Origin of the sequence: Streptomyces marispadix (genome assembly GCF_022524345.1) — a bacterium.
GTDB classification, from domain to species: Bacteria; Actinomycetota; Actinomycetes; order Streptomycetales; family Streptomycetaceae; genus Streptomyces; species Streptomyces marispadix.
In genome coordinates, this window is the sequence record NZ_JAKWJU010000002.1 from 3,390,185 (window position 1) to 3,505,527 (window position 115,343).

91 protein-coding genes, 1 tRNA gene, 5 pseudogenes and 1 CRISPR repeat array (2 of these 98 running past the window's edge) are annotated in these 115,343 nt (G+C 70.0%); of the genes and pseudogenes, 42 read left to right on the forward strand and 55 right to left on the reverse strand.

What is annotated here, in order from left to right:
• On the forward strand, positions 1 to 1,735 hold the end of the coding sequence (locus MMA15_RS14100; protein ID WP_241059960.1) for an RHS repeat-associated core domain-containing protein. The gene continues 2,957 nt to the left of window position 1, outside the view; 1,735 of the gene's 4,692 nt are visible here — the last part of the coding sequence; its start codon lies off the left edge, out of view; it ends in the stop codon at positions 1,733 to 1,735.
• The gene (locus MMA15_RS14105) at positions 1,732 to 2,220 is read left to right on the forward strand and encodes a hypothetical protein (RefSeq protein ID WP_241059962.1); all 489 of its coding nucleotides are present in this window, start codon (positions 1,732 to 1,734) and stop codon (positions 2,218 to 2,220) included. The genes MMA15_RS14100 and MMA15_RS14105 overlap by 4 nt, the downstream gene beginning before the upstream one ends.
• Positions 2,221 to 2,276: 56 nt before the next feature.
• On the opposite strand, the gene MMA15_RS14110 is transcribed toward MMA15_RS14105, so the two are convergent.
• Both MMA15_RS14110 and MMA15_RS14115 read right to left on the reverse strand, forming a co-directional pair.
• The gene (locus tag MMA15_RS14110; RefSeq protein WP_241059964.1) at positions 2,277 to 3,767 is read right to left on the reverse strand and encodes a hypothetical protein; all 1,491 of its coding nucleotides are present in this window, start codon (positions 3,765 to 3,767) and stop codon (positions 2,277 to 2,279) included.
• Complete coding sequence (locus MMA15_RS14115) at positions 3,742 to 4,647, reverse strand: aminoglycoside phosphotransferase family protein (RefSeq protein ID WP_241059966.1); 906 nt, start codon at positions 4,645 to 4,647, stop codon at positions 3,742 to 3,744. Before MMA15_RS14115 ends, MMA15_RS14110 begins: the two co-directional genes overlap by 26 nt.
• Positions 4,648 to 4,893: 246 nt before the next feature.
• On the opposite strand from MMA15_RS14115, the gene MMA15_RS14120 reads away from it, so the two are divergent.
• A complete protein-coding gene (locus MMA15_RS14120; RefSeq protein ID WP_241059968.1) occupies positions 4,894 to 5,547 on the forward strand; it encodes an SDR family NAD(P)-dependent oxidoreductase in 654 nt (217 codons plus the stop codon).
• Positions 5,548 to 6,363: 816 nt separating this feature from the next.
• On the forward strand, positions 6,364 to 6,762 hold the full coding sequence (locus MMA15_RS14125) for a hypothetical protein (RefSeq protein WP_241059970.1): 399 nt from the start codon (positions 6,364 to 6,366) through the stop codon (positions 6,760 to 6,762).
• A 174-nt stretch (positions 6,763 to 6,936) separates the two neighbouring features.
• On the opposite strand, the gene MMA15_RS14130 is transcribed toward MMA15_RS14125, so the two are convergent.
• Entirely contained in the window at positions 6,937 to 7,305 is a 369-nt protein-coding gene (locus MMA15_RS14130) for a DUF1304 domain-containing protein (protein ID WP_241059972.1), read from the reverse strand.
• 114 nt (positions 7,306 to 7,419) lie between these two features.
• On the opposite strand from MMA15_RS14130, the gene MMA15_RS14135 reads away from it, so the two are divergent.
• Complete coding sequence (locus MMA15_RS14135; RefSeq protein ID WP_241059974.1) at positions 7,420 to 7,878, forward strand: winged helix-turn-helix transcriptional regulator; 459 nt, start codon at positions 7,420 to 7,422, stop codon at positions 7,876 to 7,878.
• A gap of 58 nt (positions 7,879 to 7,936) precedes the next feature.
• Here the strand turns inward: MMA15_RS14135 and MMA15_RS14140 are convergent, their stop codons facing one another.
• The 3 genes from MMA15_RS14140 to MMA15_RS14150 form a co-directional block, all read right to left on the reverse strand.
• Positions 7,937 to 9,097 carry a restriction endonuclease gene (locus tag MMA15_RS14140; RefSeq protein WP_241059976.1) on the reverse strand — a complete coding sequence of 387 codons (1,161 nt, stop codon included), beginning with the start codon at positions 9,095 to 9,097 and terminating at the stop codon, positions 7,937 to 7,939.
• Between the two features lie 191 nt (positions 9,098 to 9,288).
• The gene (locus MMA15_RS14145; protein WP_241063185.1) at positions 9,289 to 9,726 is read right to left on the reverse strand and encodes a GNAT family N-acetyltransferase; all 438 of its coding nucleotides are present in this window, start codon (positions 9,724 to 9,726) and stop codon (positions 9,289 to 9,291) included.
• A 396-nt stretch (positions 9,727 to 10,122) separates the two neighbouring features.
• Complete coding sequence (locus MMA15_RS14150) at positions 10,123 to 10,572, reverse strand: MarR family winged helix-turn-helix transcriptional regulator (protein ID WP_241059978.1); 450 nt, start codon at positions 10,570 to 10,572, stop codon at positions 10,123 to 10,125.
• Positions 10,573 to 10,828: 256 nt separating this feature from the next.
• Here MMA15_RS14150 and MMA15_RS14155 point away from each other — a divergent pair, with 256 nt between their 5' ends.
• Positions 10,829 to 12,184, forward strand: coding sequence for an MFS transporter (locus MMA15_RS14155; protein WP_241059980.1), 1,356 nt, complete (start codon positions 10,829 to 10,831; stop codon positions 12,182 to 12,184).
• Here MMA15_RS14155 and MMA15_RS14160 read toward each other — a convergent pair.
• Positions 12,163 to 12,828, reverse strand: coding sequence for a DUF2269 domain-containing protein (locus MMA15_RS14160; RefSeq protein WP_308290541.1), 666 nt, complete (start codon positions 12,826 to 12,828; stop codon positions 12,163 to 12,165). The genes MMA15_RS14155 and MMA15_RS14160 overlap by 22 nt on opposite strands.
• A gap of 212 nt (positions 12,829 to 13,040) precedes the next feature.
• On the opposite strand from MMA15_RS14160, the pseudogene MMA15_RS14165 reads away from it, so the two are divergent.
• The 4 genes and pseudogenes from MMA15_RS14165 to MMA15_RS28225 form a co-directional block, all read left to right on the forward strand.
• Positions 13,041 to 13,400, forward strand: a pseudogene (locus MMA15_RS14165) (HAD family hydrolase); the annotation flags it as partial.
• A 240-nt stretch (positions 13,401 to 13,640) separates the two neighbouring features.
• Positions 13,641 to 13,943 (forward strand): annotated as a pseudogene (locus MMA15_RS14170) (HAD hydrolase family protein); the annotation flags it as partial.
• Positions 13,944 to 14,148: 205 nt separating this feature from the next.
• Positions 14,149 to 16,464: a globin domain-containing protein gene (locus MMA15_RS28475; protein ID WP_372498238.1), complete on the forward strand. Its 2,316-nt coding sequence runs from the start codon at positions 14,149 to 14,151 to the stop codon at positions 16,462 to 16,464.
• A gap of 496 nt (positions 16,465 to 16,960) precedes the next feature.
• Positions 16,961 to 18,484 carry a pyridoxamine 5'-phosphate oxidase family protein gene (locus tag MMA15_RS28225; protein ID WP_308290542.1) on the forward strand — a complete coding sequence of 508 codons (1,524 nt, stop codon included), beginning with the start codon at positions 16,961 to 16,963 and terminating at the stop codon, positions 18,482 to 18,484.
• A 242-nt stretch (positions 18,485 to 18,726) separates the two neighbouring features.
• Here the strand turns inward: MMA15_RS28225 and MMA15_RS14185 are convergent, their stop codons facing one another.
• On the reverse strand, positions 18,727 to 19,239 hold the full coding sequence (locus MMA15_RS14185) for an NUDIX domain-containing protein (RefSeq protein ID WP_241063186.1): 513 nt from the start codon (positions 19,237 to 19,239) through the stop codon (positions 18,727 to 18,729).
• 290 nt (positions 19,240 to 19,529) lie between these two features.
• A complete protein-coding gene (locus MMA15_RS14190) occupies positions 19,530 to 23,063 on the reverse strand; it encodes an NB-ARC domain-containing protein (protein ID WP_241059982.1) in 3,534 nt (1,177 codons plus the stop codon).
• Positions 23,064 to 23,793: 730 nt separating this feature from the next.
• Here MMA15_RS14190 and MMA15_RS14195 point away from each other — a divergent pair.
• Positions 23,794 to 24,033 carry a chaplin gene (locus MMA15_RS14195; protein WP_241059984.1) on the forward strand — a complete coding sequence of 80 codons (240 nt, stop codon included), beginning with the start codon at positions 23,794 to 23,796 and terminating at the stop codon, positions 24,031 to 24,033.
• A 305-nt stretch (positions 24,034 to 24,338) separates the two neighbouring features.
• Complete coding sequence (locus MMA15_RS14200) at positions 24,339 to 24,881, forward strand: DUF1707 SHOCT-like domain-containing protein (RefSeq protein ID WP_241059985.1); 543 nt, start codon at positions 24,339 to 24,341, stop codon at positions 24,879 to 24,881.
• Between the two features lie 257 nt (positions 24,882 to 25,138).
• On the opposite strand, the gene thiC is transcribed toward MMA15_RS14200, so the two are convergent.
• Positions 25,139 to 26,938: a phosphomethylpyrimidine synthase ThiC gene (gene thiC / locus MMA15_RS14205; protein ID WP_277400260.1), complete on the reverse strand. Its 1,800-nt coding sequence runs from the start codon at positions 26,936 to 26,938 to the stop codon at positions 25,139 to 25,141.
• Positions 26,939 to 27,476: 538 nt separating this feature from the next.
• Between thiC and MMA15_RS14210 the strand changes: the two genes are divergently transcribed.
• Positions 27,477 to 28,844, forward strand: a complete 1,368-nt coding sequence (locus MMA15_RS14210) for a YibE/F family protein (protein ID WP_372498239.1) — start codon at positions 27,477 to 27,479, stop codon at positions 28,842 to 28,844.
• On the opposite strand, the gene MMA15_RS14215 is transcribed toward MMA15_RS14210, so the two are convergent.
• Positions 28,804 to 29,028, reverse strand: a complete 225-nt coding sequence (locus MMA15_RS14215; RefSeq protein ID WP_241059987.1) for a DUF5326 family protein — start codon at positions 29,026 to 29,028, stop codon at positions 28,804 to 28,806. The two genes, MMA15_RS14210 and MMA15_RS14215, sit on opposite strands and share 41 nt — an antisense overlap.
• A 271-nt stretch (positions 29,029 to 29,299) precedes the next feature.
• A complete protein-coding gene (locus MMA15_RS14220) occupies positions 29,300 to 29,617 on the reverse strand; it encodes a cupin domain-containing protein (RefSeq protein ID WP_241063188.1) in 318 nt (105 codons plus the stop codon).
• A 265-nt stretch (positions 29,618 to 29,882) separates the two neighbouring features.
• Between MMA15_RS14220 and MMA15_RS14225 the strand changes: the two genes are divergently transcribed.
• From MMA15_RS14225 to MMA15_RS14240, 4 genes are all read left to right on the forward strand, one after another.
• Positions 29,883 to 30,260, forward strand: a complete 378-nt coding sequence (locus tag MMA15_RS14225) for a phage holin family protein (protein ID WP_241059988.1) — start codon at positions 29,883 to 29,885, stop codon at positions 30,258 to 30,260.
• Positions 30,261 to 30,339: 79 nt separating this feature from the next.
• Complete coding sequence (locus MMA15_RS14230) at positions 30,340 to 30,954, forward strand: low molecular weight protein-tyrosine-phosphatase (RefSeq protein ID WP_241059990.1); 615 nt, start codon at positions 30,340 to 30,342, stop codon at positions 30,952 to 30,954.
• Positions 30,954 to 31,850, forward strand: coding sequence for a fructosamine kinase family protein (locus MMA15_RS14235; RefSeq protein ID WP_241059992.1), 897 nt, complete (start codon positions 30,954 to 30,956; stop codon positions 31,848 to 31,850). The genes MMA15_RS14230 and MMA15_RS14235 overlap by 1 nt, the downstream gene beginning before the upstream one ends.
• Positions 31,851 to 31,973: 123 nt before the next feature.
• Positions 31,974 to 33,167: a cystathionine gamma-lyase gene (locus MMA15_RS14240; protein ID WP_241059994.1), complete on the forward strand. Its 1,194-nt coding sequence runs from the start codon at positions 31,974 to 31,976 to the stop codon at positions 33,165 to 33,167.
• A 112-nt stretch (positions 33,168 to 33,279) separates the two neighbouring features.
• Here the strand turns inward: MMA15_RS14240 and MMA15_RS14245 are convergent, their stop codons facing one another.
• The 3 genes and pseudogenes from MMA15_RS14245 to MMA15_RS14255 all read right to left on the reverse strand — a co-directional run.
• A complete protein-coding gene (locus MMA15_RS14245) occupies positions 33,280 to 34,464 on the reverse strand; it encodes a hypothetical protein (RefSeq protein WP_241059996.1) in 1,185 nt (394 codons plus the stop codon).
• Between the two features lie 320 nt (positions 34,465 to 34,784).
• Positions 34,785 to 35,996 carry a metallophosphoesterase gene (locus MMA15_RS14250; protein ID WP_241059998.1) on the reverse strand — a complete coding sequence of 404 codons (1,212 nt, stop codon included), beginning with the start codon at positions 35,994 to 35,996 and terminating at the stop codon, positions 34,785 to 34,787.
• A 580-nt stretch (positions 35,997 to 36,576) separates the two neighbouring features.
• A pseudogene (locus MMA15_RS14255) lies at positions 36,577 to 37,689 on the reverse strand (LacI family DNA-binding transcriptional regulator); the annotation flags it as partial.
• A gap of 361 nt (positions 37,690 to 38,050) precedes the next feature.
• Between MMA15_RS14255 and hisC the strand changes: the two are divergent.
• From hisC to cydD, 4 genes are all read left to right on the forward strand, one after another.
• Positions 38,051 to 39,130 carry a histidinol-phosphate transaminase gene (hisC, locus tag MMA15_RS14260; RefSeq protein ID WP_241060001.1) on the forward strand — a complete coding sequence of 360 codons (1,080 nt, stop codon included), beginning with the start codon at positions 38,051 to 38,053 and terminating at the stop codon, positions 39,128 to 39,130.
• Between the two features lie 398 nt (positions 39,131 to 39,528).
• On the forward strand, positions 39,529 to 41,058 hold the full coding sequence (locus tag MMA15_RS14265; protein WP_241063189.1) for a cytochrome ubiquinol oxidase subunit I: 1,530 nt from the start codon (positions 39,529 to 39,531) through the stop codon (positions 41,056 to 41,058).
• A 10-nt stretch (positions 41,059 to 41,068) separates the two neighbouring features.
• On the forward strand, positions 41,069 to 42,070 hold the full coding sequence (gene cydB, locus MMA15_RS14270; protein ID WP_241060003.1) for a cytochrome d ubiquinol oxidase subunit II: 1,002 nt from the start codon (positions 41,069 to 41,071) through the stop codon (positions 42,068 to 42,070).
• A 13-nt stretch (positions 42,071 to 42,083) separates the two neighbouring features.
• Positions 42,084 to 45,770, forward strand: a complete 3,687-nt coding sequence (gene cydD, locus MMA15_RS14275; protein ID WP_372498240.1) for a thiol reductant ABC exporter subunit CydD — start codon at positions 42,084 to 42,086, stop codon at positions 45,768 to 45,770.
• Here the strand turns inward: cydD and MMA15_RS14280 are convergent.
• Both MMA15_RS14280 and MMA15_RS14285 read right to left on the reverse strand, forming a co-directional pair.
• Positions 45,754 to 46,641: pseudogene (locus MMA15_RS14280) on the reverse strand (HAD family hydrolase); the annotation flags it as partial. The gene cydD and the pseudogene MMA15_RS14280 sit on opposite strands and share 17 nt — an antisense overlap.
• 159 nt (positions 46,642 to 46,800) lie before the next feature.
• Positions 46,801 to 47,718, reverse strand: a complete 918-nt coding sequence (locus tag MMA15_RS14285; protein WP_241060005.1) for an LLM class flavin-dependent oxidoreductase — start codon at positions 47,716 to 47,718, stop codon at positions 46,801 to 46,803.
• A 277-nt stretch (positions 47,719 to 47,995) separates the two neighbouring features.
• On the opposite strand from MMA15_RS14285, the gene htpX reads away from it, so the two are divergent.
• Both htpX and pspAB read left to right on the forward strand, forming a co-directional pair.
• Positions 47,996 to 48,910, forward strand: coding sequence for a zinc metalloprotease HtpX (htpX, locus tag MMA15_RS14290; protein ID WP_241060007.1), 915 nt, complete (start codon positions 47,996 to 47,998; stop codon positions 48,908 to 48,910).
• A 170-nt stretch (positions 48,911 to 49,080) separates the two neighbouring features.
• Positions 49,081 to 49,734 carry a PspA-associated protein PspAB gene (gene pspAB / locus MMA15_RS14295; protein ID WP_241063191.1) on the forward strand — a complete coding sequence of 218 codons (654 nt, stop codon included), beginning with the start codon at positions 49,081 to 49,083 and terminating at the stop codon, positions 49,732 to 49,734.
• A gap of 67 nt (positions 49,735 to 49,801) precedes the next feature.
• On the opposite strand, the gene MMA15_RS14300 is transcribed toward pspAB, so the two are convergent.
• The 7 genes and pseudogenes from MMA15_RS14300 to MMA15_RS28480 all read right to left on the reverse strand — a co-directional run bounded on the left by MMA15_RS14300 (position 49,802) and on the right by MMA15_RS28480 (position 60,551).
• The gene (locus MMA15_RS14300; RefSeq protein ID WP_241060009.1) at positions 49,802 to 51,295 is read right to left on the reverse strand and encodes a cryptochrome/photolyase family protein; all 1,494 of its coding nucleotides are present in this window, start codon (positions 51,293 to 51,295) and stop codon (positions 49,802 to 49,804) included.
• 109 nt (positions 51,296 to 51,404) lie between these two features.
• Positions 51,405 to 53,018 carry an FAD-dependent oxidoreductase gene (locus MMA15_RS14305; protein ID WP_241060010.1) on the reverse strand — a complete coding sequence of 538 codons (1,614 nt, stop codon included), beginning with the start codon at positions 53,016 to 53,018 and terminating at the stop codon, positions 51,405 to 51,407.
• A gap of 128 nt (positions 53,019 to 53,146) precedes the next feature.
• On the reverse strand, positions 53,147 to 54,499 hold the full coding sequence (locus MMA15_RS14310; RefSeq protein ID WP_241060012.1) for a lycopene cyclase family protein: 1,353 nt from the start codon (positions 54,497 to 54,499) through the stop codon (positions 53,147 to 53,149).
• Between the two features lie 93 nt (positions 54,500 to 54,592).
• Complete coding sequence (locus MMA15_RS14315; protein WP_372498344.1) at positions 54,593 to 55,609, reverse strand: Rieske (2Fe-2S) protein; 1,017 nt, start codon at positions 55,607 to 55,609, stop codon at positions 54,593 to 54,595.
• Between the two features lie 32 nt (positions 55,610 to 55,641).
• On the reverse strand, positions 55,642 to 56,622 hold the full coding sequence (locus tag MMA15_RS14320; protein ID WP_241060013.1) for a phytoene/squalene synthase family protein: 981 nt from the start codon (positions 56,620 to 56,622) through the stop codon (positions 55,642 to 55,644).
• Positions 56,619 to 58,352 carry a phytoene desaturase family protein gene (gene crtI / locus MMA15_RS14325; RefSeq protein ID WP_241060015.1) on the reverse strand — a complete coding sequence of 578 codons (1,734 nt, stop codon included), beginning with the start codon at positions 58,350 to 58,352 and terminating at the stop codon, positions 56,619 to 56,621. The genes MMA15_RS14320 and crtI overlap by 4 nt, the downstream gene beginning before the upstream one ends.
• A 254-nt stretch (positions 58,353 to 58,606) precedes the next feature.
• Positions 58,607 to 60,551 (reverse strand): annotated as a pseudogene (locus MMA15_RS28480) (SDR family oxidoreductase).
• A 423-nt stretch (positions 60,552 to 60,974) separates the two neighbouring features.
• Between MMA15_RS28480 and MMA15_RS14340 the strand changes: the two are divergent.
• From MMA15_RS14340 to MMA15_RS14370, 7 genes are all read left to right on the forward strand, one after another.
• Positions 60,975 to 62,036, forward strand: coding sequence for an ABC transporter ATP-binding protein (locus tag MMA15_RS14340; protein ID WP_241063194.1), 1,062 nt, complete (start codon positions 60,975 to 60,977; stop codon positions 62,034 to 62,036).
• Positions 62,026 to 62,967, forward strand: coding sequence for an ABC transporter permease subunit (locus MMA15_RS14345; RefSeq protein ID WP_241060020.1), 942 nt, complete (start codon positions 62,026 to 62,028; stop codon positions 62,965 to 62,967). Before MMA15_RS14340 ends, MMA15_RS14345 begins: the two co-directional genes overlap by 11 nt.
• A gap of 76 nt (positions 62,968 to 63,043) precedes the next feature.
• Positions 63,044 to 63,961, forward strand: coding sequence for an ABC transporter ATP-binding protein (locus MMA15_RS14350; protein WP_241060021.1), 918 nt, complete (start codon positions 63,044 to 63,046; stop codon positions 63,959 to 63,961).
• Positions 63,962 to 63,975: 14 nt separating this feature from the next.
• Positions 63,976 to 64,698 carry an ABC transporter permease subunit gene (locus MMA15_RS14355; RefSeq protein ID WP_241060023.1) on the forward strand — a complete coding sequence of 241 codons (723 nt, stop codon included), beginning with the start codon at positions 63,976 to 63,978 and terminating at the stop codon, positions 64,696 to 64,698.
• A gap of 200 nt (positions 64,699 to 64,898) precedes the next feature.
• A complete protein-coding gene (gene pheA, locus MMA15_RS14360; RefSeq protein ID WP_241060025.1) occupies positions 64,899 to 65,828 on the forward strand; it encodes a prephenate dehydratase in 930 nt (309 codons plus the stop codon).
• Between the two features lie 706 nt (positions 65,829 to 66,534).
• Entirely contained in the window at positions 66,535 to 67,815 is a 1,281-nt protein-coding gene (gene serS / locus MMA15_RS14365; protein WP_241060027.1) for a serine--tRNA ligase, read from the forward strand.
• Positions 67,812 to 68,651, forward strand: coding sequence for an HAD family hydrolase (locus MMA15_RS14370; protein WP_241060029.1), 840 nt, complete (start codon positions 67,812 to 67,814; stop codon positions 68,649 to 68,651). Before serS ends, MMA15_RS14370 begins: the two co-directional genes overlap by 4 nt.
• 42 nt (positions 68,652 to 68,693) lie before the next feature.
• Here the strand turns inward: MMA15_RS14370 and MMA15_RS14375 are convergent, their stop codons facing one another.
• The gene (locus tag MMA15_RS14375; RefSeq protein WP_241063195.1) at positions 68,694 to 69,917 is read right to left on the reverse strand and encodes a helix-turn-helix transcriptional regulator; all 1,224 of its coding nucleotides are present in this window, start codon (positions 69,915 to 69,917) and stop codon (positions 68,694 to 68,696) included.
• A gap of 134 nt (positions 69,918 to 70,051) precedes the next feature.
• On the opposite strand from MMA15_RS14375, the gene MMA15_RS14380 reads away from it, so the two are divergent.
• Positions 70,052 to 70,750 (forward strand): TIGR03086 family metal-binding protein, encoded by a 699-nt coding sequence (locus tag MMA15_RS14380; RefSeq protein ID WP_241060031.1) that lies wholly within the window; start codon positions 70,052 to 70,054, stop codon positions 70,748 to 70,750.
• 73 nt (positions 70,751 to 70,823) lie between these two features.
• Complete coding sequence (locus tag MMA15_RS14385) at positions 70,824 to 72,326, forward strand: FAD-binding oxidoreductase (protein ID WP_241060032.1); 1,503 nt, start codon at positions 70,824 to 70,826, stop codon at positions 72,324 to 72,326.
• A 145-nt stretch (positions 72,327 to 72,471) separates the two neighbouring features.
• Here MMA15_RS14385 and efeB read toward each other — a convergent pair whose 3' ends face one another.
• The 6 genes from efeB to MMA15_RS14415 form a co-directional block, all read right to left on the reverse strand.
• A complete protein-coding gene (gene efeB / locus MMA15_RS14390; RefSeq protein WP_241060034.1) occupies positions 72,472 to 73,722 on the reverse strand; it encodes an iron uptake transporter deferrochelatase/peroxidase subunit in 1,251 nt (416 codons plus the stop codon).
• A 244-nt stretch (positions 73,723 to 73,966) separates the two neighbouring features.
• Positions 73,967 to 76,237, reverse strand: coding sequence for a copper resistance CopC/CopD family protein (locus MMA15_RS14395; RefSeq protein WP_241060036.1), 2,271 nt, complete (start codon positions 76,235 to 76,237; stop codon positions 73,967 to 73,969).
• Positions 76,238 to 76,248: 11 nt separating this feature from the next.
• The gene (locus MMA15_RS14400) at positions 76,249 to 76,746 is read right to left on the reverse strand and encodes a copper chaperone PCu(A)C (RefSeq protein ID WP_241060038.1); all 498 of its coding nucleotides are present in this window, start codon (positions 76,744 to 76,746) and stop codon (positions 76,249 to 76,251) included.
• Positions 76,743 to 77,408, reverse strand: coding sequence for an SCO family protein (locus MMA15_RS14405; protein WP_241060040.1), 666 nt, complete (start codon positions 77,406 to 77,408; stop codon positions 76,743 to 76,745). The genes MMA15_RS14400 and MMA15_RS14405 overlap by 4 nt, the downstream gene beginning before the upstream one ends.
• Positions 77,409 to 77,635: 227 nt before the next feature.
• On the reverse strand, positions 77,636 to 78,355 hold the full coding sequence (locus MMA15_RS14410) for a YcnI family copper-binding membrane protein (RefSeq protein ID WP_241060042.1): 720 nt from the start codon (positions 78,353 to 78,355) through the stop codon (positions 77,636 to 77,638).
• Positions 78,356 to 78,684: 329 nt separating this feature from the next.
• Entirely contained in the window at positions 78,685 to 79,605 is a 921-nt protein-coding gene (locus MMA15_RS14415) for a hypothetical protein (RefSeq protein WP_241060043.1), read from the reverse strand.
• 245 nt (positions 79,606 to 79,850) lie between these two features.
• Here MMA15_RS14415 and MMA15_RS14420 point away from each other — a divergent pair, with 245 nt between their 5' ends.
• Positions 79,851 to 80,336 (forward strand): ATP-binding protein, encoded by a 486-nt coding sequence (locus tag MMA15_RS14420; protein WP_241060045.1) that lies wholly within the window; start codon positions 79,851 to 79,853, stop codon positions 80,334 to 80,336.
• Between the two features lie 77 nt (positions 80,337 to 80,413).
• On the opposite strand, the gene MMA15_RS14425 is transcribed toward MMA15_RS14420, so the two are convergent.
• The 3 genes from MMA15_RS14425 to MMA15_RS14435 all read right to left on the reverse strand — a co-directional run bounded on the left by MMA15_RS14425 (position 80,414) and on the right by MMA15_RS14435 (position 85,017).
• The gene (locus MMA15_RS14425; protein WP_241063196.1) at positions 80,414 to 81,418 is read right to left on the reverse strand and encodes a PP2C family protein-serine/threonine phosphatase; all 1,005 of its coding nucleotides are present in this window, start codon (positions 81,416 to 81,418) and stop codon (positions 80,414 to 80,416) included.
• A gap of 308 nt (positions 81,419 to 81,726) precedes the next feature.
• On the reverse strand, positions 81,727 to 83,169 hold the full coding sequence (locus tag MMA15_RS14430) for an aminopeptidase P family protein (RefSeq protein WP_241060047.1): 1,443 nt from the start codon (positions 83,167 to 83,169) through the stop codon (positions 81,727 to 81,729).
• Positions 83,170 to 83,385: 216 nt separating this feature from the next.
• Entirely contained in the window at positions 83,386 to 85,017 is a 1,632-nt protein-coding gene (locus tag MMA15_RS14435; protein WP_241060049.1) for a PP2C family protein-serine/threonine phosphatase, read from the reverse strand.
• A 615-nt stretch (positions 85,018 to 85,632) separates the two neighbouring features.
• On the opposite strand from MMA15_RS14435, the gene MMA15_RS14440 reads away from it, so the two are divergent.
• On the forward strand, positions 85,633 to 86,421 hold the full coding sequence (locus MMA15_RS14440; protein ID WP_241060050.1) for a bifunctional DNA primase/polymerase: 789 nt from the start codon (positions 85,633 to 85,635) through the stop codon (positions 86,419 to 86,421).
• A gap of 756 nt (positions 86,422 to 87,177) precedes the next feature.
• On the opposite strand, the gene MMA15_RS14445 is transcribed toward MMA15_RS14440, so the two are convergent.
• From MMA15_RS14445 to MMA15_RS14455, 3 genes are all read right to left on the reverse strand, one after another.
• Complete coding sequence (locus MMA15_RS14445) at positions 87,178 to 88,149, reverse strand: DUF5926 family protein (protein ID WP_241060051.1); 972 nt, start codon at positions 88,147 to 88,149, stop codon at positions 87,178 to 87,180.
• A gap of 648 nt (positions 88,150 to 88,797) precedes the next feature.
• Positions 88,798 to 89,358, reverse strand: a complete 561-nt coding sequence (locus MMA15_RS14450) for an ATP-binding protein (RefSeq protein WP_277400274.1) — start codon at positions 89,356 to 89,358, stop codon at positions 88,798 to 88,800.
• A 241-nt stretch (positions 89,359 to 89,599) separates the two neighbouring features.
• Positions 89,600 to 90,418, reverse strand: a complete 819-nt coding sequence (locus MMA15_RS14455) for a glycerophosphodiester phosphodiesterase family protein (protein WP_241060055.1) — start codon at positions 90,416 to 90,418, stop codon at positions 89,600 to 89,602.
• A gap of 185 nt (positions 90,419 to 90,603) precedes the next feature.
• Here MMA15_RS14455 and MMA15_RS14460 point away from each other — a divergent pair, with 185 nt between their 5' ends.
• Together MMA15_RS14460 and MMA15_RS14465 are read left to right on the forward strand one after the other, a co-directional pair.
• Entirely contained in the window at positions 90,604 to 92,226 is a 1,623-nt protein-coding gene (locus MMA15_RS14460) for a S1C family serine protease (protein ID WP_241060057.1), read from the forward strand.
• A 60-nt stretch (positions 92,227 to 92,286) separates the two neighbouring features.
• Positions 92,287 to 92,377 (forward strand) — tRNA-Ser (locus MMA15_RS14465).
• 294 nt (positions 92,378 to 92,671) lie between these two features.
• Positions 92,672 to 93,250: a CRISPR direct-repeat array (repeat unit 29 nt; unit sequence GTGCTCCCCGCAGGCGCGGGGATGGTCCC).
• 123 nt (positions 93,251 to 93,373) lie between these two features.
• Here MMA15_RS14465 and MMA15_RS14470 read toward each other — a convergent pair.
• From MMA15_RS14470 to MMA15_RS14525, 11 genes are all read right to left on the reverse strand, one after another.
• On the reverse strand, positions 93,374 to 94,762 hold the full coding sequence (locus tag MMA15_RS14470; protein ID WP_241060059.1) for a tyrosine-type recombinase/integrase: 1,389 nt from the start codon (positions 94,760 to 94,762) through the stop codon (positions 93,374 to 93,376).
• Between the two features lie 61 nt (positions 94,763 to 94,823).
• On the reverse strand, positions 94,824 to 95,012 hold the full coding sequence (locus MMA15_RS14475; protein WP_241060061.1) for a helix-turn-helix transcriptional regulator: 189 nt from the start codon (positions 95,010 to 95,012) through the stop codon (positions 94,824 to 94,826).
• Between the two features lie 347 nt (positions 95,013 to 95,359).
• On the reverse strand, positions 95,360 to 97,336 hold the full coding sequence (locus tag MMA15_RS14480) for a DUF3987 domain-containing protein (protein WP_308290543.1): 1,977 nt from the start codon (positions 97,334 to 97,336) through the stop codon (positions 95,360 to 95,362).
• Between the two features lie 182 nt (positions 97,337 to 97,518).
• The gene (locus tag MMA15_RS14490; protein WP_241060062.1) at positions 97,519 to 97,857 is read right to left on the reverse strand and encodes a hypothetical protein; all 339 of its coding nucleotides are present in this window, start codon (positions 97,855 to 97,857) and stop codon (positions 97,519 to 97,521) included.
• Entirely contained in the window at positions 97,858 to 98,517 is a 660-nt protein-coding gene (locus tag MMA15_RS14495) for a hypothetical protein (RefSeq protein ID WP_241060064.1), read from the reverse strand.
• Positions 98,518 to 98,592: 75 nt separating this feature from the next.
• Entirely contained in the window at positions 98,593 to 98,844 is a 252-nt protein-coding gene (locus tag MMA15_RS14500) for a hypothetical protein (protein WP_241060065.1), read from the reverse strand.
• A 20-nt stretch (positions 98,845 to 98,864) separates the two neighbouring features.
• Positions 98,865 to 99,047 (reverse strand): hypothetical protein, encoded by a 183-nt coding sequence (locus MMA15_RS14505; RefSeq protein WP_241060067.1) that lies wholly within the window; start codon positions 99,045 to 99,047, stop codon positions 98,865 to 98,867.
• 31 nt (positions 99,048 to 99,078) lie between these two features.
• Positions 99,079 to 99,336: a hypothetical protein gene (locus MMA15_RS14510; RefSeq protein ID WP_241060068.1), complete on the reverse strand. Its 258-nt coding sequence runs from the start codon at positions 99,334 to 99,336 to the stop codon at positions 99,079 to 99,081.
• 142 nt (positions 99,337 to 99,478) lie between these two features.
• Positions 99,479 to 101,659, reverse strand: a complete 2,181-nt coding sequence (locus MMA15_RS14515; protein ID WP_241060070.1) for a cell division protein FtsK — start codon at positions 101,657 to 101,659, stop codon at positions 99,479 to 99,481.
• 145 nt (positions 101,660 to 101,804) lie between these two features.
• The gene (locus tag MMA15_RS14520) at positions 101,805 to 102,788 is read right to left on the reverse strand and encodes a DUF2637 domain-containing protein (protein ID WP_241060072.1); all 984 of its coding nucleotides are present in this window, start codon (positions 102,786 to 102,788) and stop codon (positions 101,805 to 101,807) included.
• Entirely contained in the window at positions 102,785 to 103,093 is a 309-nt protein-coding gene (locus tag MMA15_RS14525; protein ID WP_241060074.1) for a hypothetical protein, read from the reverse strand. Before MMA15_RS14525 ends, MMA15_RS14520 begins: the two co-directional genes overlap by 4 nt.
• A 474-nt stretch (positions 103,094 to 103,567) precedes the next feature.
• Between MMA15_RS14525 and MMA15_RS14530 the strand changes: the two genes are divergently transcribed.
• Positions 103,568 to 104,356 (forward strand): GntR family transcriptional regulator, encoded by a 789-nt coding sequence (locus MMA15_RS14530; RefSeq protein WP_241060076.1) that lies wholly within the window; start codon positions 103,568 to 103,570, stop codon positions 104,354 to 104,356.
• Between the two features lie 5 nt (positions 104,357 to 104,361).
• The gene (locus MMA15_RS14535) at positions 104,362 to 105,126 is read left to right on the forward strand and encodes a glycosyltransferase family 2 protein (protein WP_241060078.1); all 765 of its coding nucleotides are present in this window, start codon (positions 104,362 to 104,364) and stop codon (positions 105,124 to 105,126) included.
• A gap of 68 nt (positions 105,127 to 105,194) precedes the next feature.
• On the opposite strand, the gene MMA15_RS14540 is transcribed toward MMA15_RS14535, so the two are convergent.
• From MMA15_RS14540 to MMA15_RS28230, 4 genes are all read right to left on the reverse strand, one after another.
• Positions 105,195 to 105,548 (reverse strand): hypothetical protein, encoded by a 354-nt coding sequence (locus tag MMA15_RS14540; RefSeq protein WP_241060080.1) that lies wholly within the window; start codon positions 105,546 to 105,548, stop codon positions 105,195 to 105,197.
• Between the two features lie 44 nt (positions 105,549 to 105,592).
• Positions 105,593 to 106,099 (reverse strand): hypothetical protein, encoded by a 507-nt coding sequence (locus MMA15_RS14545; protein ID WP_241060082.1) that lies wholly within the window; start codon positions 106,097 to 106,099, stop codon positions 105,593 to 105,595.
• Positions 106,100 to 106,140: 41 nt separating this feature from the next.
• Positions 106,141 to 106,551: a hypothetical protein gene (locus MMA15_RS14550; protein ID WP_241060084.1), complete on the reverse strand. Its 411-nt coding sequence runs from the start codon at positions 106,549 to 106,551 to the stop codon at positions 106,141 to 106,143.
• A gap of 124 nt (positions 106,552 to 106,675) precedes the next feature.
• Positions 106,676 to 110,542 (reverse strand): DEAD/DEAH box helicase, encoded by a 3,867-nt coding sequence (locus tag MMA15_RS28230; protein WP_241060086.1) that lies wholly within the window; start codon positions 110,540 to 110,542, stop codon positions 106,676 to 106,678.
• A 297-nt stretch (positions 110,543 to 110,839) separates the two neighbouring features.
• Here MMA15_RS28230 and MMA15_RS14560 point away from each other — a divergent pair, with 297 nt between their 5' ends.
• A complete protein-coding gene (locus MMA15_RS14560; RefSeq protein WP_241060087.1) occupies positions 110,840 to 111,418 on the forward strand; it encodes a DM13 domain-containing protein in 579 nt (192 codons plus the stop codon).
• Between the two features lie 16 nt (positions 111,419 to 111,434).
• Here the strand turns inward: MMA15_RS14560 and MMA15_RS14565 are convergent, their stop codons facing one another.
• Both MMA15_RS14565 and MMA15_RS14570 read right to left on the reverse strand, forming a co-directional pair.
• A complete protein-coding gene (locus MMA15_RS14565) occupies positions 111,435 to 111,767 on the reverse strand; it encodes a hypothetical protein (protein WP_241060089.1) in 333 nt (110 codons plus the stop codon).
• A 164-nt stretch (positions 111,768 to 111,931) separates the two neighbouring features.
• The gene (locus tag MMA15_RS14570) at positions 111,932 to 112,693 is read right to left on the reverse strand and encodes a GntR family transcriptional regulator (protein WP_241060091.1); all 762 of its coding nucleotides are present in this window, start codon (positions 112,691 to 112,693) and stop codon (positions 111,932 to 111,934) included.
• 537 nt (positions 112,694 to 113,230) lie between these two features.
• On the opposite strand from MMA15_RS14570, the gene MMA15_RS28235 reads away from it, so the two are divergent.
• From MMA15_RS28235 to MMA15_RS14585, 3 genes are read left to right on the forward strand one after another with little or no spacing between them, the layout of a single operon-like run.
• A complete protein-coding gene (locus MMA15_RS28235; protein WP_308290544.1) occupies positions 113,231 to 113,620 on the forward strand; it encodes a hypothetical protein in 390 nt (129 codons plus the stop codon).
• Entirely contained in the window at positions 113,617 to 114,360 is a 744-nt protein-coding gene (locus tag MMA15_RS14580; protein WP_241060093.1) for a GntR family transcriptional regulator, read from the forward strand. Before MMA15_RS28235 ends, MMA15_RS14580 begins: the two co-directional genes overlap by 4 nt.
• Positions 114,361 to 114,407: 47 nt before the next feature.
• The gene (locus tag MMA15_RS14585; protein WP_241060095.1) at positions 114,408 to 114,563 is read left to right on the forward strand and encodes a hypothetical protein; all 156 of its coding nucleotides are present in this window, start codon (positions 114,408 to 114,410) and stop codon (positions 114,561 to 114,563) included.
• A gap of 53 nt (positions 114,564 to 114,616) precedes the next feature.
• Here the strand turns inward: MMA15_RS14585 and MMA15_RS14590 are convergent, their stop codons facing one another.
• Positions 114,617 to 115,343, reverse strand: partial view of an FkbM family methyltransferase gene (locus tag MMA15_RS14590; protein ID WP_241063199.1) — the 3' portion only. It continues 194 nt past the right edge of the window; only the last 727 of its 921 coding nucleotides appear in the window; its start codon lies off the right edge, out of view; it ends in the stop codon at positions 114,617 to 114,619.

Genomic DNA, 115,343 nt, shown 5'->3' on the forward strand with positions numbered 1-115,343 from the left:
TTACGTGTATGACGCCGCAGGCACACTCGCACGCGCGACATCACCCACGTCCACGCTGGTTTTTGAGCGCGATCAAATGGGACGCATTCTGTCCGAGACAGTGGACGGCCGAACTACAGGCTTCACGTACGACGTACTCGGGCGTCGCACCTCTCGCACCACTCCCACGGGCGCCTGCACTGAACTTGCGTATGACGAGTCCGGTAATCGCTCGGCACTGAGCGCCGATGGCCATCGTCTCGACTTCACACACGACTCCCTCGGCCATGAACTCACCCGCGCGCTGACCTCTGGGACCACGCCTGTTGCGCTGACCACGGCATGGGACATGGCCGGCCGACCGGTCGCGCATGACTTAGCTGTCCCTGGTCGCACCCTCCGGGCACGCACTTACGCCTTCCGCGCCGATAACCACCTCACGTCCATCACCGACGACGTGACCGGAGCGCGGCAACACGTGGAACTAGACACCGCCGGAAGGCCACTCAGGGTCACCGCCGATGGGTGGACCGAATCCTATGCGTACGACCAGATAGGCAACCAAACCGAGGCGACGTGGCCCGAGGAGGCCGGCCGTCCAGAGGCCCGGGGTGAACGCCGGTACACAGGTACCAGGATCCTGGCCGCCGGCCACCTTCGCTACGAACACGACCCTGCTGGCCGCATGACCCTGCGACAGAAGCGCCGCATATCCCATAAGCCGGACACTTGGCGTTACGAGTGGGATGCAGAGGACCGCCTCACTTCGTGCACTACACCCGACGGCACACAATGGCGCTACACCTACGACCCATTGGGCCGCCGAACGGCGAAGTTTCGGATGGAAGCCGACGGCGAAACGGTTATCGAAGCCGTCTACTTCACATGGGATGGCACCCGACTCGCCGAACAGACCGACAACACGACTGGCGTCACCCTAACCTGGGATCACGATGGGCATAAGCCGATCACACAGCTCGAACGAAAGCCAAGCTCCAAGAATAACGTCCACCAGAGCGATTATGATTCCCGCTTCTTCGCCATCGTCACCGACCTCATCGGAACACCCACCGAACTCGTCGATGAAAACGGCCACATCGCCTGGTATAACCGCACCACTGTGTGGGGCAACACCACGCGCAATCGTGACGCGATCGCACACACCCCACTTCGCTTTCCTGGCCAGTACGAGGACCCCGAAACCGCCCTCCACTATAATTACTTCCGGCACTACGATCCCGAGACCGGCCGCTACACGTCTCCTGACCCCCTTGGTCTTGCCCCTGCCCCCAACCCCATCGCGTATGTTGATAACCCACTGCAAATATCCGACCCTCGCGGACTGGCTCCCGAGGGATGCACGGACCGTGGCGGTTGGTATGGGCCGGTGAGGAAGGCCAATACTGGGGGCGAGGTTAACCACATACCTGCTAAATCTGCCTACAAGCATCTTGACCCCAAGCTGTCCCCTCACATGGGACCAGCCATCTATATGGATAAGCAAGATCATAGAGATGTGATGAGTACTGGGAGTTCCAAGGAGGCAAAGGACTGGCAAGCACAGCAGCGCGCACTCATCGACGAAGGAAAATTCGATGAGGCGATGAAAATGGATATCGATGATATCCGCGATCTGTACGGTTCGAAATACGATGAGAACATCCGGGACATGGTCGAAGGTATGAAGTCCAATAAGGGGCTGCAGGACTTCTTGACTGCCCACGGGTGGAAGATAAATTACGATCTACTGAAGTGAGCAAGACGATGGATTTCATCCTTGATCCGCCGCGCGGCGTTTCCCCAGTCGAAATTGGTATGCCTTACCAGGAGGCCTTGCAGGCAGTTTCCCAGTGGGGAGTTCCAGAGATTCGCGAGCCGCGGCCTCCTCGACGACCCACCGGGCGATTCCTCCTTGGGCGAGGGACGATGGATATCGTGGTGCATCTCGAAAGGGGAGAGCGCGTAGATGCAGTCGAACTGTGGCGGTTCGAAGGAGATGACCCCGATCTGCGCGTACTCCTCAACGGGGTCGATGTTTTCCGCACACCAGCTGCCGAGATCATGCAGGACCTAAGGTCGCGGGGGCACCAGGTCGATGATTCCGATCCGGAGAATCCAATGGTCCGTGGCGTAACACTCGGGTTTACCCGAGATACTGCACAGGAAGTCCCACGGACTGAGGCGGGCCTCCCCCTCTTCTTCACGTCAGTGTTGGTGGCTGCGGAAGACTACTACGAATAGCCTCGGTTATTGCATGGGAGTTAAAGTCCAGTCGACCGATGTGTCTGATCCTAGGATCAACGTGGCGTGGAGCGGGAAGACTCGTTGCGGTCATCCGAGAGTCGGGTACTAGGAACTCCCGACCTTGGGGACGCGACGGGCGGCACGGGTAGATCGAGGATTACAGCGCCGACTTCGCGAGCCAACACATGGTGGGTGCCGTCCCAAGTGCGTTTGCTACTGCGGTCCCGGCGTTCTTCCCAACGTTCTTGGATGCGCATTCCGGCGAAAATGACTATGGCGCACAGGAATATTGCCACTATGAGTGTGTATATCGGGGTGTAGTTCTCATCAAACATGGAGCGATGTGCGTCGACTTGCCGGGCATTGATGCCGAAGAATCCGAAGAGCAGACCCAGGGTTCCGCTAATGGTGGTGACGAATGTGACCGCGACGACTGTTCGGACTCGCCGACGGTCTGCAGCGCGTTGTTCCATGCTCTGCACTGATGTCAGTTCCGCGCTGATGGCGTTGCTTAGACGGGTGAGCATCTGCCCGATCGTGGCAGCTCGTCCGATGAGTCCCATAGCTGCGAACAGTTCCTGGTGGAAGCTTTCGACGCGCAAGGCTGGTACGAGCATGCCGATATCTCCACCCACCTCCACGCTGTAGCTGAGTTCGAGTTCCAGTTGACTCAGTCCATCTGAGATATCCTCCAGGGCTGTACGCCGGTGGTGGGCGCCGCCTTGCCCAGTTGTGCGATTCCGAAATCGGTGAACGTAGGCGTAGGCGACTTCCCGGATCTGCCGGAGGCGGGCTGCGGAACCGACCACCTGAATCGCAGAGATCAACAGGCAGTTCTCGACGTAGTCCTGGTGTCCGCCCAGGACGCTCACGTAAGGGCCGAGTGCGGCTACGGTGGTGGGCCGGCGGTTGAGTTCCTGGGGGTAGCAGATAGAACTGTGCTCGGCTCGGTAGGGTAAGTCGCTGCGATAGATGATGCGCTGGATGGTGTCGTCGTCAGGAATCTCGTTGGGTGTGTTGACGCTATGGAAGACGAGTTGATGGCGTTCCGGAAGGAACCCCGGGACTTCTCCGCGACTGTTGAGCTTGCAACCGATCCGGTTCGCTGCCAACTGTTCGAGTGGCAGACCGTCGCATTCAATACTGGCGTAGTAGAGGTCTTCGAGTAGCGGGATCGTTCCCATCAGTGTGCCGGGCACGTCTAGGGTCAACGCAACGACCACCTGACCGGAAGGCAGGACGAAGTACCACATGTGCGCGGCGACCGGTTCGCCAGCGCTCCAGCGGTGGCAGGTCACGCTGGAGCAGTTGAGGGCCTCGTGCCGGATGACGCGAGGTAATTGTTCGTCAGACCTGTTGTAGTACTTGGCCAGGCGGCCCAGGCGAAAGAAGTCGCCCGGGCGTTTGGTAACGGACTGGACCTGGCTCGGGTCGTAGGTCCAAGGCGTGGAGTAGACGGTCGTCAGGCGGATGTGCTCTCGGGATGCGAAAGGTTCGAAGGGGATTGCTCCCTGCCCGTCAGAGAGCGTGCCATTGCCGCTCACGGTCTTCCTCCCGTAACGATTGCATACGCAGTGCGAACTCTTCTGCAGCTTTTCCAGATTGTGCGTTCTGCATTAGCCAAGTGGTCATGCCCAGCTCCCGGACACTACGAAGGGTCTCGTACCCATGCCAGTCGGTGACATCGCAACCGTATGTCCGGCAGAAGGCTTCGTAGTCAGGGCGCGATAGCCCGAACCTGTCCATTGCAGTAGCGGTGGGGATGAGGTCCCAGGCGCGGGGACCAACGGCGACGGCTTCGTAGTCGATCAGGAGTACTTGTCCATCGCGTACCAGCAAGTTACCCCGATGGGCGTCTCCGTGGATCACGCCCCGCTGCTTGTCCATGACGATGGTGGTGAAGGCCGACCGAGCGCGGTTACATGCTTCGGTAAGGAATTCGACATCCCTGGGATCGATCCGCTCAGCGTGTGCGAGACGGCTCTGCATGATGGGGAATGGATTGAGGACAGCGACGTCGAAACCGGGGGCTGGCAATGCGTGGAAGGCGCGCAGCAAGCTGGCGAGATCCGTCAGGTGGGGTTGCACTGAGGATGGTGGCACGTACTCCCAGAAGGTGATTAGCCTGCCGTCCGCGCTCATCGGCTGCGGAAGGTCCTCACGGAGCCGTGCAGCGGGGAACTTCTGCGAAGTGAGCCAGCGTGAGACCGCCAGTTCCTTATCCACTCTCTCGTGGTTGTCAGCGGCGTCCGAGCGAGCAATACGGATCACGACGCCTTCGGGGGGCAGCGCATAGATGGCGTTCTCGCCCAGCCTCAGCAATTTCGCCTGCCGAGAGTCGAGCCCTACCTGTCCGCAGACAGTCGTCATGGCTCGAGCTGCACTTGCTGGCGTCAACCCCTCGCGACCCACGGCAGCATCCATTCAGGTTAGCGTTGCGGGTCCGCATCGGTACTGTCAAGTGCATTGGCTGGCAAGGGAGTTGGCATGCAGGATCCCTCCAGTAGCGTCGGCGCCTCGGGACGCTCCCGCCGCGTTTGACCTCTCCGTAGAGTTGCCAGACTTTCCGTAGAGCAGTCGGCGAGTGGGACGGCTGTTGCGAGCGATGGCCTGGCACCTGGCAGAAGAAGACAAGATCTCTGGCAGTTCTGACCGCCACTAAGGAGCCCCATGCCAACCCTCGCCATCGTCGGTGCCGGCCCGCAGTTGGGGGCGGCAATCGCACGAGTCTTCGGCTCCCACGGCTACCGGATCGCATTGATCTCCCGCAACCAGGAGCGGTTGGACAACCTTGCGGGGGTCCTAAGCGAAGACAGTCTGGACGTTGGTTGCTTCGCTGCTGACGTCCGGGACAACCGGGCCTTGTCCGGCGCGTTGCTTGAAGCGGAGAGGCACTTCGGCAGCATCGACGTGCTCGAGTACAGTCCGCTGCCCGCATCCGACTACTTGCAGCCGATCCTTGAGACGACGCTTGAGCAGGCACAAGCCGCGTTCGAGTTCAGTGTCCTTGGCCCCATGACAGCCGTAGAGACCGTGCTGCCTGGCATGCGCGAGCGTGGAACTGGGTCTCTGCTATTCACCAGCGGTGGTTCATCACTGGTGCCAAACGGAGCTGTCGCAGGTACTAGCATCGCGATGGCCGGGGAGGCCGCATATCTAGCCATGCTTCATGAAGCACTCGCCCCGGAGATTCAGGTATCGCACCTCGTGGTTCCGGTCAAGATCGGTCCTGGGGAAGCCCTGGGTGATCCAACCGCACTAGCCGAACGGCTATGGCAGTTGCACGTGACTCGAGACCGATTCCGAGTCGTGGTGGGTAAGTAGTTCGCCACCTCATCACTGACGCAGTGGGGCCCGTGGCGCTGCGGGTCGAACTCCTGATCTCTTCTCAACCTGAACAGGGGCTGCTGATTGGAAGCATTTCTACGGTCTTCGTGACTCGTCCGCCCGTCTGTCCCGGGACGGCACTCTGCCCAATTTGCCCGCGGGCATGGATCGGCGTGATCGAGATTCTGACAGTGGGGTGCCGGTCGCCAGCCGTGCTCTTATCACCGCGATGTCGTTCTGTTGCGGCACCCACCGGACGCCGAGCACAGCCGACAACATGACGTTGGTTGCCACCTACGCAGTACGCCGAGGAAATGACACGTCCGTGAGATTGATCTTGCCCGACACGTCGTGAGACAGGTCAAGAACCTGCAGGTCATCCAAGATCAACATGTCACGCGAGCTGAGACCCTACACGGGGAGACCCGCGCCGCAGAGCGTGAGGTCGGCGGGTTCACCGGATCTCTATGCTGACTTGCATGGAGCGGGAGTTGGAGATTCCGTTGGCCGGTGGCCGGATCACCCAGGGCGTTGTCCGGGTCGGGGACACGGTGCGGCGTCCGGTCGGGGCGCATTCGCCGTTCGTTCATCGGCTGTTGCGGCATCTGGAGAAGGCCGGCTCCGACGTGGCGCCCAGGCTGCTCGGGATCGATGCCAAGGGCCGGGAGATCCTCAGCTTCCAGCATGGTGAGGCGTTGACGGACTTCCGGTCCCGTGACTGGTCGGCGGCTCAAGTGGCCGCTGCGGCACGGCTGTTGCGTCGGCTGCACGACGCGACTGCCGGGACGCCGATCGCGGGTGGTGTGAGACGGTGTGCCACACAACGACTTCTCCCCGCTCAACGTCGCCTTCGTCGACGGACTTCCGGTCTCCGCCTTCGACTTCGACCAGGCCGCTCCCGGACCCCGCAGGCGCGACCTCGCCTATGCGTCCTGGCTGTGGCTGCTCGGTGCCGACATCGCCGCGCCGCTCGGCCGGCAGTTGGCGCTGTTGCGTACCTTTCTCGACGCGTACGGGTTGGGGGAGGAGCAGCGGCGGGGGTTCGGTGGCCGCATCGTGGCACGCGTCGAGGACGAGCGTGACTTTCATGCACGTGCCGGACGCGTGGCGGGTCCCGGGTCCTGGCTGGACTGCGAGATCGCGTGGCTCGGCAAGTACGCCGACGACATCGACCGGGGCGTTGTCGAGGGCGTCGCGGGACGGCCGTCGTAGGCGCTGCGGTCGGCGGGGTGTCCGGCACCGGCCACCGAACTGATCGCGCAGACAATCGAGCAGACCGCCATGCGGTGGTCTCGAACCGGTTGCAGGCGCGGTTGCGGGTGGACCGGCTCGAAGGCGGTTCTCAAATCGCGTCGGTGGAACTGCACTTGAGCGAGGACGGCCGGGTCAGCCGGTCAGCGTGAGGGCCAGGGCTGCGACGGCCGGGAGGGCCTGGACGTAGAGGATGCGGCGGCTCACCGTGAGCGCGCCGTAGAGGCCCGCGACGATCACGCAGCTCAGGAAGAAGATCTGCGCCTGGTGGCCGGTGGGCTGCGCTGCGAGCAGGCTCCAGACGAGGCCGGCGGCGAGGAAGCCGTTGTAGAGGCCCTGGTTGGCTGCGAGCGGTGCCGAGGCTTCGGCGAACTCGGGCGTCGTACCGAAGACGGCCCGGCCGCGCGGTGTGCGCCACAGGAACATCTCGAGTATCAGGAAGCCCACGTGGAGGAGTGCGACGAGTGCGGTGATCACGAGGGCGGCGGTGTGTGCGGCGTTCACGAAGTCCCCTGGGAGAGCGGTCAGTTGGTGGGTTGGATTTTCCGACCCACCTGGTCGTGAGGACCGTAACACGAGGGTTTGGTTTTCAAACCACGGGGCTGGTTGGATCGGGTCATGGCTAGGAGGAAGGTCGACCCACGGGAGTGCTCGCTGGCCTCGGCGCTGAACGTCGTGGGTGAGAAGTGGTCGCTGCTGGCCGTGCGCGAGGTGTTCTACGGCGTGCACCGCTTCGACGGCATCGTCCGGAACACCGGGGCGCCCCGCGACGTACTCGCCGCGCGGCTGCGCACCCTCGTCGACGGCGGGGTGCTGCGGCGGGTCCGCTACTCGGAGCGCCCGCCGCGCGACGAGTACCACCTGACGCAGGCCGGCCGGGAACTCGCCCCCGCGCTGCTGGGCCTCATGCGCTGGGGCATGCGCTGGGTGCCCGGCGCCCCCGAGGGGCCGACGGTCTTCACGCACGAATGCGGCGGCCCGCTGGACGCCGGGATCGTCTGCGCCGCCTGCGGAGAGGAGGCCGGGGCCGCCGACCTCTCGGTCCCGGACAACGGCCCTACGGCGAACGGCACTTGAGCGCCGCCGGGTCCGATGCTGCGCCGGGTCTGATGCGGCGGGGCGGCCCCGGCCGGGGTCATCCCAGCGCGCGCAGCTTCGAGCCGTGATTCCACGCCTCCAGCAGACCGCGGTGCACGGCCGTCACCTCGTGCCGGGCGGCCATCAGCAGCGCGTCCCTGGTGAAGGGCGCCGTCGCCACGAGCAGTGCCACGTCCGCCTTGTATTCCAGCCGGGCCATGCCGATGAATCCCTGTACGTCGGCGCTGGTGATGCTGGAGGACGGCGTACGTGCCTTGCACTGCACGATGAGGCGGCGGCCGTCGGCGGTGTAGCCGATGATGTCGGCGCCCGCGTCGCCGTGCCCGCCGGTGACGGTGACCTGATCGCAGCCGTCGCGGCGGCACAGCCAGGCGACGTGGCGCTCGAACTCCCGCCCGTTCATGGCGTCCAGGGCTCCCATCGAACCCGACGCCTCCTGTTCCCGCAGAACACGCCGTAGCTGGATCATCTCCGTCTCGTGCTCGGAGAGGCGGCGGCGCAGCTCGCGCTGGGAGTCGATCGCCCCGTTGAGCAGCGGAACGACGGTGCGGCCGACGACATCGCGGACGGTCTCCTCCGCGACCTGCCGTACATGCGGATCGTCCGCGGGGCGTGACCCATCGGGCCGCCGCCGCTCTTGCTCCTTCCGCTCCTCCCGCTCCTGGGCGACTCTTCGCGCGATGCGCTCGTCGAGCCATGAGAGGAGGCCGTGAAGGAAGAACTCGTCCTTATGGGCCGCCGGTTCACGGGGATGCGGCGGGGGTGGTGCGGGTGCGCCGTGGGTGGCTCGGTCGCGGTGTTCGGCGTCGAGCAGATACGTACGGACCCGGCGGGCGACGTCGCTGTCGCGCAGCAGCATCGCGACGTTGAGCACGGTGCGGCGGGTGAAGAGAGCGAGGTTGGAACGGGGCTGTGGATAACTTTCGGGAAAGGGAGACAGGATGTCTCTCTTGAACAACTCCAGCTCAGAGCCCCGGAGCGTTCGCATGCCGTTCTCGGTCAGCTCCTCGCGGTGCCGCTGCATGAGCCTGTTGACGGTGCGCTCGGCGACCTCGAAGTAGTCCGCGACCATCCGCGTGGTCACATGCAGGCCGTCGGACAGCAGCGTGAGCGCCTTCACCTTCTCCAGTGCTTCGGTCCGTTCGGCGACGGCCGCGCGCAACGTCTGCGATTCGAGCAGTGCGCCTTCGTGCACCATGCGATGCCCCTCCCCATCGGGCGTACCCGGACACAGGTGGGCATCCCTGCCGATCCCACCCCTGGCATGGCCAACGAGGCGCTGAATGGGAAGACACGCTCGAAATACGGGCGTTTTTGCGATTCGGGTCGAACGGGCCGCAGGGCACGGCGGGTTGCCCGCCTGGTCGCCCGACGGTCGCGGGCAGGTGCTCAGAGCTGCATCTTGAAGCCCAGGTGGGACGCCTCGAATCCGAGGCGTTCGTAGAAGCGGTGGGCCTCGATGCGCGTGGCGTCGGAGGTGAGTTGTACGAGTGCGCAGCCCTGGCTGCGGGCCTCCTCGATTGCCCAAAGGATCAGCTTGGTGCCGAGGCCGCCGCCTCGGGCCTCGGAGTGGACCCTTACGGCTTCGATCAGGGCGCGGGTCGAACCGCGTCTGGACAGGCCGGGGATGAGGGTGAGCTGGAGGGTGCCGACGGGCAGGCCGTCGCGTTCGGCGACGACGAGGATCTGGTTGGGGTCGGCGTCGATGCGCTCGAACGCCTCGCGGTAGACGGCCTGTTCGTCGGGGCTCTCGCGCTGGGCGCCGAGCGGGTCGTCGGCGAGCATGGAGACGAGTGCCGGTACGTCGTCGGCGGTCGCGCGCCGCATGGTGGTCGATGCCGCTGCGTCCGGCGTCTCCGTCTCCGTCTTCGGTGCCGCCGGGGAGGCCGGTGCTGGGGGCGGCGGCTGTGACGGTGTCGGCGGCGGGTGCGGTGTCCCGGTGCTCATGATCGCAGCTTACGCCCCGGTATTGGCCAGAGGTTGGGCTCGGTTGGAATGTGCGTGAGCGCACGGGTGTGCGGGGAGTGGGGCGTTGATGCCGGTTGTCGGGCGGCGGTCGGTGTCACCTCGCGGAGGACGGGGCGCGGGCGATTCCGTTTCGCCGTCCGCCCGGTTTGATGTGCTGTGTCGTACGGCGAAAATGTGCGCCCCGTACCCCGGACCGGTCCGGCCGCGCTGCCCGGTCGTCGTCACCGGCGCAGTACCGTGATCACGCTCCCGGTGTCACGCCGTCGGCTCCAGTGCGCGTACGGCCCGGACGAGAGGCGCCAGTTCGGTGCGTTCCGCTGCCTCGTCGAGGGCTTCGCGGAGGGCGGCGTCGTTGGTGGGGCGGGCGGCTTCGAGGAGTGCGTGGCCTGCCTCGGTGACGTCGGTGTAGATGCCCCGGCGGTCGTCGGGGCAGAGGTAGCGGGTGAGGAGGCCGCGTTCTTCGAGGCGGTTGACGAGCCTGGTGGTGGCGCTCTGGCTGAGGACGACGGCGTCGGCGAGCTGGTTCATGCGGAAGTGGCCGCCCTCGCCCGGGTGTTGCCCGCTGAGGACGTCGAGTACGGAGAACTCCCGGACGCTCAGGCCGTGTTCGGCCTGTAGCGCGCGCTCGATGCGGGCCTCGATGCGGCCGTGCAGGGCGGACAGTGCGCACCAGCCCTGGGCGAGGCCGGGGTCCGGTCGTGTCATTGCTCGCTGCTTCCTCTCGTGTACGCGTCTTGTACGGGCGTCGTACCGGTTTGTACGGGCCTGTACGAGCGTCGGGTGTGGGCGCGTGGCGGCTGGCTCGCGCCCTGCTGTCGTTCGCACCGCCGGATCGGGGGTCCCCGGCCGGGTTCCAGGCTAGTCCACCAGCGCAATAGCCCGCGTTTGCAAGTAAAGCGCGTCTGCAATTATTGTCTGCGCCTGTTGATGACGTACGCATGTAAGTAGGGAAAGGCTCACCATGCCGCTCGCACTGCTGGCGCTGGCTGTCGGCGCCTTCGGGATCGGGACCACGGAGTTCGTGATCATGGGGCTGTTGCCCGAGGTCGCGGGCGACTTCGCAGTCTCCGTGCCCACCGCCGGCTATCTCACCACCGGCTACGCCCTCGGAGTCGTGGCCGGAGCGCCGCTGCTCGCCGTTCTCGGTACGCGCGTTCCGCGCAAGCGGATGCTGATGCTGCTGATGGGCCTGTTCATCGTGGGCAATCTGGTCTCCGCCACGGCGCCCGTGTTCGGCGTGATGCTGGCCGGACGCGTCATCGCCTCGCTCACTCACGGGGCGTTCTTCGGCATCGGATCGATCGTCGCCGCGGGGCTGGTGGCGCCGCAGCGAAAGGCAGCCGCGATCTCGATGATGTTCACGGGGCTGACGGTCGCGAACGTCGTCGGCGTACCGGCGGGCACCATGCTCGGCCAGGAACTGGGCTGGCGGGCGACGTTCGGGGCGGTGACGGCGCTCGGAGTGCTCGGGCTCGTGGGCATCGCGGCCCTCGTACCGGCCGAGCGGGCCGGAGGCCCGGACGCGCCGGGTCCCGGCCAGGAGGATGCAGCGGAGGGGGCGGCGAGGAGCGGAGCCCGTGGCTCCCGCGTCCGTGACGAGGTGGCGGCGTTCCGCGACGTGCAGGTGCTGCTCGCCATGGCGATGACGGTCCTCGGGTTCGGCGGCGTCTTCGCTGCCATCACCTATGTCGCCCCGATGATGACCGGTGCGGCCGGCTATGCGCCCTCGTCCGTGACCTGGCTGCTCGTGCTCTTCGGCCTCGGCATGGTCGCGGGGAACCTCGTCGGCGGGCGCCTCGCGGACCGCGCGCTGATGCCGCTGCTGTTCACGGCGCTCGCCGCGCTCGCGCTGGTGCTGGCGCTGTTCGTGTTCACGGCTTACGACAAGGTGGCCGCGGCGGTGACCCTGCCGCTGGTCGGGGCCTTCGGCTTCGCCACGGTGCCCCCGCTCCAGAAGCGCGTGCTCGACAAGACCGCCGACGCCCCGACCCTCGCCTCCGCCGTCAATATCGGCGCGTTCAACCTCGGCAACGCGCTCGCCGCCTGGCTCGGCGGCCTCGTACTGGACGCGAACGCCGGGCCCACTTCGCCGAACTGGGTGGGCGCTCTGCTCGCGGCGACGGCGCTGGCGCTGGCGGTGGTGTCGGCGCTGCTCGAACGGCGCGAGAAGACGGCGGCATCGCCGAACTCCCGTCCTCCGGGCTCCCGTTCCCCCGGCTCCGCCCCTTCCCATGTCGTCACGGCGAGCGGCGGGAGCCCGTCAACCGGCGTGCGAGCGGCTGCCGTTCGGGCCGGTCAGCCGGTCGCGGGGGAATGAGACCGCGGCTGTCCTTCGGCCGGACCCTCCCCGTCCGTGCTGTCGGCGACCGGCCGTACCGACGCCGCCGCGGCCTCTCCCATACGGGGGCCTCCGGCACGCGGCCTCCCCGAAGCCGCTTTGCCCGCAGCCGCCCTTCCCGTACGGGTGTCCCGCAGGCGGCGCCCGCGCCGCGTCAATCCCCACGGCTTGAGCACGGAGACCGCCGTAAGAAACGCGTAGAGGGAAAGGGATACGGCGGGCGGGAAGAGGAGGTCGGTGGACGGGACGGGATCGCCCGCCGCCACCAGCGTCGCCGCCTCGTCGGCGTCGGGCTTGAACGCGAAGACGGTCAGCCCGGTCGCGGCCAGCGTCAGCCAGAACTTCACCCAGACCCAGCGGTGCCGGGCCAGACCCCACTGCGTTCCCAGGGAGAGCACGAGTCCCGTGGTGAGGGAGAGCAGCGCGACGGGCAGCAGCAGCCAGTCGGCGAAGAGCGCCATCGCGGTGTACGCGGTGAGGGCGAGGTCGTCCGGTTCGAGGGCACCGGCGATCGCGAGCGTCAGCAGGCACAGCGAGATGCCGAGCCAGCCGACCGAGACGGTGACATGGGCTACGAGGAAGGCCCTTCTGGTGGGGCGCGGCAGGCGCGGTAGCTGAGACATGTTCCACACGGTGCCGGGGCAGGGCCGCTCATCGCGTCTTACGCGGGGAGTAGTTCGCGCTACTCGGCTACGAGTACAAGGCGGGCCAGGACGGAGCGGTGATCGCGTCCGGGAGCACCGTTCCAAGGCGGAGCGGTGATCGCGTCCGAGAGCAGCGCTCACCCCCGAAGGAGCCCTCCGGGCCGCACATTCCGCGCACTACGATCGAACCCATGGCCTCCTCGCTCACCGGCCCGTCCGGCCGCCGTCCGGCCAGGCTTCATCTCTTCGATCTCGACGGGACGTTGATTCACGGCTCTTCCGCAGCGGTGGAGATCTCGCATCAGCTCGGTCTGGACGAGGAGATCCGCGAACTCGAACTGGCCTTTTCGGCAGGGGGAATGACACCGCCGGATTTCGCGGCACGTGCGTGCGCGCTGTGGTCGGAGCTGACGGAGGAGCACATCACCGCCGCTTTCATGGGAGCCCCTTGGCTCGGGGGAATCCGTGAGGTGTGGGAGGAGATAAGGGAGCGGGGCGAGCGGTCCGCCGTCATTTCGCTCTCCCCGGATTTCTTCGTCAGCAGACTGCTTCTACAGGCGCCGCCTCCACGTCCCTCGCTCTGTCCGGACGCTTCACCCTCTTCGCGCTCCGGCACAGGTGAGGCGGCCGAGATCGGCGGCAAGAGGCCCCGCGCGGGCGGCAGTTCGAAATCGCGGCCGGGCACGGACGCGAACGCCGGCACGGACGTCGGCACGGACGTCGGCACGGACGGAAGTACGGGCGTAGGCACAGGCGCGGGTAAAGGTGCAGCCGAGGGCGGTCCAGGGCGAGGAGCCGATGCGACGTACGGCTCACGCTGGCCGTCGGTTCCTTTCCGTGAACTGCCCGATCCGGCGGGAATTCTCTCGGCCGAGGCGAAGGTGCGGATAGCGGACGAACTCTGCGTCAGATTCGGTGTTTCGAGAAGCGATTGCGTCGCTTACGGCGACTCGATGTCGGACGCGGCGCTCTTCGCCGCCGTGCCCGTTTCGGTGGCGGTGAACGCGGACGGTCACGTACGCGACCTCGCGTCCGCCGAGTACGAAGGGGAAGATCTTCGCGAGGCTTACGGACTTGTCCGCAAGAGTCCGTAAATTCCTGTCAGTGGTGCACGTCACGTATTTCGCCCCCTGCACGTACGGGACTTGTGTGGCGAAGTGATAACGGTATGGTCGAGTCCGCATCGAGCGCGGTACGGCAGACAATCCGCAGCCGGTGCCGGGGGGCCGCACCATCAGAACGACGTTCCGAATGCGTGACTGCGCGCAATGTTCGTAGGAGTTCGAGGCGAGGCAGACCATGACGACCACTTCGGCCGGTAACGGTCCGTCCGCGGGGGACGGCAGAGATGAGAACGACGGCGGATGGGGGTGGTTCACCCGCGCGCAGCTTACCACGGAGGCGGAGGCGGCCCGCGAGAGCGAATCGGGCGAGCCGACGCGACAGGCGGAGCGCACGGGAAGGACCGTGACGGCGGCGCAGGCCCAGTACGCGCAGCAGCCCCAGCACCCCCAGAACGACCGGCACCCCCAGGACCCCGGGCAGAACCAGCGGACACCGCACGCCCGCCAGGCCCCGCAGACCGGACAACCCGGCCAGGCAAGGCAGTCGGAGCCGACGGCACCGACGTCGGCACCGACCGCGGGACCTGAGAACCCTGCCGGATGGAGAGCCACGGCCGATGCCGTCGGCGACACCCACGTAAGGCCGTTGGGCCCCGTCGTCACCGGCGCGGGCGGCGGCCGTGCGGGCTGGGCGGAGACGCCCGAGGAGGCGGCGATACCGGTGCCCGCACCGCCGGGCTCCGACGCGGACGCTCCAGCGGGCCCGGTCGGCCGGGACGCCCCGGACGGTACGGACGCGGGCGACCCCGATGTGAACGCCCCGCACCCCGGCGCCCCGTACTCCGGCAGTCCGTACGCGGACGGCCCGAAGCCCAACAGCCCTTACCCCGGCGGCCCTTACGCCCCCGGTGCCGGGCCCTCCGGTTCCAGCCCCGCCGGTTCCAGTCCCCCTGGTTCCAGTCCTCCCGGTCCGTACGGCGGTGATCCCGCGCCGGAGGGCGGGCAGCAGGGCGGGCAGCGTGGAAGGCCGACTCCGGGCGCCTGGCCGGGCGGCGGCCCCGAGACGCCTCGTGAACATCCCGCACCGTCGTCTCCGTACGGCCGTACCGAGCCCGGGAGCCGGACGGCGGCCGGGCGGCACGCACCGGGCGAGCCTCAGGCAGGCCATCGGCCCCCGCCGCAGGCGCCACCCATGCCGCAGACGCCTCCCCCGGTCGCGCCCCAGCCGCAGCAACAGCCGCCGCAGCCACCGGGCGGTGCCCAGCCCCCGGCCAGCCCTCAGCCACAGGCCAGTCCTCAGCCACAGGCCGGCCCTCAGCCGCAGGCCGGTCCCCAGCCTCCGAGTGGACCTCTCTACGACGAGGCACTCGCGGGGGTCGCCGCGCCGGTCTCCGAAGTCGAGTCGCGCGACGCGACGTTGATCCGCCGCACGCTGGACGAGGTCGAGCCGAAGGCGGACGCGGCCACCGCGTACTTCTACGCGCTGCTCTTCGTACAGCAGCCCCAGTTGCGCGACCTCTTCCCGGCCTCGATGGACGCCCAACGCGACCGGCTCTTCAGGGCGTTGCTCACCGCGGTCCGGCTCTCCGACGAAGTGGAGGCGCTCTCCGAGTACTTGGCGGGGCTGGGCCGCGGCCACCGCAAGTACGGCACGCTTCCCGAGCACTATCCCGCCGTCGGCGAGTGCCTGCTGGGCGCGCTCGCCCAGTACGCGCCGCAGAGCTGGGACCAGGAGACCGAGGACGCGTGGGTGCGTGCGTACACGTCGATCTCGCAGGCGATGATCGACGCGGCGGCAGAGGATGCGCAGCGGGCTCCGGCCTGGTGGAACGCCGAGGTCGTCTCGCACGAGTTGCGCACGTCGGAGATAGCGGTGATAACCCTGCGGCCCGACCAGCCGTACCCCTTCCTCGCGGGCCAGTACACGAGCGTCGAGACGCCGTGGTGGCCCCGGGTGTGGCGGCACTACTCCTTCGCCTCCTCCCCGCGCTCCGACGGTCTGATCACCTTCCATGTGAAGGCGGTTCCCACCGGGTGGGTCTCCAGCGCGCTGGTGCACCGGGCCCGGCCCGGCGACGTGCTGCGGCTGGGACCGCCGTCCGGCAGCATGACCGTCGACCACGCGACCGACAGCGGACTGCTCTGCGTCGGCGGCGGCACGGGGATAGCCCCGATACGCGCGCTCGTGGAGGATGTCGCGGAGCACGGCCGTGGCCGGCCCGTCGAGGTCTTCTACGGAGCGCGCAGCGACCACGATCTCTACGACCTGGACTCGATGATGCGGCTGGAGCAGAGGCACCGCTGGCTGTCCGTGCGTCCCGTGGTCGCGACACCGCCGGGCTCGGCGTTCGCGAACGCCCTTCCCGGCCAACTCCCCGACGCCGTACGGCAGTACGGCCCATGGTCCGAGTACGACGGCTATCTCTCGGGGCCGCCCGGCATGATCCGCAGCGGTGTGGACGCGCTGGTGGCCTCGGGTGTTCCGGCCGAGCGAATACGTCACGACTCGCTGACGGAACTGATCGCCGGCGGTGCGCGGGCCTCCGATTGACCTGCCGCCGGGGCCTCCGGCGGACGCTCTCGGCAGCGTGACGGGAACGTCAGGCCCGTCGCAACGTGACGAGGGCGGCAGACGCGAACACAACAGAACCGGGAGCCGGGCCCTGCGGAGTCCGGGACCCGAGAGCGGCGAGCGAACCAGCAACGACGAAGCACGCGACGACGGCGTCATCGACGGAGCGTCGACAGCAGATCGAGGAACGACGAGCAAGAGCACGTGAAGCAACAACAGCACGTGAACAGCAAGAGCGCGTGAAGCAGCACAAGTTCATGAACCGGCGCCGGTGCCCGAACCGTTACGAGTACGCGGACCAGCGCGGGTACGCGAAAGAGCACGAAATCGTGATCCGGCACGCGAGCGTCAGCACGAGCGCGAACGACAGCGGCGCGGGCGGAAGCCGGACGGGGACGACGGCGCGGAACGTGCGGCGGCGTCCGGTAAGAGCGCGAAGTACGTGGACGAAGAGGAAAGCGAAGGGGTCAGCGGCGTGGCTGAGGCGGAGGAGCCTCGTGCGTGGGTCGGGCAGGGCTCACGGACGGAGCACGAGCACGGGCGCGAGCCCGAACACGACAGGGCGGCACCCGAAGGGGCGCGGCGCCGGGCGGGCAGCGAAGGGGAGCGGCGGCTTCAGCGCAGGCTCGGTACGTCCGAGCGTGCGGAGCGCTTCTACGACGAGCAGGTGCTCGACCATCTCAACGACCGGATGCGGGAGTTCGTGCAGCGCCAGGAGATGTTCTTCCTCGCGACGGCGGACGCGTCCGGCGAGTGCGACAGCAGCTTCCGCGCAGGGCCCGCGGGTTTCCTGAGGGTGCTGGGCGAACGCAGCCTGGCCTACCCGGAGTACCGCGGCAACGGCGTGCACGCGAGCCTCGGCAACATCGAGGAGAACCCGCATCTGGGCATCATGCTGATCGACTTCACCCGGGCCCGCATCGGGCTGCACATCAACGGGCGCGCGGCGGTACTCGAGGACGAGGAGTTCCGCGCGCTGTACCCGGATCTGCCGGCGGACCCCGTTCCGGGGCGAAGGCCCCAGGTGTGGGTGCATGTGGAGGTCGAAGAGGCCTACATCCACTGTGCGAAGCACATTCCGCAGTTGCAGAAGGCGCCGAAGCGTACGGCTCGCGACTGGGGCACGGACGACTACAAGCGCAAGGGCGGCGACTTCTTCGGCACGGGGCGCGACGCACGCGAGCGTGCCGCCGCGGGCGAGGCGGGCGGTGCGCGTGAGCACACCGGGCTCTCCGAGCCGGAGCCTGCCGGGCATGCCGGGCCCGTCGAGTCCGTCGGGCCCAACGAGCCTGTAGCGACCGCGCCTTCGGAGGCGACTCCCTCGGAGGCGACGGCCTCGGAGTCCGCTCTGGAAGCGGCGGAGAGTACGGCGGCCGGGGTGCGGGGGCCGGAGGAGGCACGCTCGCCGGGCTCGCTGGAGTCGTCGTTGTTCACCCCGTCCTCTTCCTCGTCGTCCGACTCGCCTTCGTACACGTCCTCTTCCTCGTACTCGTATTCGTCGTCCTCGGCATCGGCCCCGGCACCGTCCTCGGTATCGGGGGCGTCCGCCTCCACCACGTACGACGAACTACGCGGCTACGTAAGCGAGAAGGCGCACTCGGAGACCTCCGGGGCGGGCGGGCTGACCGGGACGCCCACCGTGCCGGAACAGCGGGTGCCGGAGCAGCGGCGCTCCCCGGACTGGCAGTGGCCCGAGGCGCCGCCGCCTCCGCTCTTCCCCAGCTCGTCACGCGACTCGCAGGAGAGGAAGCGGCGCACGGAGCGTGCCGCGGACACCGGCCAGGGGGAGCGGCCGGGGCAGAACGGCCCGGCGGGACCGACCGCGATGGACGGCGCCTCAGGTGCGCTCGCGGCTCGGGCGGCGCAGTCGGCCGGCGGCTTCCACATGAACGGTTCCGATCCGGACGCATGGCGTCAGGAGGCCGAGCGTGCGCTGGCCGAGGCGCAGCGGCGGGGGGCTATGAGCGAAACCGGTACGTTCCAGGGCTGGTTCGGCTGAGACGACGGTCAGGCAGGGCGACCAGGCCGGTACAGCCAGGTCAGTACAGAGGACCAGCACAGACGGGCCAGTACAGGCGGGCCGGTGCAGACGCGCCGGGCCGGTCCAGGGACGAGCAGAGACGAGTCGGCGACGAGCCGACGGTAGAGCGGCGCCCCGCGTTCTTCGCACGCCGGGGCGCACGTCCCGTCCCGGGGCGTCCGCGTTCTGCCGCGTCATGCTGCCCCGCCGACGCGGCCCGCTCACCCCAAGTCGTGGGCGAGCAGCGCCAGTACGCCCTCGATGTTCTTGTCGAGGTACGACCGCAAGGCGGGCGGTACGACCTCGACGGAGGCGATGCCCTCGCGTGTGAAGGGCACCCGTACGAACTCGTACTCCCCGCAGGGCTCTTCGACTTCCGGGCCGTGTCTGCGGGTCAGGTCCATCGAGGCGAGGCGGCAGACGAAGAAGTGCTGCACCTTGACGCCGGATTCGCCCTGTTCGGTGGTGTGCGGGACGGTGTCGACGAAGGCGGGGACCACGTCCGTCACCTTCGCGCCCAGCTCCTCGTCGACCTCGCGGTGAAGCGCGTCGACGACGGTGGCGTCCACTCCCGGTTCCACGCCGCCGCCCGGGGTGATCCAGTACGGCTCTCTGCCCGGCTTGGTGCGTTTGATCAGCACCAGTTCGGGAGTGCCGCCGGCGGTGCCGCTGCTGTCCGTGTCGAGGAGCAGGGCGCGGGCGGTGCGCTTCACCACGGGGCGTTCAAGGGGCATGCGTGAGGTCTGGCCCGTCGTGCGGTGGGTCAAACACGCTCCTCGGCAGATGTACGGACATCCGGACGTGAAACCGCCCAGTCACCCTGGAAACCATGGAACCCGCACATGCAATGGTGAATATCTCCACAGAGGTATATCGATAATGCCGTCTCCGTCACTGGACATTGACGCAGAGTCAACTAACCTGGTTTGAGCGGTTCTTGACGCATTGGGCCGCGACCGGGCGGTTCGAGGCATGAGGGGGAGCCTCGAACCGCTCTCGTGTGCGGGGAAGTCGACTGCGACGACTACGAGGCGCCCCCGCCCGCACCCGAGCCGTCCCCACCCGTCACATCGTCCTGACGCACCTCGAACATGTAGAAGCCGCGCTTCCCTCCGGCCGCGAACGCGCTCTGCCCCGGCACCCACGCACAGCACCTGAAGTCGTCGTCCGCCCGCGTCATCGCCACGCAGTCGCCCCTCGCCGTGTCCCACAGCCGTACGGTGTGATCGGTGCTGGTGGACACCAGCCGCGACCCGGACGGTGCGGCCGCCAGACCCGTGACGCGGTCGGTGTGCCCGGTGAGGGTGCGGATGCGTTCGCCGGTGCCCGTGTCCCACAGCCGTACGGCGTGGTCCTCGCCGACCGTGGCGATCCATCCGCCGTCGGGTGCGACGGCCAGCCCCGTGACACGGTCCGCGGAGCGGATGAAGACACGCGACTGCCCGGTGGCGCTGTTCCAGAGCCTGACGGTCCGGTCGTAGCTGCCCGTCGCGATCCATTCGCCGTCCGGTGAGATCGCCAGGCCGGTGATGTGGTCGGTGTGCCCGGCCAGTGTCCGCAGATGACGTCCGGTCTCCGGATCCCACAGCTTTACGGTGCGGTTGGCGCCCGCGACAGCGAGCCACTCGCCGCCGGGCGCCACGGCCATGCCCGTGATGCGTTCGGTGTGGCCGGTGAGGGCGCGGATGTGGTCGCCGCTCGCGGTGTCCCACAGGCGTACGGCCAGTTCGATGTCGGCGGTCGCCAGCCAGTCCCCGCAGGGCGACACGGCGAGCGCGGTGATGCGGTCGCCGCTTCCCGGAAGGGCGCGCAGATGCCGCCCGTCGACGGTGTCCCACAGCCGTACGGCATTGTCCTCGTCGGATGTGGCGAGCCATTCGCCGCCGGGGGAGACGGCCAGGCCCGACACTCGGCGATTGTGCATGGTGAGCGTCTGGCGCCGATGACCGGCGCCGGCGTTCCACACGCGGACCGTGCGGTCGGCGCCCGTCGTGGCGAGCCAGCTCCCGTCGGGGGAGACGGCGACGCCGGTGACGGTGTCGGTGTGCCCGGTGAGGGTGCGGGTCTCCTGGCCGGTGCGCAGGTCCCAGATGCGCGCGGTGTGGTCCTGGCCGGTGCTGGCGAGCCAGCTTCCGCCGGGCGCGGCGGCCAGGCCGGTGACGGCGGCGGTGTGGCCGGTCAGCGTCCGCTCGTAACGACCGGTGCCGGCGTCCCAGATCTGCACGATGCGGTCCTCCCCCGCGCTGACCAGGCGGTTGCCGTCCGGGGAGGCGGCCAGCGCGGTGACCGTGGCGTTGTGGCCGGTCAGGGTGCGCCGGCAGCGTCCGGAGTCGGCGTCCCACATGCGTACGGTGCGGTCCGCGCTCGCGGAGGCGATCCAGTCGCCGCCGGGTGAGACCACGACGGAGGTGACGGTGTCCGAATGTCCGCCCAGCGTACGGAAGTTGCGCCCGGTGCGTACGTTCCACAGCTTGACCGTGTGGTCTTCGCCTGCCGTTGCGAACCATGTGCCGCCCGGCGCGACGGCGACCGACGTCACGGTGTCGGTGTGCCCGGTGAGGGTGCCGGTCTCCTCGCCGGTGCGGGCGTCCCACAGCCTTACGGTGTCGTCCCAGCTCGTGCTGGCGATCCACTCGCCGTCGGGCGAGACCGCGACGGACGTGACGATGTTCGTGTGCCCGGTGAGGGTGCGCAACTCCTCGCCGGTGCGGGCGTCCCACATGCGTACGGTCCCGTCCCAGCCGGCGCTGACGAGCCATGTGCCGTCGGGGGCCACGACCACCGAGGCGACGCGTCCGGTGTGCCCGGTCAGGGTGCGCTTGAGGCTGTCGCCGAGGAGGTCGGGAAGGGGCCAGCGGCCCATCAGGTGCGGCTCCCGCAGTTCCGAACGGCGCCTGGTCACCTGCCCCTGCCAGCACGGCTCGTGGAGGATGCGGCTGTGCAGCACGGAGGCGAGGGAGTGCCGCGGCCGCGTGGGCGCCAGCAGATGGGCGGCCCTCGCCAGGGCACCGGCCCTCGCCGAAGCGCGTTCGGTGGGGATCAGGCTGAGGTCGGCGTAGGGGGCGCTCGGACCGTTCTGCGCCAGCCGCGACTCGACCCAGCGCAGGTCGCCCGCCGTCGCCTCGGCCTGCTCGGGGCGGCCCGACTCCAGGAGATGAGCGATCAAGTGGCGGCTGATGTAGGGGTCGTCGGCCAGCCACCAGGCGGTGCCGGGGCCGGGCTCCTCCGCGGTGAGCGGTTCCGCGGCGGGCAGACCCGCGGCGACGGCGTCGAGCAGTGAGGTGTTGAGCCGGGCCAGGTTCTCCGCGCCCCACTCGCCGCGCAGATAGTCGCGTACGACGTCGTGGAGGGTGAGGGTGCCCGCGGACGGACGCAGCACGACGAGTGAGAGATCGGCCATGTCGTGGCAGAGGCGGCGGCCGTCGAGGGGCGCCAGACCGGCCGTCTCCTGCCACAGGCGGGTCACGAGGGCCACGGGGACGTGCTCGTCCTCGGCGAAGACGCCGAGTTCACGGAAGCGGGCGGCTCCGTCGCCGGGCAGCAGCCGGACGCTGGCCTCGATGGTGGACCGTACGGCCCGCGGGTGGGGCTCGCCGCCTTCGCCGGGCGCACTGCCGTCACGGGGCGGCGGGTCGACGGCGGCGGGGCCCTCGGCGTGGAGCCTCCCGAGGACCTCGGCGGCCGAAGTGGCCGGTGTGGCGCCCATTTCGAGGTCGGCGGCGAGAATCCGGTTGGTCAGACGCAGCAGCAGAGGCCAGTCGCCGCACGCGCGGAGCAGCCGGTCCGCCACGTCGGAGGGCAGCGAGGGAAGGTCCCACATCAGCACCCTTCGCGCCTGACGCGGTGTCATGCGGTCGACTCTTACGCGTATCGCGTCCTCGGGCAGCGACGAGGGGACCCGGGTGGTCACCAGGCGTGCGCAGTGCCTGCCGCCGTGGAGGAAGGGCCGAAGCTGCGCCGGGTCCCATACGTCGTCGATCACCAGCAGCGTCGGAGGGCGGCGGCTGAGCAGGCGGCCCAGGTGGCGGCCCGCGAGCTGCGGGTCCTCGAACGTGGTGGTGTCGCCGGTCACCAGGCATGCGACCTCGTTGACCTTGGCGGCGACGGCGGCGCTGCCGCGTATGTCACGGCCCATCGTGAACGGATAGATGCCGCCCCTGAAGTGCTTGCGCACCGCCGGGCTGGCGCACACGACTTCGGCGAGCGTCGTCTTGCCGAAGCCTCCGGGGCCGTGGAGTCCGACGTCGGTGCCGTTGGCGGCGGACCCGCCGGAGGGGCGGCGCAGCAGCGCCCTTACGACCTCGTCGGCTTCGGCCGGCCGCTCGACGACCCATGCCCCGCCTGTGTCCAGGGGCGGCGGATCGAGCGAAGGGGGCCTGGTCGCCCAGGTGCTGCCCCAGGTCAGGGCGAGGGCGGCGAGCACCGCACCCGCGCCTGTGCCGGTGCCGACGCGGGTCTCCTGGTTCCAGGGCAGCATTTCGTCGCTCAGCCATACGGAGAGCGCGAACGTCGTCAGTGACAGCACCGTCAGCGCCAGCCACCGCTGCCAGCGACCCATCTCCCCAACCCCCATAAGCCGTAAGGGCGGTCATGGTGCCACCGCACGGCGCGCACCATCCGATATCCGGTCAACATCAACTCCCGGGCGCGGCCGCGGTCCCGTCTGACCGGTCGTTCGGCTACCGAGACGTACGAATGTGCAGGAGATGTGCGCACTGTCCGGTTCTGCCGCCTCGGTGACCGCAGGGCGGTGCGGGGTGGCCCTGTCTTTCCCTGCCGCCTCTTGTCCGCGAATGAGAGCGGAGTGTCTGATTCCGGTCGTGCACGCCCTGTCGGGCTCCGGGTGGAGCGGTGAGGGCGGCGCGATGTGGACATGACCGGCCGTCATGACCGTCGGCGGTCTACGGCAATGGAACGGCTCCGGCCGAGGGGGCTTGAAAACAGCGCTTACATCACGGTCGTCAACGCGCTCGTCAACACCCTTGTCAATGTGGGCGTCACCGCGGTGTGAAGCGCCGTCACCTGCCGGGGCGGCGGACCGAAGGTGGCCGACCCCCGGGCGCCGACGCCGGCAACAGTGGAAACCCCCGTCACCACGGCATCAACAGCCCTTTAAACGCGCTCAGTTGCGTTTTTGTCCATTCTGTCCCCCGGCGCACTCCAGGCTCGTATGACTCAGATGTACCCGAAGGCATGGTTTCCCCAACTCCGTGTGGAAGTCACCCACTTCGCCCATGGAGGCTAGGAGAAGCCATAAGGCGAACATCCTCTATACGAAGGAGCACATCATGCGAGTACGTAACGTTCTGGTCGCCACCGCATTTGCCGCTGCCGCCGTCGTCGGAGGGGCCGGTGCCGCTGCCGCGGACAGCCCCATTGCCACGGGCTCCGCCAACCAGCCCTCGGGCGTCCTCTCCGGCAACGTTGTCCAGGTCCCGATCAACGCGCCCATCAACGCGTGCGGCAACACCGCCGACGTCATCGGCGTTCAGAACCCGGCCGTCGGCAACGCCTGCCAGGCCCGCTGAGCGAGCGGGACGATCCGCACCCCGTCCGGCGAGGGCGTAGGCAAGCGGGCCGCGGCGGGGACGGACGGTCCCGGTGTTGTGAACACCCCGCCGTCATGAGGTGAGTACCGACGAGCAGGGGGCCGCCGGGCGGCGATCCGGGGATGCGGGAAGCCCCGGTTCGGCGAACGGGACAGGCCCCCTGCTCACTCGCCGTGTGACGGCCCCTTGCTCACTCGCCGTGGGGCCCCTTGCACACTCGCCGTGTGACGGCCCCTTGCTCACTCGCCGTGGGACGGCCCCCGGAGCGGCACTAGAGTGCGACGGTGACCTCCTTGCCGGAAGAGCCGTCGCCCCTCGTCGGCGAAGACGACCGCGAAGCTGCCGTGCGGCGCTTGCGGGAGGCGTACGCCGAAGGGCACATGTCCCACGAGGAGCTGGACGGACTCCTCCAGCGGGTGCTGACAGTCAGCACGTACGGCGAACTCGCGACCGCCATGGCCTCGCTCCCCGGGGAGAAGCCGGGCACCAGCTCCACGATCGCCGCCTTCGGCGGGCGCATCCGGCGACGCGGCGCGTGGCGGGTACCGCGGAACCTCAAGGTGGAGTCCGCATTCGGAAGAGTCCACCTGGACCTGTCGCGGGCGGTCGTCGAACATCCGGTGATCGACATCGAGTTGCAGCTCGGCACCGGCAGAGCGCTGATCACGGTCCCGCGCGACGCGACCGTCGACCTCGACGGCCTGCGCACCATGTGGAAGGACTCGCTCTACAAGACCCCGCGCAGCGCCCGCTCCGGCGGACCGACCATAAGGATCTCCGGGGCGATGGGCTTCGGACGCCTGAAGATCCGCCACGCACGGCGCTGAGGACCGGGCCCCGGTACGGGACGACGGTCACCGGCGACGCGGGAACCCGCCTGAGTACCGCCGGTGAGTGGCGAGTCGAGGGCGCCCGAAGCGGGACGCGCGCCGGTGAGCCGCTCGGGATACGAGCGGCCACAGCGTGAGCGGCCGACCGGCCGATGCGGCAAGGGCCGGCGCCGAACGGGACACCCGCCCGGCGCCGGCCCCTCGATTTGCGCCGGCCCTTCGCTCTTCGGTGCTCCTCCCGGCACCTCCTCCGGCTACTCGGCGATCGGCAGATAGACCCTGTTGCCCGCTTCCGCGAACTCCCGCGACTTGGCGAGCATCCCCTCCTGGACCTCCTCGTCGCTGAGGGACTCCTCACCGGAGCCGAACCGCTCGTTGATGTTCCGGCTGATCTTCATCGAGCAGAACTTCGGCCCGCACATCGAGCAGAAGTGAGCCGTCTTCGCCGGTTCCGCCGGCAGCGTCGCGTCGTGGAAGGCGCGTGCCGTGTCCGGGTCGAGTGCCAGATTGAACTGGTCCTCCCAGCGGAACTCGAAGCGGGCGTCGGAGAGCGCGTCGTCCCATTCCTGCGCGCCCGGATGCCCCTTGGCGACGTCCGCCGCATGTGCCGCGATCTTGTAGGTGATCACGCCGGTCTTGACGTCGTCCCGGTCGGGCAGGCCCAGATGTTCCTTCGGCGTGACGTAGCAGAGCATCGCCGTGCCCCACCAGCCGATCATCGCCGCGCCGATGCCGCTGGTGATGTGGTCGTAGCCGGGTGCCACGTCCGTCGTCAGCGGGCCCAGTGTGTAGAACGGCGCCTCGTCGCAGACCTCCTGCTGGCGGTCGATGTTCTCCTTGATCTTGTGCATCGGGACGTGGCCGGGTCCCTCGATCATCGTCTGGACGTCGTGCTCCCTTGCGACGCGGTTGAGTTCGCCGAGGGTGTCCAACTCGGCCATCTGCGCCTCGTCGTTGGCGTCCGCGACGCAGCCGGGCCGCAGCCCGTCGCCGAGGGAGAAGGTGACGTCGTAGGTGCGCAGGATGTCGCACAGCTCCGCGAAGTGCGTGTAGAGGAAGCTCTCCCGGTGGTGCGCGAGACACCAGGCCGCCATGATCGAGCCGCCGCGCGAGACGATGCCGGTCTTACGGCGGGCGGTCAGCGGTACGTAGCGCAGCAGAACGCCCGCGTGCACCGTCATGTAGTCGACGCCCTGCTCGCACTGCTCGACGACGGTGTCCCGGTAGACCTCCCAACTCAGCTCCTCGGCCTTGCCGTCGACCTTCTCCAGCGCCTGGTAGAGGGGGACGGTGCCGATGGGGACGGGCGAGTTGCGCAGCACCCACTCGCGTGTGGTGTGGATGTTGCGGCCGGTGGAGAGGTCCATGACGGTGTCGGCGCCCCAGCGGGTCGCCCACGTCATCTTCTCCACCTCCTCCTCGATGGACGAGGTGACCGCGGAGTTGCCGATGTTGGCGTTGACCTTCACGAGGAAGTTCCTGCCGATGATCATCGGCTCGGTCTCGGGGTGGTTGACGTTGGCGGGCAGTACGGCGCGGCCGGCCGCGATCTCGTCCCTCACGAACTCGGGCGTACGGTTCTCCCGCAGCGCAACGTACTCCATCTCCGGTGTCACCAGACCGCGCCTGGCGTAGGCGAGTTGGGAGACGGAGGCGGCCGCGCCGCCGGTTTCCCCGCGGCCGCGGCGGGGCTTGCGCGGGCGGCCGGGGAAGACCGCGTCGAGGCCGTCGAGGCCGCCGCCGCGCGGGGTCGTGTGTTTGATTCCGTCGTCCTCGGGCCGCAGTTCACGGCCCGTGTACTCCTCCGTGTCGTCGCGTTCGATGATCCAGTTGCGGCGCAGCGGCGGAAGGCCGCGGCGCACGTCGGTGTCGATGGCGGGATCGGTGTACGGCCCGGACGTGTCGTAAAGCGTCACGTCCTTGCCGCTGGTGAGGTGCACACGGCGCACCGGGACCCGCAGGTCCGGGCGCGATCCGCTCAAGTAGCCCTTGTGCCAGCCGAGTCGGCGGGACCCGTTCTCAGCCGAGGGGGTACGTGCATCCTGCATGGTCATCGGACCAACTCCCTACGCCGGCATTACCCGGTAACAGGTTCGGCGGTCGACGCAGCCTTCCCCGCCGTAGGCGACCGCTCCGCCGTACGTCGTGCGTACGTGCGGCTGTCCGGTCGGACGGAGGTCAGCGCCCTCTCAGCCCCGTGCTCGGAGCTCCCGCGATGTGCAATGGTCCCACCACGCTAGTGGTATGACGCACGTGATGAACAGGGCGCCCCGGGGCCGGGGCTTTGCAATGATCGGGTCGTGACCCCCGATCCCCGGTCCCGCTCGTACCGGCAAGCGCAAGGACCTTCCGAACCCGTCCCGGTTCCGGTGCCGGGACAGCAGCGCGACCGCCGGCGGCCCGACTGCCGCCGACAGCCAGGCAGTTGGTGCCTACGGCCGGCAGCCCGGTCAGGGTCAAGGGCATGCGCAGGGTCCACCCGGGCACGGTTCCGCCCAGCACGGCCACGGCGGTCACGGCCACGGCGAACACGGCCACGGCGCACACGGTCAAGGGCATGGGCACAGCCACAGCCATGGACCGCCCGCTCCCGTGTCGCGGCATCTGCGCAAGGTCATCGCCGCCGTGCTGATTCCTTTCGCCGTCGCGGTCGTCGCGGGTCTCGCGCTGCTGTGGCCCGGCGGCGTACCGGAGAAAGGCGGCTCCACCGGTGTCGGCTTCGACCGGCCGACGCTTCCGGCGCGTGTGACGGCGGTACGGGTCGTCGACTGCAAGGACGTCAACGCGCAGAACTCCGCGCCGCAGCCCGGCCAGTCCGGCGGGGCGGCGGGCAGCCAGGGCGCCGGCGGCCAGGGCGGGGCGGCCGGGGCGGGCGGCACCTGCAAGAAGGCGACCGTCGAGGTCGCTGCCGGCAAGGACAAGGGCACCGAGTTCACCGAGGTCGTCACCCCTGACGCCACCCGCACCTACTCGGCCGGGCAGGACGTCGTCGTCGCGTACGCCGCGAACGCGCCGCGCGAACTGCGCTACAGCGTCATCGACGTCGACCGCGACCTGCCGATGGTGCTGCTGGCGGGCGTCTTCGCGCTCTTCGTGGTGCTGGTCGGACGGATGCGCGGAGTGCTCGCCCTGGTGGGCCTCGCGGTGAGTTTCGCCGTGCTGAGCCTGTTCATCCTGCCCGCGATACTTCAGGGTTCGAATCCGCTGGTCGTCGCCGTCGTCGGGGGCAGCGCGATCATGCTCGCGACGCTGTATCTCTGCCATGGGCTGTCGGCCCGTACATCGGTGGCCGTGCTGGGCACGCTGATATCGCTGCTGCTGATCGGGGTGCTCGGTTCGCTGTTCATCGGCTGGGCCCGGCTCACGGGGAACACCGACGACCAGACCGGCCTGGTGCACGGCCTGTTCCCCGACATCGGCATTCAGGGCCTGCTGCTGGCCGGGGTGCTCATCGGCTCGCTCGGCGTGCTCGACGACGTCACCGTCACCCAGACCTCGGCGGTGTGGGAGCTGAAGGAGGCCGATCCCGGCGCCGGTTGGCGGAAGCTGTACAGCGCGGCGATGCGCATCGGCCGCGACCACATCGCCTCGGTGGTCAACACGCTGGTGCTCGCGTACGCCGGTGCCGCGCTGCCGCTGATGCTGCTGTTCTCCATCGCGCGCAGCGGCGTGACGACGGTCGCGACGAGCGAGGTCGTGGCGGAGGAGATCGTGCGTACGCTGGTCGGCTCGATCGGGCTCGTCGCCTCGGTGCCGGTGACGACGCTGCTGGCTGCGCTGGTGGTCTCGTCGGACCGGGGCCGCGCCGTCGCTTCCTCTCTTCAGGCGGCCCAGGCGGGCGCAGCCGGTACGGCCGCCGCCACCGGTGGCCAGGGGCGACCCGCACGCGCGGACGCTCCGCAGCGTACGGACGCCGAAGTCACCACTCGTCGCGGCGGGAAGAGGAGGAAGCCGAAGTGAAGTGGCGCACCACGTAGATGAGTCCGCCGACGAGCGCCGCGAAGATCAGCACCTTGAACAGCAGCCCGATCAGGAAGCCGACGACGCTGGCGATCAGACCGCCGAACACGACGACTGCGATGACCGGGATCGCGACCCACTTCACCCACCACGGCAGGCTTCTCAAGATCCCTTTGGCGTCCATCTCTCTGGCTCCTGTCGGCCGGGCCGGTCCCGCTCGTGGCGAACCGGTCGATACGGGCTGCTGTGCGGCGGCCGCAGTGTCGCGCCGCCGCCTCTCACCCCCGATGCTAGAGCGCCGCGGACGGAGCCGGGAGGGCCGCGGACCCCGGCCGTCCCCTGAACCGTCCCCCATCGAACCCTGAGCCGGGCGTCCTCCCCGGCCCGGGGTACGGGGTCCGGCCTGCCGCTTCCGCTTCGCGGAGACGGCCCGGCTCGCGGGCCCGGCCGCGCGGTCAGCTCTCAGGCGGCGCGAAGACGACCATGACCCGCAGGTCCTCCGCGATGTGGTGGAACTTGTGCGGCACGCCCGCCGGTACGTAGACGACGCTGCCACGTGCCACCGCCGTCGTCTCGTCCCCCACGGTGATCGCGCCGCGTCCGCTGACGACGAAGTAGATCTCGTCCTGTTTGTGCGGCTGCTGCGGATCTGTCTGGCCCCGGTCCAGGGCGTAGAGCCCGGCGGACATGTGGCGCTCCCGCAGGAACTGGAGATACGCGCCGTCGTGCGCGGCCCGCTGGGCTTCCAGCTCCTCCAGCCGGAACTCCTTCATCTGCCCGCCCACCCCTTGTCCTTGTCGTCCGTTCGTCCTGCCGGTGCTGCCCGGAACTCCCGGAACTCCCGGAACTCCCGGGGTTCCAGGTCCTGCTGGTACCGCCGGTGTTCCGACCGCGCCGCCCGTGCCGCTCGTACTGCCGTGCCCGCGGGGCCAGTTCGCGGCCCGGCCGCGTGCACCGCCGCACGCCGTCGCCCCCGTCGCCTCGGCGGCTTCTCCGGTCTCGTGTGACCCGGGCCTCCGGCTCTGTCACGATCACACTATGACCAATTTCCTCATCAAGACGCTGGCGAACGCAGCCGCCCTCGCGGTGGCGACCTGGCTGGTGTCCGGCATCGAACTCACCGGTGCGGACACCGGATCGAAGACGGTCACGCTGGTGATCGTGGCGTTGATCTTCGGGGTCGTGAACTTCGTGGTCAAGCCGCTGCTGAAGTTCATCTCGCTGCCGCTGATGGTCCTCACCCTCGGCCTGTTCACGCTGGTGATCAACGCGCTGATGCTGATGCTCACTTCGTGGGTGGCCGACAATCTCGACGTGAGCTTCCATGTGGACGGCTTCGGTACGGCCTTCCTCGGCGGCCTGATCATCTCGATCGTGGCGTGGGCGCTGCACATGGTCCTCCCCGACCGGGACTGACGTATCACCGGTGACCGGCCGCGACGGGCCGACACCGGCACACCGCCACGAGCACGGACCGAGCGAGCACGGAGTGCGTATGGACACCTTCCGCGTCTGTTTCGTATGCACCGGCAACATCTGCCGGTCGCCCATGGCCGAGGCCGTCTTCCGCTCCCATGTGGCGGACGCGGGGCTGGAGGACCGGATCACCGCGAGCAGCGCGGGCACCGGCGGCTGGCACGTCGGAGACCCGGCCGATCCGCGTACGGCGGAGACGCTGGAGTCCGCGGGGTACGAACTCGTCCATTCGGCACGGCAGTTCGAGCCCGCGTGGTTCGACGGGCAGGACCTGGTCGTCGCCCTCGACGAGGGCCACGAGCGGGAACTGCGTGCCATGGCCCCCACCCCCGAGGACGCCGCGAAGGTACGGCTGCTGCGCTCCTACGACCCGACCGCCTCGGAGCGCGACGGCTTCGGCTTCGACGTGCCGGACCCGTACTACGGCGGTTCGAGCGGGTTCGAGGAGGTGCTGAAGCTTGTGGAGGCGGCCGTGCCGGGGCTGCTCTCGGAGGTCGCGGCGACGCTGGACGAGAGATCCGCGGGCGCGGGCGCGGGTGCGGGCGGCGCGACCGCTGCACACCGCGGCCCGGCACATCGTGCGCCGCGGCATGGCGGGGCCTCGCACGAGGCCCCCCGCAAGGAAGCCGGCTGATGCCCGCGCTCGCCGACCGCGTGGCCGAGCTGACCGGCGCCGATGAGGCCACGCGTGCGTTCCCCGTCGAGGGCGGGGACATCTGCGACGCGTGGAGCATCATGCTGCGCGGCGGTCCTCACGGGCTGCACCGCAAGGTGTTCGCCAAGACCCGCTCCGGCAGCCCGCCCGGCTTCTTCGCGGCGGAGGCCGCGGGACTGACCCTCCTCGCCGTGACGGGGACCGTGGCGGTACCGGACGTACTCGCCGTCGAGGACGACGTGCTCGTACTGGAGTGGCTGGAGCCCGGAGAGCCCACCCCCGACCAGGCGGACCGCCTCGGACGTGAACTGGCCGCGCTGCACAACATGAGCGCCCTGTCCTACGGGACTCCGGGCCGCGCCGCCTATATCGGGCCGCTGTCGCTGCCCTCACCGTCGACGCCCGTGACAGAGCCCGAGCAGTGGCCCGCCTTCCACGCCGAGTACCGGCTGCTGCCGTATCTGCGGCAGGCCGTCGACGGCGGCGGCATCGAAGCCTCCGACGCACGCGACGTCGAGCGGCTCTGCGAGCGGATCGGCGACATCGCCGGGCCGCCGCAGCCGCCGGCGCTGATCCACGGCGATCTGTGGTCCGGCAATGTGCTCTGGGCCGGCGGCGACGCCCCGCGTCCCCGGCTGATCGACCCGGCGGCACAGGGCGGACACCCCGAGACCGACCTGGCGTTCCTCCAGCTGTTCGGCTGCCCGCACCTCTCCCGTATCCTCGCCGCGTACGAAGAGGTACGTCCCATCGAGGGCCGCGCCCAGCGGGTCCCCCTCCATCAGCTCCACCATCTGCTGGTGCACGCCGTCCTCTTCGGACCGGGCTACGGCGCACAGTGCGGGGCGGCGGCACGCGAGGCGCTGGGCGGCTGACCGGCCGAAGCAGCCCCTGAACACCCCCGACCGAGGCCCGAAGCAGCCCTCGAAGCAGGCCACCGGATCAGACGGCCGAAACGGACGGCCGAAGCAATGCGCAGGCACCGGGAGAGCACCGCCATGAGCAGCGACAGCGACGCCGGCAGCGACACCGCCGCAGACGCCACCAGCCACGCCTTTGGCCACGCCACCAGCGACGCCACCAGGGTCGTAAGGGCAGGACTCCCCGAGGAACAGCCCTACGAACCCCCGCTCCCCGGGCCGGTGTTCGCCGCCCACTACCACCTCCCCGGCGATGTCGCCGACGCCCCCTACGCATACGGGCGCGACGCCAACCCCACCTGGACCGCGCTGGAAGAGGCGATCGCCGAGCTGGAGTCCCCCGGCGGCGACCGGGTGCAGACCACCGTCTTCGCCTCCGGCATGGGTGCGATCTCGGCGGTGCTGCTGTCCCAGGCACGGCACGGGCGCGTCTTCGTACTGCCCGACGACGGCTACAACCTGCTCGTACCGATGCGGGAGCGGCTGAGCGGCCTCGGCGTCGAGGTGCGTACCGCGCCGACCGCCGGAGACGCCCAACTCGCCCTGCTGGACGGGGCTTCGCTGCTGTGGATCGAGTCGCCGTCCAACCCCGGGCTGGACGTGTGCGACATCCGGCGGCTGGCAGACGCCGCCCATGAGCGCGGCGCGCTCGTCGCCGTCGACAACACCCTGGCCACGCCGCTCGGGCAGCGGCCCCTCGAACTGGGCGCGGACTTCTCCGTCGCCAGCGGCACGAAGGCCCTGACAGGCCACGGCGATGTGCTGCTCGGGCTGGTGAGCTGCCGGGACGCGGAGGCAGCGGCGGCCGTACGGCAGTGGCGGAAGCTGGTCGGTGCGATCCCCGGGCCCATGGAGGCATGGCTGGCGCACCGTTCGCTGGCGACGCTCGACCTGCGGACGCAGCGGCAGGCCGAGGGCGCAACCGCCGTCGCCGAGGCGCTGCTTGAGCGCGGCGACGTGGTGGACGTACGCCATCCCGGCCTGCCCGGCGACGCCGCGCATCCGACCGCCGTGCGGCAGATGCGGCGCTTCGGCTGCGTCGTCTCCTTCACGCTCGCGGACCGGGAGCACGCGGAGCGGTTCCTGGGGGCGCTGCGCCTGGTCGGGCAGGCGACCAGCTTCGGCGGGGTGCGTTCGACGGCCGAGCGGCGCGGGCGCTGGGGCGGGGACGCCGTGCCGGAGGGTTTCGTACGGCTGTCGGTGGGCGTTGAGGACCCGGACGACCTGGTCGCCGACGTGCTGAGGGCCCTGGACGCGGCGGCGACCGGCTAGCCGTACGCGCTCGCTGCGCGGGTGCTCGGCACGCGGTGCGGGGTTCGGCGGGGCCCGTGCGTCTTCAACTCGCCTCTGTGCGCCCGCAGTCGGCCTGCCGGCCCTCCCCGGCCTACTCAGGCTTGTGTTCCGGGCCGCCATAGTCGGGGCTGGAGTAGTCCGGGCTGGAGTAACGCGGGCGGACGCTCTCGCGCTCCGTGCCGTCCGAGGGGCTGCGGCTGGAGAAGTCGGGACCGGAGTAGCCCAGACGCGGTGTGCGCTCCTCCGTCCGTTCCCCCGCCCGTTCCTTGGCGCGTTCCTCGGCTCGTTCCTCGGCTCGCTTCCCGGTACGGGCAGCCTCCGTTACGGGGCCGCCCGTGGAAGAGGAGCCGGCAGTGGACGCCGAGGAGGACGTCGAGGAGGATGCTGCGGCGGAACCCTCGCTGCCGCCCTCCGTCGGTCGGCCTGTGCCCTGCGAGGCGGCGGAACGGCCCGTACCGAAGGACTGCTTGCCCGGCTGCGCGTCGAGCGCGTCCGCCAGGAACGGCACGATGCCCCGCTCCAGCAGCGCCTGCCGCCAGACCGTCCGCGCCGTCGAGACCTCCCTGGCCAGACGGGACTCGCGCGACCCGCCGGAGCGGCCTTCCCCTTCGGCGTCCTCGTCGTCGCCGGCGCTCCGGCGTGCGCCCGCGCCGTTGCGCAGTGCCGTCAGCCACAGTTCGGCCATGGCCACCACGATCCCGGCGGCGGCGAGCACTGCGAAGACCCAGCCCGCGCCGCGCATCGGCGCCGCTATCGAGGGCTCCGGGGAGACGATCCGCAGCAGATAGCCCAGCAGCAGGAAGATGACGGCGGCGGTGCCCGCGAGCAGCGGCACCAGTACGGAGACCATCGCCAGCAGCCCCGCACCGGCGGTCTCGCCGACGCCCTCGCCGACACCGGCCAGGCTCAACCCGCCGCCACGGCCGCGCTGTTCGCCCTCGTCCGCCGCGTCCGTGCCCGGGCGCGGACGTGCCGCGGACGGGGCCGAGCCCGAACCGGCAGTGGCCGCCGAGCCGTTGTGGCCGCGTGGCCTCTCGGCGGCGCTTTCGCGCAGCCGGGTCCGCAGCGCGACGTACTGCTCGTACTCCTCCGCCGCGTCCGCGGCTATCGCCGTGGCGGCGCTGAGGGCCATGACGCGCAGCCGGTCCGCGCTTATCCGTTCGCCCACTGCCGTCAGCGCAGGACGCCGGCCCGCCTCACGCAGAGCCTCGTCCACGGCCCGCTCGAACTCGGGCCGGTCTTCGGGCAGCAGATGCGGAGCGCTGTTCATGTGCATCCCCCGATGCTCCGTAGGGCCTTCCGGTGCCGTTGGGGGCACCACCCGGGCCGGCAGGCCCAGGGGGAGGGCGGGGCAGCCGCGGCGAAGGGTAGGGGAATTCGCAGCGGCAGAACCGATATTAGAGGGAGTGCGGCACCTTCTGAGAGAGAGTTTCCGGTAATTGCCTCGTCCCGGCAACGTCTTCAGCGCTGCTGCGCGCCTGTCCGCGCCCGCGTACGCCCGCCCCACGCCGGGCCGACGGCCGGGCGTTCCCCACTCTGGGAGCGGCCGGTGAATGCCCGTTCAACGAATGCTGAACGGCCGGGCGGGCCCCGCGGCTATTCCCCTGAGGGCTCCGCGCCCGACGGCTCCGCGCTCAACGGCTCTTCGGCGGGCGCCTGTTCGGCGAGCGGCAGCCTTGTGACGAGCAGCCGTCCGTCCATGGTCACGCCGCCGTCCATCGCCAGCGCGAGCCCGTCGGCGTAGAGATGCGGCCCGGTCACCTCGGGCAGCACGTCCTCTTCGGCCGCCGCGTCCGCCGCGTCGGCGACGCCGTCGGCGCCCGGGTCCCCGACGAGATACGGGATGGGGCTGTGGCCGTGCACGATCCGCTTGCCGCCGAAGACGCCGAGCAGTTCGCGTGCGGCGTCGGAGCCGGTCTCGTCGCGGAAGGCGAAGCGCTTGGTGAACTTGCGGAACAGTTCCCAGATCTCGTCCGCGTCGTTGCGTTGCAGTGCCTCGGTGACGGCGTCGTTGACGCCCTCGATGGTGTCGCCGTAGTCGAGATAGCACGTGGCGTCCGAGTGCAGCAGCAGATGGCCGTCGGCCAGAGCCATCGCGTCGAGACGCGACATCCACTGCACATGGTGGTCCTCCAGGCGTTCCATGTCGGAGCGCTGGCCGCCGTTGAGCAGCCACGCGGCCTGGAACGAGGCAGTGCCCGCACTGGAGTTGACGGGGGTGTCGCCGAACTTCTTCGCGCCGATCAGCAGCAGTTCGTGGTTGCCCATCAGGGCCTTGCAGTAGCCGCCCGCGGCGGCCGCCTGCGCGGAGAGGTTCATGACGAGGTCGATGACGCCGATGCCGTCCGGGCCGCGGTCGGTGAAGTCGCCGAGGAACCACAGCCGGGCGTTGCCCGCGGCCCAGCCGTCCTGCGCGTCGGTGATTCCGGCGCCGTGCAGCGCCTCCCGCAGCTCGTCGAGATAGCCGTGTACGTCGCCCACGACGTAGAGGGGGCCGTCGCCCTCCTCTGCTGCGGCATGCACGGAGACGTCGACGAGCGTCGGCTCGTGCCCCTCGTCCGCCGCCTCGGAACGGACGATCGGCAGGTCGCGCTCGGTCGGGGTGTAGCCGTCGTCGGACGGCTGGTCGCGCACCGGGTCCGGCACCGGACCGCGCACCGGGTCCCTCAGCGGAGGCGGTGACTGTACGGGAGGCTGGGCGTCCTGTACGGGCGCTCCCGGAGCCCCGGGGCCGTGCGCGACGGCACCGCCGCCCTGCCACATCCCCGGTACCTGACCGGCCCCCTGAGTCATCGACCCCTCCACCATCGCGCGCCGCCGTGCACCTGTCCGGGCCTCGCCCTGCCTGCTTCGGCGGGGATACCCGCCCGCCGCCTGTCGCACCGCCCCGCGGGGCCGCAGTCGCACAGGTCCGGATCGGGTCCCGGTGTCGTGCGCTCCATCATAGGAACGCCGGTAGCGCCTTGTGACGCACCTGGGGACGGCAATCGCGGCTCGCGGAGCGGGGGCTGGAGCATTCTTCCCGAAATTCCCCTCTCGTCCACGGCCATGGCCCGGGTGCGGCCGGGCCATGGCGCCACGCCCTTCGCCAAACGGCACGTTGCGACGCCGGGTGACGCCGTATGAAGCGGTGCGTCGCCGCATGACTTCGGGCGACGCAGGCGGCTGAGGGCGACGGCGCGTGACTGCGGATCAGGAGGATCAGGAGGATCAGGCCGGGTCAGCCCGGCCCGTGCTGTGCTTCCGGGCCGCTCCCGGGTCCTGAATCGGGCTCCGGGCCCTTTGCCTGGTCCCGGCCCTTTCCCCGGTCCTGTCCCTGGTCCTGGCTCTGGCTCTGATTCTGGCCCAGGCCCAGGCCCTGGTCCTGTCCCGGCTCCGGCGCCGCCCCGGGGGAGCGAGGCGCGCTGATCGTGGCGCGCTGCCGACGGCGCTGCGACGACGTACGGACGATGAGGTCCGTCGGCATCACCTGATGCACGGGACCTTCGTTGCCGACGCCCTCGATCGCGTCGATGAGGAGCTGGATGACGGTGTTCCCGATGCGGCCGGGCTTGAGCGAGAGCGTGGTGATGGGCGGTTCGGTGCTGGCGTAGACGTTGGACTCGCTACAGCACACCAGCAGCAGGTCCTCCGGTACGCGCAGTCCGTAGCGGCGCGCGGCGGCCAGCAGGTCCGTGCCGTTGGGGTCGAAGAGCCCGTAGACCGCGTCGGGGCGGTCGGGCCGGGCGAGTAACCGGTCGGCCGCGACGGCCCCCGCGCAGGGGTCGTGCGCCGGGTAGTGCTCGTAGACGGGCTCCTGCCCTACGCGTGCGCACCACTCGAAGTAAGCGGTGGTCGACAGCCTCGTATAGGTGTCGGTGCTTGTGCCGGTCAGCAGCCCGATGCGCCGGGCGCCGGCCTCGGCGAGGTGGTCGAGCAGGCCGCGGACCGCCTCCTCGTGGTCGTTGTCGACCCAGGCCGTGACGGGCAGCGACCCGGCGGGGCGGCCGTCGGAGACGACGGGCAGGCCGGAGCGGACGAGTTCGGTGACGACGGGGTCCTCGTCGGAGGGGTCGATGACGACGGTGCCGTCGAGGGCGACGTTGGACCACAGGTCGTGCCGCGAGGTGGCGGGCAGGATGACGAGGGCGTAGCCGCGGGCGAGCGCGGCCGAGGTGGCCGCTCTGGCCATCTCGGCGAAGTACGCGAACTCGGTGAAGGTGAACGGTTCTTCGCCGTAGGTGGTGACCGTGAGCCCGATCAGGCCGGACTTGCCGGTGCGCAGCGTGCGGGCGGCGGCCGAGGGCCGGTAGCCGAGGCGCTGGGCGACCTCGCGGACGTGGCTGCGGGTGGCGTCGGGCAGGCGGCCCTTGCCGTTGAGCGCGTCGGAGACAGTCGTGATCGAGACACCGGCCGCGGCGGCGACGTCGCGGATGCCCGCGCGCCCGCTCAGCCGGCTTCCCCCGTGGGCCCGGCGCGAGGCCGCCGCCGGGCTTACCTGATGCTTCTCTGCTGCTGTCATGGCGCCCCGATCGTAGGCCCGCCGCGGAGGGGGTCCCGTCCACGCCGGCGGGGCCCCAGAAGGCACGATTCTGCATGTGCCGGTGTGCCCAACTGCCTTGGAAAGCACGCTAGTTGACGACGCATCATGAAGTTTGGCCCCCTCCGCGGGCGATTGTGCCCCCGGATACGGCGATGTTGCGAGGAGGTCTCAACTCACCTTCATGAGTGACGCGCGCCACGGCTTAAGCCACCGGCGCGGAAGTGCGTGAGGGGGCTCATGCTGCACGCCCGCACGCCCCTTGCCCGATTCCTCTTAGGGTTAGCAGCATTGGGGTCGGCGGCAGGACCGTGCCGACGGCGGCTACGAGGAGGAGACAGCGGTGAGCGAGAAGAAGCCCAGGCTGCGCGGCGCGCTCGAAGGCATCCCCACCTACAAGCCGGGAAGGCCGGCCGCAGCGGGGCCCGCCGGATACAAGCTGTCGTCGAACGAGAACCCATATCCGCCGCTGCCCGGCGTGCTGGAGACGATGACCTCCGCCGCCGGCGGCGCCAACCGCTACCCCGACATGGCCTGCACGGGCCTGATGGAGGCCGTCGCGGAACGCTTCGACGTGCCAGTCGAGCATGTGGCGACCGGCACCGGCTCGGTCGGCGTCGCCCAGCAGCTCCTCCAGTGCACGGCCGGTCCGGGCGACGAAGTGATCTACGCCTGGCGGTCTTTCGAGGCCTATCCGATCATCACCCAGATCTCCGGAGCCGCCTCGGTGCAGGTGCCTCTCACCGACGCCGAGGAGCACGACCTTGACGCGATGGCCGACGCCGTCACCGACCGCACCCGGCTGATCTTCGTCTGCAACCCCAACAACCCCACGGGAGTCGCCGTTCCGGGCGCCGCCCTGGAGCGCTTCCTGGACCGCGTACCGGACGACGTGCTGGTGGTGCTCGACGAGGCATACCGCGAGTTCGTCCGCGACGAGCGCGTCGTCGACGGCCTCCGCCTCTACCGCGACCGCCCCAACGTCTGCGTGCTGCGCACCTTCTCCAAGGCATACGGACTGGCCGGACTGCGCGTGGGCTTCGCGGTCGCCCACGAACCGGTCGCCGCTGCGCTCCGTAAGACGGCGGTGCCCTTCGGCGTCAGCCAGATCGCACAGGACGCGGCGGTCGCCTCATTGCGCAGCGAGGCGGAGCTGCTGGAGCGCGTCGAGGCGCTCGTCGCCGAACGTGCGCGTGTCTCACGCGAATTGACCGCGCAGGGCTGGACCGTCCCCGAGTCGCAGGCCAACTTCGTCTGGCTGCGCCTCGGCGACCGTACGAGCGACTTCGCGGCGGCGTGCGAGCGTGCGGGCGCGATGATCCGGCCGTTCCCGGGTGAAGGGGTGCGCGTCTCGGTGGGGGAGACCGAGGGGAACGACATCTTCCTTCAGACGGCGGCGGCGTTCCGCAAGTCGGAGTTCTGACCGGGGGCGCCGGGGTCTGCGGGCGCTGGCCCCCGGCCGGTCGTCCGACGTCCCGGCGCCGCTTCTCTCTCCTGCTTTCTCCTGCCCGTGATGCGCGCCCGCCGAATGCGTGCCCCAGCTGCCTGCCGGTGCGTGCGTGCCTCAACTGCCGCCCGGCGAAGGGCAGTTGAGACCTCTCGGGGCCTGCCCACCACCCCGGCCTGCTAGCCCGCCCGGCACCGCCGGTGCCGCTTCGGGGACCCCGCCGTGGTGTCCGAAAAGCCCGGTCGTAGTATTACTTGTGAATGTGAACTCATTCACGAGCACCATTTGTGGCCGGGCATCGCGGTCCGAACACGGACGAATCCCCTCGCCGTGTACCGGCCACAGCCGTGAGGCGAAGGAGCAAGCCGGTGGAGATGACAGCTCTGGCGCCGGAGACCCTGGCGCGCTGGCAGTTCGGCGTGACGACCGTCTACCACTTCCTGTTCGTGCCGCTGACGATCGCGCTCTCCTCGTTCGTCGCCGGTCTGGAGACCGCGTGGGTGCGCACGGGCAAGGAGAAGTACCTCAGGGCGGCGAAGTTCTGGGGCAAGCTCTTCCTGATCAACATCGCCATGGGCGTGGTGACCGGCATCCTCCAGGAGTTCCAGTTCGGCATGAACTGGTCGGACTACTCACGTCTCGTCGGTGACGTCTTCGGCGCGCCCCTCGCCTTCGAGGCGCTCATCGCCTTCTTCTTCGAGTCGACCTTCATCGGGCTGTGGATCTTCGGCTGGGACAAGCTGCCCAAGCGCATCCACGCGGCGTGCATGTGGATGGTGGCGGCCGGCACGGTGCTCTCCGCGTACTTCATCCTCGCCGCCAACTCCTGGATGCAGCACCCCGTCGGCTACCGCATGGACCCCGGCAGCGGACGTGCCGAACTCACCGATTTCATACGGGTACTCACGCAGAACACGGCGCTGGCGCAGTTCGCGCACACCCTCGTCGCCGCCTTCCTCACCGGCGGGGCGTTCATGGCGGGCATCGCCGCCTACCACCTGAGGCGGCGCCGCCACGTGCCCGTGATGAGGGCGTCGCTGAGGCTCGGGCTGGTGACGATGGTGGTGGCGGGGCTGCTCACGGCCGTCAGCGGCGACCGGCTGGGGAAGATCATGTACGACCAGCAGCCGATGAAGATGGCCGCCGCGGAGGCGCTCTGGGAGACCAAGGGGCCCGCGCCGTTCTCGCTCTTCGCCTACGGGGACGTGGGCCCGCCGAAGACCGGCCACAACAAGGTCGCCGTCGAGATTCCCGGGCTGCTCTCCTTCCTCGCGCACGACGACTTCTCCACGGCCGTGCCCGGCATCAAGGACACGGAGGCGGCGCTGCGCGACAAGTACGGCGGCAAGCTCGACATCGCCGACTACCGGCCCAACATCCCCGTCGCCTACTGGTCGTTCCGCTGGATGATCGGCTTCGGGATGTCGTCGTTCGCGCTGGGCGCCGCCGGGCTGTATCTCACCCGTCGCAGGCTCTGGCTCGCGCCGGATCTGCGTACGACCGACGACGAGGTGCCGCGGCTCGCGCTCACCCGCGGGCGGGAGGCCGGCCCGTCCCTCTCCGGCTGGTACTGGCGGCTGACTCTGCTGACCATGGCGTTCCCGCTGATCGCCAACTCCTGGGGCTGGATCTTCACCGAGACCGGCCGCCAGCCGTGGGTCGTCTACGGCGTGCTGCCGACGTCGGCGGGCGTCTCGCCCAGCGTCGGCCAGGGCGAGGTCGTCACCTCCATGAGCGTCTTCATCGCCCTGTACGCGGTGCTGGCAGTCATCGAGATCAAACTGCTGGCGAAGTACGTGAAGGCCGGTCCGCCCGAACTGACCGACGCCGACCTCGATCCGCCCACCCGCATCGGCGGGCACGACCGCGACGACCCCGACCGGCCCATGGCCTTCTCGTACTGAGGAGCACGTGATGGAGCTTCACGACATCTGGTTCGCGGTGATCGCCGTGCTGTGGACCGGCTACTTCTTCCTCGAAGGCTTCGACTTCGGCGTCGGCGTCCTCACGCGGCTGCTGGCGAGGGACCGCGGCGAGCGGCGAGTCCTGATCAACACCATCGGGCCCGTCTGGGACGGCAACGAGGTGTGGCTGCTGACCGCCGCCGGCGGCACCTTCGCCGCCTTCCCCGACTGGTACGCCACGCTCTTCTCCGGCTTCTACCTGCCGCTGCTGGCCGTACTCGTCTGCCTCATCGTGCGCGGTGTCGCCTTCGAATACCGCGCCAAGCGGACCGAGGACGCATGGCAGGACCGCTGGGAGAAGGCCCTGTTCGTAACGTCGCTGCTGCCCGCGTTCCTGTGGGGCGTGGTCTTCGCGAACATCGTCCGCGGAGTGCCCGTCGACGGGAGGAAGAACTACGCGGGCGGGCTCGGCGACCTCTTCGGCCCGTACGCGCTGCTCGGCGGGCTCGTCACGCTCACCCTCTTCACCTTCCACGGCGCCCTGTTCACTGCCCTGAAGACCACCGGGGACATCCGGCCGCGGGCACGCAGGCTGGCCGTCGCACTTGGGCTGGCGTGCGCCGCGCTCACCGCGCTGTTCCTCGCCTGGACCCAGGCACACTCCGGCGACGTCTGGAGCCTCGGCGCCTCGGTGATCGCCGTCGCCGCGCTGCTGGGTGCCGTCGCGGTCGACGCGGCCGGGCGGGAAGGCTGGGCGTTCGCCCTGTCCGGTGCGGCTGTCGCCGCGACCGTGGCCGCCCTGTTCCTCGCGCTCTTCCCCGACGTCATGCCCTCGTCGCTGGACCCGCGCTGGAGCCTGACCGCCGAGAACGCCGCGTCCAGCCCGTACACGCTGAGGATCATGACGTGGTGCGCGGCGCTGGCCACGCCCGTCGTGATGCTCTACCAGGGCTGGACGTACTGGGTCTTCCGCAAGCGCATCGGCACCCGGCACATCGCGGAGAACCACTGATGGGCGGCCCGCGATGAAGCCCGTCGACCCCCGGCTGCTGACCCACGCGCGCACCACCCGGGTCTTCCTCGCCGCCTCGGTGGCGCTGGGGCTGGCGTCGGCGCTGCTCGTCGTCGCGCAGGCCGTGCTGATCGCGGACATCGTCGTCTCCGTCTTCCAGCGCGGCGACGGCGCGGGGCGTCCACTGCTGCTGCTCGTCGCGGTGTCGGCCGCACGCGCCCTCGTGGCCTGGCTCACGGAGCTGGCGGCGCACCGCTCCAGCGCCGCGGTCAAGTCGGAACTGCGCACACGCCTCGTCGACCACGCCCTCAGCCTCGGCCCCGCCTGGCTCAAGGACCGCCGCACCGGCGAACTCGCGACCCTCGCCACCCGCGGAGTCGACGCCCTCGACGGCTACTTCTCCCGCTACCTGCCCCAACTCGCCCTGGCCGTGGCCGTACCCGTGGCGGTGCTGGCACGCATCGTCGCCGCCGACTGGATCTCGGCGGCCGTCATCGCCGTGACCCTGCCGCTGATCCCGCTGTTCGCGGCGCTCGTCGGCTGGGCCGCACAGACCCATGTGGACCGCCGCTGGCGCCTGCTCACCCGGCTCTCCGGCCACTTCCTCGACGTCGTTGCCGGGCTGCCCACGCTCAAGGTCTTCGGACGCGCCAAGGCGCAGGCGCGCAACATCCGTGCCATCACCGGCGACTACCGCCGCGCCACCCTGCGCACGCTGCGCATCGCCTTCCTCTCCTCCCTGGTGCTGGAGCTGATCGCCACGATCTCCGTGGCGCTCGTGGCGGTCGGCGTGGGAATGCGCCTCGTACACGGCGAACTCGACCTTCACACCGGGCTGCTGGTCCTCGTACTCGCACCCGAGGCATATCTGCCGCTGCGCCAGGCCGGTGCCCAGTACCACGCCGCCGCCGAAGGGCTCTCCGCCGCCGAGGAGGTCTTCGCCGTACTCGACGAAGCGGCGCCGCCCGCAGGCAGGAGGCCCGCGCCCGACCTGCGGACCGCCACCGTCACCGCCGAACGGCTGCGGGTACGCCACGAGGGCCGCGCCCACGACTCCCTGCCCGCCGTGGACTTGACGCTGCGGCCCGGAGAGACCGTCGCGCTCACCGGCCCCTCCGGCGCGGGCAAGTCGACGCTGCTGCACGCGCTGCTCGGTTTCGTACGTCCGGGCTCCGGCGCCGTACGCGTCGACGGCACGGATCTGCGGGACGTCGAACCGTCGAGCTGGCACGCACAGATCGCCTGGGTACCGCAGCATCCGTATCTCTTCGCGGGCACCGTCGCCGACAACGTACGCATGGCACGCCCCGCCGCGAGCGACGCGGAAGTGGCCGCCGCGCTCGCCGCCGCGGGCACCGGGCTCGACCCCGGGGCCGTGCTCGGCGAGGGCGGTACGGGCATCTCCGCGGGCCAGCAGCGGCGAGTGGCACTGGCGCGGGCGTTCCTCACGGAGCGGCCGCTGCTGCTGCTCGACGAACCGACGGCGGCACTCGACGGCGAGACCGAGTCGGCCGTCGCCGCCGCCCTGCGGCGACTGGCGGCGGACCGCACGGTACTTCTCGTCACCCACCGGCCGGGGCTGCTGGCGTCGGCCGACCGGATCGTCGAACTGCCCGCGCCGGGCGGCCGTCCGGCACCGGCCAGGCCACCGCTGCCGGACGCCGGGCACCCGACTCCCGTACAGATGCCGTGTGTTGAGCAGACCCCCGCCGAGCAGGCGCCTGTCGAGCAGACGACGACCGCCGAGCCCGCGGAGCCTCCGGGGGAACACTCGCGCGGGGCGCCCGGCGGAGACGGCGTACGGGCCCGGCTGACGGCCGCGGCCGTGCTCGGCTCGCTCGCGCTGCTCTCCGCCGTCGGCCTCATGGCCGCATCGGGCTGGCTCATCTCCCGCGCGTCACAGCAGCCGCCCGTGCTGTATCTGATGGTCGCCGTCACCGCGACCCGCGCCTTCGGCCTCGGCCGCGCCGTCTTCCGCTACGCCGAGCGTCTCGTCTCCCATGACGCGGTGCTGCGCCTCCTCGCCGACGTACGCGTCCGCGTCTACCGGAGGCTGGAACGGCTCGCGCCCGCCGCGCTGCGCCGTACCCACAGCGGCGACCTGCTCGCACGGCTCGTCGGCGACGTGGACGCGCTCCAGGAGCGCTATCTGCGCTGGCTGCTGCCTGCCGTCGTCGCGGCGGCCACCGCTGCCGCCGCCGTCGCGTTCACCGCCGTGCTGCTTCCTGCCGCGGGCGTCGCCCTCGCCGCCGGGCTGCTGTTCGCGGGCGTGGCCGTGCCGGTGATCACCGGTGCGGTCTCACGGCGTACCGAGCGCAGGCTCGCCCCCTGGCGGGCCGAGCTGACGGCGCGGGTGGTCGAACTCCTCACCGGCGCGGGCGAGTTGACCGTCGCCGGTGCGCTCGGCGCACGCAAGGAAGGGGCGCGGGCTGCCGACCGGGTGCTGACGCGTCTCGCCGCCCGCTCCTCCGCGGCCACCGCACTCGGCTCGGGGCTGACGGCCCTCGCGAGCGGGCTGACGGTCGCGGCAGCCGCCTGGGCCGGTGCCGCCGCCGTACGGGACGGAAGCCTCGACGGGGTGTGGCTCGCGGCGGTCGTGCTCGTGCCGCTGACGGCGTTCGAGGCGGTCGGCGGGATGCCGCAGGCCGTGCAGTTCCGGCAGCGGGCGAGGCGGTCGGCCGAGCGGGTACGGGACGTACTGGAGGCGCCCGAGCCGGTGAGGGAGCCGGAGCGGCCCGCCCGTGCGCCCGGCTCTCCGTTCCCGTTGTGTCTGCGGGGAGTCTCGGTGCGCTATCCGGACGCGCGGGACTCCTCCGGCGGCGGACCGCCGGACACCTGCGGCGGCGCCGCGAGCGGGCTTCAACTCCCCCTCGACTCCTTCGACTTGACGCTGACACCCGGGCGCCGGGTCGCCGTCGTCGGCGCCTCGGGCTCCGGGAAGACCACACTCGCCCGTACGCTGCTGCGCTTCCTGGACGTGGAGAGCGGCACGTACACGCTCGGAGGAGAACCGGGCGGTGCGCCGGGCGGCGCGTCCGGTGGCGGCGGGGTGGCCGCCGCCGACCTGGACTCGGACGACGTGCGGCGCCACGTGGGGCTGTGCGCCCAGGACGCCCACATCTTCGACAGCACGCTCCGGGAGAACCTGCTGCTCGCACGCAAGGACGCCACCGACGGCGAACTGCGGCGCGCCCTCGCCGCCGCCCGCCTCGACGCCTGGACGGACTCGCTTCCCGAAGGGCTCGACACCCTCGTCGGCGAGCTGGGCGCCCGCCTGTCCGGGGGCGAACGCCAACGCCTCGCGCTGGCAAGGGCGTTGCTCGCCGACTTCCCCGTACTGGTGCTGGACGAGCCCGCCGAGCACCTCGACCTGCCCACGGCCGACGCCCTCACCGCCGACCTGCTGGCCGCCACCGAGGGCCGTACGACCGTACTGATCACCCACAGGCTCAAGGGCCTGGAGGCGGTGGACGAGGTGATCGTGCTCGACGACGGACGCACCGTCGAACGCGGTTCCTACGGTGAACTGGCCGCCGCCGGCGGGCCGTTCAGCCGGATGCTGACCCGTGAAGCGGAGAGCGACGGCCCATGGGCCGGTGGCGGGCGGCCGGAGACGGACCCTGCGGGGCCGGTGTCCCGCCGGGCGGCGGGTCCGCTCTCCGCGTACGGGCGCCGTGCAGGAGCAGCAGCCGCTCGATGACCTCGGCGACGCCGTCGGCCTCGTTGGACGACGTGTGGTGGGGCGTAGCGGCGAGAACGTCGGGATGGGCGTTGGCCATGGCGTAGGAGGTGCCGGCCCAGCTCAGCATCTCCAGATCGTTGGGCATGTCGCCGAAGGCGACGACCTCCTCCGGCCGTATGCCGCGCTCCGCGCAGCAGCGCGCCAGCGTGCTCGCCTTGCTCACCCCCGAACCGCTGACCTCCAGCAGAGCCGACTTGCTGGAGCGCGTGAACTGCCCGTATGCGCCCGCCACTCGACGTCCCAGGACGAGGAACTCGTCCGGCTCCAGCTCCGGGTGGTAGGCGAGCAGCTTCAGTACGGGCTCGTCGTGGCCGGGGCCCAGCAGCTTCTCCGCCGGTGCCACGACACCGCCCGGGTCGGGGTGCAGCGCCGGGTAGTCGGGGTCGAAGTGGATGCCGCCGCTGCGTTCGACGGCGAAGCTCACGCCGGGCGCGGCCTCGCGCAGCGCTCGCACCACCGAGAGTGCGTCGCAGCTCTCCAGCTCACGGACGTGTACGACCTGCCGCCCGCGGTGGAGGTCGACCACCGCGGCACCGTTGGCGCAGATGGCGAGGCCGTGGCCGTGCACATGACCGCTGACGACGTCCATCCAGCGGGCGGGGCGGCCGGTGACGAAGAAGACGTCGAAGCCCGCGGCCTCGGCGGCGGCGAGGGCCGCGACCGTGCGGGGCGAGACGGACTTGTCGTCGCGCAGCAGGGTTCCGTCGAGGTCGGTGGCGATCAGACGGGGCTGTACGGCACGGGCCACGGAGACCGTGGAATCGGCCGCGGGTTCGTAGGGGGGAGCGCTTCGGGCACGGGAGGCGGGAGGCTCAGTCACGGCCACCATCCTCCCGCATATGCCCGCACACCAGTGCGGAGGGTGCCGCCGATGAGCGCCAGGCGGGGCAGTGCCCGCCCGGCGTAGAGGCGTAGAGGCGTAGAGCTGTGGAGCGAGCGGCCGGGGGCGGGGGCGGGTGCCGTGCGGGACGGACGGTGCGCTGCCCGGCTATGCCCGTAGCTGCCCCAGACCCTCGGTGGCGATGCGCTCGAAGGTCTTCTCGTCGGCGGCGAACTGCGTATCGGGAATCGGCCAGTGCAGCACGATCTCGTCGATGCCCGCCTCCGCGTACTTGCCCGCGAAGTCGACGAAGGCGTCCACCGACTCCAGCGGCGACCCCGGCACGAAGCCTGTGAGCAGGACCTTCTCCAGCTCCGAGGAGTCGCGTCCGCTCTGCTCGCAGGCCGCCGCCAGCCGCACCATCTGGTCGCGTACGGCCTGAAGCCCCTCGGCGGGGGTGCCGGTCGCGGCGATGCGCGGGTCGCCGGTGGTCACCCACGCCTGGCCGTAGCGCCCGGCGAGCAGCATGCCCCGGGGGCCGGTCGCCGCGACGGCGAAGGGCAGACGCGGGCGCTGCACACAGCCGGGGATGTCGCGCACCTCGCTCGCCGAGTAGAAGCGGCCCTCGTAGGAGACGACCGGTTCACGCAGCAGCCGGTCGAGCAGCGGCACGAACTCCGCGAAGCGGTCGGCGCGTTCGCGGGGCGTCCACGGCCGCTGTCCGAGCGCCGTTGCGTCGAAGCCGTTGCCGCCGGCGCCGACGCCGAGGGTGAAGCGCCCGCCGCTGATGTCGTCGAGGGACATCAGCTCCTTGGCGAGGGTCACGGGGTGGCGGAAGTTGGGCGAGGTGACGAGGGTGCCAAGGCGCAGGCGCGAGGTGGCCGCTGCGGCGGCGGTGAGGGTGGGCAGCGCCCCGAACCATGTACGGTCCCGGAACTCCGCGCGCCACGAGAGGTGGTCGTAGGTGTAGGCGGTGTGGAATCCCAGCTCCTCGGCGCGCTGCCACTGCTCGCGGGCGCCCTCGTGCCAGCGGCGTACGGGGAGGATCACGGTGCTCAGTCGCGGGGTGCCGTGGGAAGAAGCCATGCCGCCGAGCCTACGGCGCCGCAGGCGCGAGGGCGCCGGACGCCGGACGCCGGTCCGCGGGCGGGGCGCGGCGCGTGGGGCCGAGACCGGTGGCGGCGGGTGAGGCGATGGCTGCTCTCGGTCATTGGCCGCATTCACCGCACGGGGAGGACAATTGGTGCGAAGGTGCCGTATCGAGCGGCGCGGGTCTGTTGTGAGCAGGCGCGCATCCGGACGTCTCCGGACTTCCCGGGGGCGGATGCGCCGGTGCGGCCCGAGCGAGGGAGGAGCGTCCGTCATGGCAGCAGCTCGTGGGCGATACGTAGCCGACCGGGGACTGACCGGCCGCATGGTGGTCACGATGTTCCTCATCGGACTGCTGTACGTGGTCCTCGTCGGTTCGCTGATCGCGGCGATGAGCAACGCATGGCCGCTCATCGTGATCGCCGTCGGCGGGCTCTTCATCGCGCAGTTCTGGTTCAGCGACCGCATCGCGGCCTTCAGCATGGGGGCGCGCGAGGTGACACCGGAGCAGGCACCCGAGCTGCACGGCGCGGTGGACAGGCTGTGCGCGCTGGCCGACGTGCCGAAACCGAAGGTCGCCATGGCCGACAGCGACGTGCCCAACGCGTTCGCCACGGGACGCAGCCACCGCAATTCGATGGTCTGCGCTACGAGCGGGCTGATGCGCCGCCTGGAACCGGAGGAGGTCGAGGGCGTCCTCTCCCACGAGCTGTCGCACGTGGCGCACCGCGACGTCGCCGTCATGACCATCGCGTCGTTCCTCGGCGTACTGGCGGGCATCCTCACCCGCGTCGCGCTGTGGGGCGGCCTGAGCGGCGCCGGACGCAACGACCAGAGCGGCTTCGGCGTCGTACTGCTGGTGATTCCGCTGGTGGGCATCCTCGTCTACATCCTCAGCTTCCTGCTGACCCGGCTGCTCTCCCGCTACCGCGAACTGTCCGCGGACCGCGCGGGCGCGCTGCTGACGGGGCGGCCGTCCGCGCTCGCCTCGGCGCTCACCAAGGTCACCGGGCAGATGGCCAGGATTCCCACGCGTGACCTGCGCAAGGCCGAGCCGTTCAACGCCTTCTTCTTCGCGCCCGCCTTCTCCGGCGAGACCGTCGCGACGCTGTTCTCGTCGCATCCGCCGCTGGAGCGGCGCCTGGAGCAGCTCAGCCGCATCTCGGCGCAGCTCGGACAGCAGCAGTGAGGCGATCCGGCCCGGCCGCGGCCGTACACGCCGGGCACACCGAGCGGTTACGGCGGATGCGACGACCGCAGCGGACACGGCGAACACTGCGGGACACAGCGAACACCCCCGATACGGCGAGCACTTGACGTACTTCGAGCACAGCGAGCAGCACAAGGGACGTGAACTCCGTGGGCCTCCTCGACGCGCTTCTCGGGCGCAGCAAACCCGTACGACCCGACCTCGACCAGCTCTTCGCGCTTCCCGCCGCGGCCGTCACGCTCCAGGCGGGCGCGGACCTGGTGCCCACGGGGCTGGGGTCGGTGTGCTTCGCGAGCGTCGAGGGCGGCGCGTTCAAACAGTTGCAGCGCGACGTACGGCAGTTGCTGTCCGCGGGCGGTGAAGCCGGCGCGCCGGTGGAGTTCGGGCAGGACGAGTACGACTACACGTGGCTGGTCACCCGGCATCCTCCGCAGGAGACGGGGGACCTGGTCAACGACCTCCACGCCGTCAACACCCTCCTGGAGGAGAATGGCTTCGGGCCTCAACTGCTGTGCTCCCTGGTGGGTTTCCGCGCGGCGGAGGACGCGGCGGACGACGCGGGGGGAGCCGAGGACGGGGGGCCCGGGGCGCCGGGTGCGGCGGAGGGCGGTGCGCGCCGCCGCTCTCTCGCGCTCGTCTATCTCTACAAGCGCGGCACGTTCTACCCCTTCGCACCCCGGCCGGGTCGGGAAAAGCGTGACAGCGCACTGGAGTTGCAGATCAGGGGACTGCTGACGGACGACCTGCCGATCGAGCCGGACCTGGGCCGCTGGTTCCCGGTGTGGGGCGCTCCCGGGCTCTGACCGTGCGGCGGAGGCGTCGCGCACCCGCGGACCTCCGCTGAGGGGAGCCGCCTGGTCGGCCCCCGGCTCAGGGGCGGTCCCGTTCGCGTTCCCGCGCCACGATCTCGTCCAGGTCGTCGATGCGGCGCAGATTGCGAAGCTGCGGTGCGAGGCGCCAATTCCCCGTCAGGCGTTGCTCGTTGCGTGCGAGGAACCACCAGTATCCGGCCGTGTACGGACATGCGTCGTCGCCCGAGCGCGAGGTGGGCCGGTAGACGCAGTCGTGGCAGAAGTCGCTCATCCTGTTGATGTAGGAGCCGCCCGCCGCATACGGCTTCGTCGTGATCAGGCCGCCGTCCGCGTACTGCGACATGCCGATGACGTTGGTCGCCATCACCCAGTCGTAGCCGTCGACGAAGCAGCGGTGGAACCAGTCGCCGAGCGCCGCCGGATGCCAGCCGCGCTGAAGGCCGTAGTTGCCCAGCACCATCAGCCGCGGAATGTGGTGCGTCCAGCCCCGGTCGCGCACCGAACGCAGCACGGTGGAAAGGCAGTTGGCCTGCACGGCGTCGGCGTCGAGCTCCGCGAACCACTCCGGCAGGCGGCGCCTCGCCTTCAGCGCGTTGCGTCGCGTATAGGACGGCCCGAAGTGCCAGTACGTGTGCCACATGTACTCGCGCCAGCCGATGAGCTGACGGATATAGCCCTCGGCGCTGCGCAGCGGGACCTCGCCCTTGCGCCACGCGGACTCGGCGGCGCGCACGCACTCCATCGGGTCCAGCAGCCCCAGGTTCATCGCGGCAGACAGCATGCTGTGGCTCATCACCGGGTCGTCCGCCAGCATGGCGTCCTCATACGGACCGAACGTCGCCAGCCGGTGCCGCACGAAGTCCCTCAGCGCCCTGAGCGCTTCGGCGCGGGTGGCGGGGAAGCGGCGTGGCCCGTCGCGGCCGACGAAGGAGAGCTCACCACGCCGTTCGGCGGCGTCGAGGTCGGCGCGCACCTCCTCGTCGATGTCGTCCTCCCGCGGGCGGTACGGCGTGGGGAGCGGCAACTCGTCGTCGGCGGGCGGGGGTTCGCGGTTCTCCTTGTCGAGGTTCCACCGCCCGCCGGCCGGTCCACCGCCGCCGTCGCCGTCGCCTTCCATGAGGGCGCCGGTGAGTCTCCGTGCGCCCCGGTAGAAGCTCTCCATCAGCAGCGGGCGGTCACCGCGCTCCGCCGCCCACCCCTCGAAGTGGTCGCGACTGGTGACGAAACCGCGCGACGGCAGCACCGTCACCCCGTCCAGCTTCCGCACGAAGTCGTCGGCGGCACGGGACGTCGGCCCGCACACCGTCAGCGGGCCCTTGACGCGGGCCAGCGCCTCGCCGTAAGTGTCCGCCTTCACGAACAGGGCCTGATCGCCCAGCTCGGCGGCACGGTGACGCAGCGCCGACAGCACCAGATGGGCCTTCTGACGGTGGAAGCGGCGGCGGCGCAGCACAGCGCGGGCCTCGATCAGCAGCACCGGCTGGTCCTTGGCGTCGAGGAAGTGCGGGCCGAGCTGGTCCGCGAAGCACCAGCGGCGCTGTGGGTCTGCCATCCGTCCACACTGCGGCAACGGGGCCCGGCGCGCACATGCGGACAGCCCGCCGGGGGACACCGGGGAAGGCGGGGGCACCAGGCCGGGCACGGGCAGGAAGCCGTACGGGTCAGCCCAGGCGGGCCAGCGCACGCAGCACCGCGGTGCGGCCCGCCACCGGCACCGACCACAGCGGATGGCCCCGCACGCCCCACGTGGACAGCAGCGCGTTCGCGGCCTGGAAGCCGGTGGTCGCCGCGCGCTCCATCAGCGCCGAAGGCAGCTCGGTGCGCACCAGATCACCGGCGACCACCAGCCGCGGATGACGAGTGCGCACACCCGGCCTGTCCCGGTAGCCGCCGACGGGGAAGTGCGGGCAGTCCCGCTGCCACTCGTGGCGCACATCGACGACGCCCGCGGACGCCGTCTCCGGGTAGACACGGGCGAGTTCGCTCCTCGCCGACGCCTCGACCGCGGTCCGGTCGCGGTCCTCGGGCACGGCGTAGGCGTGCAGCTCCAGCACCGAGCCTCCGCGGCGCCGCGCCCAGCGGGCGGCCTCGCCCTCCCAGCGGTCGAGGACGCTGACGTTGTCGAGGGGGCCGTAGCCGCTCGTACCGAGAAAGCCCGGCCTGCCGGGAGCCACCGGACGGTCCAGCCAGTAGCGGGAGACGAGGAAGGGCGGCGCCTGGCGCAGACGTGCGACGCCCGCCCGCCACTGCCCGTCGCCGAGGTGCGGCGACCCCTCGACGAGGGTCTGGAGTCCCCGGCTGTCGAGGGCGAGGACGACGGCGTCGTATCGGCGCACCTCAAGCTCCTCCCCGGCGTCGTCCCGTGCATCCGTTCGCCCCGCGAGCGACAGCGTGAAGCCTCCGCCGTACCCGGCCCCCGGCCCGGTCCTGGATTCCGTGCCGGCGTCGGGCCGGACGGAGCGCACGGCGACGCCGGTACGTACGCCGACGCCCAGCTTGTCGAGTCTGCGGGCGAGCGGATCCCACAGCGCGCACGGAAACGGCTCGGAGGGGACGTCGAAGAGGAGCCCTTCCGCCGAACCGAGAAAGTAGATGTGGAACATCAACACCAGTTCCGCGGCGGAGAGTTCACCCGGGTCGGCGAAGAAGCTGCGGGAGAACACCTCGAACGCCAGGTCACGGGCCGGCGCGGGAAAACGGACCCGGTCCAGGAACTCCGTGGCGCTGACGCCGTCGAGCCTCCGGTAGACGTCCGGGACCCGGACGTCGAGCAGCGGCAGCGCGGCCCTCGGGCTCATCCCGGCCATGCCGGGCAGCGTGAAGGTGGGGCTGCGTGCCACGAACCCCAGCAGGTTCCACGGCGGAGTACGCGGCACCCGACGGAAGCTGTCGTACGCGCCGCCCGCGCGCCGCAACGGATAGTCGTCGAGCGGTACGAGCATGCCGCCGGCGCCGCTGCCCGCCCCGGTGTCCGCGCCGCTGCCCGCGCCGTGGTCGCCGTCCGAACGCCCCAGCAGGCTCCGCAAGTTGTAGTACTGCCGGAAGAAGGCGTGGAAGCCGCGGCTCATCGTCGCGGTGCTGCCGTCGGCGAGCCGCGTGGGCCAGCCGCGCAGCCGCCCCCCGAGCGTCGCCCGCCGCTCAAGGAGGTCGACCCGTACGCCCCGCTCGGCCAGGGCCGTGGCCGCCGCCAGTCCCGCGATGCCGCCGCCCACGACGGCCGCATGCGGCGCCGGGTCGCGGACGTGAGGGGCGCCGGGCGGCGCCGGCCAGAGCACGGCCCGCGAGTCCCGTACATGCGACGGCCGCACACCCTGCCCATGGGAACCCAGCCCGGGGAGACCCCGCGTGCGAAGACCCCGCGAGCCGAGACCCCGCGTGCGGGCAGGCCCGCCACCGCCGCGCGTCACGCCCGTACCCCGTCGTGCTCGTCGGCCGACGGCAGGCCGCCGCCGGAGGGCGGTCCCCCACCGTGAACTCGCCGCAGTACGAAGGGCAGTTCGGCCAGGGTGCGCACCATCGGCAGAACCGGAGCCGCCAGCCCCATCGCCCACTCGTCCACGAGAGACGAACGCCCGTCGAGGAAGCGCAGCACCCGCTCCGGAGGATTGCGACGGAAGAGACCCGCGAGGAAGGCGGCCCCGTCGACACGTCCCGTCGCCAGCGCCCGCAGCAGCACGGCGTCCATCGTGCGGTGCCGCCGGGAGTGCGGATCGGGAGGCAGCGGCGTACGACCCTCCCGGCAGGCGGCGGCGACGGCCGCGGCCTGCCGCTGAATCGCGGCGAACGCATAGCCCGTCGACGGCCGCACCGCACCTCCCGCGGCTCCGACACGGAACACCGACGCCCCCGCCCGGCGCGGAAACACCCCGTCGGTCATGGGGATCACGCCGTGCTCGGACGAGGTCACGGTCCACTCGCCCGTGCCCAGGCCCAGCACCTCACCGACGTAGCGGCGCAACTCGTCCTCGTAGCGGCGCGCGTCCGAGACCTCGGAGGAGAAGACCGTGTACTCGGCCAGAGCCCGGTCCTCCGCGATCGGCAGCAGATACACGAACGCCACACCACCGGGCGGCTGTCGCGTCCGGAAGTCCATCAGCCGCGCCACCGACGGATCGAAGCAGGCCCGCTCCGTGCGCAGGAACCAGCCGCGGAAGTGCTGGAGGAGAGTGGTACGCGCCGGAGGAAGCCGCCTCGGCGGACGGGAGTCGAACACCCAGCGGCTACGGAAGCGGAACGCTCTCCCGTCCGCGTCCACACCCGTGGTCTCGGCGCCCGTCTCACCAGCGGCGGGCTCAGCGCCCGTCTCCGCGCCTGCGGTCTCAGCACCCCTCCCCGCGCCGCCGGTGATGTCGCGGACGTCGCCGACCGTGCCCGTCACCCGGCGCACGGCACCCGACGAGTCCAGCCGGGCGCCCAGTTCACGTGCGTAGTCCGTGGAGCGGAGCATCTTGTACGTCGCGCCGCACGCGCCCGACGTCTCACGGCCCTGCCCGTCGACGACCGAGAGACGCCCCCACGACGCGGTGAGCAGATCGTCGAACTCGCCCGGCCCGTCCTCCCAGAAACACCAGGTGCGCACCGGGCTGCGCACCGGCCCCGGCGGCGGCTCGACCAGCAGCACCGAGGGCGCGGCAGGCCCGGGGGCGCCGAGCGCGGCGGGCGCGGCGCCACGCACCAGGCGCCACGCCAGCGACAGCCCGGCCGCACCCGCCCCGACCACCACGACGTCCGCGTCCGCCGACCTCGTATCCCTCAACGGCCCATCCCTCAACGGCCCATCCCTCAACGGCCCATCCCTCAACGTCACGTCTCCCGAAGCCACTTGAGCCCATCTCTCCCGGCCGCCCCGTCACCCCGGGAACCGCCCCGTGCTGCGCAGCAGCCTCCTGCGCTCCGCATAGGCGAGATCGTCACGCCACAGCCGCTCCGCGGCACGGCGCATCAAAGGCCGCAGCAGCGGCGCCGCACGGAGCACCACCGCGAACCCCCGGCGCCCCGAAGTCGCCAGCACCGCCTCGATCACGGCCGTACGCGGATGGGGATCACCAGGAGCAGTCAGCGGCGTCGCATGCGTCTCCACCACGGACGTGGCCCCCTCCCCTTCGAGGATGTGCATCACCACCGTCCGCGGCTCCGGCGCCGTGAAGGCCGCCCGCACGGGAACGCCCGTACGGCCCGTCAGCCGGTAGACCACATCGACGAGGAAACGGTCCCCGTCGTGCGGATCGGGCTCCTCCACCACCGTCAGCCTCGTGAAGGCGTAAGGGTGGAACCACGAACCGTGCCAAGGGTCCAGGCGGTTCGCGACGACGTCCTCGGGCTCACAGCCGCCGACCTGAGTGGCCACCGCGGCTAGCGTCCTCTCCGGAACGGGCCGCCGGGGAAGCACCGGAAGCGGCGTCGGCCGCTCGCCGCCCACCGCGTCGAGCCGCACCCACGCCAGCACCCCGTCGTCATGCGCCGGAAAGAGCCGCCACTCGCCCAGCCCCTCCTCGCCCAGCGCCAGACCATGCCAACGGCACACCAGACGACCACCGCACAGCGCCGCCTCCGACAGCGGAGCACCCAGATGAGGGCAAGCACCCGGCGCGACCCGAAGCGACCCGTCCGGGCCGCGCCATACGACCAGTTCGACGCCCGCGACCGTACGGCCCACCGGACGCCCACGGGGAACCTCCCGCGACGAGGCCAGCACATACCAATTGCCGGACGGGCGGACCGCCGAACGCTTCAACGCGTCAGCGATCAGCGAAGGACGGGCCGCCTGCCACGTCGGCTGCTGCCGCTCCCACACGGAGGCGGGAAGCCGCCGCAACGGGCTGCGCCACACGGGCCGTTGCCCTGTCCCCTCGGCGGAGCGGCTCACGCGCTGCCGGTCCGGCCGCCGCACCGGCCCACTCACGGCAGCACCGTCCCCGGCAGAGCCCGCCGCCCTCCGAAAGGCAGCGCACAGCGCACACGCAACGCGGCAGTACCGGCGACAGCGGGCAGCACCGCCCTCGCCTTACGGCCACGCGGCACCACCGTCCGCCGGTGCATCACCGCGAACCCGGCCGCCTCGATCTCGTCGAGAATGCCCCGGTACAGGACCAGCGCCGTACGCACACACGGACGCGACAGCGGATCCAGCATCGGAATCCCCAGCGCCGCATGCCGGTAGATACCGCGAGTCATCGCCGCCAGATCGCGCAGCGCCTCCCGCACCCGCAGATCCGTACACCCACGCAGACGGCACCAGCGCAGCAGCTCCCGGTCCACCCCGTACGCCGCCAGCAAGTCCCGCGGAACATAGACGCGATCACGGTCCAGATCCTCACCGACATCACGCAGGAAGTTCGTGAGCTGGAAGGCAAGCCCCAGCGAAGCGGCATGCGGCCCCGCCTCGTCCGAAGGCACGACCGTGCCCAGCACCGGCAGCACCTGAAGCCCGATCACAGCGGCCGAACCGTGCATGTATCCGCGCAGCTCCTCATACGTGGCGTACTCCGTGACCGTCAGATCCATCCGCATCGAGTGCATGAAGTCGCCGAAGTGGCGCGGATCGATGGCGTAACGCCCGGCGGTGTCGACGAGCGCCGCGACCACCGGATGCGAACTGCGCCCGGAACGCAGCGCCGCCCGCAGCTCCGCGTCGAGCCTGCGCAGACGAGCGGCACGCTCCGGGAGCGGAATCGACGGGTCCTGATCGTCGACGATGTCGTCGGCCCAGCGTGCGAAGCCGTACAGGGCGTGCACCGCGGGACGGCGGCGGGGCGTCAGCAGACGAGTCGCCAGGAAGTACGTCTTGCCGTCACGGGCGTTCAGGCGGCGGCAGCGCGCATAGGCGGCACGCAGCGCGGGATCGGTGACGTGCGCGGCGTTCAGCTCACCGCGCATCACGGGCGGCGGCCTTCCGCGGCGGGGGCGGTGCGCGGCCCGCGGGCGGCGGAACGATCGCCGGAAGCGGTGCGAGCCGAAGTGGCGGCGGCGGGCGTGGCGGGGACGTTAGGCGTGGCGGCGGGCGAACCGGGGACGCCAGGCGTGGCGGCGCCGGGCGAACCGGGGCCCGTGGTCTGACGCGGTTCCGTACGTGCCCTCGTGCGGCCGTGGCCCTGGCCGTTGCTGGCGGCGCCCGGCAGAGACGCGGGCCGGTGCCTGCCGGTGATGCGGGCGGCCGCCAGCTTCCCCGACACGATCACCGTCGGCACGCCCACGCCCGGCGTCGTACCGCAGCCCGCGAGCACCACGTTCTCCCAACCCGACGGCAGATTCCCCGTACGGAACGGGCCGGTCTGCGCGAACGTATGCGCAGCGGAGAACGGCGTACCCGCCGCAAGCCGCTGAGCCGCCCAGTCCGCGGGCGTGACCAGCAGCTCCATCTCCAGATCCTGACCGAAACCCTCCAGGCCCCGGCCGCGCAGCACCGCCAGCAGCCTGTCGCGGTAACGGGGCCCGATGGCACGCCAGTTGTACGGACCCGTCGTCAAATTCGGGCACGGCGCCAGCACATAGTGCAGATGACGCCCAGGCGGCGCGAGAGAAGAGTCCGTGACGGTCGGCGCGGTGATCAGCAGCGACGGATCGCTCATCAACTCCCCCGTGCGGGTCAGCTCACGGAACGTGCGATGCCAGCTCGCGCCGAACGAAATGGTGTGGTGCGCCAGACCGGGCCAGCGGCGGGGCCCGCCCACATGCAGCACGACCGCGGACGGCGCGTGACGCAGCGGCAGCAGACGACGCGGCGCACCGCCCAACAGGCCGTGGGCGACGGGCAGATCACACGTCAGCACCAGCACGTCACAAGCGATGCGCTCACCGCCGTCCGTGAACACGGCAGTCGCCCGGCCCGCCGCCGAGCGCTCGACGCGGGTGACCGCGGTGCCGTAGCGGAAGGCGACACCGGCACGCTGCGCGGCGGCGGCCATGCCACGGGGCACCGCATGCATGCCGCCACGCGGGAAATGCACACCGGCGACCGTGTCCATATAGGCGATCACCGCATACGCCGCCAGCGCCCGCGTCGGCGGAACACCCGCGTAAAGCGCCTGGAACGAGAAGATCCGCCGCAGCCGCTCGTCGCGGACGAACCGCGCGACGCGGCCCTGCCAGGTGGCGAAGCCGCCCAGCGCGGCCAGCCGGACGAGATCCGGAGTCAACAGGCCCAGCGGGGAATCGAAGTTGGCGTCGATGAAGGAACGCATCTGCGCGCGGTAGATCCGCTCCAGCCAGCGCCGCAGCCGCCGGTACCCCGCCGCTTCCGCACCGCCCGCCGCGCGGCGGACCTCGCACTCCATGGCCTCGGCGTCGGTGTGTACGTCGATGTGCGTGCCGTCGGCGAACTGCGCGCGATACGCGGGATGCAGCGCCAGCAACTCGATATGCCGGGACATCGGTTCACCGACGGCGGCCATGGCCTCCTCGATGAGATGCGGCATGGTCAGCACCGTGGGGCCGGTGTCGAGAAGGTAGCCGCCCAGCTCGATGCGCCCGGCCCGGCCGCCGGGGCCCGCATCCCGCTCGACGACCGTGACGCTGCGGCCCGCGCCCGCCAGATGCAGCGCGGCCGAAAGACCGGACAGGCCCGCGCCGACCACGACAACGTGATCGGTACGGCCCGGCAGCGTCCTCATCGGTCCAAGGTGACCTCTGACGAGGTGCCGAACGGCGAGTGGCGCGCCGGTGGGCGGGTGAAACCGGGGGCGGGCGAGGGGTGTTGGTGGGGACTGGCGCCGGTGGGTCGGTGGGGGTGGGGTCCGAGGGCGGCGGCGCCGGGAGCCGGGAGCCGGGGCGGGGAGCAGAAGCGCGAAGGGGGGTGGGGATGGCTGGTGCCAGGATCGACGACCCGGGGGGCCTCCCCCCCACCCCCTCCCCCTCCCCGCCGTTCTCAGATCCTTGGTTCTATGCGGGCGATCGCTCGTAGCACGCGTGGTGCGATGCGGGAGATCGCTCGTGTCACGCGGGCTTCGGGCGTCACGGTGACGACCGCCTGGTTGCGTATGACGGCGCGCATGATCGTTGTGGCGGCTTTCTCCGGTGGGTAGCCGCGCAGTTTGTACAGCCGTGTGATCCGTTCGCGGCGGCGCCGTTGTGCTGCCTCGTCGAGGCCGACGAAGCGTGCGGTGCCGGTGATGCCGGTGGTCACGAATCCGGGGCAGACGGCTGTGACGCCGATGTCCTTTCCTGCGAGTTCCGCGCGTAGGCATTCGCTCAGCATCAGCACTGCCGCTTTGGACGTGCCGTACGCGGGCAGCAGCCTGGTGGGCTGGTAGGCGGCGGCGGACGCGATGTTGACGATGTGTCCTCCTTGCCCGCGGTCTGCCATCTGTCTGCCGAAGAGGCGGCAGCCGTGGATGACGCCCCAGAGGTTGGTGTCCAGGGTTCGCTGCCAGTCTTCGACGCTGGTGTCCAGGAAGGGCCCTGAGACGCCTATGCCGGCGTTGTTGACGAGGACGTCGACGGTTCCGTGTTCGTCGGCGACTTTCGCGGCGAGCTTCTCCATCCGGTGTTGGTCGCTCACGTCGGCGGTCTCGGCCCACGCCTGTGCGGCGCCTGCCTGTATGGCCGAGTCGGCGGTGTGCGCGGCTCGTTCGCCGTCGATGTCCACTGCTATGACTCGTGCTCCGGCGGCTGCGAAGGTCAGGGCGGTGGCCCGGCCGATGCCGCTTCCCGCGCCGGTGATCAGCACGAGTCTGCCGCCGAAGCGTTCCGCGAAGGTCTTCGAGTAGCGCTTCTCGGATGCTTTCTCGACGGTCTTCGCAACGGCCTTGTCGGGTGACTCAGCGAAGGTCTTGCCGTGTGCGGCGGCGGTGGCGGCGCTGGTGTCCCGCCGGTCGTGCCGCGGTTCGGGCCGGGGGTCCGTAGGCCCGTTCTCCCGGGCGTCGACGAAGTCGCCGATCCAGGTGGCCAGTTGGTCGGGCCGCGTGCGCGGGATCCAGTGTCTGGCGTCGATGGTCCGCCGGGTCACGTCGGGCGCCCATGTCTCCACGTCGTCGTAGAGCCGTTCGCTGAGGAAGGCGTCACGGGTCGGTGTGATCAGTTGGACGGGGACGTGGGCGTGGCAGTCCTCTCTGGGGGCGGCGCAGCCTGTAGCGCACGTTGTCGCGGTAGAGCCAGGCTCCGTGGGCGGCGTCGCGCGGCAGCGACGAGGTGGGGTAGCCGTCGTCGGGGAGTTTCTCGGCGCGGCGCAGCAGCCGCGGCCAGTACCGGGACAGCGGCCCGCGCCATGCCAGTTCGGGCAGGACGGGGGTGTGGAGCATGTAGACGTACCAGGAGCGGGCGCCTTGGGCGGCTGCCTGGGCGAGTCGCCGTGGTGTGGGGCGGCTGACGCGTTTTTTGATCCAGTGTCCGAAGTGGTCGAGGGACGGGCCGGACATGGAGGTGAGGGAGGCGATGCGGCCTCGGGTCTCCTCGGTGGTGGCGAATTCCCAGCCTTGTACGGAGCCCCAGTCGTGTCCCACCACGTGTACGGGCCGCCCGGGGGAGACGGCTTCGGCGACGGTGAGGAAGTCCTGGGTGAGTTTTTCCAGGGTGAAGCCGCCGCGTAGGGGTGTGGGTGCGGAGGAGCGGCCGCAGCCTCGTACGTCGTAGGCCACGACGTGGTAGCGGCCGGAGAGCCGTCGCGCGATCTTCGTCCAGACTTCCTTGCTGTCGGGGTAGCCGTGTACGAGGACGACGGTGGGCTGTCGGGGGTCGCCGAGTTCCGCGACGCACAGTTCGACGCCTTCGGGTGTGCGTACTCGCCGTTCCCTTGCGCCTTCGAGTGCCGCGTCGGGTGCGCGGTGGAGTGCCGTGCCGGTGCTCTTCGCCGGTGCCGTGCCCTGCTTCGGCATCAGTCCCCGGTCTCCGCTGTGTCCGCCGTCGCCGCCGTCGCCTGTGTCGTTGCGGCCTTGGCCGTCGTCCCGCTCGTTCACAGTTCCCCCACCTGTCGGTGCCGGCGGCGCCTGGAGGTGGCCGCCGGGTCGGTGTGTGGCCGACATGGTCAAGATGACTACGGGTCGCGGTGGGCGTCAACAGGGCTTCGGTGCCTGTGGATACCGGCGGTAAGCAATGGTGGTGCGGGTGTGCGCCGGGCCGGGGGCCCATCTGCCCGTCGCGGGGCGGGTTTTGGCCCCGCCTGGTAGGACCTGGCCGTGCCTGGCCCCTCTTGTCCTACGACCCCCTTAAGGGAGCATCACCCTTCGGTACCAGTCGGATCCAGCCCCCTGGGCGGACGTGACACATGGCTGTGAGGCCCTAGCGTCTGGGGTGTGACTGTGATTGCTATCGAAAGCCTGACCAAGCGGTACCCACGGGTGACCGCGCTGGACCGGCTGACCGTAGGCATCACACCGGGTGTTACCGGCCTGGTGGGCGCCAACGGGGCCGGTAAATCGACCCTCATCAAGATCCTGCTGGGGCTCGCTCCCGCGACGGAGGGCGGCGCCACGGTGCTCGGTCTCGACGTGGCCCGCGAGGGCTCGGCGATCCGTGAGCGCGTCGGCTACATGCCCGAGCACGACTGTCTGCCGCCCGATGTGTCGGCGACGGAGTTCGTCGTGCACATGGCCCGCATGTCGGGGCTGCCGTTCACCGCGGCACGTGAGCGTACGGCGGACACCCTGCGCCATGTCGGCCTGTACGAGGAGCGCTACCGCCCCATGGGCGGCTATTCGACGGGCATGAAGCAGCGCGTCAAGCTCGCTCAGGCCCTGGTGCACGACCCGAAGCTGGTGCTGCTGGACGAGCCGACGAACGGCCTGGACCCGGTGGGCCGTGACGAGATGCTCGCCCTGATCCGCCGTGTCCACACGGACTTCGGCATCTCGGTGCTCGTCACGTCGCATCTGCTGGGCGAGTTGGAGCGCACGTGCGACCACGTCGTCGTCATCGACGGCGGCAAGCTGCTGCGTGCCTCCAGCACGGCCGACTTCACCAAGAGCACCCCGTCGCTGACGGTGGAGGTCACGGACACCGATGCCCATCCGGACGGTACGGAGGCGCTGCGTTCGGCGCTGGCGGCCGCCGGTCTGACCGCGCGTGCCCCGGGTTCTGCGGGTGCGCCGGGTGCCGGCCATGTGCTGATGGTCGACGCCTCGGACGAGTCGGCGTACGACACGGTGCGCGACACCGTCGTGGAGCTGGGTCTGGGTCTGGTGCGGATGGAGCAGAGCCGCCACCGCATCGCCGAGGTCTTCCAGGACGACGACCGGACCGACGGCCACGCGGGGGCCTCCCCTGCCATGTCGTCCTCGGCGGCGGGCCCGGCCACCGCCGGCGACCCGGCAGCCGACTGTCAACTCCAGCCGCAGAAGGGAGGCAGCGGCGATGCCGTCTGAGCCTCACGCCAGCACGAGCACGTCCGTCGCGACCGCGGGCCGCCCGCCGGGGCAGCGCGGCGACGACGTCATCCACAACATCGGCTACCGCAACTACGACGGTCCGCGACTGGGCCGCGGCTATGCCCGCACCTCTCTGTTCGAGCAGTCCCTGCGCGGCGCGTACGGCCTGGGCCGTTCCGCGAAGTCGAAGGTGCTGCCGATGATCCTCTTCGCGGTCATGTGCGTGCCGGCGGCGATCGTCGTCGCCGTGACGGTCTTCACCAAGGCCAAGCAGATGCCGGTCGACTACAACGAGTACGTCGTGCAGATGCAGCCGGTCATCGGCGTGTACATCGCGGCCATGGCGCCTCAGGCGGTCTCCCTGGATCTGCGTTTCCGTGTGGTGCCGCTGTACTTCTCGCGTCCCATCGAGCGCGGCGACTACGTCGGCGCCAAGTACGCGGCGCTCACCGCCGCCGTGTTCGTCTTCACCGCCACGTCGGTGCTGATCCTCTACGTCGGGGCGCTGCTGGCGAAGCTCGACTTCGGGGACGAGACGAAGGGCTTCGCGCTGGGGCTGGTGTGCTGTCTGGTCTTCTCCGTGCTGCATGCGGGCATCGCGCTGGCCGTGGCCGCCGCGACTCCGCGGCGCGGTTTCGGCGTCGCCGCGATCATCGCCGTGATGACCATTCCGTACATGCTGGTCAGCGCGCTTCAGGCGATCGTCGCCGAGCAGGACAACGCCGCCGCGATCGGCTGGCTGGGTCTGGCGTCACCGGGGTCGCTCGTGGACGGTCTCCAGAGCAAGCTGCTCGACGGGCACAACGCCTTCCCCAGGGGCGAGGAGCTGACGTCCATGCAGACCTCCGCGTATGTGGCGCTGACGCTGGTGCTCATCGCGGGCACGTACGCGTTGCTGCTGCGCCGCTATCGGAAGGCGGGGCTGTGACCGCCTTCGCTCCCGGGCGCCGCCCGGGCAGGACTCCAGGACCCACCGCCGCCTCTCGATGGAACGGGCTACGCCCATGACTACTGTGCACATCGACCACACGTCCCGCTGGTTCGGGAACGTCGTCGCCGTCAACGACATCACCATGGACATCGGTCCCGGCGTCACGGGCCTGCTGGGGCCGAACGGCGCGGGCAAGTCCACGCTCATCAACATGATGGGCGGCTTCCTGCCGCCTTCGACGGGAAGTGTCACTCTCGACGGCGCCCCGATCTGGCGCAATCAGGACGCCTACCGGGAGATCGGCCTCGTGCCCGAGCGTGAGGGGATGTACGACTTCCTCACGGGCTGGGACTTCGTACTGGCCAACGCCGAGCTGCACAAGCTCTCCGACCCGGCCGCCGCGGCCCGCAGGGCGCTGGCCACGGTGGAGATGGAGCAGGCGCAGGACCGCAAGATCTCCACGTACAGCAAGGGCATGCGGCAGCGCGTGAAGATGGCGTCGGCGCTGGTGCACGATCCGTCGGTGCTGCTCCTGGACGAGCCGTTCAACGGCATGGACCCGCGGCAGCGGATGCAGTTGATGCAGCTTCTGCGGCAGATGGGAGACGCGGGCCGGACGGTGCTGTTCTCCTCGCACATCCTGGAGGAGGTCGAGCAGCTCGCCTCCCACATCGAGGTGGTGGTGGCGGGCAGGCACGCGGCGAGCGGCGACTTCCGCAAGATCCGCCGCCTGATGACGGACCGTCCGCACCGCTATCTCGTACGTTCCAGCGACGACCGGAGGCTTGCGGCTGCGCTCATCGCGGACGCGTCCACGGCGGGCATCGAGCTGGACTGGAACGAGAAGGCCCTCCAGATCCAGGCCATCGACTTCGGCCGGTTCACGGAGGTCCTTCCGCGTCTGGCACGCGAGCACGGCATCCGGCTCTTCACGGTCTCGCCGTCGGACGAGTCCCTGGAGAGCGTCTTCTCGTACCTCGTCGCGGCCTGAAGGGAGCCTTCACGATGTACAACACGACAGTCGCACGGCTCACCTACAGGGCGCTGCTGGGGCGCCGTCGCGCGCTGCTGCTGTGTGCGCTTCCGCTGCTGCTGCTGGTCGTCGCGGTGGCGGTGCGTCTGCTCGGCGACGTCGACGACGACATCACCAAGCAGCTCCTCGGCGGTTTCGCGATGGCGACCATCGTCCCGCTCATCGGCGTCGTCGCCGGGACGGGCGCCATCGCGCCGGAGATCGACGACGGTTCGGTGGTGTATCTGCTGTCGAAGCCGCTGCGCCGCTCCAGCATCGTCGTCACGAAGCTGCTCGTCGCGATCGGTGTGACGGTCGTCTTCTCGGCCGTTCCCACGTTCGTGGCGGGTTACGTCCTCAACGGCGACAGCCAGCAGATCGCCTCGGCCTACGCGGTCGCCGCCGCTGCCGCGTCCGTCGCCTACAGTGCGCTGTTCCTGCTGCTGGGCACGGTCTCCCGGCACGCGGTCGTGATCGGCCTGGTCTACGCGCTGATCTGGGAGGCGCTGTTCGGGAGTCTGGTGCCGGGCGCGCGGGAGCTTTCGGTGCAGCAGTGGGCGCTGACGCTGGCGCAGAAGGTCGGCGGCAGCGGCGCGGGCATCACCTCCGAGGTGGGCATGGCCACGGGTGTGACGCTGCTGGCCGCGGCCACGGTGGGCGGTGCCTGGTTCGCGAGCCGCAAGCTTCGTACGTTGACGCTCGCCGGGGAGGAGTGACCGGCCCGGCGTGCGGGCGTGACGGGTGAGGGGCGGGGCCGCGGTCGGTGAAGACCGCGGCCCCGCCCTCTTACGTGTGACGGGCGCCGGCCGCGAGGGGGCTGCCGCGCACCCGGTGCCGGGCGGTGAGGCGTGTGGTGCGCCGACCGGCAGATGAGACGCCGGACGCGTCCGCTCACGGGCGCGGCTAACGTGTCCTCATGTCACCAGCGAGCCGCTACGCCTACCTCGGCCCTGAGGGGACCTTCACCGAGGCCGCCCTGCGCACCCTCCCCGAGGCCGCCACCCGCGATCTGATCCCGATGGTGTCCGTGCCCGCCGCTTTGGACGCCGTACGCAACGGGGAGGCCGCCGCGGCTCTGGTTCCCATCGAGAACTCCGTGGAGGGCGGTGTCACGGCGACACTCGACGAGCTGGCGAGCGGCCGTCCGCTGATGATCTACCGCGAGGTGCTGCTGCCGATCGCGTTCGCGCTGCTGGCCCGGCCGGGCACTCCGATGGAGAGCATCAAGACGGTCACGGGCCATCCGGTCTCGCAGCCGCAGGTGCGGCGCTGGACGGCGGAGCATCTCCCGGACGCGGTGTGGGAGTCGGCGGCGTCCAACGCCGACGGCGCGCGGCTGGTGCAGGAGGGCCGCTACGACGCGGCGTTCGCGGGCGAGTTCGCCGCCGCCACCTACGGTCTGGAGCCGCTGGTGACGGGCATCCACGACGCGGACGACGCGGTGACGCGTTTCGTGCTGGTGGGCCGCCCGGCGCGGCCGGCGGCGGCGACCGGCTCGGACAAGACGTCGGTGGTCTTCTGGCTGCGCGACGACCATCCGGGCGCGCTGCTGGAGGTCCTTCAGGAGTTCGCGTCGCGCGGCGTGAACATGATGCGCATCGAGTCCCGGCCCACCGGGGAGGGCATCGGCCGCTACTGCTTCTCGGTGGACTGTGAGGGCCATGTGCAGGACCGCCGGGTGGGGGACGTGCTGATGGGTCTGAAGCGTGCGTGCGAGCAGGTGCGCTACCTCGGTTCGTATCCGCGTGCCGACGGCGGTCACGCGGTGGAGCGGCCGGGCACGACGGACGCGGAGTTCGTGGAGGCGGCGGACTGGCTGACGCGCTGCATGGACGGCAGGGGCTGAACGCGGCACCTGCGGTTCGGGGGCGGCTCGGGCGGTTCCGGTGGTGTGCGGGGCTGTGACGAGGGACGCGGCGGGCCGCTCCCAAAAGTTATCCACAGGGCCTCGGCGTTCCTGTGCACAACTCGTGGGCTCGTAAAGGGTGTTACGGGCAAATCGGAATGAAGACCTCAAAGGGCTTCGCAACGCATTCCGTCCTGTTTCGTCACGGCAATTCTCCTCGATCACACTTCTGTGTGAGACAACCCCGCTCGAACGAGTGCTTGCTACATGTTTGGGGCGAGATATCCGGGGTGGGCGGGATTCCCAGGAACGATCTCCTCCACAATCCACAGCCGCCCCCGGGGCCCTGTGGAAAGTATTGAGGGGGTGTGGGGCGGGCTGTGGATAAGTCCGTGGACAACTCCCCCCGCTCCGCCCGCGATTCCCCTCCCGGCGCCCCACTCGCCCCTCTCCCGCGCCCACTTCACGCACCGCGCCCGCTGCCTCAACTCCCGCTCCCCGGCGCAGAGATGGCAGGTGGGGCAGGTGCGAAACGCCCGTTCACGCCGGGCGCGGCCCGCACGTGGTGCGGCACCGAGAGCCCGCCGATCTCCCCCGGAGTCGGGCAACTCCGGCCGATAGCCGACCATTTCCGATGGAATTTCCGGGTCCGCCACCGCCGTGGTACTCGGTCGAGACGGAGAGGTCCCACCGGTACCCTGACGGGGTGATTGACCTCCGACTGCTCCGTGACGATCCCGAAAGTGTCCGCGAATCCCAGCGCGCCCGCGGAGAGGACGTCGGCATCGTCGACGCCCTGCTCTCCGCGGACGAACGGCGAAGGTCGTCCAGCGTCAGCTTCGACGAACTGCGCTCCGAGCAGAAGCAGCTCGGCAAGCTGATTCCCAAGGCCGACGGCGACGAGAAGGCCGAACTGCTGAAGAAGGCCGGTGAACTCTCCGCCGCCGTGAAGGCCGCCGACGCCGCGCAGAACGAAGCCGCCGAGGAGACCCAGCGGCTGCTGCGCCAGCTCGGCAACGTCGTACACCCGGACGTACCGGTGGGCGGCGAGGAGGACTTCACCGTCCGCGAGACGATCGGCTCGCCACGCGACTTCGCCGCCGAGGGCTTCGAACCGAAGGACCACCTCGAACTCGGCCAGCTCCTCGGAGCGATCGACGTCGAGCGCGGCGCCAAGGTCTCCGGCTCGCGCTTCTACTACCTCACCGGCGTCGGCGCCCTGCTGGAGCTGGCCCTCGTCAACGCCGCCGTCGCCCAGGCCACCGAGGCGGGCTTCACGCCCATGCTCACACCGGCTCTCGTGAAGCCGCAGGCCATGGAGGGCACCGGCTTCCTCGGGCAGGCAGCCCAGGACGTCTACCACCTGGAGAAGGACGACTTCTATCTGGTGGGCACCTCCGAAGTGCCCCTCGCCGGCTACCACATGGACGAGATCATCGACGCCTCCCGGCTGCCGCTGCGCTACGCCGCCTTCTCGCCCTGCTTCCGCCGCGAGGCCGGTTCGTACGGCAAGGACACCCGGGGGATCTTCCGGGTCCACCAGTTCGACAAGGTGGAGATGTTCTCCTACGTCGCGCCCGAGGACTCCGAGGCGGAGCATCTGCGCCTGCTGGAGTGGGAGAAGCAGTGGCTTACGGCCCTGGAGCTGCCGTTCCAGGTGATCGACGTCGCCACGGGCGATCTCGGCTCCTCCGCGGCCCGCAAGTACGACTGTGAGGCGTGGATCCCGACACAGGCCAAGTACCGGGAGCTGACGTCGACTTCGGACTGCACCGAGTTCCAGTCGCGGAGGCTGTCGATCCGGATGCGCGACGGCAAGAACGTAAGGCCGCTCGCGACGCTCAACGGCACGCTCTGCGCGGTGCCGCGCACGATCGTCGCGCTGCTGGAGAACCACCAGCAGGCGGACGGTTCGGTGCGGGTGCCCGAGCTGCTGCGTCCCTATCTGGGCGGGCGGGAGCGCCTGGAGCCGGTGGACGGCAAGTGACGGGCGAGCCCGGGGAGTCCGCAGCGGCCGGGCGGTTCCCCTACCGGCTGATCGCCACCGACCTCGACGGCACCCTGCTGCGCGACGACGGTACGGTCTCCCCCCGTACGCGCGCCGCGCTGGAGGCGGCCTGCGGGCGCGGCGCCGAACACATCGTGGTCACCGGCCGTGCGGTGCCGTGGACCCGGGACATCCTGGATGGCATGGGCTACAAGGGCCTCGCCGTCTGCGGTCAGGGCGCGCAGGTCTACGACACGGCCGCCGGGCGCATGGTGACGTCGGTGACGCTGGACCGGGGACTGGCACGGGCCGCCGTCGCCAGGATCGAGGCGGAGACGGGCCCGCTGACGATCGCCGCCTCACAGGACGGCACCGACGGCCAGGTGCTGATCGGGCCCGGCTATCGGGAGCAGGGCAAGGGCCTGCCCGCCGTGCGGTGCGCCGACGCCGAGGAGCTGTGGGCCGCGCCGCTGAACAAGCTGTACCTCCAGCATCCTGCCCTGGGCGACGACGAGTTGGCGAAGGCGGCGCGGGCCGTGGCGGGCGATCTGGTGAGCATCACCATGGCCGGGGAGGACCTGGTGGAGATGCTTCCGCTGGGCTTGAGCAAGGCGAAGGGCCTGGCGATCGCCGCGCGGCGGCTGGGCGTCTCGGCCGGGCAGACGATCGCGTTCGGCGACATGCCCAACGACGTCCCCATGTTCGGCTGGGCCGCGCACGGCGTCGCGATGGCGGACGCCCACCCCGAACTGCTCGCGGTCGCCGACGAGGTGACCGCTTCCAACGACGACGACGGCATCGCGGTCGTGCTGGAACGCCTTCTGGCGTCTTCCTGACCCTCCCGGTCCGAGCCACTACGGCGGTACGGGAGCGGCGCGTCACTCGACGGACCGGTCCCCGGACCCGTCCGCGTCTGCGTCTTCGCCCTCGCCGTAGAGGGCCGTGACGGATGTGGCCGCACTCATCAACTCGGCGCGTGCTGCCGCCGGTTCGAGCACCTCCACGTCGGCTCCGAACTGGAGTAGCTGGCGGGCGGCACGCAGCACCGGATAGGCGAGGCTCACGGCGACCCAGTCGTCGGCCCCCGGCGACTGCGCCGGAACAGCCGCCTCCGCGCCGTTGCCGTCACCGCGCTCATCACGCTCATCACGCTCACCGCGTTCGCTGCCGCTGTCGGCGCCCTCGCCCCTGCCCTCCACGTCCGCGTTCTCCGCGTCCGTGTTCTCGACGCCCGAGTCGTCCGCGTCCGGGTCCTCCGCGCCCGGGTCCTCCGCGTCCGTGTCGCCAAGTTCCGTGCCTGCAAGTTCCTCGTCTTCGACGTGCACGACGAACGGGCCGACGATGCGCCGGAACATCTCCAGGCGCCCCCGCCGGACGCGGACGCTCAGCCGCACGTTCGCGGGCCGTTCCTCGACCTGGCGGCGCAACGCCTCCCAGGCGTCGGCCAGTTCGACCCCGTCCCTGCGCCGCACGGGCGCCTCCGTGACGGTCGCGTCGAGTATCCGGTCCGCGCGGAAGAGCTGCGCACGGGCCCTGCGGTCCGCCACGAGATACCAGGTGCCCGCCTTCGCGACGAGCCCGTACGGGTCGACGGTGTAGCGGTGCGTGGTGGTCTCGCCGCCGTGCCGGTAGCGGATGCGCAGCCTGCGGTCGGTGAAGACGGCCGTGTTGAGGACGTCGAGGTCGACGGAGGGCTGCGGCCCGGCAAGCCAGCGGCCGGGGTCGACGAGGATGCGGCGGCTGGTGAGTTCGGCCGCTGGGCGGTGCGGTGCCGGAAGAGCCGCCATCACCTTGCGCAGCGCCGAGCCGATTGCGCCGTCCAGGCCGAGCGCGGAGTGGGTTCCCTGTGCGGCGAGTACGAACAGTGCGCGTGCCTCGTCCGAGGTGAGGCCGGTGACGTCCGTACGGAACCCGTCGAGCAGCGATATGCCTCCGTGCCGCCCCCGCTCCGCGTAGACGGGGACGCCCGCGGTCGAGAGGGACTCCACGTCGCGGTAGATGGTGCGGGTGGAGACCTCCAGGCGCCGGGCCAGTTCGTCGGCGCGTACCCGGCCACGGGTCTGGAGCAGCAGCAGGATCGAGAGCAGGCGGTCCGACTTCACGTTCGCCAGCATGCCGTAAACCTGACGGCGGGTGTCAGGAAAAGGGGGGAAGGTCTGTGCGTCCGCGGGCGACAGCCGCCCGCAGCAACCGTCCACTTCCCGGCTGTCCGCCGGATCTCGAGGAGCCACCGACCATGAACGCAGACGCATCCGCAGCCCAGGACCCTTCGACGAGCGACCCGCGTCCCGTCTACGAGCGCGCCGCCGAACAGATGGCGTCCCTGTTCGAGGCGGTACGGCCCGGACAGCTCACGGACCCCACCCCGTGCGGCGAATTCGACGTGGGCGCCCTCCTCAGCCATGTCGTCGGCGGCACCCTGCGCATCGCGCAGGTCGGCGAGGGCGGCGGCCCCGGTGAGCCCGACCCGGACGCGAAGGTCGACTCCGGGGTCTCCGGCGTACCGGACGACGGCTGGATCGAGCCGTATGCGCAGGCCCGCGGGCGCTTCGCGGCGGCCTGGGCCGACGACGCCAGACTGGACGAGCCGGTCACCGTGCCGTGGGGGACGATGCCGGGCCGCTTCGCGCTCGCGGGCAGCGTGATGGAGGTCGTCACCCACTCCTGGGATCTGGCGCAGGCGCTCGGACGGCAGGACCTGCTCGACCCCGCGCTGGCGAGCTTCGCGCTGGCCGTGGCCCGGCAGGCGGTGCCGGAGGAGCGCGGCGAGGGCGTGCCGTTCGGGCCGCCGCTGAGCGCGCCCGAGGGCACCGACGACTACGGGCGGCTCGCGGCGTGGCTGGGCCGCGGCTGGGACCCGGCACCGGTCGCGGGCCGGGGTGCGGAGCAGGGCGCGGGGCAGTCGGGCCGGGACCGCGAGCACGGCCGTGACTGACGGGGCACCGGGGAGCGCCGCGCGGGCCGCGAACTCCGGGTCCGCGAACACCCGGTCTGCGAAATCCGGGTCTGTGAAATCCGGGTCCCCGAACTCCGGGTCCGCGGACGCCGGTTCGGCCCTCGGCGACGGGAACGTACGCGGCCGCCTGCTGAGACCCGCGGACGCCGAGTACGCCGACGAGACCCAAGGCTTCCAGGCCGCCTACCGGCACCGGCCCGATCTGATCGTCCGCGCCGCGGGCGCCGACGACGTCGCCGCCGCGGTCGGGCACGCCGCCGCGCACCGTATGCCCGTAGCCGTGCAGGCCACCGGCCACGGGCTGACGTCGCCGCAGCACGGCGGCATGCTGATCAGCACACGCCGCATGTCGGAGGTCCGCGTCGACCCCGGCGCCCGCACGGCGTGGATCGGCGCGGGCGTGCGCTGGGGCCGGGTCGTGGAGCAGGCCGCACGTTACGGGCTCGCACCGCTGAGCGGTTCGGGACCGGGCGTGGGCGCTGTCTCCTACACGCTGAACGGCGGAGTCGGCCTGCTCGCCCGGGAGTTCGGCTACGCGGCCGACCATGTGCGCGTCGTCGAGATCGTCACGGCGGACGCCCGCGTCCGGCACGTCACGGCGGACCGCGACCCGGAACTGTTCTGGGCGCTGCGCGGCGGCGGAGGCGGCCTCGGCGTGGTGACGGGCATGGAGATCGGGCTGATGCCCGTCGAGCGTTTCCACGGCGGCCAGTTGATCTACGACGGAGGGTCGGCCGGTGAGGTGCTGGAGGCGTGGCGCGAGTGGACGGCGACCGCGCCGGAACGGCTGACGTCGTCGCTGACGCTGATGCGCTACCCGGATCTGCCGGTGCTGCCCGGTCATCTGCGCGGTAGACACGTCGTACAGATCCAGCTCGTACTCGACGGCGGTGAAGCGGAGGGCGAGCGGCTCGTGGCGCCGCTGCGTGCGGCCGGGCCGCGGATCTCGGAGACGCTGCGGACGATGCCGTACGGCGAGGGCGCGAGCGTGTACAACGAGCCGGATCAGCCGCACCCGTACCAGGGCGCGAACGTGCTGCTGGGAGAGCGGCTGCCGGACCGGGCGGCGCTGGATTCCGTGGTGGAGCTGACCGGGCCGTCGGCTCCGGCGATGACGGTGCTGAACCTGCGGCACATGGGCGGGGCGCTGTCCCGGGAGCCCGCGGTGCCCAACGCCGTCGGCGGCCGGGACGCGGGGTGGCTGATGACGGTGCTGTCGGTGCCGGACGCCGTCGAGGGCCCGGAGGGCTCAGAGGGCTCAGAGGGCTCGGAGGGCGAGGCCTCCGGCCCCTCGGCACCCGCAGGCCCTCGCGAGCTGCGGCTGCATCATCAGCGGGTGTTCGGCGAGGTGGCGCCGTGGACGGTGGGGACGAACCTCAACTTCCGGTACGGGCGCTCGGCGGGCGCGGCGCCCCACGCGGCGCGGGCGGCCTACCCGGCGGAGGCCCGGCGGCGCCTGGCCGAGCTGAAGGCGTCGCTGGATCCGCTGAATCTGTTCCGTTTCCAGCAGGGCCGGCTGGAGGACGCGGAGCCGGAGGCGCGGCAGGGGGCGTAGGGCCGAGCCCGGCACGGCCGGGCCGAGCCGTCGGGTGCGGGGCCGAGTCCGGTCGCCCGGATTCGGCCCCGCACCCGGTCCGTTCGCCGGCCCGTCGGACGGTCGTCGTCGCAGCCGCGACAGCCGTCGCCCTTGGCCGCCCCGCTCAGCCCTCCAGCAGGGCCTGCCCCACGTACTCGCCCTTCGACGGCCCGCCGGGCACGGCGAACAGCCCGCTGGCCTCATGCCGTACGTACCGCGACAGCGCGTCCCCGCGGTCGAGTTTCCGCTGCACCGGTACGAAGCCGCGCAGCGGATCGGCCTGCCAGGCGATGAAGAGCAGACCGGCGTCCGGCGCCCCGTCGTCGCGGAAGCCGTCGTGGTACGAGAAGGGGCGCCGCAGCATCGCGGCCCCGCCGTTCGTCGCGGGGGCCGAGACTCGTACATGGGCGTCCGCGGGGATGGCCGGGGACCCGCCCGTGCTCCTCTTCTCAAGGTCGGGATCGGTGTGCTCGGTGCCGCCCGAGAGCGGGGCGCCGTCGGACTTGCGGCGGCCGATGACCCTCTCCTGTTCCTTGAGCGGGATCTTGTCCCAGTCGTCCAGCAGCATCCGGATGCGGCGTACGACGGCGAACGAACCGTTCGCCATCCACGACGGTTTCGACGACGACGGCACGAAGATGCGGCCGTCGAAGTCGGGCTCCGAGGGCTTGGGGTTGTTCGTGCCGTCGACCTGGCCCATGAGGTTGCGCACCGTCATGGGGCGGCGGGTGGCGCCGGGGGTGCGGGTGAAGCCGTTCATCTGCCAGCGCAGCCGGGCCGTACCTGCGGCCTGACGCTGGATCTCACGCAGCGCGTCGAAGGCCACGAGGCCGTCGTCGCAGCCGATCTGCACCCACAGATCCCCGTCCGAACGCTTCTTGTCGAGGGCGTCGCCGGAGAAGTCGGGAAGCGGCGCGAGCCCGTCGGGCCGCTGCTTCTCAAGTCCCGTGCGGGAGAAGAAGGTACGGCCGAAGCCGAAGGTGACGGACAGGGAGCAGGGGCCCGCGTCGAGGGCGATTCCCGTGGAGTTCGCGGTCGACTCGTCCGCCATCAGCTCACGGGCCGTGCGCGACCAGCGCTTCAGCAGCGCGGCCGCCTGCTTGCGCCCCGCCCCGGAGACGAGGTCGAAGGCGAGCAGATGCCCGAAGGCCTGCAACGGCGTGGTGATTCCGGCCTGGTGCTTTCCGTGGAAGGGCACGCGCGTCGAACCGACGGACGTGACGGGCTTCGGTGCCTTGCGGTCGTCACGTGCGGCGGCCTGCGCGACCGCGCCGCCCGTGGCGCCGACGGCCAGACCGGTGGCTCCCGCCGCTCCGACTGTGCTGACGAGGCGCCGGCGTGAGACGCCGTTCGGTTCGTGGTCGTGCTGAGTCATGGCTGCTTCCTGGCGTGTTCCGACATGGGCGGGTGCGTTGCGGCGGGCCGTCGACTGCGCTCCCACATGCTCGCTCGCATGTGTTCGTACCGGCGCCGGTGCTCGTGCTGTCGTACGTGCTGCTGCTTGTGCCGGTGCTCGTCTCGGGCACGTGAGTTGAGCTATATCTCCCGGAACGTTCGGTTATTCACATGAATGATCCGTTTGCCGCTTCCGTGCGCGAGCACCGGGCCGTGGTGAGCCGTCAGTCGATCTGCACCGTCTTGCTCTCGGTGACCTGGTCGATGTCCGAGGTACGGATCGTGACGGACGCCTTCCACCGCCCCGGCGCTGGAAGTTGGACCGTCTCCGAACGCCAGCGCCCCTTCGCCTTGTTGATCCTCTCGAACTCCACGGAGAACGGGCCGAGATCCTGCTCGGGGAGGGTGAGCGACGCCTTCACCTCCTCGGTGCGAAGCTGCTTGCCGTCCGGGCCCTCGGTGACGATCCGCAGCGAGTTGCCGCCGGTCTGACCCGGTGTGATCCACAGCACCGCCGTGCCCTTGCCGCCGGGCCCGCCGGTGTCGAACGGGATCTTCTGCTGAAGCGTGAGTCCCTTACGGGTCTGGCCCGTACCGGCGCCGGGTTCCTTCCCGGCCGCCGTCAGCTCCTCGGTACGGCCCGGTTCGGTGCCGGTGAGGGCGGTGGCCACGATGAGCAGAACGGCGGCGACGGCGGCCTCCGCGAGCACGGAGCGGCGCAGACCGGCACGTTCGGGGTCGGCCTCGCGGGCCTTGCGTCGCCGCTCGCGGGCCATCGCAGCGCGCTGGCGGGCGAGTTGAGCGGCCCGGCCGCTCCGGTCGGGCGCCTCGTCCCCGCCCGGGGCCTCGGGGCCGTCCGCTCCGTCGGCCGCTCCGCGCGTCGCGCCGGACGTTGCGCCGTCCGCCGCGGCGCCCACGGTGGCGGGCACTTCCTCACGTACGTCCACGTCTGCGTTCGCGTTCGCGTTCGCGTTCGCGATGGCGTCGGCATCGGCATCGGAGTTCGCGTTCGTGATGGCCTCGGCGTCCTGGCGTGCCTCGCCGAGCCGTGCCGTCCACTGCCGTGAGACGGAGGCGAGGCCGACGAGGACGACGACCAGGCCCACCTTCGCCAGCAGCAGCCGCCCGTAGGACGTACCGACGAGGGCGCTCAGCGTGCCGAGCTGCCGCCACGACTGGTAGAGCCCCGTCACGGCCAGCACCAGCACGCTGCCGAACGCGATGCGTGAGAAGCGCCGTACGACATCGCGGGACGGGGACGGTCCCCAGTGGAGCACCGTCAGCAGCGAGGCCAGCCCGCCGAGCCACGCGGCGACCGCCAGCATGTGGATCACGTCGACGGGCATCGCCACCTGCGGCTGCAACCCCGTGGAGGCGTGCTCCGCGATGGCCCACGTCGCGGCGAGGCCGACGGCGACGACGCCTCCGCCGAGGGTGAGTCCCAACGTGACGTCCCGTACGCTCCGTTCGCCGTCGTCACTCTCGCCCCGTTCCCCGTCGCCGGTTGCGTCCGCATCGCCGGCCCCGCGCTCATCGACGCGCTCATCGACGCGCTCGGCTTCGCCGTCCCCGGCGCCGGCCTTCTCCGGACCGCCGTCCTCCGGCTCCGCTCCCCGGCCTCTTTCGTACGAGCCGAAGAGCACGGCGACGATCACGGCCGCCGTCCCCAGCAGCAGCAGCCGTGCGGCCAGGGCCGCGCCGGGCTTCGTCGCGAGGGAGTCCCGCAGTCCGCCGAGGTCGAAGACCTCGCTCAACTGCCCCGTACCGGTATAGGCGTTGCGCAGCAGCAGCATCAGCAAGGTCGCGCCGGTGAGCGTCAGCCAGCCCGTGACCACAAGCCGCTGTAGGCGGCGCACCGCCGCCCGCCGCGGCCCGCACGCCAGGACGAAGGCGCCGCCGCCCACCAGCAGCACGAAGCCCGCGTACGCCGCGTAGCGCCCCACCTGGTAGAGCCAGCCCACCGGGCCGCCGCCCGTCGCCTGCCCCTCGTCCGCGACGTTCGCCGCGGTCGCCGACGGATGCCCCACGGAGAAGGTGAACGCCCCGGCCACGGGATGGCTGTCGTCCGAGACCGCCTTCCAGGCCACGGTGTACGTGCCCTTGGGCCCGTCGGGCTTGAGGCCCACGGCGCGGGTGTTCGCCTTGCCGGGCACCTCGCGGACCTTGGCGGTGTCGAGCCGTTTGCCATCGGGGCCGAGCACACGTATCGAGTCGTCGGACATCGATACGCCCTCGGAGAAGGTCACGGTGACCTGCTTCGGCGGGCTCTTCACCACCCGGCCCTCCGCCGGGCTGCTGTCGGTCTGCACGGCGTGCGCCGAGGCCGGTGCGGCGGTGCCCACCACGGTGAGCAGTGCGCACAGCGCGGCGCCCAGCAGCGCGAGCAGGAGGTTCGCGGGCGTGAGGCGCCGCCCGCCGGGATGCGGCAGCGGACGCGGGCGCGCACGTACAGGCCCGCGCACGGGGGTACGGGGACGCCTGGTGGTGAGCGGCACGGGTCGGTCCCTCATTTCTTCGGTACGAAGTTCGTCGCCTCGACCGGCATCGTCACGTCGATGTCGCCGGACTTGCTGAAGTGGAGCGTCACCCGCACCTTCTCGCCCTTGACCGGTTTCCGCTCCGGTTTGAGGAACATGATGTGGTTTCCGCCTCTGGCCAGGCGCAGCGTCCCGTCCGCGGGCACCGCCAGCGAGTTCACGTGCTGCATCTGCTGCCCCGAGGTGGAGTGGAGCTGGGCCTCGCCGAAGCTCTTGCTCTTCACCGAGGTCAGCCGGTCCGCTGTCCCGCCGGTGTTCCTCACGGTGAGGAAGCCGCCCGCCATGTCGGCGGTGACCGGCTCGGGCATATAGGCACCGCTGACGGCCAGCCGGGGCCGCGAGCCGCCGGAGCCGTCTTGTGATTCGGAGTCGGAGCCGCACGCGGCGAGCGCGGAGAGCGCGACGGAGGCGGCCAGCAGCGCGGTGAGGCGGCGCCCCGTGGCGGGGCGCGGGGCGTGCGTCGTCACGGGTTCTCCCCCTTGATGATCTCGGGGAGTTCCTTCTGGAGGATCTCCGGCGTCGTGTTGCCCTCGGTGTAGAGCACGTGCGCCTTGTCGTCCTTCGGGGAGAAGGCGAGCAGTTGGGCGCCGTGCGTGGAGACGACGTCACCGTTCTTCTTCTTGTACGAGGGCTCGATGCTGACGCCGACGGTACGGGCGCCCGCCTGGATGGTGTCGAAGTCGCCCGTGAGCCCCGTGAACGAAGGGTCCTGTCCGCGCAGCCAGCTTCCCAGCTCCTTCGGCTTGTCGCGCTTGGGGTCGGACGTGACGAAGACGACCTGGAGCTTCTTCTTCTGCTCCGCGGTCAGCTTGGACCTGGCCACGGCGATGTTGCTCATCGTCAGCGGGCAGACGTCGGGGCAGTGGGTGTAGCCGAAGTACAGCAGCACCGGCTTGCCCTTGGTCTCCTCGATCAGGTCGTACTTCTCGCCGTGGGTGTCGGTGAGGGTGAGGTCGGGCTTCTCGAAGGGCTGGTCGAGCACTGCTCCGCCCTTTTTCTGAGGTTCGACGGAGGCGACGGCCTTGTCGCCGTCTCCTTCGTCGCCGCCGGACGAGCCGCCGCAGCCCGTGAGGAGGAGGGCGGCGGCGAGCGTGAGCGCCGCGGCGCTGAGAGTCGTGGTCTTACGCATAGGGCACTGGGCTTTCTGGCTTTCTGCTGCTGAGCAGCGAAGTGGATGCGTGTGTGGTGAGGGCGTGCGCCGGGCGCTCGGCTGCCGGGCCGGGGGCGGGGTGCCCGTACCGCCGTGGTGGTGCTGCCGTAGGCGGGTACGGCCGTGTGAGGAACGGTACGGACACCCCTGCCAGGCGCCACCGGCCGGGAGCCCCGAGTCAGGCGCCCCGAGTCAGGTGCTCGGCGTCATGAGCTGCGGCGCCGGCCCGCGAGCACGCCGAACGCGACCCCCGCGACCCCGGCCACGATGCCGACGGCCCCGAGCACGCGTGCGGTGTTGTCCGTACCGCCCCCTCCGGCCTGGTCCGAAGTCCCGCTCTCCGCCGAGGCCTTCTGCGAACCGGCCGCGGCCTCGGAGTGCCCGCCTTCCGCGTCCCCCGAGAGCTTCAGCACCGGAGCCGGATACTCCGGCTCGGGCTCGCCCTCCTTGGGCTCCTCGATCCAGCGGACGACCTCGTCGTCGTCGTAGGTCTGGAGCGCCTTGAAGACGAGCTGGTCGGCGTCCTCGGGCAGTTCGCCCATGGAGACCGGGAACTGCTGGAACTCGCCCTTCTTCACCTCGCCCCCGGTCCAGGTGATCTTGGTGACGGCCTCGGTGATCTTCTCGCCGTGCACCTCTATCGGCTTGTCCAGCTTGGACTTGGTGACCTTGACGTCCCAGCCGGGCACCGGCTGCGGCATCACGGACGCCAGCGGATGGTCCTCGGGCAGACTGACCTCCAGCTTGTCGGTGGAGGCGTCGTCCCGCTCGTTGGGGACCTTGAAGTTGACGACGGTGTAGTCGCCCGGCGCCGCGCTCTCCGGATCGACGGACACATGCGCGAACGCGGGCCCCGCGCACAGCAGTACGGAGGTGGCCGTGAGGGCGCCGACCGTGGTCAGACGGCGGCGCGTGGTGCTCTGCATGGTGATGCTCCTGGATCGACAGGACGGAACACATGACGGGACGTACGGACGTGACCGGGCCCGGCCGCCGCCTGCGGACACTCCACCGCTGCGCGAACGGCGTGCGTACGGGCGTCGCGAGTGCGGAGTCGCTTTCACGAGCGTCGCGGGCGCGAACGCCGTTGGCACGAACGCCGCGTGCGCGAGCGCAGCGAGTACGGGCGAAGTACGGGCACTCCGGGGTCCGGAGGCACACGGACGTACGGGATACGGACGTGCGCGGGACACCGGCACACGTCACGGCGCGCGGCGCGTGCGCACGCCGTCGTTCCGTCCTTGGGCGCCGTGCGTCAGGCCGCGAGCTCGTAACTCTCGTGCGGTGCACGGCACGGCGGGCCGCGCCTGTTGACGGAGTGGTTCAGCAGCACGGAAGAGGCCGTGCCGTGTTCACGTGTGTGCCGGAACGAGGCGCGGGCGGGCATGTCCGGCAGCAGGCCGCCGCGCAGCGCCCGTACGAATGCGAGGGCCGCGCCGAGCGCACCGAACGACGAGGCGACGTGGCGGACGGCGCTGCGTGCCGAGCGTGCCGACAGCCGGACCAGTCGCCACAGCGCCGCTTCGCCACGGCGCAGGAACCAGCCGAGGAGGAGCGCGGCGAGGAGGTGCCCCAGCAGCATGGGGCCGTCGAACAGGGACAGTGCCGCGTGGGCGGCGGAGCGCAGGCACTCCAGAGGGGCGTCTGCGGCGGACGCGGCGCCGCCGGCCGCCTCGTGCCCGGCGTGACCGGCGTGGTGCGCGTGCTGAGCCATGTCTCCATGCCCGGAGTGCCCCGCGTGCCCCGTCAGTTTGTCGGCGTCGAACCCGGCGTCGGAGACGATCCGCCGCGCCCGTGACTCGCTGATCCCTCCTGGCGGTTCGTCGCACAGCAGCGCGGCGGCGAGTTGCCTCAGCCCGGTGGTGTGCGTCCCGTGCGTCCCGGCGTGTGCCGGGGCCGACGATGCGGCGCCGCTTCCGGCGGCGGCGCGTCCGCAGGAGAAGAGGGTGTGCAGTGCGAGCTGCCCGGCCGCGAGGAGCGCGGCTATCCCCGGAAGTGAACGCTCCCGCCCGGCGAGGGGCGCCGCGACCGCGAAGACCACGGCGAAACCGAGTCCCAGGGACCACAGCGGCATGCGCTGCCCGCCCGTCAGGGAGTGACCGGCCGCGGACAACGTCACACAGACCGCGGTGAACACCGCGGCCCGCACGAGTCTGAGATCCGCCCCGGCAGTCATGGCGGCGTCATCATCTCACCGGCTGCACATGCGCATCCTCCAGGGGTCGAAACGCCCTGAATCGCGTGCACTCGCCGCTCCCGTCGCCCGCTCCCCGTCCGGCAGGAGCCCGTGACACGTCCTCCGATTGGACGGGTTGAGCCGGCACGGGTGCGTACGGGCCGCCCGATCGGCAATACGTATGCCCATGGCCGTGGTGGTCCCACGGGGCCGACCGTCGAGCCTCGGCCTGTGGAGGGTTGAGCATGAGCATGTGGTGGTGTCTCCAGATGAGGCGCGAAGCTGCCAGCGTGCCGCTCGCCCGGCGGCTGCTCGTCGATGCGATGGACAGCGCCGGGGTGGACAGCGAGGTCTCGTACGAACTGTCGCTCGCGCTCTCCGAGGCGTGTGCGAACGCCGTCGAGCACGGCTGCGGCGAACAGTCCGACGCCTACTGCGTGACCACCTACCTAGACGGCGACCGGTGCCGCATCGAGGTCACCGACTCCGGGCCCGGATTCCACGCCGCCGCCCTGCCGCCCGCTCTGCCCTTGGACGCCGAGACCGGCCGCGGGCTCTTCCTCATCGAATCGCTCGCCGACCACGTACGCGTGGGCAACCGGCCGGGACACGGCGGCACGGTCGTCACCTTCGACAAGACCCTCAAGTGGCAGCACCGCGAAGGCGGTTCGGCGGGCGGCGAAGGAGACACGCCCCGCAGCGGCGGCAGCACGCTGCTCGCGGCAGGCTGAACCGGGCCCCGTAACCGCCCCCGCGTCTGCCAGCCGAACCGGCCCCCTTCACGGAGCGGAGCGCTCAACGTGCCGCGCTACTCGTCCCGGTACCGCAGCAGCAGCATCGCCGCGTCGTCGTGCGGCGGCCCTCCGACGTGGTCGGCCAGGTCCAGCCGTACCGCCGTCAACGCCGCGTCCGGATCGGGTTCCTTGAGCAGCACGCCGCGCTCGTGCAGCGGGTAGAAGCGGTTCGTACGGTCGCGGGCCTCGGACACGCCGTCCGTGTAGAACAGCATCTGGTCGCCCGGTACGAAAGGCACCAGATGCGGTTCCGGCGCCTGGCCGTCCTCGATGTCGAGGCCCAGCGGCACGGCACGTTCCGGCGGTTCCGCGTAGTGCACCGAGCCGTCGGGGCGGATCATCAGCGGCGCGGGATGGCCGAAGTTGAGAAGCGTCGCCTCCTCGTCCCGCTCACGCACCTCCGCCAGCACCGCCGTGACGAACTTCTCGCCGAGCAGATGCCTTGCGAGCGCACGCTCCAGCCGCTTCCCCACGGCCATCAGGTCCGGCTCGTCGTAGGCCGCCTCACGGAAGGCGCCCACCACCACCGCGGCCGTCTCCACGGCCTCAAGTCCCTTGCCCTGTACGTCTCCCACGATGATCCGCACACCCGTCGGCGAGGTCACCATCTCGTAGAGATCGCCGCCGATGCGGGCCTCCGCCACCGCCGACGTGTACGAGACGGCGGCACGCAGATGCCCCGCGCTGCGCGGCACCGGACGCAGCAGGACCCGCTGCGCGGCCTCCGCGATGGAGCGCACGCTGGCCAGTTCGGCCTCGCGCCGCTTGCGCATCGCCGTCGCCGCGACACCGGCGACGGCGACGCCCGCGACGGAGATCAGGGTCGTATAGCCGCGGCGGTCGTCGACCTGGGAGTTGAAGATGCTGAGCATCAACGACAGCGCCAGCGCTACGGCACCGATCACCACGCTGCGCCGCACGTTGCCGATGAGCCCCGCGAAGGCGGGGCCCAGCGCCATCATCGGCAGGAAGCCGATCGACGGTCCCGCGAAAACGTCGACGAGTACGACGATGCCCATGGCGATGAAGGGGAGCGCAGCCAGCAGGCGGGGCCGGAACTGAAGCGTGACCACCCTGAGTTCTCTTCCTCGACCGAAGGACGGATGCCGGACACATGCAAGGTTAGGCACGTAAGCCCGATTCCGTACCCGTTCGGTCACGAACCGGATGCGGAACCCGTCGTGCCGGTCTGCTCTCTCGAAGGCGGTGGCACGCGGCGCTCGAAGTGTACGGGGCCCTGCCGACAGAGGTCGGCGGCAGAAGGCCCCGTCCGTATGTGCTGCCGGGCGGCCGGACCCTCTGTGCTGCCGCCGTCAGCCCCTCGGACTCAGCCCCTCAGGCGCGCCATCCAGCTCTCGACCTCCGAACTGCCGCGCGGCAGCCCGCTGGAGAGGTTCCGGTTGCCGTCGTCGGTGACGAGGATGTCGTCCTCGATGCGCACGCCGATGCCCCGGTACTCCTCCGGCACGGTCAAGTCGTCGGCCTGGAAGTACAGTCCGGGCTCGACGGTCAGGCACATGCCCGGCTCCAGCGTGCCCTCGGCGTAGCTCTCGCGGCGCGCGGTGGCGCAGTCGTGCACGTCCATGCCGAGCATGTGGCCCGTGCCGTGCAGCGTCCAGCGGCGCTGTAGCCCCAGCTCCAGCACGCGCTCGACCGGACCCTCCAGGAGCCCCCACTCGACGAGCCTCGTGGCGAGCACGCGCTGCGCGGCGAGATGGAAGTCGAGGTACTTGGCGCCGGGTTTGACGGCGGCGATGCCGGCCTCCTGCGCCTCGAAGACGGCGTCGTAGATCTTCCGCTGGAGCGTGGTGAAGGTGCCGCTGATCGGCAGGGTGCGGGTGACGTCCGCGGTGTAGAGGGTGTGGGTCTCGACTCCCGCGTCGAGCAGCAGCAGTTCGCCGGAGCGTACGGCGCCGTCGTTGCGTACCCAGTGCAGCGTGGTGGCGTGCGGCCCGGCGGCGCAGATCGAGCCGTAGCCGATGTCGTTGCCCTCGACGCGTGCACGCAGGAAGAACGTGCCCTCGATGTAGCGCTCGGACGTGGCCTCCGCCTTGTCCAGTGCCTTCACCACGTCCTCGAAGCCGCGCACCGTCGAAGCGCACGCCTTCTCCATCTCGCCGATCTCGAACTCGTCCTTGACCAGGCGCATTTCGGAGAGGAAGACCTGGAACTCGCTGTCGCGCTCGGCCGTGACCTTGTCGTTGAGGGCACGCTCCACCGCCGCGTCATAGCCCCTTACGACCCTCACCGGCCCGGTGGCGGCGCTCAGTTCGCCCGTGACGTCGCGGACGTCGGCGCAGGGGATGCCGTAGAGCTGCTGTGCCTCGCTGAGGCTGTGGCGCCGCCCGACCCACAGCTCGCCCTGCCCGTCGAGCCAGAACTCGCCGTTCTCACGGTTCGAACGCGGCAGCAGATAGAGCGTGGACTGGTGGCCGCCGCCCGCGGGGTCGGGCTCCATCACGAGTACGCCGTCCTCGGTCTGGTCGCCGGTGAGATACGCGTACTCGACGGACGCACGGAAGCTGTACTCGGTGTCGTTGGAACGGGTCTTGAGGTTCCCCGCGGGGATCACCAGCCGCTCGCCGGGGAAGCGGGCGGAGAGGCGGGCACGCCGGTCCGCGGTGTGCGCGGCCTGCGGTACGGGCTTGAGTCCGCGCAGCTCGGTGTCGGCCCAGCCGGTCTTCATGTTCTCGGCCAGCTCGTCGGAGACGGCCGGGTAGAGGCCGTTCTTCCGCTGCTTGATCGGCTGCTCGTCAGCGGATTCCGCCACGTCTGCCTCCTGCTTCCGGTGATCCGGCCGTCCGGTGGTCCCGTGGGTGCCGGTGTTCGAACGCTTTCCATCGTATGGGGGCCCTGGGGTGCGCGGAAGCTGGTCATCGGGGGCCTGGCCCGGCAGGGCGGCGGCTGCGGCGTGGGCGGGTGCCGTTCAGCGGCCGATCGGTGGACGGCAGGCGGCCGACCGCCGGGTGATACGCGTAGACGAAGGTCAGAAGCGGGCGGCGAGCAGGACGACGTCCTCGGTGACGGCCCCGGCGGCCCCGGCGGCCGAAGTGTTCCCAGGGTGTCCCGGGTTCCCCGTGCGCCCCTGGTGCCCGGCATGGCCGTACGCCCCCGGCGCACCGGCGGCCGCGGGCGCCGCGCCCTCCCCGGCCGAGCTGCCCGAGGTACCCGAGGTGCCCGAGGAACCGGCAGGCAACGCCGTACGCAGCACATGGTCGACGAGCGCCTCGGGGTCGGCCCGCACGGCGGCGGGCGCGCAAGCCGCCGCGGAGTGCAGACGTGCGAACGCCCGGTCCATCTCCTCGCCGGTGCGGTGCAGCAGCCCGTCGCTGTAGAGCAGCAGCGTCTCCCCTTCGTACAGCGAGAGTTCGACGCTCGGGGCCTCCCAGCAGGCCAGCATGCCCAGCGGCGCGGAGAGCGTCGTCTCCACGTACTCGGTGCGGTGCTCCCCGACGATCAGCGGCGGGCAGTGCCCGGCACCGGCGAGCAGGATGCGGCGCACGGAAGGCTCGGCGTAGGCGAACAGCGCGGTGGCCGAACGCGCGGGCTCGGTCAGGCGCAGCAGCAGTTCCAGATCGGAGAGGACGGCCACGGGGTCCTCGCCCTCCATCACCGCGTATGCGCGCAGTGAGGCACGCAGCCGCCCCATCGCGGCGACCGTGCCGGAGCCGCTGCCGGTGACGCCACCGACGGAGAGCCCGAGCGCGCCTTCCGGCAGGGGCAGCGCGTCGTACCAGTCGCCGCCGCCGCCGGGTCCGGTCAGATGCCGTACGGCCATGGCGACGCCCGGCACCCGCGGCAGCCTGGAGGGCAGCAGGCCCTCGCGCAGGGCGCTCAGTTCGGCGCGCGTACGGGCGAGTTCGAGATGGCGGGAGATCTGCTCGCTGGCGCAGCGCAGATAGAGGCCGAGCAGATGGCGCTGGCGCGCGGTGGGTTCGGCGGGTTCGTCGTAGAGCCAGACGGCGGCGCCGATGCGGGGCGACTCGGCGGTGGCGATGCGGGTGGCGTAGCTGGCGGCGTAGCCGAGGCGGGCGGCGACTTCGCGGTGACGGGGGTCGAGGGTGTCGTCGGTGGCGATGTCGGGGTGGGTGATCTCGGGGTAGCCCCTGTGCTCGCCTCTGCCGGGGGTGAGGTCGCCGTCGTCGCCGAAGGCGTCGGTGAGGGTGCCGGTGCCGGAGACCGTGGCGCAGTCGCGCGGCCGGGTGCCGTCGGTGGGCTCTGGAAGGGAGGGGAGGCCGTCGAGGATGCGTGCGTAGGAGGAGGAACTGCGCGGCACGGTCTCCAGTTCGCCGATGTCGGCGCGGCCGAGCCCGAGTCCGATGGTGCGCTCCGGGCTTTCGCTGTCGACGGGTTCGAGTGCCACGAGGCCGCGCTGGGCTCCGACGAGGGTGGCGCCGGCGCGCAGTGTCTCGCGCAGTGCGTCGTCGAGGGTGGCGGTGCCGGACAGTCGTTCGGCGAGTTCCTGAAGTGTCGTCAGATCGGTCACCCAGCTTGCCAACCGGTCGTGTACGGCGGCGAGCTGTTCCGTGGACGCGTCGGAGGCTGGAGGCGCAGTCTGCGGCGGTGGGGAGATCACGGGTTTGAATCCGGCCACTTTCGACCGTTGCGGGGCGCTCATGGGAGCGTTCTCCCGCTCTGAACCCTCTCTCTGCATTGCATCGCAAACCCCCATGTCACGCTGCTCCGCTGGCAATGCACAAGATGTACACGTAGCGATGACGGGATGTCCAGCATCGGCCTTGCACTACGAATGGTGTCCGTGCGCCGTTGTCGACATCAGGGGGGCGGGCGGGGGTTGCGTGAGGTTGGCGTAAAATCGCCCGCGAGAGACGGCATTTGCTGTCGACTGGACGAGCCCCGCGCATCCGGCCGCTTCCACAATCCCACGGAAGTGCAGGCCGGAGCATCGGCATAGCCATCGCGGGTACGGAACCCGGTGAGGGAGCAGCGCGTCATATAAGGCAAGTGGCCTTCCCTTTCCGGTTCGGCGGACACGCACAGCCAGCACGGCCAGCACAGGCGCAATACCAAGCGTTAACGAGGGCACCAGCACAGGTGGCGGCATGGCACGCGAGTCTTCAGGCGTGCGTCGCCCACCGCCGTGTTCCACGCGCGGCTTACGGAATGACCGCGGTTTTTTTACGCGCAGTAAGTAGTGAGTGACGTGTTGTGATGGGCTGAACGATCTCTGTCGGGACGATCTGTTGGCGTTCACGGAAAGGAACGAGCGCACATGCGCGAGATCCTCGGAAGGCGACGCATGAACCGGTCATCGCTGCGTAACGCGGCGCTGCACTGTGCCACCCGCTGGGAGTGGCCCGTACTTCCCGGAGCGACTCTCACCCCTCCCTCGTCAGCGACCTCGGCGGTCTCCTCTCCCTCGTCCCGTGCCCAGTCCAAACGGCCGCTGTCCGCGGTGTGCTCCTGTCCCGACGCCGACTGTGTCGTACCCGGTGCGCACCCCTTCGACCCCGTCCTTCTCGCGGCCACCACCGACGAGCGCATGATTCGCTGGTGGTGGTCCAACAGGCCCGCCGCGCCGGTGATTCTCGCCACGGGCGGCAGGGCGCCTTCGGCGCTCAGCCTGCCGGCGATCGCGGGCGCCCGTGCGCTCGCCGAGTTCGACCGTCGCGGTGAGCGGCTCGGCCCGGTCGTCGCCACGCCCACTCGCTTCATGCTGCTCGTCGCGCCCTATGGGCTGGCCGAGCTGGGCGAGCGGCTCTACGCCCATGACAGGGTGCCCAGTTCGCTCCGTTTCCACGGCGAGGGCGGCTATATCGCGCTGCCGCCGTCGCATACGGGCGCCGGGCGTGTGCGTTGGGAGCGCGAGCCGGTCGCGGCCGACGGGCGGGACGAGGCGGAGCGCAAGCCGCGCCGTGGCGCCTTCGGCGGATCGCGACGGGGGCGCCGGGGCGGGCTCACCGACGGCGTTCCGTTCCTGCCGCGTATGGAGCGCGTGCTCGACGTGCTCGTCGAGGCGAGCGCCACGGCGCCCGACTCCGGGACGAGCCTTACGTATTGAGGGGCCTTCGCGTATCCGCATACGTATTGCGGTGCCTTACGTGGTGACGGGCCTCGCGTAGCGAGGATTCGCACGTATCGATGCGGGGCGGCGGTCTGCGGGATGCGGGCCGCCGCCTGTGTTATGCGACTTACCGCGTACCGGCGTACCCGCGTAACTGTGCACGGGCTGTGGGCGGTTGGCGCGGGGGGTGTGGATGTGCGTGCCCGACTGGCCGTTGCCGGCGGGGTGTTGGCCGATTCCGTTTCCTCTGCGCGAGGGCGGTCACCCGCTGTGCGCCCGCACCGGCGCCGTGTGCGGTGCGTAGCGGTGCCGCGGAATCCCGTGTTCGAGTCTGTGCCATGTCCGTGCCGTGAGCGGCACCGGGGCGGTGTCGGACGTACCGGGGGTGCCGCCGAGGGGCGCCGTAGGACCACGGGCGGGTGCGCGGGCCGGGCCTGCGCCAGGGTGTCGGCCCGCTGCCGCGTCACGTCCGCAGCAGTTCACCTGCTCCTCAACTTCAATTGCGTACAAGGGAGTTGGAGTAGGGCACGGGTTCCGTACCGGCCCGGCGCATGAAAGAACCCGGTCGCTGGCGACGGGGGATGCACCAGCGACCGGGCTCCTAGAAAGGTAACAAGAGATCTGCCGTTAGCAAATTCGATCGCGCAGATCCGGACGTTGATTTACCTGCCGGTATGCGCATACAGCGACGACGTGTGACTGGAGTCACGTCACACTTTCTCCGTCTGATCGTCGCGGAACGGTCTATTCCATTCAGCTCAGAGTGACTTGGCGGTTCATGAGGCCGCTGCGTGCCCGGCGCTCGTCAGCGGTGAGCGGCGCGTCCGCGGCGAGCGCCTCGGCCAGCCGCTCGCCCAGCTCGGCCGCCGGCTTCTCGCAGTCCTCCGAGGTCATCCCGGTCGGCAGATCCCATACGGGAACCACCAGCCCGTGAGCACGGAACGAGCCGACGAGACGGGTGTCCTCGCCGAGCGACGAGCCGCCCCCGGCGTGCAGCCGCGCGAGCGCGTCGAGCAGCTTCTCCTCCGGGTGCGTCATGACCCAGCGCAGGTGGTTCTTCTCGGGCGTACTGCACCAGTACGCGCCTTCCCCGACCGACAGGCGGGCCGTGGGAATCGCGGCCGAATTGGCACGCTCCAGCGAAGCGGCCACCTCGCCGGTCGCACTGTCGCTCCCGTCCCCCAGCCAGAACTCGAATCCGCTGTGCACCTCCGGCGCGAACGGCGCGTCCGTATCCAGCAGATCCTGAAGCCGCGGGCCGTCGGGCGCGGGCCGTCCCGCGTCCACGGGCCGGCCGGGTTCGGTGGCGAGGGCGCGCTCCAGGGTGTCCGCGAGGTCGCGGCTGATGTCACCCGAAGCGGTGTCGTTCTGAAGTCCCAGCAGCACCTCGCCGTTGTCACGGCGGAGCGCGGGCCACGCCATCGGAAGCACCGTGGCGAGGACCACGGACGGCACGCCTTCCGGCAGGCCGCTCTTGAGCGTCAACTGCGCCGTCGCGGCGGGCACGAGTTCACGCATCGCGATCCAGTCGGGCTCTCCCGGCAGCCCCTCGAAGGGGCGCTGGACGAGTTCCGTAGCGGCGTGCGACGCCGCACGTCCGTGGCACGCCTTGTAGCGGCGACCTGAACCGCAGGGGCAGGGCTCGCGTGCGCCGACCACGGGGATCTCCCCGTCGACGAGTCGCGGTGCTGTGGCCTTGGGCTGGGGGCGGCGCTTCTTGGCCATGGGGTGCGGTTCTCCAGGTCTGCGGTCGGTGAGGGGCCCGCGTCGGGTCCGGTGGGACCGGTCGGCGGCCGGTCTTGCTCGTACTGCGTGTGCTTCTGCTCGTACTGCTTGTCGTGAATCTCTGCTTGTCGTGGGTCTCTGCTTGTCGTGGTCGGTGGCGTCGCCCGGCGGGTGGTCGAGTGTGCCGGGCCGCCGGTGCGTCGGTCGCCGTCGTGCACGGGTCCGGCGCCGTGCGGGGCCGTCGCGTCGCCTCCGCGCGTACGAACGGACCGCGTCGCGGGCCGGACGGCGGGCAGTCGCCTGCCGCGAGACGTACGCGCGCCAACTGCCGCCGCGAGCCTAGCCGCTGAGATACGGCGCGTGAGGGCGTTCCGCGTGTCGCGGCCTCAGTCGCCCGTACGCCTGCGGTCCCGTGGCGCGAGTACGAAAGCATGGCGAAGCCGCCGAGCCTGCGAGGCCGCCCGATCTGCGAGGCGGCCGATCTGTGAAGCCGCCCGAGCCGCGGCACGGCCGGGGGTGCGGCTGTGCGCCGGGGCGCGAACTGACCTGAACCCGCGCCCGGTTGGCGCTCGGCGCCCCGTGCCGCGCGTCCCGAGTCCGCGCGTTCCGAGCCCGCGCGTTCCGAGCCCGCGTCCCGCGCCTTCGCGCTCAGTGCACCTCGTCCGCCGCCGCCAAGTCGAAGGCCAGGCTGTCCGCCAGGTCGTCACCGACGCCGGAGTCGGCCGCCAGCACCACCCACACGGTGACGCCTCTGGTGGGCTCGCTCTCCGGCTGCCGTATTCCGCCGCCTGTGAACTCCGGCAGTTCCGCGCGTACTTGCTCGTGGACCTGTGGCCGTACTTCCTCCCGTACGCCCCAATCACGTGCGAGCGCGCCGATGATGGCGAGCCCGCGTCCGCCCCGGGCGCTGACCGACGGAGTCGCCGGAAGCGGCCGGGTGGGGCCGCCGCCGTCCGTCACCGAGATGGTCAACTCGCCGTGGCCGTCGTGATTCCAGCTCGCGCGTACGGACTCGTCCCGGTTCAGCGGCCTCGCGTGCCGGCAGGCGTTGCTGAGCAGTTCGGAGAGGACGAGGACCGCGTCGTCGACGACGGATTCCGCGGTACCGTTCGCCAGCAGGTCGGCGCGCATCCTGCGCCTTGCGACCCCTACTCCGGCGGGGCCGTGAGGCACGGCCATCGTCGACGAAGCAGGCACGTTCTGTGCCATAACCAACGCCACCCCCGAGACCTCCTTTGCCCCACGCCAATTCGATGAATGCCCCGGGAACGTCTGGCGGAAACCGGCCACGCATGCCTGCTTGACGCATTCCGCGGCATCGAATACAGAGCGAATGCCCCGATGCATCCCAGGTAAGAGGCATGGAAACGGGGGGAATTGGACCGTGTGCGGCACCTGTGTGCGGGTGCCGTGTGTGTCGCACGTAACACGAAGACGACAATTTCGTGTCTCAGCCGAGTTGCCGCACCACTTCCTGTGGCCTGTTTGTGATCACTGCGTCCACGCCCATCCGTACGCACAGTTCGACGTCCTGCGGTTCGTTCACGGTCCATACGTGGACCTCGTTGCCGAACCGGTGCGCCCGCTCCACGTAACCGGGGTGGGCACGCAGGATGCGCAGGCTCGGCCCGGCGATGTGCACCCCCGGAGGCAGGCGCCCGTCGCGGTGGCGCGGCAGCAGCAACTGCATGAGGTAGACGGTCGGGATGTGGGGCGCGGCGGCCCTTATGCGGTGCAGCGAGCGTGCGGAGAAGCTCATGACCCTCACCGAGGGGACCGCGGTCCGGTACTTCTCCAGCAACTCCAGCAGGCGCGCCTCGACTTGACCCGCCCACCGCGAGGGGTGCTTGGTCTCGACTGCGAGCTCTACGGGGCGTGGCGCGTCGGCCACCAGTTGCAGCAGCCGCTCCAGTGTGAGCACGGAGGTGCGGTCGCTGACCTCCTGGTCGGGCGACTCGTAAGGGTCCTCGTCCGGTCCCTCCTTCTTCCACGAGCCGAAGTCCAGCGCGGCCAGGTCCGCGAGTTCGAGAGCGGAGACCGCGCCCCGGCCGTTGGAGGTGCGGTTGACCCTGCGGTCGTGCACACATACGAGATGGCCGTCCGCCGTGAGCCGTACATCGCACTCGAGGGCGTCGGCGCCGGCCTCGATGGCCTTACGGTATGCGGCCAGCGTGTGCTCGGGCGCGGCCTCGGAGGCACCGCGGTGCGCGATGACGGAGACCGGGCGGGAGGGGGAGAGGCGCGACCCGGGGCGGATGTCGTTGCTCACCGGGTTATCGTGCCACCGGGGCGGGGACGGCCGCCGGGCGCCCGTATGCCCGCGGTAAAGGACTTCTTCCCGGGCTCGGGCGGCGTCTTACGTCCGTCTGACGCACCATGGGAAAGGCTGTGCACGGATGCCGGGACGCGTGCGCGCCCGGCTTGCGACGGCGTGTAGCTGATGAGGAGATACCTGTGAGCACCGAGAACGAGGGCGCTGCCGCCACGCCGGCGGCGGGGCCGACTCCCACGCCCCCCGCGGTGCAGGACAGAGCGGCGCACGAAGCTGCTGCCGGCGCCCCCGAGCCCGAAGCCGCCGACCGTCAGGGGCTGAGCATGAGCAAGTCCGAGAGCACTCCGCCTGCACCTTCCGCACCTCCCGCACCGCCCGCATCGTCAGCACCTCAGTCCGGTACGGCCGGGTCTCCCGGAGCCGGGTCGGGTACGGCCGGGCAGTCCGAGCAGACGGCGCCCCTGCCCCCGGTGGCAGGCTACGGCGCACCCGGAAGCGGAAGCGGAAGCGGAGGCGGAAGCGGAGGCGGCGGATGGGGGAGCGGCGCCCCCGGCGCACACGGCAGCCACACCCCGTACGGAGGCGCGGGCGCCGGCGGCACGGGACAGGGCGGCCCCGGCGGCGGCGCCGGCGGGCCCCAGTACCCGTGGGGAGCGCCCCCGGCACCGCCCGGCCCGCCGCCGAGCGGCAAGCGCGTACCCGGCGGGCTGCTCGCCGCGGTCCTCGTAGGGGCACTGGTCGCCGGAGGCATCGGCGGCGGCATCGGCTTCTGGGCCGCGGAACAGGACGACGGCTCGTCCACCACGATCAGCTCCGACTCCGACCCCGGAGCGCTCAACCGCTCCCCCAAGTCCGTCGCCGGTATAGCCGGAAAGACCCTGCCCAGCGTCGTCACGATCGAGACCAAGGGCGGCGGCGAGGAGGGCACCGGCACCGGCTTCGTCTTCGACAAGCAGGGCCACATCCTCACCAACAACCACGTGGTGGCGTCCGCGGCAGACGGAGGCGGCCTCTCCGCCACGTTCTCCGACGGCAAGAAGTACGAGGCCGAGGTCATCGGCAAGGCCCAGGGCTACGACGTCGCCGTCATCAAGCTCAAGAACGCCGACGACCGCAAGCTCTCGCCCCTCGCCCTCGGCAAGTCCAACGAGGTCCAGGTCGGCGACGCCACCATCGCCATCGGCGCCCCCTTCGGCCTCTCCGGCACCGTGACCACGGGCATCGTCAGTGCCAAGAACCGCCCCGTGGCCTCCAGCGACGGCCAGGGCAGCAACGCCTCGTACATGAACGCGCTCCAGACCGACGCGTCCATCAACCCGGGCAACTCCGGCGGCCCGCTGCTGAACGCCCAGGGGGCGGTCATCGGCGTCAACTCCGCGATCCAGTCCGCCGGCGGCGAAGGCGGCCTCGGCCAGGGCCAGTCCGGCAGCATCGGCCTCGGCTTCGCCATCCCGGTCAACCAGGCCAAGCGGGTGGCCACCCAGCTCATCAAGACCGGTACGCCCGTCTACCCGGTGATCGGCGCCACCGTCACCATGGACCAGAAGGGCGGCGGCGCGGTCATCGCGGACCGCGGCGAGAACGGCCAGCCCGCCGTCACCAAGGACGGCCCCGCCGACAAGGCCGGCCTGAAGTCGGGCGACGTCATCACCAAGCTCGACGACACGATGATCGACAGCGGGCCCACACTGATCGGCACCATCTGGACCCACAAGCCGGGCGAGAAGGTCGAGATCACCTACAAGCGCGACGGCAAGGAGTCCACGACGGAGGTGACCCTCGGCTCCCGCAAGGGCGATCAGTGACGGCCCCGCCCATTCGCTAGGCTGACCCCCGCGTTGCCCGGCGCGAGCCGCGCGACGCGGGGAGGTGTGCCCGAGCGGCCGAAGGGAACGGTCTTGAAAACCGTCGTGAGGTGATCCCTCACCGTGGGTTCGAATCCCACCGCCTCCGCCAGGTGGCAGGTAGTGCAGGTCAGAAGGGGTGCGCGTTGAAACGCGCACCCCTTTCGCTGCGTACGGTGTCTCACCTTCGATCGCCCCTGTACCGGGTTCGACCAGTGCGTATGGGCCATGTGTGGGCCAGGATCGGCTGTCGGCAGGGCCGCCGTTCGGTGGTGAAATGGCTGCCGGCTGGCGGTAGTTGGCTACGGCGTGTTGCGCGGGCGGTTAGGAAATGGTGGGTATGTCCAAATCTGCAGAAGTGAGCAGAAGCAGGGGTGCTGCTGAGTAAAGTCGCTGGTCGTGGAGCGTGCTCCCCGCAGGCGCGGGGATGGTCCCGCTCGGCACGGAAGCGGCCCGTAAGGACCTCTGTGCTCCCCGCAGGCGCGGGGATGGTCCCCATAAGGGAGCGTGGGGCGGCGTCAACGGCGTGTGCTCCCCGCAGGCGCGGGGATGGTCCCGGTGCATGCGGGCATGAAAAAGGCCCCGCCGAGTGCTCCCCGCAGGCGCGGGGATGGTCCCTCGGGGACGTCGGACAGAGCACGTAGCGCCATGTGCTCCCCGCAGGCGCGGGGATGGTCCCCCTGACGACATAGAGCACTGCGTTACGGAGAAGTGCTCCCCGCAGGCGCGGGGATGGTCCCTCGTCTGGCTCGACGCCGAGGGCGAGGTGCCGGTGCTCCCCGCAGGCGCGGGGATGGTCCCGACCGTGAGCAGGGGTGACGATGTCACACAGGGTGCTCCCCGCAGGCGCGGGGATGGTCCCCACAACCGATGCGGTCGGCGAGAAGGTATTGGGTGCTCCTCGCAGGCGCGGGGATGGTCCCCCCCAACTACAAGAGCCAGCCGCAGAACATGCTGTGCTCCCCGCAGGCGCGGGGATGGTCCCCCGACGTAGCCGAGGAACTTCTCCTTGACCTTGTGCTCCCTGCGCCTCCGGGGAAGTCAGAAGGGCTACCCGGCCGGGACGGGTAGCCCTTCGTTTGTTCATCTGGAGGTCAGGGGTACCGCCTCAAGCACCGCCATTGAGGCGCTCCTCGATGAGTTCATTGGCACGGGACTGCTCGCCGCGGAGGATCTTCGCGTAGAAGCGGAAGAGCACGGTGATGCTGTGGTAAGCCCGCCTCGCTACCTCCACTGGATCGACGCCGGACTTGATCCAGAGCGAGACGCCTGCGTGGCGGAGGGAGTACGGCACGTCAGCGAGCGGTGAAGCGGCTTCCTCCGGTGTGAGGGCCTTCTCGCGTGCTGTGTCCCAGACTTCGCAGTATTCGGTGGACCTGATTCGTCCGCCTCGTGCGGCCCGGAAGAGTCGTCCGTCGTCGGCGACCCCGTACGCACCCAGATGTTCGCGAAGCATGCCGACGAGTACCGGCGGGATCGGTACCGGACGGGTGGCCCGCCGTGCCCGGCGCTTGAGGCCGCGTTGCTCGAAGGAGGCTCCATCGTCCGTCCAACCCGAGCCGACTTCCGGCTGACTGCCGGCGAGGATGAGCTCGCCCCACCCTTTCTCTGGCAGATGGCAGTCAGACTTTCGCAGCGAAGCGATCTCCGACGGTCGCATTGCTGCGTAGTAGAGGCAGCCGAAGAACGCCGCGAGGTGTCTGCCTCGCTCGCCCTGTTCGCGTACAGCCGTGAGGAGGGCTGCGACCTGAGTCGGGTTGGGCACGTACCGGAAGTCCACCTCGTCTTCCTTGGGCGGCGTCGTCCAGTCGATGCGCGCCATGGGGTTGGAGCTCAACAGGTCTCTCTCGACGGCGTACCGAAGCGCATTGCTGAGGACCATCCGCTTGCGGTTTGCCGTATTCTCCGCTGCCGGCTTCCCATCGAGCCTGACCGAAAGGGCGTCCAGGGCGGCCCTTATCTTCTCGGGGCTCGCGGCTTCCGTGACCTTCAGCGAGTGCTTGCCGACCCAAGCCAGGGCGTCGGCCACTGCGTCCGGCGGCGTCTCCACGTCTGCACGTGTGGCGGGCTTCCCGTCCTGGCCGGGTACGGCTCGGAACGCCCACGCGTATAGGGCCGTTCGCATCACCTTCGGATCGGGCGCACCGCGCGAGGAGGAGACGAAAACCGGGGTGACCACAGCCAGTGCCTCGGCGATGCCGGCTCGGTGCTTGGCCGCGGCCTTGGGCCACTTCATGAGTACGTACGCGGTTGCGTGCTCGTACCAGGTGGGCGTGTTGAGGTTCGCCAGTTCGCTGGCGGGGAGCCCGGTCTCCTCGTCGAACTGTTCACGATTCCTGAGTGCCGTCATGAGTTCGGAACGGCGGCCGTCCGCCTGCGCCTTGAGCTTGAAACTCCGCGAGTGCGGACGCGATCCCACGCGCCAGCGCAGCTCGAACGGCTTGGGGCGGCCCTTGCGGTTACGGATCGACCAGACGTCTACGTCGTAGGTGAGCATGTCTCTCCAAGCCGCGAGGGGCCCGTCATCTGGCGGGCCCCTCGCACGGAATGGGCGTGAATCAGGCGGCTTGTTGTTCGCAGTCGGCCCACCAGGCGTCCAAGTCGCTGCGGCGTACGCGCAGTTGGCCGTTGGGGAGCTTGATGAGCCTGGGGGCCTTGCCGCGGGCGCGCATGCGGTAGAAGGCGGCGCGGGACATGTCGATCTCTTCGAGGACTTCGGTCAACTTGAGGTGTCGCTGGCGGGGCATTCGAGCCTCCTGTTGTTCCGAACCGCGGACTGGTGCGGTACCGGTGTCGCGGAAACCGCACAATCCGCGGAAAGACATGAACTTGCTGCCTGAGCTGCGAAGTTGTGACAGCTGGGCAGTGGTCGCAGAAGCCGCCGGAAGTCCCGCACAAATGCCGAGGCGCGAAGGTGTGTCGCCGGTCGAGCGCGTGGCGGGCGTATTTTGTGCGGTGGTTCCGCGTGGTTCTGCGGAGGACGGCGCTGGCCGTCCGGGGGAGCACGTCGGCGCTGGTCAGCAGCGGGCGGCCACGGTTTCCGCGGATACTGCGGTTTGCGCGGTGGACTCCTGGGAGATGCAGCGGTTCGCGCTCACGCCTGCCCCTCCCTCACCTGCGGATGGATCAGGTACCGCGGTGCCGGCGGGCGGCCCCGTTTCCCGGTCCTCGGCGGGGTGTGGCTGCGCAGGTAGCCGTGTTCCTCCAAGAGCGCCACGGCAGGCTCCAGGTCGGCCACCGTGGGGAACTCCGAGCGGGAGAGCTTGGCGAACAGGTCGCGGCGCGAGACCGTCTCCCAGGCGTTCGCCCGAAGGACCTCCAGCAACGTCTGGGCCCGTGCCTGAGCCGCGTCGGCGCCCATGAGGTCGAAGACCGTCAACGCGTGGTCGGCGAAGTAGTCCGCGATCTCGATAGCAGCCGACATCGTCGACGGCTCTATGGGCTTGCCGTAGCCGTCCTCCAAGTGGGCGGCGACGTGGAGCAGTCCGGCGATACGAGCGGCGGTGCCGACGAGCTTGCCCGCCCACTTGCCGACGTGGCCCAGCTTGCCTCCCCGGGCCCGGAGTTGGGGTTCCACCCGTTCCTCGAAGCCGAGCAGTTCGGTCCCGGCATCCGCCGTGAGCTGGAGGACGTACGGCTCCGCCTGCTCGGCGAGCGACAGCGTCAGGGCGGTGACGTTGCGCTCGTACCGTGCCGCCACCGACTCCGGTACCGGCTCGGGGCCGATCTTGCGGTAGCCGACCAGCGACTCCGGCAGCGCGTAGAGGAAGCGGGCGAGGAGGCCGCGGCCGTCGAAGCCGCGGTTCTTGCCGATGTCCTCCAGCACGGAGGGCTGTACGGCCAGGCCCATGGTCAGCGCGGGGGCTTCCATGAACTCCTCGCGGTTACGGCGGTCGACCTTCAGCCGGTCGCCCGCGTGGCCCTTGAGGAAGACCTCCATGTTCGGAGCTCCGGAGTAGCGGCCCGCGATGATGTCGAAGATGCCGCCCTCCGCCGACATCACCGCCAGCCGTCCGCCCTGCTCGGCCATGAGCGAGGTGACCGTCTCCGGCGTGGAGTCGTCCGCCAGCAGCCGCGGCTTCGGCGGCACCGTCAACTCCTCAGCTTGCTGCGCCAGATCGATGGCTTCGGCGACGAGGCTGTCCCGCTCCGGCCCCTCCGCCGACGACGCGCGGGCGGCGGCCTTGTCGGCAGCCTCCTGAGCCATCTTCCGGGTCAGCTCCGCCTCGACGATGCGCCCGGCGGCCTGGTTCGCCAGCTGCTTCTCCGCCTCGTAGAGCGGCCCGGTCATGGCGGAGAAGACCGCGGACTTGCGGTTCGCCGGCGGCAGTGCGACGACCACGTACAGGTTGGTCGGCTCCAACCAGCGGCCCCGCACCCGGACGACGACGCGACCGCCCGCCGCCGTGGCGAGCACGCTCAGCGCGAGCGCGGCGTCCATGTCCGGCGGCGTCTGCGTCTCCTCCGCCAGCGCCGCGCAGAAGTCCCCCAGCCAGGACGGCAACGCGTGCAGCGGGAAGCGCGGAAGCTGCGGGCGGGCGGTGAGCGGGATCGGTTCCGACCACGCCTCGGGCAGCTTCTCCGCGCCGAGTGCCCACGCTTCGCGTACCTCGTCCGCGGTTGCCTCCGGCGTCGAGGCAGCCTGGACGAGGCGGGTGCCGGCCTGGATCAGGCGGCGGCGTTCGGCGAGTTCGTGGACAATCTCCGCGTAGTACGCGGCGTGCGCCGTCGTCGGTACGGCCTGGACGAGACCGTGCACGTACGCCGGTCCGCCGACCCGGTGCAGGTCGCCGCTCTGCCCGAGGTGGTGGGTGAGGGTGATCGGGTCGACCGGCTTGCCCTGGCCGTGCAGGACGGCGATGGAGCGGTGGACGGTCTCGTGCGCGGGCCGGTAGTAGTCCTCGGCGCTGAGCGTCGCCTGCACGTCGGCGATGACGTCGGCCGCGAGCATCATCGAGCCCAGGACGGCCTGTTCGGTCTCCAGGTCGCACGGCACGCTGCCGCGGTCGGTGGCCGCGCCGTGAAACGGGAGCACGTTGCCCCCGGCGGGAACGTGGGGCTGTCCGCTCATCGTGCGCCCTCCTCGGCGTACGACGAGCCCTGAGCCCGCACATGCCGCCGTACGCCCCGCGTGGGGCGGGGCAGCGGGCAGGACCTGCTTTGAGGCATGCTGTTCGCACCTCCTGTTTCTTCGTGGGATGGGAGGCCGGGGCAGCGGGCTTCCTGATCCGTTGGCCGCTGCCCCGGGCGTTTTCAGGAGTCCTCGGTGAGGCTCCAGGTGCGGTACTCGTTGCGTACGTACTCGCGGGCGCCGTGCTTCGCGTCGTACGCGATGAGCTGTACGGTCGCCGCTTCCGCAGCCTGTATCGCCGACTTCGCGAGTTCCGGCCCGTACGTCGCGGCTTCCGCGAGCGCGATGCGGTCCACTAACGCCGCCTTCCGAAGCCAGAACGCCCGTGGCAGCGCCGGGTCTTGCTCGTGCCGCTCACTCAACTCCGCGAGTGCGGCGATCTCCTGCTCGATGCTCGGGGCCTCGGCGTACACATCCGTGGGTGAACCCTTCCGGCGAGTGGTGTCGGTCGTCTGTGGCATTCAGCTCACGTCCTTCGGGAGCCGGTTCGTACGCGCCCTGTCGATGGCGAAGTGCAGGGCGCTCTCGGCGAGTTCGCCGTAGTGGTACGCGGCCTGAGCCAGGCCCTCGGCCGAGTCGAGCGCGGCAGCGAGCGCCGCCGACTCGTGTGCTTCGAGGTGCTCTTCGGCCGAGAGGGAGTCGGCCGCGTGACGGGCTCTCTCCCGGTAGATCAGGTCCTCGCGGAGCGCGTGCAGCCGCTTGCAGCCGGACCAGCGTGCGAGCCCCTCGCTGAGGTCGGGCATCTCGCCCATGAACAGGTACTCGTCGCGCTCGCGGTGCAGCAGCACCCGCGACGGCTCGTTGCCGCCGAGCACGGAGCGGATGGCCCAGGCGGCGCCGTGCGCGTAGGCGCGTGCCGCGTTCTCGTACAGACCTCGGACCCGCCTCTCCAGGCCGGAGTAGAGGCCGCTGACGGACACCAGGGCGACATCGTGCGGGCGGTGGAACGGCGTGCCGGGGACGGCGAGTTCGCCGACGTGGTGATGCGTGCGGGACGGGTCGGTGTTGGCGATGCCGAGCTTGGCGGTCTGGAGCGCGAGGCGGTACTCGCGGGCGGCGGCGCCGAGCGCGTACACGCTCTCGGGCAGTGTCCGGAACCAGGTCGTCTTGGTGTCAGCCATGGAAGTTCTCCAGGTGGCAGGAGCAGGGAACGAGGGGCTGCCGTGCGGCCGTTGACGACGGCCGCACGGGAGCGGTCAGTGCAGCGGCAGCCGTACGGCCGTGTTGTCGCTTGCCGCTTCGAGCATTTCGCGCAGGTCTCCGCCGACGGCGGCCAGGCGCGCTTCCATGGCCGCCCACGAGTCGGAGTCGATGGCCATGAGCGCGGAGACGGCGACCGGTGCGTTGCCGCGCTGCAACGCGGTGAGTGCGTCGCGGAGTTCGCCGGCGGCGGTCAGGGAGATGGAGGACGAGGCGGGCGCGGACGTGGTGGTGATCGCGTTGCACATGAGCGGAACTCCTTCGGTACTCAGTTGCCGATGGCGGTTACGAGAGCGGTCATGACCTGGTTGATGGGCCCGGCGGCGGGCGTGTTGGCGAGGTAGAAGCCGAAGAGGAGCGAGGCGAGGGCCGAACCGGCGCTGACCGCGTGGTACTTGAGCAGCAGCGCGACGATGAATCCGAAGAGCAGCACGAGCGAGAGCGTGATCACGGGAGCGTCCTTCCTGTGGGAGTGCGGGCGGTCAGCGGGCGCGTGAGTGGTCGCGGTGCATGCGCGCGACGAGGTTGTAGAGGTGCCGGCCGATCCGGATGCGCTTGCCGTGGCCGCGGCAGCGTCGGCAGGAAGGGCCGCGCTTGATGCGTCCGCGGCGGTTGCGCACGACGTGGAAGCCGAAGCCGCGGCACCTGCGGCAGTCGCCGAGGGGCGAGACGGCGCAGAGCGCTGCGTAGCTGAGAGTGACGATGAAGAGGCCGGCGATAGCGTCGGGTGTCGAGGTCATGAGGTCCCCCTGAAGCGGCGGTCGAAGGGCGTCCCCGGACCAGGCCGCTATCCGCTAGCGGCCTGGTCACATGGGGAATGGCGCGCTAGCGGGGCCGCTAACGTTAGCGAGGCGTGCTGCTAGCGGAAGCGGCCCGGAAAGCTCATGCGGCGTCGGACTTTCCGTCACGTTCCGCAATGGCTTTGGCGATGTCGGTACGGGCGATGCCCCGCCGGTTGACGACCCTGCCGTCGACCCGGCGGCCGATCTGGATGGTGCTGATGCCGAGCGGCTTGAGGGATGCGGTGAGCTGTTCCGCGCTCCACTCGCCGTAGACGTCGGGCCGCAACTCGGCCAGCCGGGAGGTGACTTCCTCCGACCACAGCTTCGATTCCTTGCGGCTGACGACCGTGAGGATGTCGGCGAGCAGGTCGTAGGCGGCGGCGGGATCGGCCTCCGGTGCCTCGCCGACCGCATGGCCGGCCAGCGTTCCGGCTGCTTCCCGCAGCCTCCGGCCCCGCAGCGCGATGCGTTCGGCGAGAACGGCGTCCGCGTACACGGAGCGGACGATACGGGCGTCGGCGCCCTCCCCCACGAAGTAGTGGATGCCCTTGTCGGCCCAGGCGAACATGGTCGCCCGTACGCCGCGCTTGTACGCGCCCGTGCCGAGCACCATGTCGTTCTCGATCTGGCCCAGGACCTTGAGGCAGAACCGCGCGGACGCGTTGGCGCCGATCCCGGGCGGCAGGGCGTCCTTGTCCGGGCGCTGCGTGGACAGGAGCTGCACGAAGCCGAGCGCTGGGCCGCGTTTGGTGATGTCGGTGCAGATCTCCTTGATCTCCTCGCCGTACTTGGGGTGTTCGAAGAGGACCTGGCACTCGTCGACGCCGACCACGACCGGGTGCAGCCCCAGCGACTTCTTCGACGCCAGGTCGCTGGTCACCTTCGACTCCGGGCACAGACCCCGCGGCAGAGAGCGGATGACCTTGGCCCGGCGGCGCAGCTCACCGCGCAGTTCCCGCAGGCCGGCGAGGATGTAGAGGATGTCCTCGTCGTCGTCCCCGGCCCGGTAGCGGTAGGCGACCGATTCCAGCGGCCCCAGGTCACCCGTGCCCTTGAGATCGAAGAGGTGCAGCTCGGCCCGGGGGTCGAGCGCCGCGATCAGCAGCAGGAGCCGGAGGAGGAACGTCTTGCCCATGCGCGGGATCGCGCCGATGACGCCCGCGATGTACATGAGCGTGATCTCCACCCACCGGCCGCGCTGGTCGGTGCCGAACGCGACGGGCTTGAACAGGTCGACCGAACCCGACTTCGCCAGCGGCCAAGTCGGCTGCTTGGCCTTCGACATGTCCTGGTCCCCGACCCACAGCACCAGTCGGCCCGTGTGCTCGTCGGGTACGGAGTCGGGCCACACGCAACCGAGCGGTCGGCGCAGACCCGACGCGAGCTTGTCCCGCTTGTCGACGACGTCGGCCACGGTCACGCCGAACGGCAGATCGCCCTCCGCGCGCCAGCCGGGCCCGTCCCTGGTGATCGGCGCGGTGAACGTCAGCGGGTCGCGCCCCTTGGCGACGGCCTGGTTGATCTGGCCGATGCCGAGCGAACCGAGCGCCCTGAGCACGATGTCGCTGGTCAGCTTCTGGACCTTCGGGATTTCCACAGCCCGGTGGACGATCGGGTCGTCCGCGGGCTGACCGAGCCAGCCGAGCGCCAGGGCGACCAGACCGCCGGAGAGGGCCAGAAGCCATCCGGGCGCGAGTACGTAGAGGGACATCGCCGTGGTCATCCCGACTACGGACGCGACGACGGCGACGAGCGTGCGCCAGCGGACACGGCGGTCCCGCTGACGGCTCAACTTCAGGTATTCCTCGACGTCTTCGCGCCTCGCGGCTGCCGCCCGCAGCGGGTCGCCCTCGCGGTCGGCGAGCCACCGCATCGTCCCGCCGACGAACTGGGCTGCGCCGTACGGAGCTTGAGCGGTCAGCCGCAGCCCGTACCAGGGGATGCGCACCCCGTGGTACGCGGCCGTATGCCACGTATGGCCCGCGAGCCAGCCGGCAGCGGTGACGAACTCCGGCTTGGACGTCGCCCAAGCAGGGAGCACCGGACGGCGCTTGGCGCCGCGTACCCGATCCATGAAGCCGGGACCCGACGGGCCACCGGGCTTGTCGACCTCCAGTCGAGCAGTCGGGTCACCGGACTCGTCGGGGTCGGACGCTGCCGACTCGGTCGGCTTGGAGCGAGCCGACCGGGCCTCGCTCAGGTCGACCACCCCGTTGTCTTCTCCGGCGGCCATCTCCGATTCGAGCCGTTCGAAGAGCTCGTTCTCGTCGTCATGGTTCACTGGCACGTCCTTCCGTGTAGGGACGCGCCGGGCCCGGCTGCTGCTGTGGTAGGTAGGTCAGCCGGGCCCGGCGCCATGGGTTTGCTCGGGTTCGCGCCGAGCTGTGGCTGTCGGCCGACCGAATCGGCCGACGGAGCGGTCCGGGTCAGCCCGCCGCTGCGGTTTCGAGTTCCGGGAGCTGTTCCTCTTCGCTCTGGCGCTGTCGGCGCTCCGCCTTGAGCTCTTCGCGAAGCTCGCGGGACCGGTCCTGCCCGCAGCCGACCGCCTCGCGGATGCGCTCTGCGGTCAGCGCCGAGTCGGGCCAACTGGCCGTCGTCTTCCGGGCCTTGGCCAGGTGCTGCTCGAAGGAGGACCGGGCGTTGCCTCGTGACGCCTTGCGCCGGGGAGTACGTCGACGAGGCGAACGGGGCGACTTCGGAGGCGCCCCGGGCTCCTGTTGGCCAGTCGCGCCTGCGGCGTCCTCATCCGGCTCGGCGACGGCACCGTCCGGAGCCACGTCGCCGAGCTTGAGCAGCACGCGCTCCCGCAGCGGCGCCTGACTGCGCCACCGCCACCCGTACCGCTCACGAAGGCCGGCGCGCCGCAGCTGCCGTTCCTTCTCCCGTTCCAGCGCCTCGCGGTAGCTGGTGATCTCCCACAGCGTCATGCGACGCCAGAGGGCGAACGTCGAGCGCGGAGCAAGGAACCAGCGGGAGCGGCGGATGCGTTCCATCCGGGCGCCGGTGGCGGCTCCGATGCGCACGGCGTAGACGTGCGCGACGACTTCGGAGAGGCCGACCCACAGCAGCGGCATTGTGCCGTGCGCGACCTTCGCCGAAGGGCTTTCCCCAGCAGCGACGTTGAGCCAGCACGTGACGAACGTGAGCGCCCAGGGCACCCAACGAACCCACGACAGACGCATGTCCAGCCTGATGAGCAGCAGGTTGGCCGCGGTGAACACTGGGATCGCCGCATCGATCCCGACCGGCAGCATCCACGGGTGCGCGAAGCCCCAGCGCTCAGCGGCGCGGGCGACGGAACCGAACGACGTCGCCAGCCCCAGCCCGCCGACCCCGACACCGGCCGGGACGACGACCGCGAGCAGCGCCTTCTCTGCCCTGCCGAACGGCGGCGGAGCAGGGGCCGTCATGCGGCGTCCTTGGTCCACGGAGCCCGCGCCCGCTTCGAGGGGTGGTCCCACAGCGGTGCGACCTCGCGGAGCGCAGCGGCGTAGGCGGCGTTCACCCGGGCGATCTCATCGTGCCGCCCCAGCTCGTTGAGCTCCGCGAGCACATCCCGAGCGGCAGCCGTACGGGCCTCCCTCTCGTCGTACGGCTCGCCGGGAAGCCCGAGGAACAAGTCCCGGAAGCAGTCGGCAGGTTCCTCGAAGCTCTGGGCCAATTCCTCGAACTCGGAGGTCTTCCCGGCCTCCTGATCGCCTGCGTAGGCACGCATGCTCTCTCCTCGTCTCGTCGGTGGGATGGGGTACGGGGCAGCGGGCTTCCTGATCCGTTGGCCGCTGTCCCGCGTGGACGCGACGGCACGGGCGTGCTGTCGCGTGTGGCTTGCGCAGGGACCGCTCACCTCGTCGGTCGAACGAGCGATCATGACCTCCGACATGCCTCGGAGAGGCGATGCCGGAGATCAAAAGCACTCATTCGTCCAGGTGCACTCTGTTGAGTTCTCAAGGCGCGGGCGCTTCCTTCGGGCCTCTGTCACCAGGCCCTCCGGGCGCTTCCCGACCGCGGCTCCCGCCGGAAGGCGGGCATGAAGCGGTCGCGGCCAACAAGAGGTCTTGTCCTCAAGACATCTTGATGACTTGCTCACCGACTATGACGTTCCTCTCCCGACTCGTCAAGTCCTCTTGATGACTCGTAGGCTGGGAGTCGTCTCCAGATCGGAACAGACCGGCTTCAGAACGGATCAGCTATGGCGAAGGCGTACGAGCGGATCGCGGAAGACTTCCGGCATCCCATCCGCGCAGGTGAGCTGAGGCCGGGCGACAAGCTGCCCACCGAGGCCTGGCTCGCGGCGCACTACAAGAAGGGGCTGCCGACGGTGCGCCAGGCGCTCGCGCAGCTGGAGGCCGAAGGGCTCGTCGAGAAGAAGCACGGCCGTGGCACCTTCGTACGAGTGCCGCGGAAGCTGGTGTCACGCAGCAACGAACGCCACCAGTGGGAGAAGGACCGGGCCCGCGAGCCCGAAGCGAAGCGGCTTAAGACGGGCTCGACCGAGCACGACACCGGGCTGACGGTCGACGACCTCGTCTTCAACGCGAAGTACGAGGAGATCCCGGCGAACGAGGACCTCTCCACGGCTTTCGGGGTCCCCGAGGGCACGACCATGCTCCGGCGCACGTACCGGACTCGCTACAGCGCCGAGCCGGCGCCCTTCACCCTCGTGACCTCATACCTCGTCCGCGACATGGTCGCGAAGAACCCGGACCTGCTCGACGAGACCAACGAGCCCTGGCCGGGCGGCACTCAGAACCAGCTCTACACCGTCGGCATCGAGCTCGACCGCATAGAGGAACGCGTCACCGCACGCCCTCCGTCCGCCGAAGAGGCCGAGGAACTGGAGCTGCCACCCGGCACCGCGGTGCTCGTACTCCGGAAGTCCTCGTACGACACCGAAGACCGCCTGGTGGAGATGTCGGACGTCATCCTCCCCGGCGACCGCACCGAAATGACCTTCGTGACCCCACTGGATCGGTGGTAACTCCCTTGCCGCAGCGCATCGTTGTCCTCACGGCAGTCCACGCCCCCGGCGCCCACCACCTGCCGGACGCGTACCGCTCGCTCCAGGAGCAGGAGCTGCCGGACGGGTGGGAATGGCAGTGGGTCATCCAGGAGGACGGCGAGACGGACGCGGTCGCCGAGCTCGTGCCCGACGACCCGCGGGTGAGCTTCGCCCAGGGCCGACGCGGCGGACCCGGCGTCGCCCGGACCATGGGACTCGCCCGCGCGCAGGGCGAGTTGGTGAAGGTCCTCGACGCGGACGACATGCTCACCCCGGGCGCGCTGGCCCGTGACATCGCCGTCTTCGAGCGCGAACCTGACGTCGCGTGGACGACCTCCCGCGTCCTCGACGCCCTCCCGGACGGCACCACGATCGGCTTCGACGGCGACCCCGAAGAGGGCCCGATCGAACGCGGCTCCGTCCATGAGCATTGGAAGTCCCACGACTACCGCGCCCAGGTCCACCCGGCGACGCTGTGCGTCCGCCGGGACCTGCTACTCGCGCTCGGTGGGTGGATGGCCCTGCCGGCATCCGAAGACACAGGGCTGTTGCTGGCGCTGAACGCGGTGAGCCGGGGGTACTTCACGCGCGAGGTCGGGCTGATGTACCGCAAGTGGCCTGGTCAGGCGACCAATCAGGCTGCACATGGGCACAAGGACGAGCGCGAGGCGCGGATGGCCGTGGTCGATGCACGTGTTCGAGAGCTCGTTCAGCTGAACTGGCGGTTTTCGCGCGGGGAGGGGAAGTAATCCGTTCCCGCTCCCAATCGGCATTCATCACAGCAGGTTCAGACCGCCCTGTGACATCTGCGCTCTCGCTAGCGGGTTCGGTGCGCTATGAGACGGTTAAGCAGCATCAACAATGCGAAGGCTGCAACCGTCATGCCCAACGTCTGGAAAAATTCAATGCTGAAGCCGAACCGCAAATACATTTCCACGGTGAAGCCAGCGCAAGCGATCATGACAATGACCAGCACCACGGCGAGCCAATCGCACAGAGACGCAAGGGCATCACGCAAGGGCGCAGGTGGCGGGGACTGTGACGACGCCTCCTGAACGTGAAAATTCACATATTGATCGCCACCAGCCTGGTACACGTGCCCCTCACCGCTAGCTTGGGCATGCATTTCCCATGTGTGTTCTTGACCGCCCGGGCCTTCGGCCTTCGTCACCGGTTTCTCCATACTGATCGACACAAGATCCTGCTGAAATGAGATCACAGAGGGCCAAGCTGCTGGGCGACCTCTAGACCAACGTCTGCTATGAACTTGATGTTGAGGTTGGCTGGGTCCCCCAGCACGTAATAAACGAAGATGCCGATGCCCGTGATCAAGTACAACCCGGAGTGTGTGTCGATCGGCTCGGCCCAGTGGGACAGCCGTTCACGAAGAATTGAGAACCCTGTGGCCCCCACGACGAGGGAACCCACCGAGTAGAGCACAGCCAAGAAGGACGGAAACGACTCTGCGGTCACGACGGAGTGGATACTGGCGCCTGCGAGCGCGAGTGGAAGCAGCGCGACCAAGGCGGTGAGAACGCTCAAGAGCGCTTCCAGGACCCCGCCCCAGGAACTGCCGTCCTCATCCTCGTCGTACCCGTCGTCATCCTCTTCGTCGTCATCGTCGTCTATGTCAGGTGTCAGGCCGTAGAGGTGGTACTCCGTGATGTGTTGGTCATGGCCCGCTTGATAGACACGTCCCTCATCCTCCGCGCTGGCTCGCATGTGCCAACGACCATCTTCTTCATCGTCCCAGCGGGCGGCGCTCATCGCTCGCTGATGAACTGGTTTGCACCTGTTTGATACACGCGGCCGTGATCACGGGCCTCGGCGTGGAAGGTGACGTTCGCACGGGACGAGTCCGACCCTGCTTGCTTGGAGAGCAGAGCCTCAAATTCAGCTGCAGCAACAGGGTCATCCAGGAAGAGCGTCAGCATGCGACCTTCCCAGGCCGACCGGAGCGCTTGCCGGACCTGTTCGGCTTCGGTGTCCGGAGTAGCAAGCAGCGCCGCGCGAGACGTTTCAAGCTCTCTCTCCAGCTCAACAGCGGAGTCGGGCCGGAATCGTCGCCACAGGCTGACGACGCCTGATCGGAACGTGTTCCACCCGTCTGTCGCCATGGCCGATACCACTGCTGTACCGCCCGCGCTGGCCAAGGCGATGAGCGTCGGGTCCACCGAATCCCCCCTTTTCCTTGCCTCCAGACGTTTGATGGTAGTCGTCAACTCCTATGCCTAGGCCGACAGTTGGAGGAGTCACTCACCTTCCGTCGCAGATCCCGCCGCTTCCTTCGCTGGATCATCACCCTCGCTCACCGCGGGTGGGCCGTATCTGGAGCTGATCGTGGTGAGCCAGATCGCTGAAATAGCGGTGACGTGACCAGGTGTTGAAGTCTCCGATGACGATGAGCCGGCGGCGCGCGCGGGTGACCGCGACGTTGAGCAGATTCGGGTTCTTAGAGGCCCAATCACGGGAACCCACCTGTCCGGTTCCTGTGCCGAGGACCAGGATCACGATGTCTGCTTCTTTGCCCTGCGTGGTGTGCACCGTCCCATAGCGCTTGTCATCGAGACGGCTCCCCACCACCCTGCGGATCCCGTTGACGACGTCACGGAACGGGCTGACGACGAACACCGACTGGTTCAGCCGACGGGTCAACTCCTGAGCGTGAGCGCCCCGGCTCTCGCCCGGCACGAGCGGCACACTTTGGCTCTCTTCCATCTCCTCCTGCAGCACTTCGCTGATGCGGTCACGGATTAGCCTGAGAGAGTCTTCAAGGACGTGACCTTCTTCGGGGTTCCACTTGTCATCGCTCGGCAGCGAGCCCACGTCCCTCCAGACGCTCCACCGGGCGAGTGGAAACTCCTCCCCTTCTCGCAATACCCCGTAGACCATCATGCCGTCGTAGGCGATCTTGTTGCTGACTTCGAACATCAGTCGATCGCAGCGGCGGTGCACACGCAGGGGCGAGCCGAGCCAGACGTTTTCGCCCTCGCCGTCCTTCAGCCAGGTGCCATACGAATTGAGGCGGTCCGCCAGGGTCTGGACCGAGCCCGCGGCCGGGGTCCACTGTCGATCCACCTCGAAGTGCGAGGCGAGCCGCTTCTGGCCGGTCCACGGGAGAGGAACCACGGGCTCCAGCTGAAGGGGATCGCCGACGACCACTGCACGGCGCGATCTCCACAGGGCGCCGATCACCTCCTGCGGCGCGGCCTGCCCTGCTTCGTCTACGAACAACCAGCCCAGGGTCTCGCTGCCCAGCTTGTCGAACATCCGCCCCATCGAGGCGAAGGTCGTGGAGACGACAGGGACGACGAGGAATAGCATCCGCCATGCTGCGAGGACCGTCTCCGCGGGCAAGCTTCTTGGCGCCTTTCCCTTGACTACGTCCATGGCAGCCAGCAGGTTTTTGCGCATTTTCTCGGGCGCGGCAGTGAGCAGAGCTCGGTGCAGGTCCAGTGCGGCAAGGAAAAGAGCGGTGCGTGCCTCGGCAATCTCGGGGTCCATCCAAGGAGCGGATAGCTCCCTTGCTTCCATCGCCTGTCGGTCATCGGGATCGGCTCGCCACTCCGGTCCTGGCACTGCGGCCCCCCACCGCCTGCGAGCTGCGTCCAACTGGCGGCGGTTCTGCTCAAGCTCACGGTGTCTGTCTTGTACCTGCTGCCCCGCCCCAACCGCCTGTGCAGTCTCCTCTTCCAACCGCTGTTCGCAGGCACTCAAGGCCCACTGGGCGCGCTGAACATCCGTCAGCGCCTGGTCCAGCTGTCCTTGGGCGGTGCGAAGCTCTCCGTGCACCGTTTGGTGGGTAGATTCCTGGGCGGCCAGATCGGCATCGGCGTCCTGGAGCCTGGTCTCGAGCGGGACTCGTTCGCTCTCCCAGCGCTGCCGAGCCTCGCGACTGAAGACCCGTTTGAAGATTCCGGGCTTCCGGGCGTCATGGGCGTGAAGTGCCGCCTCCGCGGCTCTGACACCCTGCTCCGCTGCTTTCACCCGGGCTTCCGCCGGTTCGAGCTGGCCCCGTATGGCAATGACGACTCTTTGGCGTCGCGTGTGCTCCTGCTCACTCCGTTCAAGCGCCATGCAGCAGCGACGCCGCTCGCTGCGGAGTTGGTCCACTCGACGGTGCGCATCAGTTTCACGAGCCAGCATCTGTCCCAGAAGCGCGTCAGGGCCCGCTTCACGCCGTGCCAGGTCTGCGATCTCTTGCCGCTTCGCCGTCAGTTCGCGGACTTTGCGCCGGGCTTGGTTGAACTGGCGCACGGCCTGGGTCCAAGTCTCCCGCCCAAGTGGCGCCGACTGATCGCTCTCGGCCCCTTCTTCTTCGGCCGCGGTGACGGAATTACTCGCGGAGGAACCAGCGTACGCACTCTGCGTCTGCAGCATCTTGTGGAGCCCCACCCGCAGCTCTCCGGTGTTGGTCCGCTGATGGTCGGGCTTTTCCGCCTTCCCCCACCAGAAGCGTTCGACAAAGCCCGAACGATTGCTTCGCTTACCCAGGCAAGCGGCGATCGCGCCCCACGCCTCACCCTTCAGTAAGAGGCTCGCGGGGCCGGAGAGATACTCCGCGTGGGGCTTCCATGCCTCGCCTATCGCCTGCGCGCTGGGGACTTCCAATGTCACATTCTCAACCGCGCCGTTGTTCGAAGAAGCGATCACGATCTCGAAGCCCGAGAGCGCCGGGATGAGGGGGAAAAGGGTGGGCGCGAATGTCTTGCCAGCGGTCTCCTCCGTGCGCCATCTCAACGGCTTGCGGGTGAAGGCATCTTCGGGGCTCTTCAACACAGCCAGCCGTTCGGCTCTCTGCACGACCACGGCCGCGATGAGGTCACGCAACATGGTTGTCTTGCCTGTGCCCGGCGGCCCGTTCACGGCGTAGATACCGCGTCCGCCTTCTGTCCCGAGGGTTTCAATGATGCGGTTCACCGCGAACTGCTGGCTCAGCACCAGGGGTTTGTCATCGTCCGCCGGCCATCGGCCCGCAGGCATGCTGGACGGTTGCACGTGCTCCAGCACGGTTTCGGGAAGACGACGCACGTCGAAGCGGCGCATCGCATCGAGGTCTTCCTCGGCGCGAAGGTAGTTCAGCAACGCGGTACCAGACTGTCCCTTCTCAAGGGCGTTGGCTACGCGGGCGAGGTCGTCGGCGTAGAAGCTGTTGAGGAAGACATCGCCGACCGGCTCATCAGCTCGCTTTGCCGAGACCTCGTAGCTCCTGACGCGGATCGCGTCTGGCTTCAGTACTGCTGCGACGCCCAGTCGCTCAGCCACCCAGCGGGTAATAGCAGCCAGATCGTAGACGTCGAGCACCTTCGTGCCGACTTCCGCGGGAGGTTCCTCCGGCTCCTCCGACGCATCTGGGCTCTCCGCTGATGCATCCGCTTCGGAGCTGTTCTGCTCCTCTGGGGGATTCCCCTTTCCTGCAGTACGGTCGGTAAGCCTTGCCATGGCGGACTCTGCCATGTCGCTGCCCACCTGCTCGACGACCTTCGCAGCTATGGGTCCTGCTACGGGGCCGAGGCCGGCAGTTACTGAGGAGGCCGCCAGGCCGATTCCGCCCTTCGCCACACCGAGGGCCAGCTTGGACATGAGTCCCGCGACTGGACCGAGTGACGGTGCCGGCCCGCCCCTGTCGGCCGGCGGCTCACGTTCCACGTCGATCTTTCCGTCGCCGAGGTCCAGCAGACGTGCCGTCAGGTCTTCACACTGCTCCTCGAAACCGGTCAGCCACCGGGCGTCGTGCGGTCCGGGATCCAACGTCTGTGAGACAGCCCATGCGCAGGATGAGAGAGTGACGCTCTCCTTGAGTAGCTGACCTGCCTCGTTCACGGTGAAGCAAAGCAGGGCGCTGTCGCCGCTGATCCGCCCGTCGAAGTCCTGCTCGGACTCCGGTGAACGGAAGGCTTCAAGGAGAACGTCGCGCACCTTGTCGATCGAGAAGATCCCGGCGTACACCGTGTGCTGCCACGCGCGCTTCTCGTTAAACCGCATCCTGCTGATCGCGGAGCCCGGTTCCCAGGGAAGTGGCTGGTTCGCCCACACAGGGAACATCTTGTTTCTCGGGTTAACGCGTGGCACATCTGGCGGACTGAAGTACTCCACCGCGCGCCAGAAACGCAGGATCTGCGCTTGCCGCTTCCGTTCCACCTTCGACCGGTTGACGGCCCCCACCCAGCCCCCCTGAGTTCGTCGAACTGCGGGCACGCTAACAGAAGTTGAGGCGTCGGCTGGGTGCGTCGCAGCGGACCGAATCAGCGCTTCTTAGCAGCTCGGTAGATCAAGTAAGAGGCGGCCAAGATGAAGTCCACCGTCACCCAGAACGCCACGACGGCGCCGGCGAGCAGCGAACAGCTGGAGGTTCGCGGATCGTAAGGACCCCGCGTCCCTTTCGACCGGGACAGACGGGCCTTGCGTGGTGTGGAATCCCGGCTACATAGCAGAGCACGCGGGGAGGCTACGGTGCGAAGGATGTCGGGGTGGGTACGGAAACCGCCTCTTATAGGGGTGTTGGCGGTCGGCCTGACGGCTGTCGCCGTGGGGCTGTATCTGTTCCAGCCGTGGAAGCTGTGGACGGACGAGAAGGTCGATGAGGCGCCTCCCGGCGCTGCCGCACCTGAGACGTCGGACGGACGGCCGGAGTCCGGGACGCCGGGCGACTCCGCCGGATCGGGCAAAGCCGAGAAGCCGGCCCGGCCGACGACGCTGACCTCGGGCGAGTTCATCACCCACGAGCACGAGACCACCGGACGTGCGAAGGTCGTCGAGCTAGAGGACGGGTCCCGGATCCTCCGCCTGCAGAACCTGAACACCAGCAACGGTCCCGACCTGAAGGTCTGGATCACCGACGCGAAGGTGAAGCCAGGTACGGCTGGCTGGCACGTCTTCGACGACGGCGCCCACCTCAGCCTGGGGGGACTCAAAGGCAACAAGGGGAGCCAGAACTACACACTGCCCACCGAGGCGGACCTCGACGAATACACCAGCGTGACCATCTGGTGCGACCGCTTCAATGTCTCCTTCGGAGCAGCCGAACTGTCCCGCGTCTGATCGCACCGGAAGGGCGTCAGTCCTTCTTCACGGCTCGGTAGATCAAGTACGAGATGCCCAAAATAAAGTCCACCGCCACCCAGAACGCCACGATGACACCGGCCCCGATCGTGGCTCCCAGCCCGGTAGCCGCTTCGCAATCCTCCTGTGTGAGCCCGGTACAGTCAGGCGCTCCCGCGGTCGAGACGAGCCCGACGATCAGCCAAATCAAGAAGATGAGCTGGACGACCAGGAACGTCCAGAGAAAGACGCGGCGCTTCTTGCGCTTCGGCGGCTCGGTCGGCGCTGCTGTTGCAGCACTGTCAGCCCGTACCCCATGGCCCCATTTGGGCTGATGAGCTGAGGACACTCCCGCGGGGTGGGCGGCATGACGTCCGTGGTGACTAGCCATTTTGCGCTCCGGCATCCGTTGGATCCCGAGTAGTTCAATTGTAACAAAAGGGGATAATAGGGCCGAGCCGCGGACGTGGGCGTGCGTTGCTCATCCCTTGCGTTACTGCTCCCGCTCCTGCGTTAGTCGGCAGTGTTGATCGGCACCTCGTACACGATCTCGCACAGCGAAGCCGGCACCACGATGTCCGCGGTTTCGACCGGGCGCCCCTCGTCGCTGTAGTACGTGCGCTGGATCTGCGTCACCAGCGCGCTGCGCGCCAGGCCAAGGAGAGCGATCTCCTCGGCCGTGGCATGCCGCGGTTCGGGCTGCTCAACGGCGTGGCTGACGGTGACGCCGATCTCCGCCATGCGCTCGACGACGCCGCGGCCGGTGAAGGGGCCGCCCTCGGGGAGCACGACGAGCGTCCCGCCGGTGAGGTCGTACGGCTCCCAACTCGTGGAGAGCTGTGCCGGTTTGCCGTTGGCCATGAACTCGTACCGCGTGCGGACGCCGAGGTCTCCCTCGTTGATGCCGAGCCGCGCCGCGATGTCCGCGGGAACGGGAACCTTCGCCTCGGTATGGCTCTCCCAGGTGCCCTGCCTGCCGAGCGCTGACATGTCCGCGCGGAACGGTGAACCTCCGCGACGCTCACGGCTCAAGGATCGCACCATCCGCAGACGCGAACGCGGCTCAGCAACGTACGTGCCCGAACCCGTGCGTCCTTCGAGCAGGCCCTGCGCGATCAACAGATCGTTCGCGCGCCGTACGACGTTGTGCCCTACTCCGTACTCCTCGCCGAGCCGTGCGCGCGAAGGCAGCTTCTCGCCAACTGCCCACTCACCACTGGCGATGCGCTCCCGGAGCAGGTCGGCGATGCGGATGTACGGCGGCTGCTCTGGCATATGGAAAATCTAGCCCACTCTGGCTAAGCTGATTAAGCACCTTTACTCCACGTGACCGAGGCGCGACGGAGGACTTCCGCATGCCCACACCTGCGTCCCGCGCAGACGAGGTAGCGGAACGCCTCACCGCCGCGGGGCTCACGCCAGAGGTGAAGGACCAAGAGAACCACTTCCTTGTGGAAGCCAAGACACCTGGCCGGGCCTCTCCAGAATCCTGGAAAGCCCTGTTAGGGGCGCTGGAAGCCGCCGATCACTTCGGTCAGGACGTCAGCGCTGGCGGCATGACCGTATGGGCCGCCATCCGAAAAGGGGACCCCCGCGACAGCGCCGGCTGCCCGGGGGCATGGCCGTCAGCTTTAGGGAGCTGAGCGACGTGATCAACCGTAGCCACTACACCGACGAGCAGCCATGGTGCGTGCTTCACGCTCACAACCAGCCGCTCCCAGGACCGCAGCATCGGGCGACTGACGCAAGTCCTTCTCTGCCCCGGGACGGATGCCCACCACGCGCTCTTCCGCGCCTCGTTGAGGTGCGCTCATGAGCCATGTGCAGCAACAACGTGCCCCGGACTGGCGCACTCCCTACGTCTCGGTGGCTTGCCGTATGGGAGCGCACGGCCAATGCACGGAAGCCGAACCCAGGGCGGAACAGCAGTCCTGGCCCGTCATCTACGAGATCTGTTGCTGCACGTGGTGCCACCCCCGGCAGGAAGGGGCGTCGATGCATCCGAACAGCGCTTCCGTATCGGTCACTTCGGCCACGGTTCTCCGCGGAGACGTCATTCAGGTCGGCGGTCAGCCGCTCATCGTCTCCGACATCGTGGCGCTTCCCCACAAGGCGAAGCGTCTCCGGTTCGAGACGGGGGAGACCCTGACATTGCACGTCCGGACGCGCCTGGCGGCCTTCCGGCGGAAGGCGCGGTGGTGACAGTGGCGCGATACCAACGAGTCGCGGACTCGATCCGCGAGCGGATCGCCGACGGGACCCTTAGCGCCGGCGATCGTCTACCTACAGAGCCACTGCTCGTCGACGAGTACGCGGTGAGCCGGCTGACTGTGCGGCACGCTCTCGACGTTCTCCAGGCAGAGGGGTTGATCGAGAGGTTTCACGGTCGCGGCACGTTCGTCCGGCGGCGGCCTCAGCGAGTCTCGTACGTCAGCGCATGCAGCGGCGGATTCCGTCAGTCGGAGGCGGACCACGTCGACACCGAGACGTACGTGAGGCACGGCTCGGTGCTCGCGGAGGCGCCGCTGACTGCCCTGATGCAAGTCGAGCCCGGTACGGAACTGGCGGAGTACCTGTACTTCAGCCGGCGGGACAAGGACCCGTACAGCCTGGCGCGCATCTACGTCCCCCTCGACCTGGCGAAACTCCTCGATACTCCTACGGCGAAGCTGCCATGGGGAGCCGAGATCCCCTTGGGCCTGGAGGCCGCCGGCATCCGCCTGGCTCACGTCACTGAACGGGTCACGACACGACCGCCAACGCAGGACGAGGCGGGCCGCCTGAACCTCCCACCTGGAGCAGTGGTGTTGGAGGTCGAGCGCACCTCGGTCGACGACCAGGGCAGGGTGGTTGAGGGCGCGCAACTCGTAGCGCCACAGGACCGTATTGAAGTCGTCTTCTCCAAGGCCCTGGCGAAGTCGGCAGGCGGTGATCTGTCGTGATGCTCGGGAAGCCGTGCTGCCTCTGCGAGGCGAAGCAGGGGGAGAAGATGCTCGTCCAGATTATCGAGAGCGGCTCGGGCCCTGGTTGGAGCCTCTACGCCTGTCCGAAACCGTGCGCGCAGGAGTACGCCGGCCGCTCGTACGCGCCCGAGTGGCTGGCGAAGGAGTTGACCGAGCTGGGGCTGTGGCCTCCGGAGAGCTGACCGACCGCGACCGACGGGGCCCTCACGCTGAACGCGTGAGGGCCCCGTCCGTGTCAGGCAAGCAGTTCGGCATCGATGCGGGAGAAGACGAGGTCCATCTCCTCCGTGACGGGCTCCAGCCAACGTCGAGGCGGTCGAGGGCGACGGATGGCTGCCGGGTAGCTGCCTGGGTCGTAGTCGTTGTCCAGCTGGTACGTGTGGAAGCCACGATCCTGGAAGGTCGCGAGCAGCTCGTCGACCGAGTCCCCCAGTGCGCGCATGCGCTCTGGGGTCACCTCGACTACCACTTCGACGTCCGCCCGCAGCTGGCTCAGCACGGGCTTCAGTCCCCGTACTGCTGCCCCTTCCGCACCTTCAACATCGATCTTGATCACACGCGCCCGCCCGAGCTCCGTCTCGCTGAGCAGCTGAGTCAACGGATGTGCGTCGACCTCGAACTCGGACTCCGTCGGCCCTGTGTAAGGGACGGTGCTGGTCGCTCCGGCGTTCCGGGAGCTTGCTTGAACGAACCTCAGCGTCTCGTCCCTATCGGAGGCCGCGGCCTGGATCGCTCGAAGGTTTCCGCAGCCGTTCATGTAGGCGTGCTGCACAAGCCTACGATGGAACGCTGGCGAAGCCTCAACGGCCACGACCGTCCCGTTAGGGCCCACCAGGGATGAGCCGAGCACGCTGAAGTACCCGATGTTGGCGCCCACGTCGACGAAGACGTCCCCAGGTTTCAGCCTCGCCTGGAGCCAGTGAGTCAGGTGCGGCTCCCAGACACCGAACATGTACAGATGG

Bases quoted from the DNA above. Each gene is read 5' to 3' on its own strand.
- MMA15_RS14115 (WP_241059966.1), bottom strand. From the start codon at position 4,647: ATGGATGCTGCCGTGGGTCGCGAGGGGTTGACGCCAGCAAGTGCAGCT.
- MMA15_RS14120 (WP_241059968.1), top strand. From the start codon at position 4,894: ATGCCAACCCTCGCCATCGTCGGTGCCGGCCCGCAGTTGGGGGCGGCA.
- MMA15_RS14135 (WP_241059974.1), top strand. From the start codon at position 7,420: ATGGCTAGGAGGAAGGTCGACCCACGGGAGTGCTCGCTGGCCTCGGCG.
- MMA15_RS14140 (WP_241059976.1), bottom strand. From the start codon at position 9,097: ATGGTGCACGAAGGCGCACTGCTCGAATCGCAGACGTTGCGCGCGGCC.
- MMA15_RS14145 (WP_241063185.1), bottom strand. From the start codon at position 9,726: ATGCGGCGCGCGACCGCCGACGACGTACCGGCACTCGTCTCCATGCTC.
- MMA15_RS14150 (WP_241059978.1), bottom strand. From the start codon at position 10,572: ATGACACGACCGGACCCCGGCCTCGCCCAGGGCTGGTGCGCACTGTCC.
- MMA15_RS14155 (WP_241059980.1), top strand. From the start codon at position 10,829: ATGCCGCTCGCACTGCTGGCGCTGGCTGTCGGCGCCTTCGGGATCGGG.
- MMA15_RS14160 (WP_308290541.1), bottom strand. From the start codon at position 12,828: ATGTCTCAGCTACCGCGCCTGCCGCGCCCCACCAGAAGGGCCTTCCTC.
- MMA15_RS28475 (WP_372498238.1), top strand. From the start codon at position 14,149: ATGACGACCACTTCGGCCGGTAACGGTCCGTCCGCGGGGGACGGCAGA.
- MMA15_RS14185 (WP_241063186.1), bottom strand. From the start codon at position 19,239: ATGCCCCTTGAACGCCCCGTGGTGAAGCGCACCGCCCGCGCCCTGCTC.
- MMA15_RS14190 (WP_241059982.1), bottom strand. From the start codon at position 23,063: ATGGGTCGCTGGCAGCGGTGGCTGGCGCTGACGGTGCTGTCACTGACG.
- MMA15_RS14195 (WP_241059984.1), top strand. From the start codon at position 23,794: ATGCGAGTACGTAACGTTCTGGTCGCCACCGCATTTGCCGCTGCCGCC.
- thiC (WP_277400260.1), bottom strand. From the start codon at position 26,938: ATGACCATGCAGGATGCACGTACCCCCTCGGCTGAGAACGGGTCCCGC.
- MMA15_RS14215 (WP_241059987.1), bottom strand. From the start codon at position 29,028: ATGGACGCCAAAGGGATCTTGAGAAGCCTGCCGTGGTGGGTGAAGTGG.
- MMA15_RS14220 (WP_241063188.1), bottom strand. From the start codon at position 29,617: ATGAAGGAGTTCCGGCTGGAGGAGCTGGAAGCCCAGCGGGCCGCGCAC.
- MMA15_RS14225 (WP_241059988.1), top strand. From the start codon at position 29,883: ATGACCAATTTCCTCATCAAGACGCTGGCGAACGCAGCCGCCCTCGCG.
- MMA15_RS14230 (WP_241059990.1), top strand. From the start codon at position 30,340: ATGGACACCTTCCGCGTCTGTTTCGTATGCACCGGCAACATCTGCCGG.
- MMA15_RS14235 (WP_241059992.1), top strand. From the start codon at position 30,954: ATGCCCGCGCTCGCCGACCGCGTGGCCGAGCTGACCGGCGCCGATGAG.
- MMA15_RS14240 (WP_241059994.1), top strand. From the start codon at position 31,974: ATGAGCAGCGACAGCGACGCCGGCAGCGACACCGCCGCAGACGCCACC.
- MMA15_RS14245 (WP_241059996.1), bottom strand. From the start codon at position 34,464: ATGCACATGAACAGCGCTCCGCATCTGCTGCCCGAAGACCGGCCCGAG.
- MMA15_RS14250 (WP_241059998.1), bottom strand. From the start codon at position 35,996: ATGGTGGAGGGGTCGATGACTCAGGGGGCCGGTCAGGTACCGGGGATG.
- MMA15_RS14265 (WP_241063189.1), top strand. From the start codon at position 39,529: ATGACAGCTCTGGCGCCGGAGACCCTGGCGCGCTGGCAGTTCGGCGTG.
- cydB (WP_241060003.1), top strand. From the start codon at position 41,069: ATGGAGCTTCACGACATCTGGTTCGCGGTGATCGCCGTGCTGTGGACC.
- cydD (WP_372498240.1), top strand. From the start codon at position 42,084: ATGAAGCCCGTCGACCCCCGGCTGCTGACCCACGCGCGCACCACCCGG.
- MMA15_RS14285 (WP_241060005.1), bottom strand. From the start codon at position 47,718: ATGGCTTCTTCCCACGGCACCCCGCGACTGAGCACCGTGATCCTCCCC.
- htpX (WP_241060007.1), top strand. From the start codon at position 47,996: ATGGCAGCAGCTCGTGGGCGATACGTAGCCGACCGGGGACTGACCGGC.
- MMA15_RS14300 (WP_241060009.1), bottom strand. From the start codon at position 51,295: ATGGCAGACCCACAGCGCCGCTGGTGCTTCGCGGACCAGCTCGGCCCG.
- crtI (WP_241060015.1), bottom strand. From the start codon at position 58,352: ATGAGGACGCTGCCGGGCCGTACCGATCACGTTGTCGTGGTCGGCGCG.
- MMA15_RS14345 (WP_241060020.1), top strand. From the start codon at position 62,026: ATGCCGTCTGAGCCTCACGCCAGCACGAGCACGTCCGTCGCGACCGCG.
- MMA15_RS14350 (WP_241060021.1), top strand. From the start codon at position 63,044: ATGACTACTGTGCACATCGACCACACGTCCCGCTGGTTCGGGAACGTC.
- MMA15_RS14355 (WP_241060023.1), top strand. From the start codon at position 63,976: ATGTACAACACGACAGTCGCACGGCTCACCTACAGGGCGCTGCTGGGG.
- pheA (WP_241060025.1), top strand. From the start codon at position 64,899: ATGTCACCAGCGAGCCGCTACGCCTACCTCGGCCCTGAGGGGACCTTC.
- MMA15_RS14380 (WP_241060031.1), top strand. From the start codon at position 70,052: ATGAACGCAGACGCATCCGCAGCCCAGGACCCTTCGACGAGCGACCCG.
- efeB (WP_241060034.1), bottom strand. From the start codon at position 73,722: ATGACTCAGCACGACCACGAACCGAACGGCGTCTCACGCCGGCGCCTC.
- MMA15_RS14405 (WP_241060040.1), bottom strand. From the start codon at position 77,408: ATGCGTAAGACCACGACTCTCAGCGCCGCGGCGCTCACGCTCGCCGCC.
- MMA15_RS14410 (WP_241060042.1), bottom strand. From the start codon at position 78,355: ATGCAGAGCACCACGCGCCGCCGTCTGACCACGGTCGGCGCCCTCACG.
- MMA15_RS14415 (WP_241060043.1), bottom strand. From the start codon at position 79,605: ATGACTGCCGGGGCGGATCTCAGACTCGTGCGGGCCGCGGTGTTCACC.
- MMA15_RS14420 (WP_241060045.1), top strand. From the start codon at position 79,851: ATGAGCATGTGGTGGTGTCTCCAGATGAGGCGCGAAGCTGCCAGCGTG.
- MMA15_RS14425 (WP_241063196.1), bottom strand. From the start codon at position 81,418: ATGGGCATCGTCGTACTCGTCGACGTTTTCGCGGGACCGTCGATCGGC.
- MMA15_RS14435 (WP_241060049.1), bottom strand. From the start codon at position 85,017: ATGAGCGCCCCGCAACGGTCGAAAGTGGCCGGATTCAAACCCGTGATC.
- MMA15_RS14440 (WP_241060050.1), top strand. From the start codon at position 85,633: ATGCGCGAGATCCTCGGAAGGCGACGCATGAACCGGTCATCGCTGCGT.
- MMA15_RS14445 (WP_241060051.1), bottom strand. From the start codon at position 88,149: ATGGCCAAGAAGCGCCGCCCCCAGCCCAAGGCCACAGCACCGCGACTC.
- MMA15_RS14450 (WP_277400274.1), bottom strand. From the start codon at position 89,358: ATGGCACAGAACGTGCCTGCTTCGTCGACGATGGCCGTGCCTCACGGC.
- MMA15_RS14470 (WP_241060059.1), bottom strand. From the start codon at position 94,762: ATGCTCACCTACGACGTAGACGTCTGGTCGATCCGTAACCGCAAGGGC.
- MMA15_RS14475 (WP_241060061.1), bottom strand. From the start codon at position 95,012: ATGCCCCGCCAGCGACACCTCAAGTTGACCGAAGTCCTCGAAGAGATC.
- MMA15_RS14480 (WP_308290543.1), bottom strand. From the start codon at position 97,336: ATGAGCGGACAGCCCCACGTTCCCGCCGGGGGCAACGTGCTCCCGTTT.
- MMA15_RS14490 (WP_241060062.1), bottom strand. From the start codon at position 97,857: ATGCCACAGACGACCGACACCACTCGCCGGAAGGGTTCACCCACGGAT.
- MMA15_RS14495 (WP_241060064.1), bottom strand. From the start codon at position 98,517: ATGGCTGACACCAAGACGACCTGGTTCCGGACACTGCCCGAGAGCGTG.
- MMA15_RS14500 (WP_241060065.1), bottom strand. From the start codon at position 98,844: ATGTGCAACGCGATCACCACCACGTCCGCGCCCGCCTCGTCCTCCATC.
- MMA15_RS14510 (WP_241060068.1), bottom strand. From the start codon at position 99,336: ATGACCTCGACACCCGACGCTATCGCCGGCCTCTTCATCGTCACTCTC.
- MMA15_RS14520 (WP_241060072.1), bottom strand. From the start codon at position 102,788: ATGACGGCCCCTGCTCCGCCGCCGTTCGGCAGGGCAGAGAAGGCGCTG.
- MMA15_RS14525 (WP_241060074.1), bottom strand. From the start codon at position 103,093: ATGCGTGCCTACGCAGGCGATCAGGAGGCCGGGAAGACCTCCGAGTTC.
- MMA15_RS14530 (WP_241060076.1), top strand. From the start codon at position 103,568: ATGGCGAAGGCGTACGAGCGGATCGCGGAAGACTTCCGGCATCCCATC.
- MMA15_RS14545 (WP_241060082.1), bottom strand. From the start codon at position 106,099: ATGCGAGCCAGCGCGGAGGATGAGGGACGTGTCTATCAAGCGGGCCAT.
- MMA15_RS14560 (WP_241060087.1), top strand. From the start codon at position 110,840: ATGTCGGGGTGGGTACGGAAACCGCCTCTTATAGGGGTGTTGGCGGTC.
- MMA15_RS14570 (WP_241060091.1), bottom strand. From the start codon at position 112,693: ATGCCAGAGCAGCCGCCGTACATCCGCATCGCCGACCTGCTCCGGGAG.
- MMA15_RS28235 (WP_308290544.1), top strand. From the start codon at position 113,231: ATGAGCCATGTGCAGCAACAACGTGCCCCGGACTGGCGCACTCCCTAC.
- MMA15_RS14585 (WP_241060095.1), top strand. From the start codon at position 114,408: ATGCTCGTCCAGATTATCGAGAGCGGCTCGGGCCCTGGTTGGAGCCTC.